124 protein-coding genes, 1 pseudogene, 1 riboswitch and 1 other annotated feature (2 of these 127 only partly in view) are annotated in these 115343 nt (G+C 37.5%); of the genes and pseudogenes, 107 read left to right on the top strand and 18 right to left on the bottom strand.

The window, feature by feature from the left end; genetic code table 11:
- A protein-coding gene (locus tag ACFPYN_RS10570; RefSeq protein WP_377734051.1) for a DEAD/DEAH box helicase crosses the window boundary here: on the top strand, positions 1 to 454 show its 3' end. Its footprint begins 848 nt before the window's first position; only the last 454 of its 1302 coding nucleotides appear in the window; its start codon lies beyond the left edge, outside the window; its stop codon occupies positions 452 to 454.
- Between the two features lie 14 nt (positions 455 to 468).
- Entirely contained in the window at positions 469 to 1356 is an 888-nt protein-coding gene (locus ACFPYN_RS10575; protein WP_377734052.1) for a deoxyribonuclease IV, read from the top strand.
- A gap of 41 nt (positions 1357 to 1397) precedes the next feature.
- Here ACFPYN_RS10575 and ACFPYN_RS10580 read toward each other — a convergent pair whose 3' ends face one another.
- A complete protein-coding gene (locus ACFPYN_RS10580; protein WP_377734053.1) occupies positions 1398 to 1637 on the bottom strand; it encodes a hypothetical protein in 240 nt (79 codons plus the stop codon).
- 103 nt (positions 1638 to 1740) lie between these two features.
- Between ACFPYN_RS10580 and ACFPYN_RS10585 the strand changes: the two genes are divergently transcribed.
- Genes ACFPYN_RS10585 through ACFPYN_RS10595 form a run of 3 tightly spaced genes read left to right on the top strand, consistent with a single transcriptional unit; the run spans position 1741 to position 3784 of the window.
- Positions 1741 to 2514 carry a metal ABC transporter ATP-binding protein gene (locus ACFPYN_RS10585; protein WP_377734055.1) on the top strand — a complete coding sequence of 258 codons (774 nt, stop codon included), beginning with the start codon at positions 1741 to 1743 and terminating at the stop codon, positions 2512 to 2514.
- On the top strand, positions 2511 to 3377 hold the full coding sequence (locus ACFPYN_RS10590) for a metal ABC transporter permease (protein WP_377734056.1): 867 nt from the start codon (positions 2511 to 2513) through the stop codon (positions 3375 to 3377). Before ACFPYN_RS10585 ends, ACFPYN_RS10590 begins: the two co-directional genes overlap by 4 nt.
- Positions 3374 to 3784 carry a Fur family transcriptional regulator gene (locus ACFPYN_RS10595; RefSeq protein WP_377734057.1) on the top strand — a complete coding sequence of 137 codons (411 nt, stop codon included), beginning with the start codon at positions 3374 to 3376 and terminating at the stop codon, positions 3782 to 3784. Before ACFPYN_RS10590 ends, ACFPYN_RS10595 begins: the two co-directional genes overlap by 4 nt.
- Positions 3785 to 4169: 385 nt before the next feature.
- Here ACFPYN_RS10595 and ACFPYN_RS10600 read toward each other — a convergent pair whose 3' ends face one another.
- The 4 genes from ACFPYN_RS10600 to ACFPYN_RS10615 all read right to left on the bottom strand — a co-directional run bounded on the left by ACFPYN_RS10600 (position 4170) and on the right by ACFPYN_RS10615 (position 6841).
- Complete coding sequence (locus ACFPYN_RS10600) at positions 4170 to 4748, bottom strand: hypothetical protein (protein WP_377734058.1); 579 nt, start codon at positions 4746 to 4748, stop codon at positions 4170 to 4172.
- Positions 4749 to 4760: 12 nt separating this feature from the next.
- A complete protein-coding gene (gene ispG / locus ACFPYN_RS10605) occupies positions 4761 to 5867 on the bottom strand; it encodes a flavodoxin-dependent (E)-4-hydroxy-3-methylbut-2-enyl-diphosphate synthase (RefSeq protein WP_377734059.1) in 1107 nt (368 codons plus the stop codon).
- Positions 5868 to 5961: 94 nt separating this feature from the next.
- On the bottom strand, positions 5962 to 6294 hold the full coding sequence (locus ACFPYN_RS10610) for a hypothetical protein (RefSeq protein ID WP_377734061.1): 333 nt from the start codon (positions 6292 to 6294) through the stop codon (positions 5962 to 5964).
- 49 nt (positions 6295 to 6343) lie between these two features.
- Positions 6344 to 6841 (bottom strand): DUF1189 family protein, encoded by a 498-nt coding sequence (locus ACFPYN_RS10615; protein WP_377734062.1) that lies wholly within the window; start codon positions 6839 to 6841, stop codon positions 6344 to 6346.
- Positions 6842 to 7035: 194 nt separating this feature from the next.
- Here ACFPYN_RS10615 and ACFPYN_RS10620 point away from each other — a divergent pair, with 194 nt between their 5' ends.
- The 14 genes from ACFPYN_RS10620 (at position 7036) to ACFPYN_RS10685 (ending at position 21602) form a co-directional block, all read left to right on the top strand.
- Complete coding sequence (locus ACFPYN_RS10620) at positions 7036 to 8667, top strand: Na/Pi cotransporter family protein (RefSeq protein WP_377734064.1); 1632 nt, start codon at positions 7036 to 7038, stop codon at positions 8665 to 8667.
- An 82-nt stretch (positions 8668 to 8749) separates the two neighbouring features.
- Positions 8750 to 9229 (top strand): DUF456 domain-containing protein, encoded by a 480-nt coding sequence (locus tag ACFPYN_RS10625; protein WP_377734065.1) that lies wholly within the window; start codon positions 8750 to 8752, stop codon positions 9227 to 9229.
- A 123-nt stretch (positions 9230 to 9352) separates the two neighbouring features.
- The gene (locus tag ACFPYN_RS10630) at positions 9353 to 9958 is read left to right on the top strand and encodes a superoxide dismutase (RefSeq protein ID WP_377734066.1); all 606 of its coding nucleotides are present in this window, start codon (positions 9353 to 9355) and stop codon (positions 9956 to 9958) included.
- A 234-nt stretch (positions 9959 to 10192) separates the two neighbouring features.
- A complete protein-coding gene (locus ACFPYN_RS10635) occupies positions 10193 to 12397 on the top strand; it encodes a peptidoglycan D,D-transpeptidase FtsI family protein (protein ID WP_377734067.1) in 2205 nt (734 codons plus the stop codon).
- Positions 12398 to 12545: 148 nt separating this feature from the next.
- Positions 12546 to 13487, top strand: a complete 942-nt coding sequence (locus ACFPYN_RS10640; RefSeq protein ID WP_377734069.1) for a PstS family phosphate ABC transporter substrate-binding protein — start codon at positions 12546 to 12548, stop codon at positions 13485 to 13487.
- A gap of 81 nt (positions 13488 to 13568) precedes the next feature.
- Positions 13569 to 14516 carry a phosphate ABC transporter permease subunit PstC gene (gene pstC / locus ACFPYN_RS10645; protein ID WP_377734070.1) on the top strand — a complete coding sequence of 316 codons (948 nt, stop codon included), beginning with the start codon at positions 13569 to 13571 and terminating at the stop codon, positions 14514 to 14516.
- 1 nt (position 14517) lies between these two features.
- On the top strand, positions 14518 to 15396 hold the full coding sequence (gene pstA / locus ACFPYN_RS10650) for a phosphate ABC transporter permease PstA (RefSeq protein ID WP_377734072.1): 879 nt from the start codon (positions 14518 to 14520) through the stop codon (positions 15394 to 15396).
- A gap of 28 nt (positions 15397 to 15424) precedes the next feature.
- Positions 15425 to 16255, top strand: coding sequence for a phosphate ABC transporter ATP-binding protein PstB (gene pstB / locus ACFPYN_RS10655; protein WP_377734074.1), 831 nt, complete (start codon positions 15425 to 15427; stop codon positions 16253 to 16255).
- A 21-nt stretch (positions 16256 to 16276) separates the two neighbouring features.
- Entirely contained in the window at positions 16277 to 16936 is a 660-nt protein-coding gene (phoU, locus tag ACFPYN_RS10660) for a phosphate signaling complex protein PhoU (protein WP_377734076.1), read from the top strand.
- Positions 16937 to 17067: 131 nt separating this feature from the next.
- Positions 17068 to 17217 (top strand): 50S ribosomal protein L33, encoded by a 150-nt coding sequence (gene rpmG, locus ACFPYN_RS10665; RefSeq protein ID WP_017380101.1) that lies wholly within the window; start codon positions 17068 to 17070, stop codon positions 17215 to 17217.
- Positions 17218 to 17271: 54 nt separating this feature from the next.
- Complete coding sequence (locus tag ACFPYN_RS10670; protein WP_377734078.1) at positions 17272 to 17844, top strand: 5-formyltetrahydrofolate cyclo-ligase; 573 nt, start codon at positions 17272 to 17274, stop codon at positions 17842 to 17844.
- Positions 17845 to 17848: 4 nt separating this feature from the next.
- Positions 17849 to 18055 carry a YqgQ family protein gene (locus tag ACFPYN_RS10675; protein WP_377734081.1) on the top strand — a complete coding sequence of 69 codons (207 nt, stop codon included), beginning with the start codon at positions 17849 to 17851 and terminating at the stop codon, positions 18053 to 18055.
- Positions 18056 to 18476: 421 nt separating this feature from the next.
- Positions 18477 to 20378 carry an LTA synthase family protein gene (locus ACFPYN_RS10680; protein WP_377734082.1) on the top strand — a complete coding sequence of 634 codons (1902 nt, stop codon included), beginning with the start codon at positions 18477 to 18479 and terminating at the stop codon, positions 20376 to 20378.
- 117 nt (positions 20379 to 20495) lie between these two features.
- Positions 20496 to 21602, top strand: coding sequence for a YqgU-like beta propeller domain-containing protein (locus tag ACFPYN_RS10685; protein ID WP_377734083.1), 1107 nt, complete (start codon positions 20496 to 20498; stop codon positions 21600 to 21602).
- Between the two features lie 45 nt (positions 21603 to 21647).
- Here ACFPYN_RS10685 and ACFPYN_RS10690 read toward each other — a convergent pair whose 3' ends face one another.
- Positions 21648 to 21827, bottom strand: a complete 180-nt coding sequence (locus ACFPYN_RS10690; protein WP_377734084.1) for a DUF2759 domain-containing protein — start codon at positions 21825 to 21827, stop codon at positions 21648 to 21650.
- Positions 21828 to 21990: 163 nt separating this feature from the next.
- Here ACFPYN_RS10690 and ACFPYN_RS10695 point away from each other — a divergent pair, with 163 nt between their 5' ends.
- Positions 21991 to 22629, top strand: coding sequence for an MBL fold metallo-hydrolase (locus ACFPYN_RS10695; protein ID WP_377734085.1), 639 nt, complete (start codon positions 21991 to 21993; stop codon positions 22627 to 22629).
- Positions 22630 to 22845: 216 nt separating this feature from the next.
- Here the strand turns inward: ACFPYN_RS10695 and ACFPYN_RS10700 are convergent, their stop codons facing one another.
- On the bottom strand, positions 22846 to 23088 hold the full coding sequence (locus ACFPYN_RS10700) for a DUF2626 domain-containing protein (RefSeq protein ID WP_108586250.1): 243 nt from the start codon (positions 23086 to 23088) through the stop codon (positions 22846 to 22848).
- A 281-nt stretch (positions 23089 to 23369) separates the two neighbouring features.
- On the opposite strand from ACFPYN_RS10700, the gene ACFPYN_RS10705 reads away from it, so the two are divergent.
- The 13 genes from ACFPYN_RS10705 to ACFPYN_RS10765 all read left to right on the top strand — a co-directional run bounded on the left by ACFPYN_RS10705 (position 23370) and on the right by ACFPYN_RS10765 (position 33141).
- Positions 23370 to 23747 (top strand): Spx/MgsR family RNA polymerase-binding regulatory protein, encoded by a 378-nt coding sequence (locus ACFPYN_RS10705; protein ID WP_377734086.1) that lies wholly within the window; start codon positions 23370 to 23372, stop codon positions 23745 to 23747.
- 143 nt (positions 23748 to 23890) lie between these two features.
- On the top strand, positions 23891 to 24934 hold the full coding sequence (gene comGA / locus ACFPYN_RS10710) for a competence type IV pilus ATPase ComGA (protein ID WP_377734087.1): 1044 nt from the start codon (positions 23891 to 23893) through the stop codon (positions 24932 to 24934).
- Positions 24903 to 25967: a competence type IV pilus assembly protein ComGB gene (gene comGB, locus ACFPYN_RS10715; protein ID WP_377734088.1), complete on the top strand. Its 1065-nt coding sequence runs from the start codon at positions 24903 to 24905 to the stop codon at positions 25965 to 25967. The genes comGA and comGB overlap by 32 nt, the downstream gene beginning before the upstream one ends.
- A gap of 34 nt (positions 25968 to 26001) precedes the next feature.
- Positions 26002 to 26337, top strand: a complete 336-nt coding sequence (gene comGC / locus ACFPYN_RS10720; protein WP_377734089.1) for a competence type IV pilus major pilin ComGC — start codon at positions 26002 to 26004, stop codon at positions 26335 to 26337.
- On the top strand, positions 26327 to 26761 hold the full coding sequence (locus tag ACFPYN_RS10725) for a prepilin-type N-terminal cleavage/methylation domain-containing protein (protein WP_377734090.1): 435 nt from the start codon (positions 26327 to 26329) through the stop codon (positions 26759 to 26761). Before comGC ends, ACFPYN_RS10725 begins: the two co-directional genes overlap by 11 nt.
- Entirely contained in the window at positions 26754 to 27053 is a 300-nt protein-coding gene (locus ACFPYN_RS10730; protein ID WP_377734091.1) for a hypothetical protein, read from the top strand. Before ACFPYN_RS10725 ends, ACFPYN_RS10730 begins: the two co-directional genes overlap by 8 nt.
- Positions 27038 to 27478 (top strand): competence type IV pilus minor pilin ComGF, encoded by a 441-nt coding sequence (comGF, locus tag ACFPYN_RS10735; protein ID WP_377734092.1) that lies wholly within the window; start codon positions 27038 to 27040, stop codon positions 27476 to 27478. Before ACFPYN_RS10730 ends, comGF begins: the two co-directional genes overlap by 16 nt.
- A complete protein-coding gene (locus ACFPYN_RS10740) occupies positions 27453 to 27638 on the top strand; it encodes a hypothetical protein (protein ID WP_377734093.1) in 186 nt (61 codons plus the stop codon). The genes comGF and ACFPYN_RS10740 overlap by 26 nt, the downstream gene beginning before the upstream one ends.
- A 45-nt stretch (positions 27639 to 27683) precedes the next feature.
- Positions 27684 to 28202 carry a shikimate kinase gene (locus ACFPYN_RS10745; protein ID WP_377734094.1) on the top strand — a complete coding sequence of 173 codons (519 nt, stop codon included), beginning with the start codon at positions 27684 to 27686 and terminating at the stop codon, positions 28200 to 28202.
- A 145-nt stretch (positions 28203 to 28347) separates the two neighbouring features.
- Positions 28348 to 28440, top strand: a riboswitch (glycine riboswitch).
- Between the two features lie 239 nt (positions 28441 to 28679).
- Positions 28680 to 29783 carry a glycine cleavage system aminomethyltransferase GcvT gene (gene gcvT, locus ACFPYN_RS10750; protein ID WP_377734095.1) on the top strand — a complete coding sequence of 368 codons (1104 nt, stop codon included), beginning with the start codon at positions 28680 to 28682 and terminating at the stop codon, positions 29781 to 29783.
- 24 nt (positions 29784 to 29807) lie between these two features.
- Positions 29808 to 31154, top strand: coding sequence for an aminomethyl-transferring glycine dehydrogenase subunit GcvPA (gcvPA, locus tag ACFPYN_RS10755; RefSeq protein WP_377734096.1), 1347 nt, complete (start codon positions 29808 to 29810; stop codon positions 31152 to 31154).
- On the top strand, positions 31117 to 32607 hold the full coding sequence (gcvPB, locus tag ACFPYN_RS10760; protein ID WP_377734097.1) for an aminomethyl-transferring glycine dehydrogenase subunit GcvPB: 1491 nt from the start codon (positions 31117 to 31119) through the stop codon (positions 32605 to 32607). Before gcvPA ends, gcvPB begins: the two co-directional genes overlap by 38 nt.
- A 393-nt stretch (positions 32608 to 33000) precedes the next feature.
- Positions 33001 to 33141 (top strand): hypothetical protein, encoded by a 141-nt coding sequence (locus ACFPYN_RS10765; protein ID WP_377734098.1) that lies wholly within the window; start codon positions 33001 to 33003, stop codon positions 33139 to 33141.
- Positions 33142 to 33297: 156 nt separating this feature from the next.
- On the opposite strand, the gene ACFPYN_RS10770 is transcribed toward ACFPYN_RS10765, so the two are convergent.
- Both ACFPYN_RS10770 and ACFPYN_RS10775 read right to left on the bottom strand, forming a co-directional pair.
- On the bottom strand, positions 33298 to 34566 hold the full coding sequence (locus tag ACFPYN_RS10770; RefSeq protein ID WP_377734100.1) for an AAA family ATPase: 1269 nt from the start codon (positions 34564 to 34566) through the stop codon (positions 33298 to 33300).
- Between the two features lie 81 nt (positions 34567 to 34647).
- Positions 34648 to 35028, bottom strand: a complete 381-nt coding sequence (locus tag ACFPYN_RS10775) for a rhodanese-like domain-containing protein (RefSeq protein ID WP_377734102.1) — start codon at positions 35026 to 35028, stop codon at positions 34648 to 34650.
- A gap of 508 nt (positions 35029 to 35536) precedes the next feature.
- Between ACFPYN_RS10775 and ACFPYN_RS10780 the strand changes: the two genes are divergently transcribed.
- Both ACFPYN_RS10780 and ACFPYN_RS10785 read left to right on the top strand, forming a co-directional pair.
- Positions 35537 to 36373, top strand: coding sequence for a lipoate--protein ligase family protein (locus ACFPYN_RS10780; RefSeq protein ID WP_377734104.1), 837 nt, complete (start codon positions 35537 to 35539; stop codon positions 36371 to 36373).
- Between the two features lie 173 nt (positions 36374 to 36546).
- Positions 36547 to 39111 carry a vitamin B12-dependent ribonucleotide reductase gene (locus ACFPYN_RS10785; RefSeq protein ID WP_377734106.1) on the top strand — a complete coding sequence of 855 codons (2565 nt, stop codon included), beginning with the start codon at positions 36547 to 36549 and terminating at the stop codon, positions 39109 to 39111.
- A 54-nt stretch (positions 39112 to 39165) separates the two neighbouring features.
- Here the strand turns inward: ACFPYN_RS10785 and ACFPYN_RS10790 are convergent, their stop codons facing one another.
- Entirely contained in the window at positions 39166 to 40035 is an 870-nt protein-coding gene (locus ACFPYN_RS10790) for a DUF1385 domain-containing protein (protein ID WP_377734575.1), read from the bottom strand.
- 196 nt (positions 40036 to 40231) lie between these two features.
- Between ACFPYN_RS10790 and ACFPYN_RS10795 the strand changes: the two genes are divergently transcribed.
- From ACFPYN_RS10795 to ACFPYN_RS10910, 24 genes are all read left to right on the top strand, one after another.
- Positions 40232 to 40654, top strand: coding sequence for a hypothetical protein (locus ACFPYN_RS10795; RefSeq protein ID WP_377734107.1), 423 nt, complete (start codon positions 40232 to 40234; stop codon positions 40652 to 40654).
- A 59-nt stretch (positions 40655 to 40713) separates the two neighbouring features.
- Positions 40714 to 41157 (top strand): type II 3-dehydroquinate dehydratase, encoded by a 444-nt coding sequence (aroQ, locus tag ACFPYN_RS10800; RefSeq protein ID WP_377734108.1) that lies wholly within the window; start codon positions 40714 to 40716, stop codon positions 41155 to 41157.
- Positions 41158 to 42219: an aminopeptidase P family protein gene (locus ACFPYN_RS10805; RefSeq protein ID WP_377734109.1), complete on the top strand. Its 1062-nt coding sequence runs from the start codon at positions 41158 to 41160 to the stop codon at positions 42217 to 42219.
- 17 nt (positions 42220 to 42236) lie between these two features.
- Positions 42237 to 42797, top strand: coding sequence for an elongation factor P (gene efp / locus ACFPYN_RS10810; protein WP_377734110.1), 561 nt, complete (start codon positions 42237 to 42239; stop codon positions 42795 to 42797).
- Positions 42798 to 42985: 188 nt separating this feature from the next.
- Complete coding sequence (locus tag ACFPYN_RS10815; protein WP_377734112.1) at positions 42986 to 43186, top strand: stage III sporulation protein AC; 201 nt, start codon at positions 42986 to 42988, stop codon at positions 43184 to 43186.
- Positions 43187 to 43595: 409 nt separating this feature from the next.
- Positions 43596 to 44501, top strand: a complete 906-nt coding sequence (locus ACFPYN_RS10820) for a stage III sporulation protein AE (RefSeq protein ID WP_377734113.1) — start codon at positions 43596 to 43598, stop codon at positions 44499 to 44501.
- On the top strand, positions 44501 to 44662 hold the full coding sequence (locus tag ACFPYN_RS10825; protein WP_377734115.1) for a hypothetical protein: 162 nt from the start codon (positions 44501 to 44503) through the stop codon (positions 44660 to 44662). The genes ACFPYN_RS10820 and ACFPYN_RS10825 overlap by 1 nt, the downstream gene beginning before the upstream one ends.
- Positions 44663 to 44718: 56 nt before the next feature.
- Positions 44719 to 45159, top strand: a complete 441-nt coding sequence (locus ACFPYN_RS10830; protein ID WP_377734116.1) for a hypothetical protein — start codon at positions 44719 to 44721, stop codon at positions 45157 to 45159.
- Entirely contained in the window at positions 45156 to 45698 is a 543-nt protein-coding gene (locus ACFPYN_RS10835) for a SpoIIIAH-like family protein (protein WP_377734118.1), read from the top strand. Before ACFPYN_RS10830 ends, ACFPYN_RS10835 begins: the two co-directional genes overlap by 4 nt.
- A 705-nt stretch (positions 45699 to 46403) precedes the next feature.
- Positions 46404 to 46916, top strand: a complete 513-nt coding sequence (accB, locus tag ACFPYN_RS10840; protein ID WP_377734120.1) for an acetyl-CoA carboxylase biotin carboxyl carrier protein — start codon at positions 46404 to 46406, stop codon at positions 46914 to 46916.
- 10 nt (positions 46917 to 46926) lie between these two features.
- Entirely contained in the window at positions 46927 to 48279 is a 1353-nt protein-coding gene (accC, locus tag ACFPYN_RS10845) for an acetyl-CoA carboxylase biotin carboxylase subunit (protein ID WP_377734121.1), read from the top strand.
- Positions 48280 to 48294: 15 nt separating this feature from the next.
- A complete protein-coding gene (locus ACFPYN_RS10850) occupies positions 48295 to 48702 on the top strand; it encodes an Asp23/Gls24 family envelope stress response protein (RefSeq protein WP_377734122.1) in 408 nt (135 codons plus the stop codon).
- A gap of 127 nt (positions 48703 to 48829) precedes the next feature.
- Entirely contained in the window at positions 48830 to 49219 is a 390-nt protein-coding gene (nusB, locus tag ACFPYN_RS10855; protein WP_377734123.1) for a transcription antitermination factor NusB, read from the top strand.
- A gap of 19 nt (positions 49220 to 49238) precedes the next feature.
- Entirely contained in the window at positions 49239 to 50099 is an 861-nt protein-coding gene (gene folD, locus ACFPYN_RS10860; RefSeq protein ID WP_377734124.1) for a bifunctional methylenetetrahydrofolate dehydrogenase/methenyltetrahydrofolate cyclohydrolase FolD, read from the top strand.
- 90 nt (positions 50100 to 50189) lie between these two features.
- Positions 50190 to 51548 carry an exodeoxyribonuclease VII large subunit gene (gene xseA / locus ACFPYN_RS10865; protein ID WP_377734125.1) on the top strand — a complete coding sequence of 453 codons (1359 nt, stop codon included), beginning with the start codon at positions 50190 to 50192 and terminating at the stop codon, positions 51546 to 51548.
- Complete coding sequence (locus ACFPYN_RS10870) at positions 51545 to 51787, top strand: exodeoxyribonuclease VII small subunit (protein ID WP_377734126.1); 243 nt, start codon at positions 51545 to 51547, stop codon at positions 51785 to 51787. The genes xseA and ACFPYN_RS10870 overlap by 4 nt, the downstream gene beginning before the upstream one ends.
- Positions 51784 to 52665: a polyprenyl synthetase family protein gene (locus ACFPYN_RS10875; protein ID WP_377734127.1), complete on the top strand. Its 882-nt coding sequence runs from the start codon at positions 51784 to 51786 to the stop codon at positions 52663 to 52665. The genes ACFPYN_RS10870 and ACFPYN_RS10875 overlap by 4 nt, the downstream gene beginning before the upstream one ends.
- Positions 52666 to 52758: 93 nt before the next feature.
- On the top strand, positions 52759 to 54663 hold the full coding sequence (dxs, locus tag ACFPYN_RS10880) for a 1-deoxy-D-xylulose-5-phosphate synthase (RefSeq protein WP_377734129.1): 1905 nt from the start codon (positions 52759 to 52761) through the stop codon (positions 54661 to 54663).
- Entirely contained in the window at positions 54660 to 55478 is an 819-nt protein-coding gene (locus ACFPYN_RS10885; protein ID WP_377734130.1) for a TlyA family RNA methyltransferase, read from the top strand. Before dxs ends, ACFPYN_RS10885 begins: the two co-directional genes overlap by 4 nt.
- Before the next feature lie 102 nt (positions 55479 to 55580).
- Positions 55581 to 56030: a transcriptional regulator AhrC/ArgR gene (gene ahrC, locus ACFPYN_RS10890; RefSeq protein WP_377734131.1), complete on the top strand. Its 450-nt coding sequence runs from the start codon at positions 55581 to 55583 to the stop codon at positions 56028 to 56030.
- A 16-nt stretch (positions 56031 to 56046) separates the two neighbouring features.
- Positions 56047 to 57741, top strand: coding sequence for a DNA repair protein RecN (gene recN, locus ACFPYN_RS10895; protein ID WP_377734133.1), 1695 nt, complete (start codon positions 56047 to 56049; stop codon positions 57739 to 57741).
- Positions 57742 to 57853: 112 nt separating this feature from the next.
- Positions 57854 to 58813, top strand: coding sequence for a SpoIVB peptidase S55 domain-containing protein (locus tag ACFPYN_RS10900; protein WP_377734134.1), 960 nt, complete (start codon positions 57854 to 57856; stop codon positions 58811 to 58813).
- A 273-nt stretch (positions 58814 to 59086) separates the two neighbouring features.
- Entirely contained in the window at positions 59087 to 59878 is a 792-nt protein-coding gene (gene spo0A, locus ACFPYN_RS10905; protein ID WP_377734135.1) for a sporulation transcription factor Spo0A, read from the top strand.
- Positions 59879 to 60004: 126 nt separating this feature from the next.
- Positions 60005 to 60721 (top strand): glycerophosphodiester phosphodiesterase, encoded by a 717-nt coding sequence (locus tag ACFPYN_RS10910; RefSeq protein WP_377734136.1) that lies wholly within the window; start codon positions 60005 to 60007, stop codon positions 60719 to 60721.
- 270 nt (positions 60722 to 60991) lie between these two features.
- Here the strand turns inward: ACFPYN_RS10910 and ACFPYN_RS10915 are convergent, their stop codons facing one another.
- Positions 60992 to 61240, bottom strand: coding sequence for a DUF2627 domain-containing protein (locus ACFPYN_RS10915; protein ID WP_377734138.1), 249 nt, complete (start codon positions 61238 to 61240; stop codon positions 60992 to 60994).
- A gap of 176 nt (positions 61241 to 61416) precedes the next feature.
- Between ACFPYN_RS10915 and ACFPYN_RS10920 the strand changes: the two genes are divergently transcribed.
- The 13 genes from ACFPYN_RS10920 to ACFPYN_RS10980 all read left to right on the top strand — a co-directional run bounded on the left by ACFPYN_RS10920 (position 61417) and on the right by ACFPYN_RS10980 (position 78852).
- A complete protein-coding gene (locus ACFPYN_RS10920) occupies positions 61417 to 63462 on the top strand; it encodes a sigma 54-interacting transcriptional regulator (RefSeq protein ID WP_377734576.1) in 2046 nt (681 codons plus the stop codon).
- A 136-nt stretch (positions 63463 to 63598) separates the two neighbouring features.
- Positions 63599 to 64510, top strand: coding sequence for a phosphate butyryltransferase (gene yqiS / locus ACFPYN_RS10925; protein ID WP_377734139.1), 912 nt, complete (start codon positions 63599 to 63601; stop codon positions 64508 to 64510).
- Positions 64511 to 64540: 30 nt separating this feature from the next.
- The gene (gene bcd / locus ACFPYN_RS10930) at positions 64541 to 65635 is read left to right on the top strand and encodes a branched-chain amino acid dehydrogenase (protein ID WP_377734140.1); all 1095 of its coding nucleotides are present in this window, start codon (positions 64541 to 64543) and stop codon (positions 65633 to 65635) included.
- 172 nt (positions 65636 to 65807) lie between these two features.
- Positions 65808 to 66896: a butyrate kinase gene (buk, locus tag ACFPYN_RS10935; RefSeq protein ID WP_377734141.1), complete on the top strand. Its 1089-nt coding sequence runs from the start codon at positions 65808 to 65810 to the stop codon at positions 66894 to 66896.
- Positions 66897 to 66912: 16 nt separating this feature from the next.
- Entirely contained in the window at positions 66913 to 68343 is a 1431-nt protein-coding gene (gene lpdA / locus ACFPYN_RS10940) for a dihydrolipoyl dehydrogenase (RefSeq protein WP_377734143.1), read from the top strand.
- Positions 68344 to 68515: 172 nt separating this feature from the next.
- Positions 68516 to 69526, top strand: a complete 1011-nt coding sequence (locus ACFPYN_RS10945) for a thiamine pyrophosphate-dependent dehydrogenase E1 component subunit alpha (RefSeq protein WP_377734144.1) — start codon at positions 68516 to 68518, stop codon at positions 69524 to 69526.
- Positions 69526 to 70509 (top strand): alpha-ketoacid dehydrogenase subunit beta, encoded by a 984-nt coding sequence (locus ACFPYN_RS10950; protein WP_377734145.1) that lies wholly within the window; start codon positions 69526 to 69528, stop codon positions 70507 to 70509. Before ACFPYN_RS10945 ends, ACFPYN_RS10950 begins: the two co-directional genes overlap by 1 nt.
- Positions 70510 to 70529: 20 nt before the next feature.
- Positions 70530 to 71843 (top strand): dihydrolipoamide acetyltransferase family protein, encoded by a 1314-nt coding sequence (locus ACFPYN_RS10955; RefSeq protein WP_377734147.1) that lies wholly within the window; start codon positions 70530 to 70532, stop codon positions 71841 to 71843.
- A 350-nt stretch (positions 71844 to 72193) separates the two neighbouring features.
- Complete coding sequence (locus tag ACFPYN_RS10960; RefSeq protein WP_377734148.1) at positions 72194 to 73843, top strand: methylmalonyl-CoA mutase family protein; 1650 nt, start codon at positions 72194 to 72196, stop codon at positions 73841 to 73843.
- The gene (gene scpA, locus ACFPYN_RS10965; protein WP_377734149.1) at positions 73840 to 75993 is read left to right on the top strand and encodes a methylmalonyl-CoA mutase; all 2154 of its coding nucleotides are present in this window, start codon (positions 73840 to 73842) and stop codon (positions 75991 to 75993) included. The genes ACFPYN_RS10960 and scpA overlap by 4 nt, the downstream gene beginning before the upstream one ends.
- Positions 75993 to 77087 carry a methylmalonyl Co-A mutase-associated GTPase MeaB gene (meaB, locus tag ACFPYN_RS10970; protein ID WP_377734151.1) on the top strand — a complete coding sequence of 365 codons (1095 nt, stop codon included), beginning with the start codon at positions 75993 to 75995 and terminating at the stop codon, positions 77085 to 77087. The genes scpA and meaB overlap by 1 nt, the downstream gene beginning before the upstream one ends.
- 61 nt (positions 77088 to 77148) lie before the next feature.
- Entirely contained in the window at positions 77149 to 77589 is a 441-nt protein-coding gene (locus tag ACFPYN_RS10975; protein ID WP_377734153.1) for a BrxA/BrxB family bacilliredoxin, read from the top strand.
- A gap of 273 nt (positions 77590 to 77862) precedes the next feature.
- Complete coding sequence (locus ACFPYN_RS10980) at positions 77863 to 78852, top strand: aromatic acid exporter family protein (RefSeq protein WP_377734154.1); 990 nt, start codon at positions 77863 to 77865, stop codon at positions 78850 to 78852.
- Between the two features lie 21 nt (positions 78853 to 78873).
- On the opposite strand, the gene prli42 is transcribed toward ACFPYN_RS10980, so the two are convergent.
- Positions 78874 to 78969: a stressosome-associated protein Prli42 gene (gene prli42, locus ACFPYN_RS10985; protein ID WP_377734155.1), complete on the bottom strand. Its 96-nt coding sequence runs from the start codon at positions 78967 to 78969 to the stop codon at positions 78874 to 78876.
- 126 nt (positions 78970 to 79095) lie between these two features.
- On the opposite strand from prli42, the gene mce reads away from it, so the two are divergent.
- From mce to ACFPYN_RS11020, 7 genes and pseudogenes are all read left to right on the top strand, one after another.
- Positions 79096 to 79506 carry a methylmalonyl-CoA epimerase gene (gene mce, locus ACFPYN_RS10990; protein WP_377734157.1) on the top strand — a complete coding sequence of 137 codons (411 nt, stop codon included), beginning with the start codon at positions 79096 to 79098 and terminating at the stop codon, positions 79504 to 79506.
- A 6-nt stretch (positions 79507 to 79512) separates the two neighbouring features.
- Positions 79513 to 81045 (top strand): annotated as a pseudogene (locus ACFPYN_RS10995) (acyl-CoA carboxylase subunit beta); the annotation flags it as partial.
- 27 nt (positions 81046 to 81072) lie between these two features.
- On the top strand, positions 81073 to 82191 hold the full coding sequence (locus ACFPYN_RS11000) for a M20/M25/M40 family metallo-hydrolase (protein WP_377734577.1): 1119 nt from the start codon (positions 81073 to 81075) through the stop codon (positions 82189 to 82191).
- 92 nt (positions 82192 to 82283) lie between these two features.
- On the top strand, positions 82284 to 83549 hold the full coding sequence (locus ACFPYN_RS11005) for a DNA polymerase IV (protein WP_377734159.1): 1266 nt from the start codon (positions 82284 to 82286) through the stop codon (positions 83547 to 83549).
- A gap of 1 nt (position 83550) precedes the next feature.
- Complete coding sequence (gene rnz / locus ACFPYN_RS11010) at positions 83551 to 84495, top strand: ribonuclease Z (RefSeq protein ID WP_377734161.1); 945 nt, start codon at positions 83551 to 83553, stop codon at positions 84493 to 84495.
- A 265-nt stretch (positions 84496 to 84760) separates the two neighbouring features.
- Complete coding sequence (locus tag ACFPYN_RS11015; protein ID WP_377734163.1) at positions 84761 to 85183, top strand: GNAT family N-acetyltransferase; 423 nt, start codon at positions 84761 to 84763, stop codon at positions 85181 to 85183.
- Between the two features lie 12 nt (positions 85184 to 85195).
- Complete coding sequence (locus ACFPYN_RS11020; protein WP_377734165.1) at positions 85196 to 85621, top strand: GNAT family N-acetyltransferase; 426 nt, start codon at positions 85196 to 85198, stop codon at positions 85619 to 85621.
- Positions 85622 to 85849: 228 nt separating this feature from the next.
- Here ACFPYN_RS11020 and ACFPYN_RS11025 read toward each other — a convergent pair whose 3' ends face one another.
- Both ACFPYN_RS11025 and ACFPYN_RS11030 read right to left on the bottom strand, forming a co-directional pair.
- Positions 85850 to 86230, bottom strand: coding sequence for a DUF5412 family protein (locus ACFPYN_RS11025; RefSeq protein ID WP_377734166.1), 381 nt, complete (start codon positions 86228 to 86230; stop codon positions 85850 to 85852).
- A gap of 259 nt (positions 86231 to 86489) precedes the next feature.
- A complete protein-coding gene (locus ACFPYN_RS11030; RefSeq protein WP_377734167.1) occupies positions 86490 to 86693 on the bottom strand; it encodes a hypothetical protein in 204 nt (67 codons plus the stop codon).
- Between the two features lie 220 nt (positions 86694 to 86913).
- On the opposite strand from ACFPYN_RS11030, the gene ACFPYN_RS11035 reads away from it, so the two are divergent.
- The 9 genes from ACFPYN_RS11035 (at position 86914) to ACFPYN_RS11075 (ending at position 93017) form a co-directional block, all read left to right on the top strand.
- Positions 86914 to 87465, top strand: a complete 552-nt coding sequence (locus ACFPYN_RS11035; RefSeq protein ID WP_377734168.1) for a hypothetical protein — start codon at positions 86914 to 86916, stop codon at positions 87463 to 87465.
- A gap of 41 nt (positions 87466 to 87506) precedes the next feature.
- A complete protein-coding gene (locus ACFPYN_RS11040) occupies positions 87507 to 88049 on the top strand; it encodes a GrpB family protein (protein WP_377734169.1) in 543 nt (180 codons plus the stop codon).
- 184 nt (positions 88050 to 88233) lie between these two features.
- Positions 88234 to 88668 (top strand): hypothetical protein, encoded by a 435-nt coding sequence (locus ACFPYN_RS11045; protein WP_377734170.1) that lies wholly within the window; start codon positions 88234 to 88236, stop codon positions 88666 to 88668.
- Between the two features lie 88 nt (positions 88669 to 88756).
- Positions 88757 to 90184: an FAD-binding protein gene (locus tag ACFPYN_RS11050; RefSeq protein ID WP_377734172.1), complete on the top strand. Its 1428-nt coding sequence runs from the start codon at positions 88757 to 88759 to the stop codon at positions 90182 to 90184.
- Positions 90181 to 90717 carry an MFS transporter gene (locus tag ACFPYN_RS11055; protein ID WP_377734173.1) on the top strand — a complete coding sequence of 179 codons (537 nt, stop codon included), beginning with the start codon at positions 90181 to 90183 and terminating at the stop codon, positions 90715 to 90717. The genes ACFPYN_RS11050 and ACFPYN_RS11055 overlap by 4 nt, the downstream gene beginning before the upstream one ends.
- A 43-nt stretch (positions 90718 to 90760) precedes the next feature.
- Positions 90761 to 91351 (top strand): GNAT family N-acetyltransferase, encoded by a 591-nt coding sequence (locus ACFPYN_RS11060; protein ID WP_377734174.1) that lies wholly within the window; start codon positions 90761 to 90763, stop codon positions 91349 to 91351.
- A gap of 80 nt (positions 91352 to 91431) precedes the next feature.
- Positions 91432 to 91614: a hypothetical protein gene (locus tag ACFPYN_RS11065; RefSeq protein WP_377734176.1), complete on the top strand. Its 183-nt coding sequence runs from the start codon at positions 91432 to 91434 to the stop codon at positions 91612 to 91614.
- 310 nt (positions 91615 to 91924) lie between these two features.
- A complete protein-coding gene (locus ACFPYN_RS11070) occupies positions 91925 to 92266 on the top strand; it encodes a hypothetical protein (protein ID WP_377734177.1) in 342 nt (113 codons plus the stop codon).
- 34 nt (positions 92267 to 92300) lie between these two features.
- The gene (locus ACFPYN_RS11075) at positions 92301 to 93017 is read left to right on the top strand and encodes a nucleotidyltransferase domain-containing protein (RefSeq protein ID WP_377734578.1); all 717 of its coding nucleotides are present in this window, start codon (positions 92301 to 92303) and stop codon (positions 93015 to 93017) included.
- A gap of 387 nt (positions 93018 to 93404) precedes the next feature.
- On the opposite strand, the gene ACFPYN_RS11080 is transcribed toward ACFPYN_RS11075, so the two are convergent.
- Positions 93405 to 93779 carry a DUF3888 domain-containing protein gene (locus tag ACFPYN_RS11080; protein ID WP_377734178.1) on the bottom strand — a complete coding sequence of 125 codons (375 nt, stop codon included), beginning with the start codon at positions 93777 to 93779 and terminating at the stop codon, positions 93405 to 93407.
- 618 nt (positions 93780 to 94397) lie between these two features.
- On the opposite strand from ACFPYN_RS11080, the gene ACFPYN_RS11085 reads away from it, so the two are divergent.
- Positions 94398 to 95243 (top strand): class I SAM-dependent methyltransferase, encoded by an 846-nt coding sequence (locus ACFPYN_RS11085; RefSeq protein WP_377734180.1) that lies wholly within the window; start codon positions 94398 to 94400, stop codon positions 95241 to 95243.
- Between the two features lie 248 nt (positions 95244 to 95491).
- Entirely contained in the window at positions 95492 to 95935 is a 444-nt protein-coding gene (locus ACFPYN_RS11090) for a DivIVA domain-containing protein (RefSeq protein ID WP_377734181.1), read from the top strand.
- A 68-nt stretch (positions 95936 to 96003) separates the two neighbouring features.
- Here ACFPYN_RS11090 and namA read toward each other — a convergent pair whose 3' ends face one another.
- On the bottom strand, positions 96004 to 97020 hold the full coding sequence (gene namA, locus ACFPYN_RS11095; protein ID WP_377734182.1) for an NADPH dehydrogenase NamA: 1017 nt from the start codon (positions 97018 to 97020) through the stop codon (positions 96004 to 96006).
- Positions 97021 to 97406: 386 nt separating this feature from the next.
- Here namA and speD point away from each other — a divergent pair, with 386 nt between their 5' ends.
- Positions 97407 to 98213: an adenosylmethionine decarboxylase gene (gene speD / locus ACFPYN_RS11100; protein WP_377734183.1), complete on the top strand. Its 807-nt coding sequence runs from the start codon at positions 97407 to 97409 to the stop codon at positions 98211 to 98213.
- A 111-nt stretch (positions 98214 to 98324) separates the two neighbouring features.
- On the opposite strand, the gene proC is transcribed toward speD, so the two are convergent.
- Entirely contained in the window at positions 98325 to 99137 is an 813-nt protein-coding gene (proC, locus tag ACFPYN_RS11105) for a pyrroline-5-carboxylate reductase (protein ID WP_377734185.1), read from the bottom strand.
- 54 nt (positions 99138 to 99191) lie between these two features.
- Positions 99192 to 99405: a binding site (T-box leader), on the bottom strand.
- 140 nt (positions 99406 to 99545) lie between these two features.
- Here proC and ACFPYN_RS11110 point away from each other — a divergent pair.
- The 16 genes from ACFPYN_RS11110 to argH all read left to right on the top strand — a co-directional run bounded on the left by ACFPYN_RS11110 (position 99546) and on the right by argH (position 114666).
- Positions 99546 to 99911, top strand: a complete 366-nt coding sequence (locus ACFPYN_RS11110; protein WP_377734186.1) for a hydrogenase maturation nickel metallochaperone HypA/HybF — start codon at positions 99546 to 99548, stop codon at positions 99909 to 99911.
- Complete coding sequence (hypB, locus tag ACFPYN_RS11115) at positions 99901 to 100560, top strand: hydrogenase nickel incorporation protein HypB (protein ID WP_377734188.1); 660 nt, start codon at positions 99901 to 99903, stop codon at positions 100558 to 100560. Before ACFPYN_RS11110 ends, hypB begins: the two co-directional genes overlap by 11 nt.
- A complete protein-coding gene (hypF, locus tag ACFPYN_RS11120; RefSeq protein WP_377734189.1) occupies positions 100545 to 102851 on the top strand; it encodes a carbamoyltransferase HypF in 2307 nt (768 codons plus the stop codon). Before hypB ends, hypF begins: the two co-directional genes overlap by 16 nt.
- 15 nt (positions 102852 to 102866) lie before the next feature.
- Complete coding sequence (locus ACFPYN_RS11125) at positions 102867 to 103100, top strand: HypC/HybG/HupF family hydrogenase formation chaperone (RefSeq protein ID WP_377734191.1); 234 nt, start codon at positions 102867 to 102869, stop codon at positions 103098 to 103100.
- Positions 103075 to 104181, top strand: a complete 1107-nt coding sequence (gene hypD, locus ACFPYN_RS11130; RefSeq protein WP_377734192.1) for a hydrogenase formation protein HypD — start codon at positions 103075 to 103077, stop codon at positions 104179 to 104181. Before ACFPYN_RS11125 ends, hypD begins: the two co-directional genes overlap by 26 nt.
- Before the next feature lie 2 nt (positions 104182 to 104183).
- Complete coding sequence (gene hypE / locus ACFPYN_RS11135; RefSeq protein WP_377734193.1) at positions 104184 to 105194, top strand: hydrogenase expression/formation protein HypE; 1011 nt, start codon at positions 104184 to 104186, stop codon at positions 105192 to 105194.
- Between the two features lie 55 nt (positions 105195 to 105249).
- Positions 105250 to 105777: a cytochrome b5 domain-containing protein gene (locus ACFPYN_RS11140; protein WP_377734195.1), complete on the top strand. Its 528-nt coding sequence runs from the start codon at positions 105250 to 105252 to the stop codon at positions 105775 to 105777.
- Entirely contained in the window at positions 105778 to 106683 is a 906-nt protein-coding gene (locus ACFPYN_RS11145) for a hydrogenase small subunit (RefSeq protein WP_377734196.1), read from the top strand.
- Positions 106676 to 108082, top strand: coding sequence for a nickel-dependent hydrogenase large subunit (locus ACFPYN_RS11150; RefSeq protein WP_377734197.1), 1407 nt, complete (start codon positions 106676 to 106678; stop codon positions 108080 to 108082). Before ACFPYN_RS11145 ends, ACFPYN_RS11150 begins: the two co-directional genes overlap by 8 nt.
- Positions 108082 to 108558 (top strand): hydrogenase maturation protease, encoded by a 477-nt coding sequence (locus ACFPYN_RS11155; protein ID WP_377734198.1) that lies wholly within the window; start codon positions 108082 to 108084, stop codon positions 108556 to 108558. The genes ACFPYN_RS11150 and ACFPYN_RS11155 overlap by 1 nt, the downstream gene beginning before the upstream one ends.
- Before the next feature lie 300 nt (positions 108559 to 108858).
- Entirely contained in the window at positions 108859 to 109272 is a 414-nt protein-coding gene (locus ACFPYN_RS11160) for a hypothetical protein (protein ID WP_377734199.1), read from the top strand.
- 111 nt (positions 109273 to 109383) lie between these two features.
- Positions 109384 to 109824, top strand: coding sequence for a hypothetical protein (locus ACFPYN_RS11165; protein ID WP_377734201.1), 441 nt, complete (start codon positions 109384 to 109386; stop codon positions 109822 to 109824).
- A 424-nt stretch (positions 109825 to 110248) separates the two neighbouring features.
- The gene (locus tag ACFPYN_RS11170; RefSeq protein ID WP_377734203.1) at positions 110249 to 111193 is read left to right on the top strand and encodes an MBL fold metallo-hydrolase; all 945 of its coding nucleotides are present in this window, start codon (positions 110249 to 110251) and stop codon (positions 111191 to 111193) included.
- Positions 111180 to 111932, top strand: coding sequence for an SDR family NAD(P)-dependent oxidoreductase (locus tag ACFPYN_RS11175; RefSeq protein ID WP_377734204.1), 753 nt, complete (start codon positions 111180 to 111182; stop codon positions 111930 to 111932). The genes ACFPYN_RS11170 and ACFPYN_RS11175 overlap by 14 nt, the downstream gene beginning before the upstream one ends.
- 158 nt (positions 111933 to 112090) lie before the next feature.
- Positions 112091 to 113299: an argininosuccinate synthase gene (locus ACFPYN_RS11180; protein ID WP_377734206.1), complete on the top strand. Its 1209-nt coding sequence runs from the start codon at positions 112091 to 112093 to the stop codon at positions 113297 to 113299.
- Entirely contained in the window at positions 113296 to 114666 is a 1371-nt protein-coding gene (gene argH, locus ACFPYN_RS11185; protein ID WP_377734208.1) for an argininosuccinate lyase, read from the top strand. The genes ACFPYN_RS11180 and argH overlap by 4 nt, the downstream gene beginning before the upstream one ends.
- Before the next feature lie 60 nt (positions 114667 to 114726).
- Here the strand turns inward: argH and ACFPYN_RS11190 are convergent, their stop codons facing one another.
- A protein-coding gene (locus ACFPYN_RS11190) for a TolB family protein (protein WP_377734210.1) crosses the window boundary here: on the bottom strand, positions 114727 to 115343 show its 3' portion. Its footprint extends 646 nt past the window's final position; the window shows 617 of its 1263 coding nt (coding positions 647-1263); its start codon lies beyond the right edge, outside the window; the stop codon is at positions 114727 to 114729.

Here is a 115343-nt window from a genome sequence, read left to right on the forward strand (position 1 = left end):
GAGACAAGTCCGCGAACTTGAGTATCAATATATTGTTGCAACAGATCTTGCTGCACGTGGAATTGATATCCAAGGTGTAAGTCACGTAATTAACTTTGAGCTTCCTGAAGACTTAGAATTCTTTATTCACCGTGTTGGACGTACTGCTCGTGCTGGATTAAAAGGTACAGCTATAACATTATATGAACCAACCGATGAAGACGCGATTATTCGAATTGAAAAAATGGGAATTCCATTTGTTCATGTAGATATTAAAGACGGTGAGTGGTCAGAATTAAAAGAACGCCACGAACGTAAAAATCGTAAAAAGAGTGAAATTAGTGAAATTGATCTTAAAGCAAAATCATTAGTTCGCAAACCTAAAAAAGTAAAACCTGGTTATAAACGTAATATGCGCTGGGAAATGGACAAAGTTAAAAAAAGAGAACGTCGTATTAAAAACCGTAAAAAGTAAGGGGATTATTCGATATGTTATTAGGTTCACATGTTTCAATGAGTGGGAAGAATATGTTGCTGGCTGCAAGTGAAGAAGCTGCTTCTTATGGAGCAACTACTTTTATGATTTACACAGGAGCACCACAAAATACACGACGTAAACCGATTGAAGACTTGAACATTGAGGCAGGACAAGCACATATGAATGCGCATGGAATGTCGAATATCGTAGTTCATGCTCCATATATCATTAACATCGGTAATTCACTCAAACCAGAAACATTTGCACTTGGTGTCGAATTCTTACAAAAAGAAATTGAACGAACTGCAGCATTAGGTGCAAAACAAATTGTTTTACACCCTGGTGCCCATGTTGGTGCTGGCACGGATAAAGGCATTGAAAAAATCATCGAAGGTTTAAATGAAGTGTTATCGCAAGACTTTCCAGTACAAATCGCCTTGGAAACAATGGCGGGTAAAGGGACTGAATGCGGTCGCTCTTTTGAAGAACTTGCACAAATCATAAATGGCGTTACTCATAATGAACGACTTTCTGTTTGTTTAGATACATGTCATATACATGATGCAGGTTATAATATCGTCGAAGATTTTGACAGTGTACTTAATCAATTCGATCAATTGATAGGCATAAATCGTTTAAAAGTACTTCATATTAATGACAGCAAAAATATTCGTGGCGCAAGTAAAGATCGCCATGAAAATATTGGTTTTGGCGAGATAGGTTTTAAAACACTTAATCAAATTGTGCATCATCCGCAATTAGTAAATGTTCCTAAAATTTTAGAAACACCTTACGTCGGATCAGATGCAAAAAATAAAAAGCCACCCTATTTGTATGAAATTGAGATGTTTAAAACACAAACATTTATGCCAGATATGATTGACGGTTTACGTTCATAACCTTAAAAGACTCAAGCAGTTTACCTGTTTGAGTCTTTTTTTTATAGATTAAAATAAGCAAAAAGTTTTTTGGTGCGATTTTTTCCTAATACCGCCGCAACTTGTTTGTGAATATGAGCGGGAGGACCAAACAATAACCATTGAATTGATGCTTTATCGAAAATAGGTCGAACTAATTTTACTTCTTGAGGTGATAATTGAACGGGAAGTGAACTTGTCATTTTAGCAATTTCATCATCAGATTTTTCTTTTGTCGCTTGAACTAATTCCCAAATATCCAAAACTTCATCCTTTCAAGATTATTGAGTTTACATATGACAATATCTCCGTTATACTAACTAATTGTAAATCGTAATGATTATGAATTAGAAAGAGGCGAGCTTGATGAATGCGCCATATGATATTGAACTGCACAATGTGTCATTCCAGTACGATCAAAATATCGTATTAAAAAATATTTCGTTACAAGTAAAACAAGGGGATTTCTTGGCTGTTTTAGGTCCAAATGGTTCAGGAAAGTCCACTTTATTAAAAATAATACTAGGGTTGTTAAAACCAACTTCTGGAACCGTTGATTTATTTGGTGAAAAGAGTCGTGACTTCAAAAAAAGGGAATGGCTAGGGTATGTCTCTCAAAAGTCGAATGCTTTTAATACGGGCTTTCCAGCAACCGTCTACGAAGTAGTTCAAAGCGGTCTTGTTAAAAAAACAGGATTGTTCAAAAACTTTCCAAAAGATTCATTCCAACGTGTCGAAAAGGCTTTGAATTCTGTTGGAATGATTGATTTTATGAACCAATCTATTGGAGAACTATCAGGTGGTCAACAACAGCGTGTATTTATTGCGCGTGCTCTAGTTGCTGAGCCGAAGTGTTTAATTTTAGATGAACCTACCGTCGGTATTGATCATCAGCACGTACAATCGTTTTATAATATGCTTGCTGAGTTAAATCGTGAACAGAACCTAACACTGATTCTCGTCACGCATGATGTTGATACTGTATCTAGCAAAATCAGTCATGTCGCATGTTTGAATCAAACCATCCATTTCCATGGATTTAAAAATGAATTTAATCAATTAAGTGATGAAGATCGTCAAGCATGGTATGGTCATTCCGTTCGCAAAATTCACCATGCTAAAAGTGGGGGAACGCAATGATTGAAGCGTTATTAAATTATGAGTTTTTACAAAATGCTTTTGCTTCTGGTATTATCATCGGTCTGATTGCTCCTCTTCTAGGAGTGTTCATTGTCGTCAGAAGATTATCACTCATTGCGGATGCCTTGAGTCATGTCACGTTAGCTGGGATCGCGGGGAGCCTATATTTAAGTCAAACGACAGCTGTGTTTGCCCTGTTAAATCCTTTATATTTAGGCATTGTGGCAGCCGTAACTGGCTCCGTTTTAATCGAACGATTACGCCGATTATATAAACATTACGAAGAGCTAGCCATCCCGATCATTATGTCTGCAGGAATTGGCTTCAGTGCCATTTTTATTTCTTTAGCAAATGGCTTTAGCTCAGATTTATTTGGTTACTTATTCGGTTCTGTATCTGCAGTGAGCAGACAAGATTTATGGATCGTTCTTGCGATTGCCTTTATTGTCGTTATCTTTTTAGTGTTGTTTTATAAAGAATTATTCCTCATGTCCTTTGACGAGGAATACGCTAAAGCATCAGGGCTTCCTTCTAAGTGGGTACATCTATTATTTATGATTGTCACAGCACTTGTAATTGCTGCAAGTATGCGAATTGTGGGGATACTCCTTGTATCTTCATTGATGACATTGCCAGTGGCAGCTAGCATGCGAATAGCCAAAGGCTTTAAACAAGCTATTTTTTATGCAGTGATATTTGGAGAAGCCGCAGTGATAATTGGGCTTGTATGTGCATTTTATTTAAATATTGCACCAGGTGGGACAATCGTTGTCACATCAATCATCATTTTATTACTCGTGTTAATCGGGAAAAAGATTTGGTTAGCAGTCGTAACAAAGAATGAAAGGGGACGTCTTGCATGAATATTTCGAAAGCATGGGACCTTTTAAAAGAAAAGGGATACAAAAAAACGGATAAGAGACAACAAATCTTAGATCTATTTGAAGATAATGAACGTTATTTAACTGCTCGAGATTTACTTGATGTGATGAAAAAAGATTATCCTGGAATGAGTTATGACACGATTTATCGAAACTTAAGTACATTTGTTGAGATTGGCATATTAGAAGAAACTGAGTTATCTGGAGAACGCCATTTCCGTATGCAATGTGAAGCAGATCACCACCATCATCACTTCATATGCATGGATTGTGGGAAAATCAAAGAAATTCACTTATGTCCAATGGATTTACTTGAAGAAAAATTACCTGCTTATCAAATTGATAGTCATAAGTTTGAAATTTACGGAAAATGCCCAAATTGTATATAAGAAAATCCCGTCAAACCTTGGTTTGACGGGATTTTCTTATGGTTGTAAGGATTTTTTTACAAATATAAAAATATAGTTTGGATGGTTTATGAAAAACCGCTGATAGCCACCAGATATTCGCTTATAGAGATCCGAAAACCGCTGATAGCCGACAGATAACCGCTGATAGAGATCCGAAAACCGCTGATAGCCGACAAAAATCCGCTCATAGGCATGTTCTACAAGTAGAACAGCCGTTGCAGAGTTCTTAGGTAGGGTAAAGGTAAACTCAGAGGGACCACACTTTTAATAACCCATTTCAATAAATAATTCAGAATCACAGAATTTGTTTTGCCTGAAGAATGATTGTGAAACAAGACCATAAGAAAAGCGTGAGGCATATGCCTCACGCTTTTTGTGTTAAAAATGAATGTTGTATCCATGCATTTGCTTCGAGCCAGTTATTCACGCGTATAACGCCATCTGGGACAGCTAGTTGGTTATATGGTGTATTAAATAACAGAACAGGAATATGACAATCTTCTGCAATACCCACTGCATTATCATGTTTATCTTCGAAAAACACATCAATTGCATGGTCTTTAACAGCTTGAATTTTATTATGGGTGCCAATTAATTCAATGTGATCGTAAGCAAGGTTTTGTTCGACAAACCATTGCAAGGTTACATCCCGCACATTTTGGCCACGAGCAGAAATGAAATATAACTCATGATCCTTTTTCCATTCAGTCAATACCCCATGAGCATCAACTTGGATTGGGGAAGTCGCATAAATTTCAGGTTCTGCTTGTTTAAACCATTTGTAAAAATCTTCAGTTGACACTGGAAAAGCTTTTGTTAAATCATACTCTTTAATATCATCCAGTACTAAATTACAAGAAAATTCCTTATTGATATGTGGCAATAAAGAGGTAGGACAAGTGACTGTACCGTCAATATCAATTCCGAATCGGTAGTTTGACATGTAAAAAGCCCCTTACGCGTTTTGTTTTTCTAGTGCTTGTTTATCAAAGTATTCTTGTGCAATTTTATCAATTTCAATTTTCAACTCTTCTACCATGGTTGCTTCAGGGACTTTACGAACGGTTTTTCCTTTCATAAATAGCAGTCCTTCGCCGCGAGCACCAGCTATTCCAATATCGGCTTCACGTGCTTCACCAGGGCCGTTTACGGCACAACCAAGTACAGCTACTTTAATCGGTGCTTTAATTGTTGAAATATAATCTTCCACTTCGTTTGCAATTGTAATTAAATCAATTTCAATACGGCCGCAAGTAGGGCACGAAATTAATGTAGCTGCATTTGAAGACAGACCAAATACTTTTAACATCTCTCTCGCAACTTTTACTTCTTCGACTGGGTCTGCACTCAACGAAACACGTAGTGTATTACCAATGCCGTGACTTAACAAAGCACCAAGTCCTGCTGCGCTTTTAATAGAGCCATTTACCAATGTGCCTGACTCTGTTATGCCAAGATGAAGTGGGTAATCGAATGCTTGTGAAGCTTTTACGTAAGCTTCAATTGCCAAACTCACATCTGAGGCTTTTAAAGATACGATGATATCGTGAAAATCTAAGTCTTCAAGTATTTTAATATGATGAAGTGCACTCTCAACCATTCCATCTGCAGTTGGATAGCCGTATTTTTCAATGATTTTACGTTCGAGTGATCCGGCGTTAACTCCAATACGTATTGGAATGCCTTTCGCTTTTGCAGCATTAACGACAGCTTCTACTTTTTCACGACGACCGATATTACCAGGATTGATACGTATTTTATCAGCACCATTTGCGATGGCTTTCAGAGCTAATTTATAATCGAAGTGAATATCCACTACTAGTGGAATGTTAATACGTTGTTTAATCTCAGCTATTGCGTCCGCTGCTCGATCATCTGGGCAAGCAACACGAACAATTTGACAACCTGCTTCTTCTAATCGTAAAATTTCTGCCACAGTTGCTTCTACATCATGTGTTTTTGTTGTGGTCATGCTTTGTATGAATAATTCATTGCTACCACCTATGGTTAAATCGCCGACACGAACCGGGCGAGTTTTGGAACGGTGAATAATTTCACTCATGAAAATTCTCTCCTTTGCGGGCTCATAGCCTTCACTACTTTTTATTTTAGCAGTGATGAAAAGGAATTGCCAAGGAAGAAACATTACTTATTGATTAAGAACACGATAAAGTTGAATCTTTGTAGATAGGAACGTTCACAATTTCACCTGGTTGAAAAACTTGATTTTGTAAATGTGGGTTCTCTTGATAGAAAGCTTCTAAGCGTTCAGGGAAGCTAACCCATACTTCAGAAGGATACACGGCAAACACAGATAAAACGGTATCACCTTTAACTGTTTGCACAGGGAATATTTCATATTGCTCTTGTTTTACGCACTCTGTCTCAGTTTTAGAGAATGCAGCAAGAGAGATGGTGCCATCAAGTAAGTCGATTTTTATGATATATGAAATGATTAAAATGAAGACTGCTAGTCCAATTATACGCATAAAAAAACCTCCCTTTTTCCAACATATGCTGAAAAAAGAGAGACTATGATTATTTTTGGGGGTAATATTTTAGCGCAAGAGTTAAATAAACGACACAGATTAAAGTAGTAACCATAAAAATCCATCCATCCGTCAGACCTGAATATAGGAAGAAAATAGATAGCACTGTTGGAGTGGTATAAGCAAATGCAGTTGTTCGCCAAACATGTCTGTATTCTCCACGGCGTTTACGTAGCTTTAAAATGAACATTCCGATAAAAGCCATTACGCTTATTCGCACAAATAATAACAGAGTGGTCATTATGAATTGAACGATAAATGCAAATGGATATAAAATCCACTCCATATTTTCTACATAATCAAGCAATCCTTCTATAGAAGAAGAATCATTTTTAAATCCCGTAATAAAGTGAACAAATGAAAGCAGTGACAAAATGCCGACAAAGAGAAAGACGTATTGAAGAACTTTGCCTATCGGCAAAAGACGAAAAGCTGCTATTTTCTTAGGATTAGAAATAGAAGCAATAAAAAGTTGAGTTAAAGTCAAGCAAATCACTCCTTATACCTATCATACTACTATTTCAAGAGAGGTTATTAAATAAAGTTGGTCGAAAAGCGTACAAAGTTGTCCCAAATATTAAGTTATTGTAAATTTTATATGAAGGGGCTTTACAATTGTATGTCGAACTACTCATAATGGGGATTGTTGAAAATTGTCGAAGTAGGAGTTGAAAACGAATCGTGGAACTTAATTGGCAGGAAATGCTGTTTCAGTTTATTGGAGGTCTAGGGATCTTCTTATTCTCTATCAAATATATGGGTGACGGTCTGCAAAAAGCAGCAGGTGATCGTTTACGTGATATTTTAGATCGTTTTACCACAAATCCATTTATGGGTGTGTTAGTTGGTATTGCTGTAACGGTCCTAATTCAATCCAGTTCGGGAACTACCGTTATTACAGTAGGACTTGTTAGCGCAGGATTTATGACATTGAGACAAGCAATTGGCGTAATAATGGGTGCCAATATCGGGACAACCGTTACTGCTTTCATTATTGGGTTTGACGTTGGAGAAGCTGCATTACCAATTATGGCACTCGGTGCATTCTTAATTTTCTTTGTTAAGAAAAATCAAATCCAAAACATCGGAGAAGTAATCTTCGGTTTTGGTGGATTATTCCTTGGGATGGAACTTATGAGTGGTGGAATGAAACCACTTCGTGAATTACCTTCATTCATCGATTTAACTATTAGTATGAGTGAACATTCTGTTTTAGGTGTTGTCGTTGGTACAGTGTTCACATTAATCGTACAAAGTTCAAGTGCCACTGTCGGTATACTTCAAGGTCTTTACTCAGAAGGAATATTGAACTTGGATGCCTCTCTTCCTGTTCTTTTCGGCGATAACATTGGAACAACAATTACAGCAGTTCTTGCTTCTATTGGAGCTTCAATTGCAGCTCGTCGTGCGGCAGCTACACATGTACTATTTAACGTGGTAGGATCTGTTTTATTCTTAATAATTTTAGGTCCATTCACGATGTATGTAGAATGGTTAACTGGAGTATTAGGATTAGAGCCGAAAATGCAAATTGCATTTGCGCATGGGACATTCAATGTTGCAAATACAATTATTCAATTTCCTTTAATCGGAGCTTGGGCTTATCTAGTAACTAAATTTATCCCGGGTGAAGAAGTAACGATTGAATACAAGCCAAAGCATTTGGACCCACACTTCATTGAAACTGCACCTTCTATTGCAATCGGGCAAGCGAAAGAAGAAATTCTTCGCATGGGTCGCTTTAGTGTACAAGGATTACAGGAATCATTTGAGTATTTAAAAACTAAAAATAAAAAACACGCAGAAACTGGTTACCAATTAGAAGATGCAATTAATAATTTAGATCACAAGATCACGGATTATTTAGTGAAAATATCTGCAGAATCTATTTCAAATGCAGATTCAGCACGTCATATTATGTTGATGGAAACTGTTCGTGATATTGAACGAGTGGGTGACCACTTTGAAAATATTCTTGAATTAATTGATTATCAACAAGTAAACCGTCTGACTTTAACAGAAGATGCAATGGAAGATTTAACTGAAATGTTTACGTTAACTATCGCAACTGTTGAAAAAGCATTAGTATCACTAGATATGAACAGTCACGAGTTAGCACGTGAAGTAGCTGAGCAAGAAGATTTAATTGATAAAATGGAACGTAAATTCCGTAAAAAACATATCTTGCGTCTGAATGAAGGTACATGTTCTCCTCAAGCTGGAATTGTATTCGTTGATATCGTTAGTAACTTAGAACGAATCGGTGACCACGCAGTTAATATTGCTGAAGCAGTATTAGGAAAAAGAGCATAATATTCAACATCTCCTCTCAAGTGCTTTACATCTTCAGTGATGTAAGGCACGATAAAGAGGAGATTTTTTTTGGAGGTAAAACATGGAAATTATTGGTTGGAGTATCATTGTTGTGTGCTTTATCATTGGATTCATAGGACTTGTTTATCCAATTATTCCGTCCGTTATCTTTATTTTAGGTGGCTTCTTATTATATGGAGTGTTTTTCTCATTTGCTGACCTGCCTTGGTGGTTCTGGTTAATTGAAGTATTATTCGTTATCTTACTGTTTGGTGCGGATATGATGGCAAATGCCTTTGGAGTAAAAAAATACGGTGGTAGTAAAGCAGGAATTTGGGGAAGTACCATTGGATTGTTAGTGGGTCCATTTATTATCCCGATTGCAGGTATCCTCATTGGCCCATTTTTAGGTGCCATTATTGCGGAGTTAGTATTTGCACGAACTTCACTCAAACAAGCAATAAAAACAGGATTTGGTTCAGTAATTGGGTTCCTAACATCCATTGTTACAAAGGGAACAGTTCAAATTGTAATGATTGTTATTTTTGTTTTAGTCGTCTAGTCTCGGGCAAAAGACTGAATTCACAAAATCGCGTTGCTAATATTTGAATGACAGAACTAATTTTGTTACGCTATTAAATGTAATATAAATCTTATAATGATATCCTTTAGGAGGAAATAACACATGGCTTATGAATTACCACAATTACCTTACGCGTATGACGCACTAGAACCACATATTGACAAAGACACAATGAACATTCATCACACAAAACATCACAACGCTTATGTTACGAACTTGAACAATGCACTTGCAGGTCATGATGATCTTCTTAGCAAGTCAGTTGAAGAATTAATTGCAAACTTAGACGCTGTTCCAGAAGCTGCTCGTACAGCAGTTCGCAACAACGGTGGGGGACATGCTAACCATTCATTATTCTGGGAATTATTGTCTGCTACTGGTGGCGGAAATCCTTCAGGTAAATTAGCTGAAGCAATTGATGCTAAGTTTGGTAGCTTTGATTCATTCAAAGAAGAGTTCGCTAAAGCTGCAACAACACGCTTTGGATCTGGTTGGGCTTGGTTATCACTAAACAATGGTGAGTTAGAATTAACTTCTACTCCAAACCAAGATTCACCGATTATGGATGGTAACACACCTTTACTTGGTTTAGACGTTTGGGAGCACGCTTATTACTTAAACTATCAAAACCGTCGTCCTGAATATATTGCTGCTTTCTGGAATGTAGTAAACTGGGATGAAGTTTCAAAACGTTACGAAGCAAAATAATAAAGAAAAACGGAAAGCGTTACTTTAGCTTGACTCCGACGGTGGAAGGAACGAATCGAAAACCTGTTTTCGAATGAGTTTCTGAAGCGGAGGTGCGAGCTGGCGCTTAAAGTTAGACAATTCATCTTATTATTGAAACAAAACACACACTCATTTCGTCAAATGAGTGTGTGTTTTTTTGTGCAAAATGATATACTACATTAAAGATAGAAAGCTAGAAGGAGGACTGCTGACTTGCGTAAAATTTCAAAAAAAAGAGCCGCGAGTGCTAAAGCTAAACAACGCGCAAATGTCGCTTTTCGTATGAACATCCTCTTTTTCTCCATCTTTTTGTTATTCTCTATCCTCATTTTCCGCCTCGGGTTTTTACAAATTGTTCAAGGTGAAGGTTTTGTTCGTGAATTGCAAAGGACGGAAGAAGTTCCTATAAATACAAGTGTTCCTAGAGGACGTATTTATGATAGCGTTGGTCGTATTTTAGTAGATAATGAACCTAAAAATGCGATTACATATACGAAGCTGCAAACGACCAAACAAGAAGAAATGTTGGATATTGCAGAAATGTTAGCGTCAATCATTGAAAAGAAACCTGATGACGTTACCTTGCGAGACAAGCAGGATTATTGGATTATGTTACATAGAGACAAAGCTTATGAGAGAGTAACAAAAAAAGAAGAGGCTAAACTGTTGTCTGATGAAACAATGACGACAGCAGAGATGCAAATACAGATTGATACATTGGTACGAGAAAAAATTACTGAAAAAGATCTTGCTAGTTTATCTGCTGAACAATTGGAAGTGCTTGCGATTTATCGTCAAATGTCGTCTGGTTATGCATTATCTCCTCAAATCATTAAGAGTGATGATGTGACACCTGAAGAATTTGCTCGTGTTTCTGAGCGATTGACAGAGATGAAAGGCGTTAATACAACGACTGACTGGGTTCGAGTACCTAAGTCAACTCTCTCTATATTAGGAAGAACGACTTCGCCAAAAGAAGGCATTCCAAAATCTAAACTAGATTACTATTTGGCTCGTGACTATACACGAAATGATCGTGTCGGGAGAAGTTATATCGAACAACAATACGAAGAGGTTTTACAAGGCCAAAAAAGTGTTGTTAAAAATATTACCGACGGCAAAGGAACGGTTACCGAAACGGAAACTGTCTTTGAAGGTCAGCCCGGTAAAGATTTGGTTTTAACCATTGACAGCGAAATTCAAGCGGAAATAGAGAATCTAGTTGAAGCAAAACTTATCGCCATGAAACAAAAGAACGGCTCGAATTTATTAGATCGTGCTTTTGTGGTTATTATGGATCCAAATTCAGGCGAAATTATTTCGATGGTTGGTAAAAAACTTGAGATTGACAAAGAGACAAATAAACGAGTTGTCCGTGATTTTGCTTATGGGACCTTTACCACTGCCTACGAAATTGGATCTACTATTAAACCAGCGACTGTATTAACAGGGTATGATCAAGGTGTAATTCAATTAAATGAAGTCATGACCGATGAACCGATAAAAATCAAAGGATCTAAAGTTAAAAGTTCGGTTTTTAATCGTTCTTCCAAAATTCCAATGAGTGACTTACAAGCGATTGAACGATCATCCAACGTCTATATGTTTAAAATAGGTTTCAGATTGGCTAATGCAATATATAAATTCGAGGAATCAATCGACTTTGATTCAGATGCTTTTGGTATATTACGTAATTCATATGCACAATTTGGATTAGGCGTACCAACAGGTATCGATTTACCAGGTGAAACCTCAGGGATCAATGGTGGAATGGCAACTGAAAAACTATTGGATTTAACGATAGGACAATTTGACACCTACACGCCACTTCAAATGGCCCAATATGTATCAACCATTGCAAATGGAGGGTATCGAATCCAGCCACATGTGGTTAAAGAAATAAGAGAGCCTTCTACTGATGGAACAACGATGGGTCCATTAGTTACTGAAATAGAACCTACTATATTAAACCGAATTAGTAATACACAGGCACAAATTGATCATATTAAAAAAGGAATGTCGCGTGTTTATTATGGTGATAAGGGGTCAGCAAGAGCCTACTTTGGTGATTCACCTTATCAGGCAGCCGGAAAAACGGGAACAGCCCAAGTAGTTTACTATGATACAAAGCGAGAAAACTGGGGAGATCAAACAATCAATTCCACTCATATTGGTTTTGCACCTTTTGATAAACCTGAGATAGCTTATGCTGTAATTATGCCGTGGGCACCTTATTATAATGGCCAATACGAAAGCACTGGTACCATTCTTGCTCGTGAAGTAGTAGATGCCTACTTTGAAATCACTAAGAAAAATGAAGCGGTAGAAGAACTAGAGTCTTCAACTTTACAAACTATTAAACCTGCATTTACGGAAACATTAATTAAAGAAGGTACCGAAGAAGAACCAAATGAATAATTATTAAAATAAAAGCCATGATATAAATACATATCATGGCTTTTTGCATTTACAATCTCTTTACATGCCGTTTATATGTACTCAACATTAAACCTTTATAGTAATGTTTGTAAGGCAAAACCAACCAATCTTAGGGGGAACTAAACAAATGAAAAACTGGAAATTCTTTATGATGTCAACAATGATCGGATCAGCACTTGTATTAGGTGCTTGTGGAAATGAAGAGACTGAAGGTAACGGCAATGATGAAGAGACAGAGAAATTGTCCGGTTCAGTATCTGGTGACGGTTCATCTACAGTAGCTCCAATTACAGAAGCATTAGTTGAAGAATATTCAGCTGTTCAACCTGACGTAAAAGTAACTGCAGGTGTATCTGGAACAGGTGGTGGTTTTGAAAAGTTCATCGCAGGTGAAACTGATTTCTCAAATGCATCTCGTCCAATTAAAGAAGAAGAAGCAGCAAAACTTGATGAGGCTGGTATTGACTACACGGAATTAGAAATTGCTTATGATGGATTATCAATCGTTGTTAACAAAGATAACGATTGGGCTAAAGACTTAACTGTTGAAGACTTGAAAAAATTATGGGTAGAAGATGGAACGACTAAAAAATGGTCTGACATCAATCCTGAATGGCCAGATGAAGAAGTAGTATTCTACTCTCCAGGAACAGATTCTGGTACATTTGATTACTTTAATGAAATTATTCTTGAAGATGAAGATATTGTAAAAGCAACAACGCTTTCTGAAGATGACAACGTATTAGTACAAGGTGTTAAGGGTGACAAGAATGCTATAGGATTCTTCGGATATGCTTACTACCTAGCTAACAAAGATTCAATGAATATTGTAACAATCGACGGCGTAGAACCAACAAATGAAACAATTGAATCTGGTGACTATACACCACTATCTCGTCCATTGTTTGTTTATGTTAAAAATGAATCAGTAAAAGAAAACGAAGCGGTTTATGACTTCATGAAGTTTTCACTTGAAAATGCTGGTGAAATGGCTGAAGCAGTTGGCTATGTAAGCTTGCCAGAAGAAAAATACAAAGAAGATCTTGACGCATTAGAAGGTTTGAAATAATTTAACCAAATTAAATGCGGTTCGAGAGGCGAGTAGCAGCGGTGCTACTCTCTTCTCTTTTTAGGTAAAGGGGGATTTCACATGGCGTTAAATGATCAATCAGCAAAAGTGTCCGTTCAAGACATGATTTCGAAACAGAGAGGAAAGAAGGGCAAAAAGTGGGTTGAGAAATCAATTCCAGTCATTCTTTTTATCATTGCCTCCATATCAGTATTAACAACTTTCGGGATTGTTTTCACACTGATTTTTGAAACTTATGAGTTTTTCCAACGTGTACCGTTTTTTGATTTTATATTCGGTACGGAGTGGTTGCCATTCTCAAACACTGAACCACTTTATGGTATTATGCCATTAATTGCGGGCACATTAAAAGTAACACTGATTGCTGTTGTGGTTGCGGTACCATTTGGATTAGCATCGGCTGTATACTTAAGTGAATATGCAAGTGATAACATGCGTAGAGTTATTAAACCTGTTCTTGAAGTATTAGCAGGTGTACCAACAATCGTTTATGGTTTTTTTGCTTTAACATTTGTGACACCATTTTTACAACAATTTATTCCAGAGTTAAAGATTTTTAATGCATTAAGCCCTGGTATAGTGGTTGGGATTATGATATTACCAATGATTGCTTCTTTGTCAGAAGATGCAATGTCATCGGTACCTAATTCTATTCGAGATGGAGCACTAGCTTTAGGCGCAACCAAACTAGAAGTGGCCGTAAAAGTTGTATTACCAGCAGCATTATCTGGGATTATGGCTTCAATCGTTCTTGCAGTTTCACGGGCTATTGGAGAGACAATGATTGTATCATTAGCAGGTGGGTCAACTCCGAGATTTGATTTAGATATGACGGATTCCATTCAAACCATGACAGCTTATATAGTTCAAGTTTCAACAGGGGATGCTGGGTATGGTACAACAATCTATTACTCGATTTATTCGGTCGGATTTACATTATTCCTCTTTACGCTTCTCATGAACTTATTAGCTCATGTGATTTCAAAACGCTTTAGGGAGGAATACTAAGATGAAATATATCGATCATGGATCTGTTGTTAAACGTATGGGCACTAGAATGATTGTAAATAAAGTATTCAAAGCGCTATTCTTTTTGGCAACATTATTTGCTCTATTAGCTTTAGGTGTACTGTTTTATCGGATTTTCACCCAAGGTATCGGTTATTTATCAATCGACTTCTTTTTAAACTTCGGTTCACGCTTCCCTGAAAAAGCAGGGATTAAGGCGGCTCTTGTTGGATCCCTTTGGATGATGGCAGTAGTGGCACCTGTTTCATTATTACTAGGTGTAGGTTCTGCCATATACTTAGAGGAATATGCGAAGAAAGGCAAAATTAATGATTTCATTCGTATGAATATTTCTAACTTAGCTGGCGTTCCATCAGTTGTGTTTGGTTTACTCGGTTTAACGATTTTTGTACGAGCGCTAGCACTTGGTAATAGTATTTTAGCTGCAGGATTCACGATGAGTTTATTAATATTGCCTGTAATCATCGTTTCTTCACAAGAAGCAATTCGTGCAGTTCCAAAAGATTTACGGGAAGCATCTTATGGAATGGGCGCTACCAAATGGCAGACGATTGCAAGAGTAGTTTTGCCTTCAGCAATTCCTGGTATTTTAACAGGTGGGATTTTAGCGCTTTCTCGAGCAATTGGAGAAACAGCACCGCTCGTAGTAATCGGAATTCCAGTAATTATACAATTTGTTCCAGAAAACCTTCTTAGTCAATTTACGGCGATGCCAATGCAGATTTTTGACTGGGCAAAACGGCCACAAGAAGCGTTTCAAAGTGTTGCGGCAGCTGGAATTATCGTATTAATGGTGTTCTTGTTGCTGATGAATTCTATTGCGGTGTTCATTCGAAATAAGTTCCAAAAACGTTATTAAGCCAATGCGGCATGGGAGGGTTTCAAAAATGGTTCAACTGAACGTAAACAAACAAACAACAACATCTACAGCACCATTCAAAGCCAATCAAGAGTTAACTGAAAATAACATTGTGTATGATACTCGTCAATTAAATTTATGGTATGGCAATCACCATGCTTTAAAAAACATAGATTTAGCTATTAAAGAAAATGAAGTGACAGCAATTATTGGACCTTCGGGTTGTGGAAAATCAACATATATTAAGACATTGAATCGTATGGTGGAGTTAGTACCATCTGTTAAAACATCGGGAGAAATTATTTATCGTGATCGCAATATTTTAGATGCAGGTTATGGTGTAGAAGAATTGCGAACAAAAGTGGGTATGGTTTTCCAAAAACCAAATCCATTCCCAAAATCAATATTTGATAATATTGCTTATGGTCCTCGTATTCATGGCATTAAAAACAAAAAAGTATTGGATGGCATTGTTGAACAAAGTTTGCGTGGAGCAGCCATCTGGGATGAAGTTAAAGATCGCTTAAACGAAAATGCATACAGTTTATCAGGTGGACAGCAACAACGTATTTGTATTGCTCGTGCACTGGCAATAGAGCCCGACGTTATATTAATGGACGAACCTACATCTGCACTTGATCCAATTTCAACGCTAAAAATTGAAGAATTAGTTCAAGAATTAAAACAAAGCTACTCAATTATCATTGTCACGCATAACATGCAACAAGCAGCGCGTATTTCTGATCAAACGGCATTCTTCTTAAATGGAGAAGTTATAGAATATGATAAGACGGATACCATTTTTTCTACGCCTTCTGACAAACGAACAGAAGATTACATTTCAGGACGCTTTGGTTGATTATGAAGGGGGTAAACGAAGATGGTAGTTAGAGAAAAATTCGAGTTTGAGCTTAATGGTGTTCAAGAACAATTTTTATTGCTTAGCAATTTAGCCATTTCTACATTGAACAAATCAATTGATGCGTTGTTAAGTCAAGACGTGGATCTTGCTTTATCAATTATTGAAAACGATATTCATATTAATCGGATGGAAGAAGAAATTAACGATCGTGTCATTTTATTATTAGCGAAACAGCAACCAGTAGCTACGGATTTAAGACGCTTAATCGTTTTGATAAAAGCGGCACATGATATGGAGCGCGTTGGTGACTACGCTGTTAACATTGCAAAAGAAGCCATACGTATTGGAAAAGCACAATTTGTTCCACCAATAAAAAATATTGAAGAAATGCGTACTTTAACAATTGCTATGTTAACTGATGTGATGAAAGCCTTTATTGATGAAAACATTGAGCAAGCTCGTAAAATTGCAGAACTAGATGATCAAGTTGATAACTTGTATGGTCTTACCATACAGCAGCTTTTAAAAGTGGGTTCTGAAAACCCACAATTATTAAGCCAGGTGACTCAACTGTCATTCGTCTGTAGATATTTAGAGCGCTCAGCTGATCATGCAACGAATATTGCGGAAGAATTATTTTATTTAGTAAAAGGTCGTCATTACGAATTAAATAATTAGATATTTTTCGCTGTATATAAATATTTGAAAGTTAATAGTAGATTTTTATTTGGCTTATGCTATAATAAGTTAGTCGTATAAATTATGCTCAATAATGAAACTTGAATCCTGATTAAATGGGAGGGATAAAGATGCGCGTTAACATCACACTAGCTTGCACAGATTGCGGCGAGCGCAACTACATTTCTAAGAAAAACAAGCGTAACAATCCGGAACGTCTTGAAATGAAAAAATATTGCTCACGTGAAAAGAAAATGACAACTCACCGTGAAACAAAATAAAACCATTTAACCAAAACCTTTCGAGGTTTTGGTTTTTTTCATGGAGGAATTGCAATGGAAAAGTCCACCTTAAGAAAAAGTGTCCTACATAAATTAAATAATGTTGAATCAGCAGTGCATAATGAACAATCTCATCATATACATAAGAAAGTATTAGTTGAAGAGAAAGTTAAGAATGCGCAAGTAATTGGCATCACCTTATCTTCCTTTCCGGAAGTGGATACATGGAATTTAATTCAAGAACTTTGGAAGTTGGGTAAACAAGTAGTCGTTCCAAAGTGCGAACCTGCTTCACGAGGCATGACTTTTTATCAAATTGAGTCTTTTGATCAACTTGAAGTCGTATATATGAAACTTAAAGAACCTATTCCAACTATAACAAAAAAAATGGAAGCAACTCAAATTGACTTGTTGATTGTGCCTGGTGTAGTCTTTAATAAGCAAGGATACCGAATTGGTTTTGGTGGAGGGTATTATGACCGTTTTTTAAGTGGTTATAAAGGAGCTACATTCGCTTTAGCATTTAATTGTCAAATCGTTGATGATTTGCCGATTGAGCGGTTTGATTTACCTGTACAATACATCATTACCGAAACGCAGCGAATTCAATGTTCGAAAGTAGAGTGAAAAAATGAAGTCAATATATGATATTATGCAATTGTTAAAAAATTATGGAACATACATTTATACAACAGAACGACAAGCAGATATCTTGTTAATGGAGGGCGAGATCCGTGAGCTTTATAAATCAGAAATGATGGATACACAGGATTATCAAATGGCTATTCTCTTGCTAAGACAAGAATTGTCTCGTTTAGTAGAAAATAATATAAAGTGAAATAACGATTTATCAATTCAATCTGAGCCACAAGAAGGTGGTCCAGGTTGTTTTTTTATGGAGGTTTTACTAAGTAAATGATGTCCTTATGAATATTTTTGGATTTAAATGAAACTTTTATAGTTTTCATACGTCTTATATAGGGTACTTATTAAGTGATACATCAATTCAATTATACTCTGATATTATGAAGCTAAAGTTGCGAAAATGTTAAAAAAGGATTAAGATGTATTAATGTTTCTTTCTTTCGCCGAATATAATGTGGATTCTCCCCATAAGGTATTTACTATTGCTTTATCGAGTGGAATAGTATCATTCAGACAGAAAGCAATCGTTTGACTCTGTGTGAAAACAGAGGTTGTACGATTAATTTTTGCGGAGAAAAATTTGGAGTTTGAAAGTGATGAGGAGGATGTTAGGAATGAAGAACAAAAATTACCCTAAACATTCGATTTTGGCAATAGCCATTTTGCTAACTTGGATTAAAACATATGTGGTATACCATACAAGTTTTGATATGAAAATTGAAAATGTTATGCAACAACTGATTTTATTTATGAACCCATTAAGCTTTTTACTTGCTGCATATGGTATTTCATTATTCTTTAAATCCGTTAAGGTTAGAAATCGATATTTAATTATTATGAGTTCAATATTAGCTGTCATTTTATACGCAAACGTTGCTTTTTATCGCTTCTTTAGCGATTTCATTACATTACCTGTGTTGTTTCAAACGAGCAACTTTGGTGATTTAGGTGCTTCTGCAGCAGAAAGTATCTACTGGACAGACGTTTTTTACTTGACAGATGTAGTTTTATTAATAGTGGCAATGAAATTGTTACCAACCACTAAGGAATCGGCAATTGTTAAACCGGCTATTCGAAGAGCGTATTTTGTAATTGCTGCAGCTATTATGTTTTTAAATTTAGGACTTGCTGAAACAGAACGCCCACAGCTTCTTACACGAAGCTTTGATCGTGAATTATTAGTGAAAAACATTGGAACATATAATTATCACATTTATGATATTTATATTCAATCTAAATCACATGCACAACGCGCTTTAGCGGACGGCAGTGAACTAGTCGAAGTAAATAACTATGTACGTTCGAACCAAGCAGAACCAAATTATGAAGTGTTTGGAACTGCAGAAGGTAAAAATGTAATAGTCGTTTCATTAGAGTCACTTCAAACGTTTGTCGTGAACGAGGAAATGAACGGCGAAGTGGTTACACCATTCTTAAATGAATTAACTAAAGATAATGATACGTATTATTTCCCGAATTTCTACCATCAAACAGGTTTAGGTAAAACATCTGACTCTGAGTTTATCGTTGAAAATGGCTTATATCCATTAGGTGGAGGAGCAGTATTCTTCACAAATAGCGGAAACACATATAATTCAATGACTGAAAAGTTAAATGGAAAAGGTTATTTTACAAATGTTATGCACTCTAACAACAAGAGCTTCTGGAACCGTGACATTATGTACAATGCTTTAGATGTTGATAAATTCTATGACGTAGATAGTTATGAAGTTGCAGATGGCGATGCAGTTAACTGGGGATTGAAAGATATTCCGTTCTTTAAACAATCAGTTGAACACATGACAGAAATGCAAAAACCATTCTATTCTCGTTTAATTACTTTAACAAATCACTATCCATTCCATTTGGATGAAGAAGATCAGTTAATTCCTGAGTATGATTCAAACTCTGGTACATTGAATCGTTACTTCCAAACAGCTCGTTATATGGATGAGTCAGTGAAAGTTTTGTTTGAAGAATTAAAAGCAAAAGGTTTGTATGAAGACTCAATTATTGTGATGTATGGTGATCATTATGGTATTTCTGAAAATCATAATGAAGCAATGGCACAATATTTAGAGAAAGAAATTACTCCTTTTGAAAGTGCACAATTACAACGAGTACCAATGTTTATTCATATTCCTGGTTCAGATCAAGGTAAAGTAGTGGAAGAAGTATCTGGTCAAATTGATATTCGACCAACTTTACTACATTTACTTGGTGTTGAAACAAGTAAAGATATGCAACTAGGTGCCGATGTTTTCTCTAAAGATCATGAAGAGTTTGTCGTATTCCGTGATGGACGTTTTGTTACTGACAAAGTGGTCTATGCAGGTAATGTTTGTTACGACAAAGAAACTGGAGAAGAAACTGAAGCTGAAGCATGTGCTCCTTATATTGAACGTGCAGCTGAAGAACTAGAATACTCAGATACAATTATCAATGGAGATTTACTTCGTTTTTATGATGAAAAAACAGGGAATCTTTTAATTGATGAAGCCGCTGAGACGAAATAATTAGTATGAAAGCTATCGCTTAAAAGTGTAAATACACTTTTAGGCGATTTTTTTTATTTTTTTGAAACACATTGTTGAATTAAACGTACTACTAAGTAGAGAAGAAGGGGGATTCGGATGACACGTTGTTTCATATATATAATGTTGCTACTCATGATCGTTTCAGGTTGTCAGCCGACGACTCCCCCAGAATTAGTAAAACCACCTAAAGATACGAAGATAGAACAAGAGAAACCGGTAATCAAGGAAGAGGTTAGTCGCTTAAGTATTCCTAGGGAAAACTTTGACCGAGTGGTAGGTTGGGTAACAAATGAAGAAATTCTTTACGTAACACGTCAACAGTCACAATCATCACTACGTCTATATCACAATGAAACAGGTGAAATAAAAGAAATTACTAAAATCGTAGAACCAATAATTGAAGTTAGAATTCATCCTGACCTCACTAAACTAGCTGTTATTACTTCGAGTAATTCGTTAAGTGCTACCATACATATATTCTCTATAGCAGGAGAAAAAATTGATGAGGTAACAATTGAATCATCGGAAATGTACTGGGATTGGGATTCATCTCATAATGACCAGTTGTTTTTCAGTGCTTTTTACGAAGACTGGACGTTTGATTCATTTGTTTACTTGGGTAAAACAAAAGAATTAAATCGCATTGAGGCGACAGATCCATTTGGGAAATGGGGATACGATTCAACTATTCAAATGATTAATTGGCCAGAAAATGATTCCTTAAGTGGGGGTTCGTTACGTGAACTAAACAGTAAAACCATGTCTTTTCAAGATTCTACAGACTCAACGATTATATATGTGGAATCGTTTAGAGAGGTGAATTTGACTGTTCGGATTTCTGAAGATCAGCAACTATTCTTGTATACCGTGACTAATATTAAAGAAGGAAAAAGTGCGACGTATGAAATGCCAGTTATTAGTAATTATTCACAGTGGTTTGTTCCAGAAATAGATTGGCTTGATGATGGGACCATCGTGACATTTGTAGCGAAAGAATCTGGACTAATGGATGCAATCTCAAAAGATTTTACACTCGTCCAACTAACTCATGAAACAACTAGTAAAACGTCAATTTGGGAAGGTCCTTACGGGCAGTTTGCATGTACACCTTCTGGACAAATTTGTTTAATTGGTGTGGAATTAAAGGGAATATTAAAGGTAGGGAGTAATGTAGTGAAACCGTGGATTGAAATAATAGAATAAATAAAAAAGCTAACTATCCAATTGGATCGTTAGCTTTTTTAGATACTAGTGTAAACTTGGTGGATAGCCTTGATTCAAGATCGTCATAACTGTGAAGAATCCGAAAATGGCAAAAGTGCCAAGATTAAAGAGTAAACTCAGAAGATTTTTCTCTTTAAATGCTTGATAAGTACCAAATGCACCCAAAATTGCTACAAGGCCAAAAATAACCATTAATAAGTTCATGAAAGACACTCCTTTTGATATCATGAATGTGATATCGAATACAAGTTTTCTACCTTATTATAAATTTATATTAGAGGTTTGTCGAGGATTAAAAAGTGTCGGATGTATGAACGAGCATGTACGCCGAATGACTTTCTGCTACAATTGATTGGAGGTGAAGCACATGTTGAATATTCGTACGTATCCATTAGGTACATTTCAAACAAATTGTTATGTGATATCAAATAAAGAAAAGCAATGTTTAATTATTGATCCAGGTGAACAAGGAGAAATATTGGGTAAAGAAATCCTTAAACTCAAATTAAAACCTTTAGCCATTTTGTTAACACATGCCCATTTTGACCATATTGGCGCAGTAGATATTATTAGAGATTTGTTTAAAATTCCTGTATATATCCATAAAGCAGAGAAAAACTGGCTAGCAGATTCAACAAAGAATGGTTCAGCTCGCTATAGGGAGTTTCCTTTAGTTGAAGGTAAAGCAGCAGACGTACTGATAGAACAAGAAGGACAGTTAGAAATCGGCCCATTTTCATGTACAATGTTCCATACACCTGGACATTCGCCAGGAAGTATTACGTACTGGTTTGAGGAAGATGGGTTTGCGGTCGTAGGCGATACTCTGTTTAAAGGAAGTATTGGCAGAACAGATTTACCTTATGGTAACCATAAAGAGTTAATTCAATCCATTCACAACAAGCTTCTAACATTGCCAGAGCAAACGATTTGCTATCCTGGTCACGGAGAACCGACAACTCCAGAAGTAGAAATGGATCAAAATCCATTCTTGAATGGTTTATAAGAATAAGCATTGATGTTTATCGTTCTTTAAGAATTGGTTGGATAAAAAAGGGCAGATTTATCTCTTGATCATCATACATTTGCGCTGGCGGCACGTTCCGTATGAGCCAACAAGTATGAAAACCACATACTTCAACTACATTCTTTAACATAGTAAAGCATAGAAAAAGACAGTCAATATAATTGACTGTCTTTTTTTTCTTTTCATAATGTGTTATTAATGTCCTGCGCCAGGTACTTGAATAAATGTCGTATAGTAAGTGAAGCCAGCAAAAAACACCGTTAAGTACGCTCCAAAGATGTAGATATACATACGCTCTGAGAGGTTTAAGAAACCTAAAAGAATAAATAAACCTGTGTTTGCAAGAAATAATAATGATGCCGAATACATATCACCTAAATAAAACATAACTGCGAAAATCCCTGTCCAGAAACCCATCACTTTATACATATTGTTCATGAGTAGTCCCCTCCTTTTACAACTATACAATAATCTCTTCCTCATTATAGATGATTCAGTTCCTAGATGTAAACTCTAGAATGTCTTTAGAATGTGACAGAACCGTGGAAATTGTTCAATCTAGTCAAAAAAATGAGTGAAAAATGTATTGTCAGTTAAGTTTAACCCGAAAACAGCTGTAATAGTGCAGTAAAAAAAGATTTTGTATAATAGATGACAAACGTTATACAAATGTTGTACAATGTGTATAACAAAACAAAACAGATATTGGAGGAGTTAAAATGGCTGAATTAAAGTTTTATACCTATCCTTCTTGTACCTCTTGTCGCAAAACGAAAAAATGGTTAGTGGAAAATCAAATCTTATTTGAAGAAAGACATCTATTTCGTCAAACGCCAACAGTAGAAGAACTTACCTTTTTATTATCATTAACAACTGAAGGTTTGGATGAAATCTTAGCTACACGAAGTCAATCATTTAAAGAATTAAATCTTGAGATAGACGACTTACCATTATCGAAGGTAGTCGAATTAATTGTTGAGAATCCTAAATTATTAAGACGACCAATATTAACCGATGGAAAACAGTTAGTTGTGGGGTACCAGCCGGAACATTTGGGCACCTTTTGCCGCAAAAGAAAATTATTCCCTGCAGTTTAGGGTACAAAATTGAAATTTCCTGCCGAAAATGGTGGGAAATTTTAATTTTGAGGAAAAATATTCACAAATACATAATCAACGTTTATAGTAATCGTTACAGGTTAAGAGCGGTCCTGACCTGTGCAGGGTGAATGGTACAATTCATGAACGAATTATTGAATATCATTGAACAAAAAAGTGAAGAGTTAATAAATCGAGCGGTGCTAGCTCGGGCTTCAGATATTCATTTAATTCCATCAACAGGTCTATACACAATATACTTTCGACTACACACAAAACTTGTCCCCGCAGGTAAGCTTCACCTGGACATCGGGGATCGCATGATTTCATACTTCAAATTTCTATCCTCTCTCGATATCAGTGAAAAACGAAAACCTCAAAGCGGTTCATTTCAACAAACCTTCAATTCTCAAACATGTTCATTTAGAGTCTCCACATTACCGTCTGTTCAAAATAAAGAAAGTCTAGTGATTAGAGTTCAGCTGCATGATGATTCAAAACCATTGCACGAACTTTCACTCAATAAAGAGACTGCCCATGTTTTACATGATTTAATGATGGCTCGACAGGGTTTGTTATGCATAACTGGTCCAACTGGATGTGGCAAAACGACCACGATGTATTCGCTAACAAGCTACAGTTCACATCAACTCCACCGGCATGTCATTTCATTAGAAGATCCAGTTGAGAATAGTCAATCTCATTTGCTTCAAATTCAAGTGAACGAGCGCTCTGGAATATCGTATGCATCGGGTATAAAAGCCATTTTGCGCCATTCTCCGGACGTCATAATGATTGGTGAGATTCGTGATAGTGAAACTGCTCAAGCTGCAGTACAAGCCTCGTTAACAGGTCATTTAGTCATTACAACTGTACATGCTAAGAATCCTGTAGGGTGTTTATATCGATTAATGGATTTAGGCATTCCGATTGATGATTTAAAACAAGCCATTCTTGGTATAACGAGTCAGCAACTAGTCATTACTTCCTTTGATCGAGAAGATGATCGCCTCAGTCCGAATCGTTCATCTTTGTATGAAATTTTATACGGCCAGACACTTGAACAAGCATTCGAAGCCATTAAAACAGGGAGTACTTTTAATATGCCATTAGAGTTCACACTTTATGATCAATTTGAAAGAGGGGTTGAGAGAGGTGTTATTCAAGTATCTCCAACCACATATTGATAGTAAGAATCGTCAAATCCCAAAGAAAAAACAAGCACAGTTTTTGCATCGACTTTCATCCTTATTGCAAGAAGGCTACACCTTTTATGCTTCACTTACTATGCTGCTACCTCATCACGTCAGGAGCAGTGAAGACGCGCAGGATATCTTGTCTGCCCAATTGAAAAACGGCGATGGCGTTACGTCTGTATTAATGAATTTAGGAATACCGAGAAATTATTTGCTGTCTATTCAAATGGCTGAAGCACACGGCAAATTGCATCAAGCTTTACTTGTTCTTCATTCACATGTCGCTATGGTGGAACGAGCTAAAGCAAGTTTGAAAAAAGTCGTCATGTATCCTTTATTTCTATTTGCTATGTTAGCTGGGTTGTTTGTAGCTTTTAGAACATACTTTTTGCCTAATATGAAGTTGCTGGCTTCATCAAGACAAGGAAATACATCGTCTGAAGCGATGAAATTAACCAGTTCATTACTCCATTTACCTGATGTTTTGTTAAGTATATGTCTGTTAGTCATTTTCATTGCTTTTACGTATCGATGGAATATTCGACGACATTCATTTGAGCAGCAAGTCTTCAAGCTGCAGAAGATTCCACTACTTTCAAAATGGATGAAAATGTTTTGGACGAAAAGTTTTTCACGAGAATTAGGAACTTTATTAGCAAGTGGATTATCTTTACAACTTGCACTGAACGTACTCAGACAGCAAAACTTTCAACCCTATTTACAAGTGATATCTGAGAATATTTACTCATCCGTTTTAGTGGGTGAATCTTTAAAACAGGCAGTAGAGTTAGCGGATTGTTTTATCGATGATTTTCCTACCTATATTTCACATGGTGAGATCAGCGGCCACTTAGCCAAGGAGTTATTAATTTATAGTGATTTGTTAAATGAGCAAACAGAAATATCCCTGACTAAGTGGTTGTCGTTTGTTCAACCTGTGTTATTTGGTGTCTTAGCGATATGTATTCTGGCTGCTTATCTATCCATTTTATTACCAGTGTATGGAATGATTGATTTTATTTAAATGAGCTTCTACAAATGTAAAGGAGGAAGATGAAATGAAAAAAATGACATGTCAAAAAGGATTCACCTTAATAGAAATGATGGTAGTGCTGCTGATTATCTCGGTGTTAATATTGATTGCTATTCCGAATGTTACGAAGCATTCAGCGACGATTGATGAAAAAGGGTGCCAAGCCTATATCAAGATGGTTCAGGGACAAGTTGAAGCATATCGAATTGATAAAAAGGCTATGCCAGTCGACGTTGCCGACTTAGTGGCAAACGACTATTTAAATGAAGGGGAAACGACATGTCCAAACGGAAAAATAATTGAAATCAATTCAGGGGTTGTATCAGAAGTGGTAGTGATAGAAACGGTTGATGGGCCTTAATAATAAGGGGTATTCGTTAATTGAATTGCTTCTCGTATTGACAATTGTCATGATAATTAGCTCAAGCGCTATCTATTTTAATAATCGCTACGTTGAAAAACAAACATTCGAGCTATTTTATAATCAATTGAAACTCGACGTTAGACATGTTCAAATGCTTGCCATAACTGAAGAGAGATATATGAAATTGGTTTTTTTTGAAACAGGAGGTAGTCGCTATATTGGAAGGAAGTCAGTATTCGATGCTATTTTTGAAAGGCCATTGCCTCCAGGATATCATTGGTCTTCAAGTAGTACATTAAAAGAGATTGCCTTTCAACCGAACGGCACGGTTGAAAAATTTGGAACTTTTATTTTTATTACACCTGATGGGTTAAAAACAGTTCGTGTTTTTATCGGGAAGGGACGTATGGTACTTGAATAATAATCAAGGATTTTCTTTCGTGGAAGCGATCCTGACTGTCAGTATTTTATTTATCGTTTTCGGAACCTTGCTGCCTTTATCAAATCAAATGATGTTTCAATTAGCAGAAAAAAGAGTTGCCTTACATGTAGCCATTACTAAAAATCAAGCTGCTACAGCCTTGCAAAATGGAACGAATACCGGTGTCGTTACAATTGATGAAATGGATTATTATTGGAGTTGGAGTCCTCCAGTGCTTTGTGTGAGCTATGTGTTTTTTGAAGCGAGTCATGAATCATGCGACACTTATTAACCGCTAGAGGATATACCTTTGTGGATGCGATTCTTCAACTTTCGGTGCTGTTGCTATTTGCTCAATTGATTTTGTTTTATTCTGTGTGGTTTAAACAAGTTGAAAAACATTTCTTTTATGCGGAACCTATCGACTGGGAAATGTTTTCGCTCGACATAGAAAGTCAGGTATCATCAGTGACCACAATGGAAGGGCAATTAAATGGTACAGGAATTCGTTTTGTAAAGAACGGAGAAGAGTTCGATATTGAATGCTTCTCATCACTCATTCGTAAACAAAAAAACCGTTTAGGGCATGAACCGATGTTGACTGGAGTAAATTCTTGCAAACTACAAGTCATAGGAGATCAAGTAATGATCCAAGTGGTATTTATTAATGGGCGAAAAGAGGAACGTACATATGAAGTATTTGTTTCCTCGCAATGAATCTGGTTTCCTGCTACCGGTAGCTATTGTCTTGATGTTCGTTGTCTCTGGCGTACTTTTATACTTTGTTACTTCTTATGCATCTCAGATGAATATATATGAGATGTTGGAAAGTCATTATATATCTGCTACTATTAAAAAAATGGAAAGTCAGCGATAGTAGTGGTTTTGTTTTGATTTGTAGTGAAGTAAGTGGGGTAAGGGTATGAAAAAAATTTACTTAATTGGATTCATGGGTTCAGGAAAAAGCGCAATCGGTAGGCGTTTAAGTTTCTTGCTTAAAATTCCTTATTATGACATGGATCAAGAAATTGTAAAAAAGATGGGCATGAGCATCCCAGAAATCTTTGAAAGATACGGCGAGCCGTTCTTTCGCCAACAAGAACATGAATTTCTTAAAACGTTTCGAGATGAGTGGTGTATTATTTCAACGGGCGGCGGTGTAGCTGTGAATCCTAGTAATAGTAAACTAATGCGTCAAACCGGTTTAGTGCTATTTTTAGATGCTACGTTTCCTGATATTTGGAAGAGAATTCATCGAGATGTCAATAGACCCATTGTGCAATCTTCAACACGGGAACAGTTAGATGCACTATATACAAGGAGGAAAAGATTTTACAAAGCAACATCTCATATTACAATAAGAACGGAAGGCCGTACATTAAGACAAATAACTGAATATGCTGCATTTCAAGTTAATCGCTTAAAGTCGAACGATTTTTAGTAATTAAAGGTAATCGTTCGCATCTCGGCTAAAAACACAAAATAGTTTGCGCTTACTTGCATTCAATGTTAGGATATACACAAAGCGATACTTGCTTTCGTACATTGATTTCTTTATAAGCCAAAACAATTTATGTTTTGGGCGGATGAGCATACGGGGAGAGAACGCGCCAGTCGCGTCGCCGAAGGAGCAAGTAGTAACTACGAATCTCTCAGGTAAAAAGAACTCGTATAGGACGCATCTCTGGAGAACGCTATTATTTTTTATAGCTACCAAAGAGGAAAGCCGATTTTAGGTAAACTTTCAGGTACCAGGACAGAGAATTCTCATTAATTGGGAATTCTCTGTCCTTTTTTTGTAGAGCAATCTGCTCTTTCATCATTCGCTTGTTTCAAGTAAGGGAACGAGTCTTATTTAATCGCTCTAACAACCTAAAAGCAAATCTTTTACCTGTTATGAAAAGAGGAGGAAATTAAATTGTCGGAAAATTTAAAACGCACACCTTTATTTGATTCGTATAAAGCATACGGAGGAAAAACCATCGATTTCGGTGGATGGGCATTACCAGTTCAATTTTCAAGTATTAAAGAAGAACATGAAGCTGTTCGAACTAAGGCGGGTTTGTTTGATGTATCTCATATGGGTGAAATCATCGTTCGTGGTGAAGATAGTCTAGAGTACCTTCAAAAATTATTAACAAACGATGTGTCTAAGTTACAAAATGGACAAGCTCAATATAGTGCTATGTGTTACGAAGATGGCGGTACAGTCGACGATTTACTGGTTTATAAAATTAATCAAGGTGATTATTTATTAGTTGTAAATGCATCCAATATCGAAAAAGACTTTGAATGGATGATCAAGTTTATGATTGGCGATACCACTGTACATAATGTTTCAGATTCTTACGGTCAACTTGCATTACAAGGTCCTCTTGCAGAAAAAGTCCTGCAACGAATGACAAAAGATGATCTAAGCGAAATAGGATTCTTTAAATTTAAAACGGATGTGAAAATTGGAGCCCACGATGCTTTGGTTTCAAGAACGGGATATACAGGTGAAGATGGTTTTGAAATTTATACAACTCCGGAATCTATCATTGCATTATGGGACTTGATTCTCGAAGAAGGTAAAGAAGACGGTGTTGTTGCTTGTGGACTTGGTGCAAGAGATACACTACGTTTTGAAGCTTGTTTGGCGCTCTATGGTCAAGAACTTTCAAAAGACATCTCTCCACTTGAAGCCGGTATCGGTTTTGCAGTTAAATTGAAAAAAGAAGATGACTTTATTGGTCAAAAAGCTCTTGTTCAACAAAAAGAAGCGGGTATTCCTCGTAAATTAGTCGGTTTAGAAATGATTGATAAGGGCATTCCTAGACATGGTTACAAGATTTATAAAGAAGACCAACTAATAGGCGAAGTAACTACAGGTACACAGTCTCCGACGCTTAAGAAAAACATTGGACTTGGCTTAATTGATAGTAAGTTTATTGAACTTGGTACAGAAGTTGAAGTAGAGATTCGTGGCAAACGATTGAAAGCTATAACTGTAGCAACACCTTTTTATAAACGCCAAAAATAATTGTTGGAAAGAGGTCATGACCCAATGAAACATCGTTATTTACCAATGACAGAACAAGATAAAAAGGAAATGTTAGAAACCATTGGTGTTTCTTCTATAGATGAACTGTTTTCTGATATACCTGAGAAAGTGCGCTTTCAAGGACAATATAATATTAAGCCAGCTAAATCAGAGTCATCTTTATTAAAAGAGTTGTCTCAAATGGCTGCGAAAAATGCTGATAGTAAAGCCTATGCTTCATTCTTAGGCGCTGGTGTCTATGATCACTACAAGCCAATTATCGTAGATCATGTCATTTCTCGTTCGGAGTTTTATACAGCCTACACGCCTTACCAGCCAGAAATTTCTCAAGGTGAATTGCAAGCGATCTTTGAATTCCAAACAATGATTTGTGAATTAACAGGAATGGATTTAGCGAACTCTTCTATGTATGACGGTGGTACTGCATTAGCTGAAGCGGGAACGCTTGCTGCTGGCCATACTAAGCGTAAAAAACTTCTTATATCTGGAGCAGTTAACCCTGAATCTCAAGATGTCGTACGTATGTATGCATTAGGTCAATCGATTGAAGTAGTTCAAGTACCTACTAAAGATGGCATAACGGATATTGAAGCTCTTAACAATATGATTGATGAAGACACAGCTGCTGTATTAGTTCAGTACCCAAACTTCTATGGTCAAGTTGAAGATATTCGCAAAATGGAAGGTATGACACATGAAGCAAAAGCTTTATTAGTTGTTTCTTCAAACCCACTTGCACTTGGTATCTTAACTTCACCAGGTAAACTAGGGGCGGATATTGTAGTTGGAGATGCTCAACCCTTCGGAATTCCAGAATCATTTGGAGGTCCACATTGTGGATACTTCGCAGTAACTAAAAAATTAATGCGTAAAGTTCCTGGTCGTCTAGTAGGTGAAACTACTGATGAAGTAGGACGTCGTGGCTATGTATTAACACTACAAGCGCGTGAGCAACATATTCGTCGTGATAAAGCAACATCCAACATATGTTCAAACCAAGCGTTAAACGCACTTGCTGCTTCTGTAGCTATGACAGCTCTTGGTAAAAAAGGTGTGCAAGAAATCGCTACACAAAATATTTTAAAAACTAACTATGCTAAAAAAACGTTTGAAGAAGCAGGATTTGACGTTGTCTACCAAGGTGCACATTTCAATGAAATCGTTGTAAATGTTAAGGGTTCTGTATCAACTTTAAACAAAGAATTGTTTAAAGTAGGAATAATCGGTGGATTTGACTTGGGTAGAGTCGATGACAAGTTAGAAGGACATGCGTTAATCGCAGTTACGGAACAACGAACTAAAGAAGAAATCGATGCGCTTGTGCAAGAAATGGGGTCTTTCCGTGCATAAAGATAATCAACCACTAATTTTTGAAATAACAAAAGCAGGCCGTATTGGCTATAGTTTGCCAGAACTTGATATTCCAGAAGTAGATTTATCATCTTTATTACCTGAAGGGTTGCTTCGTGAAGAACCTGCAGAACTTCCTGAAGTTTCTGAATTAGATATTATGCGTCATTATACGGCGTTATCAAAACGTAACCATGGTGTCGATTCAGGATTCTATCCACTTGGATCATGTACCATGAAATACAATCCAAAAATCAATGAATCCGTTGCACGTTTCCCTGGATTTGCAGACATTCATCCTCTTCAAGATGAAGATACAGTTCAAGGTGCATTGGAATTAATGTACGATTTACAAGAACATTTGATTGAAATTACAGGTATGGACGACTTAACATTACAACCAGCTGCTGGAGCACACGGTGAATGGACTGCACTTATGATGATTCGCGCATTCCATTTAGCAAATGGTGACACACAACGAACTAAAGTTATTGTCCCTGACTCTGCTCACGGTACAAACCCTGCATCTGCAACAGTTGCTGGATTCGATACGATTACCGTTAAGTCTGATGAAAATGGATTAGTCGATTTAGAAGATTTAAAACGTGTGGTTGGTGACGATACAGCAGCCTTGATGTTGACAAACCCAAATACTCTTGGATTATTTGAAGAAAATATTTTAGAAATGGCTGCGATCATCCATGGTGTTGGCGGTAAGTTGTATTATGATGGCGCTAACTTAAACGCAGTTATGTCTAAAGCACGTCCAGGAGATATGGGCTTTGACTGTGTTCACTTAAACTTGCATAAAACGTTTACGGGTCCACACGGTGGCGGTGGTCCAGGTTCGGGTCCAGTAGGCGTGAAGAAAGACTTGATTCCATTCTTACCAAAACCTGTTTTAGTGAAAACAGAAGAAGGATATCACTTCGATTACAACCGTCCACAATCAATCGGACGAGTTAAGCCTTTCTATGGGAACTTTGGGATTAACGTACGTGCCTATACGTATATTCGTTCAATGGGTCCAGACGGTTTGAAAGCCATCACAGAATATGCAGTACTGAATGCAAATTATATGATGCGTCGTTTACAACCGCACTTTGACTTGCCTTATGATCGTCATTGTAAGCATGAGTTTGTTTTAAGTGGTCGTCGTCAAAAGAAACTAGGTGTTCGTACACTTGATATGGCGAAACGCCTGCTTGATTTTGGTTACCATCCACCTACAATTTACTTCCCATTAAATGTGGAAGAAGCGATGATGATTGAACCAACTGAAACGGAATCAAAAGAAACGCTAGATGCATTTATCGATGCGATGATTCAAATCGCTAGAGAAGTTGAAGAGAATCCAGAAATCGTTCAGCAAGCACCTCATACAACCGTCATTAAACGATTAGATGAGACGAAAGCTGCTCGTAACCCAGTTTTACGTTATATAAAAGCATAGTCAAAAGGGAGCTGTCCTTTAAGTCATGAAATATGACTAAGGGCAGTTCCTTTTTTTATTTAGTAGAGATTGATTTCTGGTCCGGCGATTTTCCATGTTTCGAAGCTAGCGAAGCGGCGTCTTCCACTCCAATCAACCATAAGTTCATCATTTGCAAAACAGTCACTTTTAATTGTTTACAAGGTTCGAATTTAGGAACAGGTAAATGACTTATGTTTCTCAACTTAATTAATATTAGGGACTTATTAAACAGCCTACTATTTGATTTGTTCTGCTTTTCCAATGGATATGTTAAATTGTGATGTCGATTAATTTATTATCATCTAAGCGTTTGCCGTACATATGAAAATGGATGAATGGAAATATATTGAAGGAGAATAGGAATAAATAGAGATGAAAGAGGCTGAAATAGTATCTTCGACCGAACATCTATTTAAAGAAACCTTCTATTCTTTAGTAACTAAACTAAAGGGAGCGATGGATGCACAGCAACCGCAGGATAAATCTAATAAAGGGGATGGGCGAGTGACGTAGTCACAAGCCCATCCCCTTATTTTCTAGATTATTGTGCAGCCGGTAAAGCATCCGAAGTGGACTGGAAACCTGCCATCCTCTTAATTGTCTTCAGCAGGTAACTAGAAATCTTAAAAAATCACTAAACAGAATAAAGGTGTTACGTTTGTATGTCTATTAAAATCCAATTGAAGCTTCATCGTTTTCCCAGTCATTCTTTTTAGAACGTTTATTTTGCTTTTGGAGTTCCTTAATGCGATCTTCAAAAGCCAGTTCACCATCATAGTGCCAGTTTAAGGCAACAGACATATATAATTCATTTAATTGAGAAATGGATAATCCTTTTGTTAGACGAGCCATATCCACAACTTGTTGGTGTGAGAAGATGTCCTTTAAGTCAAGTTTTCGTAAATATTGTTCACGTACTTGAGAGGAAGGTGCTGGTATTTCGTATGCTCGGTCAAAACGTCCTGCACGATTAATCAACGCAGGATCAATTTTTTCGGGGTAGTTTGTCGTGCCTATAATAAATAAGCCTTCTCTAGATTGCGTACCATCTAGCGTGTTCAAAAAGACAGAACGCGTATATTCGGGCATGGAGTCTATATCTTCAATGACAAGAATGGCTGGAGCTAATCTTGTGACGATGCCAAATACTTCTTGTATCGAATGACTGCCAGTAAATTCTGTAATTTGCCAATACACAACGGGTGCATTTGTTGAGCCTGTAATGGACTTAACTAATGTGGTTTTTCCGTTTCCAGGAGAGCCATAAAGTAAAATGCCTCGCTTATAGGGCAAGCCATATTCTTTAAAAAATTGTCCGTCTGCTGTGAAAAACTGATCGATGGAGCGGAAAATATCTTGTTTAACCGAATCCACTAACATGACATCTTCACGGCTAACAACAGAGTGTTCACCGTAATTGCGGCGCTTCACGCCGTCTTCCGTATCCACTAAAAACGTAACAGACTGCATCAACATTTGGCGCAATTTTTCGTTTATATCTTGTAAAAAAGTTAATGCCTTTTCTGGAGATTGGGCATAGCAATGAAACTCTGGCCAACTATGATCAGCAGTGTAGAACGATACAATGGTTAAGGCTACTTCATGATCAGGGAAATAAATAATTTGATTTTCAAACGTATTGACGATCTTCAAATGGCTGTCATTAGCATCCTCAGTAGTTGTTGCTACTTTTCCAAGACTTCGTGTCTCGTAGATGTGACAAAGAGATTCGTACGGAAGGAGGCCCTTTTCCATCATTTCAAGAACGTTGGTATCAAGTTGAGAAATGGTTTCACCGATATAGATATGTTGCCATTGTCCTGATTGTCTATTTTCTAGCACTTCGATGATGCGTTTGGATACGAATGCAAGATCTTCGTAATGGGGAAGAGTTTGTCTTGTATCTTCATTGTGTGAAATAAGCGTAAATGGTTTCATAACGGCCTCCCTTAAAATATGACTAAATAATAACGATTAAATTTAAAAAAAGTTCCTCCAATTGGAAGAACTTAATGATATTTATTTTGTTTTAATTTTACCAGTCCACTTTTTGAAGCCGCCATCTAATTGATAAATCTGTGTGTATCCTTTTTTCTTAAGAAACAAAGCCGTACGTGCGCTTCTTGCGCTATTTTGACAATACAAGTAAACAGGTTTGTCTGAACGAATTTCTTTGACGCGTTGACGCATTTGTGAAGAAGGGATGTTACGTGCACCTAGTATGTGCCCGCCATCAAATTCTTTTGGTTCACGGACGTCTACGAGTTGTGCTTTACGGTACCCCTCAATAAACTGTTCTTGGGTTAAACCTGAAACAGCTTTCTTCAATCGAAGTGCTGATACTAAAAAGTACACCACCAAAACAAATAAAGCAGCACTGATAATATATAAAAATGTCAAAACAACTTCCCCTTTCTCTCTATGTTTTTATTATACTATTTTCTTGTGAGAAAACCCATCTTTTTAAAGGACCATTGATTGGCTAAAAAGTCATTTTTTTTTGATCAAGAAGGTATTCATTTAGTTAGAATGATGATTCACCAATCTCAAATATCAATTTATTAAGCTGTATACGAGTCAATTCCATAAATCATAAAATCGAATGTAAACACGAATATTGTAAAAACAGAGATTCTGCGGATTTCCGTTACGGTCGGTCGCTTTGCACTGGCGGTCTGTGTGCTCCTAGATCTTTACGCTTTCAAAAGGGTCACACTGGAGACGCTTTTCCCGCTGCAAAGATATTGGACGACTCCAATATCTTTGCAGCGAGTAAACGCATGAGTACATGTTTTTCTGGCCGCACTTCACTCCAATCAACAAATATACTGTAGATTTCCAAAAAATAATTTAGTAGCCACATGACATTTGGTTTGTTAATATGAAGAGCATTGTGAGGGGGAACTATATGTCTAAACCGACTTGGTATTTTATTAATTCAGGCGCTTGTCGTCCATCTTATAATATGGCCTTAGATGAAGCATTATTAGATTGGCATAGCGAAGGACTCCTGCCTCCGATTGTACGTTTTTATGGGTGGACTCCTGCCACATTATCGATTGGTTACTTTCAAAATGTTGAGAAAGAAATTAATATGGAAGAAGTTAAGAAGCATAACTTAGGTTTTGTTCGTCGTCCAACAGGTGGTCGAGGAGTATTGCATGAACATGAATTAACATATAGCATTATCGTCAGTGAAGATTACCCAAATATGCCAGCGACAGTCACCGAAGCTTATCGGGTATTAAGTGAAGGTTTATTAATCGGGTTTCAAAAACTTGGGCTTGATGCCTATTTCTCAGTGCCTGATACAGTCGAAAAGAAAAGTGATTTAAAAAATCCTAAAAGTGCGGTTTGTTTTGACGCCCCATCTTGGTATGAGTTGGTAGTAGAAGGTAAGAAAGTAGCAGGCAGTGCACAAACGCGACAAAAAGGTGTAATCCTACAGCACGGAGCGATCTTACTTGATTTGGATGAAGACAAACTCGTCTCTTTATTTAATTATCCATCTGAAGAAGTGAAGGCTCGTGTTCGCAGAGGGTTGCCAGAAAAAGCCGTAGCGATAAATCGTATTCGGAAGACTCCCGCAACTATTGAAGAATGTATTGAAGCATTTAAAAGTGGATTTGCGGAGGGATTAGATGTTAATCTTGAGCCTTATTCTCTTACGAATGAACAAATAGAATATGTAAAAGAGTTAGAAACTAGGCGTTATGCACATGATGATTGGACTTACCGAAAATAGAAGGTATAAAGTATTATTTTTAATATAAAATAAGGAATATTTACCTATAGACGTTGCGTATGTATGTTCGGCCATACATGCGCTTCAATTGATTTAAATATCAATATGTAGTAATATATTTAATTATACGCACTATATATAGTGTTTTCGACCTTACATAGGAGGAATGAATTATGGTACTAATTTCTAACGATACGATTGGTAAATTGAACATTAATGCATTAAATCAGGATATTCTTTCTTTCCCACAAGTACATCAAATTACGCAAGACATGACACTAACGCACAAAGGTGTTTCTCGCTTAGTAATGCTTGATCGCTATTCATTTAAAGATATGTCAAAAGATACGTTGAAAGAAGGAGACTTCGTCGTATTAACGGTGAAAGAAGATCCTAAATTCCCAGCACGTGGCTTAGGTTATATTGTTTCTATAGACCGTGCAACAAACAAAGCAAAAGTGTTAATTGAAGAGGACTACCGAAGTGCCATTGATGACCCAACGGAGCAACAATTGGGAATCGTTAATCGATCAATTCATGTAATTGAAAAACCATTGGAAGTTTATTATGAACAAATTGCAAAACGTAATGCAACTGGATTAGCATCAGTAGAAACAACTGAAGAAAAGAAACAAGAATGGTTCCAAAAGTTTTATGAGCAATTGGTAGCATTGAAATTTATACCTGCTGGACGAGTTCTTTATGGAGCAGGAGCAGGTACTGATGTGACTTATTTCAACTGTTATGTTATGCCGTTTGTACCAGATTCGCGTGAAGGGATTTCTGATCATCGTAAACAAGTGATGGAAATCATGAGTCGTGGTGGTGGCGTTGGAACGAATGGATCAACACTTCGTCCACGTAATACGCTTGCAAAAGGTGTTAACGGAAAATCATCTGGCTCAGTATCATGGTTAGATGATATTGCGAAGTTAACTCATCTAGTAGAACAAGGTGGCAGCCGACGTGGTGCTCAAATGATCATGCTAGCGGATTGGCATCCTGATATTGCGGAATTTATTATTTCAAAAATGCAAAACCCTAGAATTCTTCGCTTCTTAATCGAGAATACAGAAGATGAAACCATCAAAGAACTTGCGAAAGATAAACTTAACTTCAAAGCATTAACTCAGCAAGAAGAAGCGATGTATCAAGGTATTGTCAATTACAAAGCAATTCCTGGACTTGGTGGATTTAGTGATGGAATTATCCGCGATGCAGAAACAAAATTAACAGATGGTGGTACTTACAGCGTAAACAATTCAGAGTTCTTAACTGGTGCTAATATTTCAGTTACGCTAACTGATGACTTTATGAAAGAAGTAGAACTAGACGGCGATCATGCACTTCGATTCCCAGCTGTTGAAACTTACACTTCAGAAGAAATGGCTGTTTATAATGAGAAATGGCATGAAATTGGAGACGTTCGTGAATGGGAAAAACAAGGCCATAGTGTCCGTACTTATCGCACAATGAAAGCGAAAGACTTATGGAATTTAATTAACATTTGCGCAACATACTCTGCAGAACCTGGGATTTTCTTTATTGATAATGCAAACGAAATGACCAACGCTAAAGCATATGGACAACAAGTGGTTGCAACGAACCCGTGTGGAGAACAACCATTAGCACCTTATTCTGTATGTAACTTAGCAGCTGTCAATTTAGCTCAGTTTGCTCAAAAAGAGTCGAAAACAGTCGATTTTGAATCTTTGAAAGAAACGGTACGTGTCGGTGTACGTATGCAAGATAACGTGATTGATGCAACTCCTTACTTCTTAGAAGAAAATGAAGTACAAGCTCGAGGTGAACGTCGTGTTGGCCTTGGTGTTATGGGACTTGCCGACTTGCTGATTTATTGTGAAAAAGAATATGGATCAGATGAAGGTAATGTATTAGTTGATCAAATTTTTGAAACAATTGCTGTGGCAGCGTACGAAACTTCTGCTGAACTTGCAAAAGAACGCGGTAGTTTCCCGTTCTTAGAGGGTGAAACGCTAGAAGAAACCAATCGACTACGCCAAGCATTTATCAATACAGGATTCATGAAAAAAATGGCTCCTCATGTACGTGAATCGATTATTGAAAATGGAATTCGTAACTCTCACTTACTAACTGTTGCGCCAACGGGATCAACTGGAACAATGGTTGGAGTTTCGACAGGCTTAGAACCTTATTTCTCATTCACCTATTATCGTAGTGGTCGTTTAGGGAAATTCATTGAAGTAAAAGCTGATATTGTACGTGAATACTTAGAAGCAAATCCGCATGTAGATGCTGCTAATTTGCCAGAGTGGTTTAAAGCATCAATGGAATTAGCACCAGAAGCTCATGCTGATGTGCAGTGTATTATTCAGCGTTGGATTGATAGTTCTATTTCTAAAACAGTAAATGCACCTCGTGGATATACAGTGGAACAAGTACAAGGTGTATACGAACGACTGTATCGTGGAGGGGCTAAAGGTGGTACGGTGTATGTTGATGGAAGTCGAGATGCGCAAGTATTAACACTAAAAGCAGAAGAAAATGTGATGGATGAACATCATTATGAAGAGAAAATCATAGAAAATCGTCCGATTGTATTAGTGGATACGATTCAAGCTTTACGCTCTACGACGGTGACAATTGGCTCTGAAGCAGGAAATAAATGTCCAGTCTGTAGACAAGGTACAGTAGAAGAAATGGGTGGCTGCAATACATGTACGAGTTGCGGTGCTCAATTGAAATGTGGTTTATAGAACAAATAGCTTCACTTCACATTGAAGCTATAAAATAGAAAAACGCACATTGTATCAGTTAGATACAACGTGCGTTTTTTCTATTTCTCTTAATTTGGTAAAAGATGCAATTGCTACTTCTACTTGTTCATCTTGCGGTTCTTTCGTTGTTAATAACTGTAACCACAAACCGGGATAACCTAAGTAACGAAGTACCGGGACGTTCCGAAGTGCATTAGTTGTTTGTAATACTTCAAATGAAATACCTAGAACTACAGGAATTAATAAGATCCGATTGACCACACGTAACCATAATGGATCTGTTGGTACTAAAAAGTAGATAAACATGCCGACAATTACTGTAAATAAGATGAAGCTACTGCCACAGCGGTAATGAAGTCTAGATTGAATTTGAACATTTTGGACCGTCAGTGGTAAATTCTGCTCAAACGCATTAATTACTTTATGTTCAGCACCATGATATTGGAATACCCGTTTGATAAGAGGAGTCAATGAAACAAAGAAAATATAACTAAGAAGTAACAGTAGTTTAAAAGAACTTTCTAACACAATTTGTCCAGTTTTAGAAGGAACTAAAAAATCGAAGAAATCTGCCAAAAAAACAGGAAGTAATGTGAAAATAAATTTTCCGAATAAAAAAGATAAAATCCCGATGGCAGCGACACCCAACACCATTTGAATCTTAGAAACTTCTTCTACTTTTTCTACCTCTTGGCCAGGCACGACATCATAGCGATCACTCGCGAAGTTAATATGTTTGGAGCCATTTGCAGCAGCTTCTACAATCGCAACAACACCACGAACAAAAGGGATTTTCTTCAATTTTTGAAAAAGAGGTTTCTTTTCTCTCGGTAAATGATAATAATCAATGGATTTATCTAGTCTGCGAATGGCTGTAACGGTATGATCTTTCCCACCGAACATAACTCCTTCTAAAAGAGCTTGTCCTCCATATACGGGTGCTTTGCTATCTTTTCCCAATCACTTGCACCACTCTCTGAATGTTTAATTTTTTGTATAACTAAACCATTGTACTAAAATTTTGGAAAAAGTACTATTAGCGTGAATAGAGTGGGAGAAATCAGTCAAAAATGGCAGAATAGAAAGGATTGTGATTTGATTGAAAGGTACTCACTATCTATGGATATCATCTGCACATGCAGTGGTTTTTACAACAATATTAGGTTTTCTTCATGTATTTAAATTTATTAAATGGCATCCATTAAACTGGACAGAGACTTTTCAAATATTTCCTCATTCACATGTTTCAATTAAGTGGATACTCACTTTTTTTATCGTCTTTTTGATCATAAATATTGCGATGGGGATATTGCTACTTGTCAAAAAAATGCCAGCCATTTCTAGTTCAATCCTGTTAGGATTTGCCATTTGGATATTATTGGAATGGGCAATTTATAAAGAATTCTCAAGTATAGGGTGGCATTCTATTCCGATATTAACGGTTATTCTACTAATCTCAAGAGCTCTTGCAGAAACAATTGTTTATTATGACCGAGCTGTATATGATGATGACCGAAAGTAGTTGCCGCACTTATTAGTTATGATAAAATGAAAGGGTACGATGCAATTAGGGGGAATAATGTGAAGATTCTTTGTTTGAATGGACCGAACTTAAATCGTTTAGGAAAACGTGAACCAGCAATTTACGGATCGGAAACATTAGAAGATGTGCAGCAAACGCTTATAACTTACGGCGAACAATCTAATGTACAGGTAGAATGTAAACAATCAAATCACGAAGGTGATTTAATCGATTGGCTTCACCTCGCTGAAGATACCGAAATTAAAGGGATTATATTCAACCCTGGAGCATACACCCATACAAGTTACGCCATACGTGATGCCATTGCATCTATATCAATTCCAGTAATAGAAGTTCATATCTCGAATATCCATAGTAGAGAAAGTTTCCGTCACCAATCGGTGTTAGCTGCTGTTTGCGTGGGGCAAATTTGCGGACTAGGAACATTTGGTTATACATTAGCACTAGAAACATTTTTACATAGAAGAAAAGGGGAATCTTAAATGGAGAAATTATCTAAATTACGTCAGGCACTTGTGGAACATCAGATTGATGCTTTATTGATAACAAGCGGGTACAATCGTAGATACATAACAGGCTTTACAGGAACAGCTGGAGTTGCCATTGTTTCTCAAGAACAAGCAATTTTTATTACAGATTTCCGTTATACGGAACAAGCCGCAACAGAAATTAATGGTTTTGAAATCGTCCAACATTCAAAAACATTAATTGAAGAAGTTAGTGTGCAATTAGAAAGAATGGGTTCAGAAAAAGTAGGTTTTGAAAAAGATAACATGACTTATGCCATGTTTGAAAGTTATCAAAAGGCTGTTAAAGCAGAGCTAGTACCTGTCTCTGGATTAATTGAGAAAATCCGCTTGATAAAGACGCCTCAAGAGATTAAGATTATTAAGGCTGCCGCAGACATCGCAGATGCGGCTTTTGAACATATTATTACGTATATCGCAGCTGGAAAAACAGAATTAGAGGTTTCTAATGAACTAGAGTTCTTTATGCGTAAACAAGGTGCCTCTTCTTCTTCCTTTGATATCATCGTGGCATCGGGACTCCGATCAGCACTTCCACATGGTGTGGCAACAGATAAGATCATTGAAAAAGGTGATTTTGTTACATTGGACTTCGGTGCACTGTATAATGGATACGTATCGGACGTAACGAGAACAGTTGCTGTTGGAGAACCAAGCGATCACTTAAAAGAGATATATCAAATTGTTCTTGATTCACAAATGTTATCTTTGGAAAAAATTAAACCAGGTATGACCGGAATCGAAGCGGATGCTGTTGCTCGAGATTACATTAAATCAAAAGGCTACGGAGAAGCTTTTGGACATTCTCTAGGACACGGTATTGGCTTAGAAGTACACGAAGGACCTGGATTATCATTCCGTTCGGATGTGGTTCTTGAAGAAGGAATGGTCATTACAATTGAACCTGGTATATACTTACCGGGTATCGGTGGCGTTCGTATTGAAGATGATTCAATAATGACAGCGATCGGGAATAGCAAAATAACACATTCTACAAAAGAGTTACTTATCTTATAAATTTTGGAGGAAATAAAATGATCTCAGTAAATGATTTTAAAACAGGTGTAACAATTGAAGTAGATGGTGGTATTTGGCGCGTACTAGACTTCCAACATGTAAAACCAGGTAAAGGCGCAGCGTTCGTACGTTCTAAATTGCGCAACATCCGAACTGGTGCTGTGAATGAGAAAACATTCCGGGCTGGAGAAAAAGTAGCAAAAGCTCAAATTGATAACCGTAAAATGCAGTATTTATATGCAAACGGTGATACACATAATTTCATGGATACTGACACATATGAACAGATTGAACTTGACTCAAAACAAATCGAGTATGAATTGAAATTCTTGCGCGAAAACATGGAAGTTCAAATTATGCAGTATCAGGGTGAAACGTTAGGTGTTGAATTACCGAATTCGGTTATTTTAATCGTTGCAGAAACAGAGCCTGGTATTAAAGGTGATACATCAAGTGGTGGTACGAAGACAGCTGTTTTAGAAACGGGTCTTTCAGTACAAGTACCATTCTTTATAAACGAAGGCGATCGACTGATCATTAATACAACAGATGCTGCTTACGTTTCAAGAGCACAATAAAAAGTGAAAAGCGCCACTTTAGCGCTTGGAGCTAGACCTAGCTAAACTTGAGTTAAGAAAATCTGTAAAAGTATTTAATTTTATAATAAGTTGCCAATTGCATTTTATGCAATTGGCAACTTTTTTTTCATGAATGGACTTTTTTGAGCATACGATGAAGAGACAAAGGAGGGGACAAGTCGGAATTTATGGATGTAATTCGAGTGGCAGGGATTGGATTAATTCTTGCGTTGTTGCACCTTTTCTTTGAGCAAACAGGGAAAAAAGAATTTACATTTTTTTTATTTGTTTTTGGTTATCTATATATGACGATTGAAATGTTGCGATTTCTTCGGTTCTTTTTTGAAGAAATTACTGCTTTTTTCGAATGGCTCACCATTTCGGTGTAAATTATGCAAATCATCCTAGTAACGATAGTGATTATATTTCTGATGTTGTTGCTACAACAAATTCTTCCACAGTTCACACCTCTTCTGCTTAGTTTTTTCTTTTTTATCTTGCTTTCGAATATTCTTTTTCAAATGCTAATACCAGTTGTTCGCACGGTTCTCGAACAAGCTCCAAAAGAAGCTCTACCAATCGTACGGGTTTTAATAATCTCGGTTTTTTTGACATTTATCGGTGAAGCTTTGTCTGAATGGAGCCGGAATTTAAATTTAAATGCGTTTGCTCCCATTATCACTATTAGTTGCCATTTATTAATACTGACCTATTGGTTGCCACTCATCCAACAAATGTTTACGACACTTACGCGGCTATTGATCGAATAATTCAGGTAATTGAGGGGTGAGACGGTTCATGCTTGAACCCTTATATGCCTATGTTTTTGGTGTAACCCGATACTTTATGGTTCTTCTTATTGCCATCATTTTTGGCATGATCCTTGATATTATATTTCCTCAAGGAAAACGATGGACAAGACTTGCTCTTTTTTGTATAGCAGTGTTATACACACTTACCCCTGCTATTGAGGCGATGCACGAAATGCAACAATTTGCCAAACAAATGGTAACTGTATTTATGAGTGTTTATCCGGTATTAACAGCTGGTTTACTATTGAATAGCGGAACAATGGCTTTTTCAATTTGGAATCCAGCTTTATATGTATTTATTCAATTTACAGTGGTGCTAACAGAGAGAATGCTGATCCCTTTGTTAATGACGACGATTTTACTTGATTTTATTAGTCGTTTTCATCCTGCGACTCCATTTACTAAACTGACAGACATCATTCGAACGTCACTGCTCAGTATAGTTTCAGCAGTTGTCGTTATCTATAGTTTCTTCATATCAGTTCAAGGGTTTATTTCGTGGAATATCTCGAGTGCTGTTACAGAACCTATTAAAAAAATAATTCAACAAAACATTCCTTTTGTCGGATCATTTTTAACGGATAGCCTTAGTACATTTACTCGTTTTTCGTCATCCATCACCTCCATCACTGGTGGTGGGATTGCGTTTTCCATACTACTCGTGGTATTAGTTCCCACACTTAAAACATTAGGTGTGGCATTTTGCTACCGATTCGTTGCTGCGATCATTGAGCCGTTTGGTCCTGAAGATTTAGCTAGCTTCTTGGATGATATCGGAAAATCTATTTTCGTCTTAAGCATTTTGTCATTTTTAATAGCTTTTGCGTTTTTCTACACAGCGATCTTTGTTGTTATTTTAGTGAAATTTTCTCTATTAATGAGGGGTGCTTGATGTCCGAATGGTTAAAAGGATTAGTGTTTATTATATTGTTAAGCGAAATCCTTCAGGCGGTTTTCACAGACTCAGATTCCAGTGAAAAACTGGAGCAATACACCAAATTAGGACTGGCCATGTACATGATGTTATTTATCTCTTCATTTTTCTATGAATAGTTGATGAATGAGTTTCATATAGTTTATCAAATGCCTGTCTCACTTAAGAGAGGAGCGTGATTCCATCCATTAAACAGAATCGTATGAAAAGCGGACTCCTGCTCGCAAGCCTCTTGGTATTCATGGTGTTTTTCTTATTTAATGAATCCATTTTCACCAAGCAACCGAACACAACCAGTCAGTCACAAGACACAGCAACACAAGAACAATCATTGAAAAAAGCATTGGAAAAAATGGCTGGGGTAGGTGAAGTCGAATTATTTTTTTATACAGGCACGAACGAGCCTCTTCAAACAGTTTCGGAAAAACCTAGCTTCGCATTGTTTGATCAAAAGACAGATGATCAAACAAAGATTCAATCCGTTTTAGTTGTAGCAAAAGGGGCAGATCAAGCCCAAACCAGATTAAAGTTAATAAAATATTTATCGGCAGTATTAATACTGCCGGAACATCGAATTGTCGTCGTCCCGATGGATGAGAAAGGGGTTTCTAAATGAAAGTCAAAAAACGTACAGTGTGGATGCTAACTTTATTAAGTTTAGTAGCAGTAGTTTCGGTGTATTACGTGCAAGAGCCCAACAACATGCCCTTTGATGGTTTAGCTATTTTCTCAGATGAAGCAATTGATCAAATGACGGTCGATGAAGGAGCTAAAGATGAGTCAGTGACACCAGTATATGCTCAAAGTGCGTTATTTGAAGAGATGAGAATGGAAGCACTAAATGAACGTAGTGAAGTAAGAGCACAGCTAACAACAAAAATTACTTCAAGTGAAATGTCTGCTGATGATATTAATGAAGCCTACAGTAAAATGGAAGACTTAACAGCTCGAGATGCTACAGAAGCAATGCTTGAAATGCTTATCCGTTCATTAGGATATTCAGATGCTCTAGTTCAAACTGAAACAGGTGTAGTAAAAGTAATGGTTATCTCAGATGAATTAGGAAAAGCGCAAGCAAACGAAATTATCCACATCGTCAAAAAAGAGTGGGAAGATGCTAAAAAAGTACAAGTAACATTCCAACCAGCTTCATAATGTATAGGGCTGTCTAATAAGTCCCTAAAATATAACAGGTGAAGAAAAACGAGTCGTTTTTCTTCACCTGTTTTTATGTTTTCACATTTTGAAAGTAGCGGGCGGTTACACTACATTGTGAACGGATTCCTTTACGTATTGTGATCTCTTCTCCTACTTCAATCGCGGCCGTTAAAGTGGTTACTTATCCTTCAAATTCATGGGCAATGATTTTGGAATAATAGTAGGTGCGCAATTTTCTTTTTTAGGAACGTAAGTATCCTCCTGAATTGCAAGTGAACGTGAAATTTGTTCAATGACTTAATTTTGATACGTAATCTTTGGATTGCACATAAAAAATCGTCCTTTCTAAATGATATCTAGTAACTTTCATTTAACAAGATAGGACGATTTTTTGTGTTTGTTTTTAAAGCGACGTTGTATATTACTGTTAAAGATTGTAGTGGAAGGCGGCGACTCCAGCGGGAACAGCGTGTCCAGGTGAGACCCCGCAGGAGCTAGCGACGAGGAGGCTCACGGACCGCCCGCGGAAAGCGTCCGCCTGAAACGGAAATCTACAGCAACGGTGTCGAGCTAAATGGCGATTTCCGCTTTTCGATTTAGTACCAACTCTTAAAGAATTTTTGGTTATCTATTTCAAATTTTCTTAATAACGACTAAAATAGAAGAGGAACCTAATTCGATACATGGTAAGGGGAGTATTAAATGTTAAAAATACAAGAAATTCGTGAAATTATTAAATTAATTGACCATTCATCTATTGATGAGTTTAGTTACGAATCAGAAGGCACGAAAGTTAAACTTAAAAAGAATAGTATCAATGGATCAACTGAAGAGGTTGCTTCACAATCTAAACCGTTAGCACCCGTTGCTGTTGCACCTGTGGCAGTTGAAACTGTACAAGCATCAGTTTCACCCGCTTCAACTGAATCAGTAGCACATACAGCACAAAACGAATCAGCTGTTAATGACGAATCTCTTCATAAAATCAAATCTCCAATGGTAGGAACATTCTATGCGTCTTCTTCTCCAGATTCTCAAGCATTTGTACAAGTTGGGGATAAAGTGAATGATGATGGTATCGTATGTATCGTAGAAGCTATGAAATTATTTAACGAAATCGAAGCAGAAGTGTCTGGCGAGATTGTAGAAATTTTAGTAAAAGATGGACAACTCGTAGAGTACGGCCAACCTCTGTTCTTAGTAAAAGCGAACTGAGGGGGAACACATGATGAAAAAAGTATTAATTGCTAATCGCGGTGAAATTGCGGTTCGTATTATTCGTGCGTGTAAAGAATTAGATATGGAAACAGTTGCTGTCTATTCGGAAGCTGATCGCGATGCATTACATGTACAAATGGCTGATGAAGCATATTGTATAGGACCACATCTATCGAAGGATAGTTATTTGAACTTTAGCAATATTATTAGTGTGGCAAAATTAACTGGATGTGACGGTATTCATCCGGGTTATGGTTTCTTAGCTGAGAATGCAAGTTTCGCTGAACTATGTGAACAATGTAACATCACATTTATTGGGCCAACTTCAGATGCCATCTCTCGAATGGGTACGAAAGACGTAGCCCGTGAGACTATGCGAAAAGCAGGTGTCCCTGTTGTGCCTGGTTCTACAGGCATTGTCGCAGATGAAAACCACGGTTTAGAAATTGCCCGTGAAATCGGGTTCCCAGTCATCATCAAAGCCACTGCAGGTGGTGGAGGTAAAGGGATTCGCGTAGCACGTACAGAAGAAGAGTTAGTTAAAGGTATTGTCATTACTCAAAAAGAAGCAGCCGCAGCTTTTGGTAACCCGGGTGTTTATATTGAGAAATTCATTGAAATCTTCCGTCATGTAGAAATTCAAGTTTTAGCAGATAGTTTCGGCAATGCGATCCATTTAGGTGAACGCGATTGTTCTATTCAACGTCGTATGCAAAAACTGGTAGAAGAAGCACCATCGCCAGCTCTTTCTCCTGAAATTCGCCACCAAATGGGAGATGCAGCAGTAAAAGCTGCTCTTGCAGTTAATTATCGTAGTGCTGGCACTGTAGAATTTATATTTGATCACATTAATCAAAAGTTCTACTTTATGGAAATGAATACGCGTATTCAAGTTGAACATCCTGTTACTGAAATGGTGACAGGTATTGATTTAATTCAACAACAACTAAAAGTAGCTTCTGGTGAAAGATTAGCGTATACACAAGATGATGTGAAAATTAAAGGGTGGGCTATTGAGTGCCGTATTAATGCGGAGAACCCGAATAAAAACTTCATGCCTTCAGCAGGTAAAGTGGAAATGTATCTAGCACCAGGTGGAAACGGAGTGCGTGTGGATTCGGCGATGTATTCAGGCTACAGTATTCCTCCATACTATGATTCAATGGTTGCAAAACTCATTACTTTTGCTGATACTCGCGAAGAAGCAGTGGCGAAAATGAAACGTGCACTTAGTGAATTTGTTGTAGAAGGTGTATATACTACAATTCCTTTCCATGCGAAATTAATGGATCACGAAGTATTTAAATCAGGTGATTTTGATACGAAGTTTTTAGAGAAATATGACGTCATGAACTCGTAAGAAAGGATGATTCCAATGGCTGAGAAAACAGCAACATCTTATTTACAAATGACTCCTGCAGGAAAAGAAGAGTTAGGGAAGATTGAAGTAGCTCCTGAAGTTCTAGAAGTAATTGCAGGAATTGCAACAACTGATGTGGAAGGCGTTGCCGGTACACGCGGTAGTTTCGCAACAGGAGTGGCTGAACGTTTAGGTAAGAAGGTTCATGGTAAGGGTATTAAAACAGAGTTAACGGATAAAGGTTTATTTGTAGAAATTTACTGTACAGTGAAATACGGTGCATCTATTCCTGTAGTGGCTAAAGAAGTTCAAAATCAAGTGCGTCAAGCAATTTTAAATATGACATCACTTGAAACACAAGAAGTGAATGTTCATATTACAGGCGTTCAATTTGAACAAACAAAAGAAACAATAACCGAATAATTCAGCACATCGTTCGGCATGCCCGAACGATGTTTTTTTCTGAACATTCGAACTTCCTTTCGAGTATGTCTTGTATGCAGAAATTATGCTATGATGTGTTCGAATGCATATAAAAGGAGACTATCCCATGAAACGTAGAGAAGCTCGTGAAAAAGCGTTGCAAACTTTGTTTCAGTTAGAAAACACAGAGTTGACCATAGAAGATGCGATGAGCCATGTATTAGATGGCCAAAACGATCCTTTCTATGAAAAACTTGTTCGTGGCACGACTGAACATTTAGCGCAAATAGATGAATCACTTAAATCGAAATTAGAAAATTGGTCACTAAATCGTTTACCTAAAATCGAACGAACAGTTTTACGTTTAGCCGTATATGAATTGTTATTTATGCAAGATGCACCTTCAAAAGTAGTTATGAATGAAGCAATTGAGCTTTGTAAAACATTTGGAGATGACAAATCAAGTAAGTTCGTCAATGGCGTACTATCTAAATATGCAGTTGAGTCTTCTAACTGACAACAGGGGGAATTTTGACGTGTCAAGTGCATTGATTAGTGGAAAAGAAATTGGACAAGAGATACGCAATGAATTAGCAGAACGTATCAATACCTTGAAAAATCAAGACATAATACCGGGCTTAGCCGTTATTTTAGTAGGCAATAACTCAGCATCGAAAACGTATGTTTCCAATAAGCAAAAGACATGTGAAGCACTTGGCATGCATTCTCGTTTACTTTCATTTGAGTCTGACTTAAGTGAAGATGAACTAGTGGAAGCGATTCATTCGCTTAATAATGATCCTAAAATTCATGGAATTTTAGTTCAACTACCACTTCCAAAACAAATTACGGAATCAAAAGTTTTAGCAGCGATTTCTCCTGACAAAGATGTAGATGGGTTTCATCCAATCAATGTAGGGAAAATGATGCTCGGACAAGAAACGTTTCTTCCATGTACGCCATATGGTGTCATGAAACTTCTAGAATATTCCGGCATCGAAATTGCTGGCAAACATGCTGTCGTCATTGGTCGTAGCCATATTGTCGGTAAACCTATGGGACAACTATTGCTACAAAAAGATGCAACGGTCACATATGCTCACTCCAAAACGCCTAACCTTAAAGAGATTACTTTACAAGCAGACATCCTTGTAGTTGCTGTGGGAAGAACAAAAATGATTACAAGTGATTACGTAAAAGAGGGTGCTGTAGTCATTGATGTCGGTATGAATCGTGATGAAAATAATCGCTTATGTGGGGATGTAGATTTCGAGTCAGTTAAAGATAAAGCCTCATTTATAACTCCAGTACCGGGTGGGGTAGGACCAATGACCATTACGATGCTAATGGCAAACACTGTCCAATCCGCTGAAAATGAGTTACGTCAAGACAAATGAACTTAAAACAGGTAAAATAAAAGGAAGAAGCTGTTTTTCTTAGTGAAAGACAGCTTTTCTATTTCTTCTTCATGAGGAGTTTGACGACACTTGACATCAACTTCATATTTAACCGTAAAAGCTTTAACCAAATACATAAAACGAAAATTTGATGCCGATCCCCATTTGCGAAATGTTTATGTCAAAGGGGAATTATCAAATGTAAAAATACATACGAGTGGACATATATATTTTACAATCAAAGATGAGCAAACAAGAATGGCAGCAGTTATGTTTGCTGCTCAAGCCAAAAACTTAAAGTTCAGACCTGAAAGTGGTATGAACATTCTTTTGCAAGGTGATGTCAATGTGTATGAAGGTTCTGGCCAATATCAGCTGTATGCACAATCCATGCAACCAGACGGCATAGGTGAACTATTCATTGCTTTTGAACAATTAAAAGAAAAGCTAGCAAAAGAAGGGTTATTCCAACCTTCTAGGAAAAAAAAAATACCTAAATACCCACAAAAAATTGGTGTTATTACTGCAATTACAGGAGCAGCTATTCGAGATATCGTCACCACTTTGAGCAGGCGTTATCCTCTAGCGGAAGTCATTATTTTTCCAGCCCTTGTTCAAGGTGCAGGCGCGGCACCGAGTATTGTAAAAGCACTGAAACAAGCAAACAAATACCCTGATTTGGACGTCTGTATCGTAGGTCGCGGCGGTGGATCGATAGAAGATTTATGGGCATTTAATGAAGAAATCGTTGCTCGTGAAATTGCCAACAGTACTGTGCCGATTATTAGTGCAGTGGGACACGAAACAGATACTACGATTGCAGACTTTGTTTCTGACTTACGTGCTCCTACTCCAACGGCAGCAGCCGAACTCGCTGTACCCAATCAGCTTGAATTATTAGAGCGAGTTACCAATAGAAAGTCCCAAATTGTTTCAATCGTCACGGCAACTTTGTCGCAAGAACGAAAAAGATTAACGCGTATTATGTCTGCCTACCCACTTGCATATCCAGAGAGATTGTATAGACCGTTTGTCGAGAATTTAACACGTGTTACTGAACAGCTTGAGAAAAGTGGACGTACTTTAGTTAATCAAAAACAACAACTTCTCAATCAACAAACGATGCGGTTGACCTTGCAAAATCCGCAAAGATTGGTTCAGCAACATCAAAAAGGGGTACAGGCTTTTGAACAACGTATGCATGTTGCTGCTCAAAAAAGTATACAGGCAAAAGGACGTTCATTTAGCAATATCATTCAATTACTTGAAGCTTTAAATCCATTGAAAATAATGGTTAGAGGTTATAGCATTACGTATCAAAACGACCTAGTTGTAAAATCAATTAATGACATTGATTCAAATAAACCACTTCATATCAAATTACAAGATGGAGTCGTAACTGCATCTATAGACTCTATAAACAAACAGTCTAAAGGAGAATCATCATGACGAAAACTACTGTATCTTTTGATCAAGCAATTCAACAACTTGAAGAAATCGTTCGACAACTCGAACAAGGTGATGTCCCGTTAGAAGATGCAATTTCACTCTATAAAAAGGGTATGGAATTGTCGTCGGTATGCCATGATAAATTGCATAATGCCGAGAAACAATTGATTTCCATCATGGATGAAAATGGAGAGAAAGTGCCATTTAATGCAACTGAAAAAGAGGATGCTTCAAAATGACTTCATTCCAGAGTTTTAAAGAATATTACGTTCCGAAAATAGATCAACAACTGTCGAATCAAATCTTGTCAATTGAAGCACCTGTTATTTTAAAAGAGGCTATGAATTATTCATTAGCTGCAGGTGGAAAACGCGTTCGACCACTATTTTTATTAGCAGTTTTAGACTTTTTAAAAGTGAAACATGGTGAAGCATTGGCAGTTGGCGCAACCATTGAAATGGTCCATACGTATTCCCTTATTCATGATGATTTACCGAGTATGGACAATGATGATTTTCGTCGAGGGAAATTAACTAACCATAAAGTGTACGGTGAGGCATTAGCTATTTTAGCTGGAGACGGCTTATTAACGTATAGTTTTGGGGCACTAGCCCGTTTAAAAGAGGTACCGGCTGAAAATAAATTGGAATTAATTCATTTATTAAGCAAAGCGGCAGGTGCTGAAGGTATGGTAGGTGGACAAGTACTAGATATTGAGAGTGAACGAAAAAAAGTCACAGTCGATGAATTAGAAACTATCCACATAAACAAAACAGGTGCATTATTATCCTTTAGTATCGAAGCTGGTGCCATTTTGGCTCAAGTAGATGACAACATAAGAAAAGCACTTACTGATTTTGGCTTCCATATCGGCCTTGCTTTTCAAATCCAAGATGACATCTTAGATATTGAAGGAACTACTGAAGAGTTAGGGAAAACAGCTGGAAAAGATGTTGCCAGTGAAAAAAATACGTACCCGTCATTGTTAACACTTAACGGGGCAAAAGATAAAAGAGATTGGCACTATGACCAAGCCGTTTTATCACTGCGTCAAATATCAGACGAACCAGGTATATTAGACGAATTGGCTGCTTATATTGTCAATCGCCATAACTAAGATAATGGTTAATGTTTGTACAATTGACTGACATTGATATAATGAAAGGTAATAAATTAATCAGCAAGTATTGCGTAAAGGTGTGTGAGGTAGATGGATTTAAATACAATAACAGATCCATCCTTTATTAAAAATTTATCACATGATGAACTATTGAATTTAAGTGAAGATATTCGTTCTTTTTTAATTGAAAAATTATCGGTCACAGGTGGACATATTGGTCCAAACTTAGGCGTGGTCGAACTAACTGTATCTCTTCACCGCATTTTCAATAGTCCTGATGATAAGTTTATTTGGGATGTAGGACATCAAGCATATGTCCATAAAATATTAACAGGTAGAGCAAATCAATTTGATACACTGCGTCAATTTAAAGGATTATGTGGATTCCCGAAACGCATCGAGAGTGAACACGATGTTTGGGAAACTGGACATAGTTCTACTTCATTATCTGCCGCTATGGGTATGGCAGCTGCTAGAGATATTAAAAAAGATAAGAACCATGTTATCCCTATAATTGGTGACGGAGCGTTAACTGGTGGTATGGCATTAGAAGCATTAAATCATATCGGTCATGAAAAGACAGACATGATTGTTATTTTAAATGATAACGAAATGTCCATTGCACCAAACGTAGGTGCTCTTCATACGATCTTGGGTAAACTGAGAACAGCAGGGAAATATAACAAAGCAAAAGACGAATTAGAATATTTGTTAAAGAAAATCCCAGCAGTCGGTGGTAAGTTAGCAGCCACAGCTGAGCGTGTCAAAGATAGTTTGAAATACTTGCTAGTTTCCGGAATCTTCTTTGAAGAACTTGGCTTTACTTATTTGGGACCAATTGATGGTCATAATTATAATGATTTGCAAGAAACATTATTAAATGCGAAAAAAATGAAAGGTCCGGTCTTAGTCCATGTCTTAACGAAAAAGGGCAAAGGATTCCGTCCTGCTGAAGAAGATAAAATCGGCACATGGCATGGAACTGGCCCTTACAAGATGGAAGACGGTGCTTTCTTCAAATCGTCAAATACTGCCCCTTCATGGAGTGGGTTAGTAGCAGAGACTGTTCGCAAATTGGCTCGAGAAGATGAGCGTATAGTAGCTATTACTCCTGCGATGCCTGTTGGTTCTAAGTTAGAAGGATTTGCGTCTGAATTTCCTGAGCGCATGTTTGATGTAGGCATTGCTGAACAGCACGCAACAACTATGGCTGCAGGTCTTGCTACACAAGGAATGAAACCGTTTTTAGCGATTTACTCAACATTCCTGCAACGAGCTTATGATCAAGTAGTTCATGATATTTGCCGTCAAAATCTAAATGTCTTTATTGGAATTGATCGTTCTGGTCTCGTTGGTGCAGATGGCGAAACACACCAAGGTGTATTTGATATTGCCTTTTTACGCCACTTGCCAAACATGGTCATCATGATGCCTAAAGACGAAAATGAAGGTCAACATATGGTGAAAACTGCCATTGAATACAATGATGGTCCAATCGCTTTACGTTATCCAAGAGGTAATGGTTTAGGTGTACCAATGGACGCTGAATTACAAGTGATTCCAATTGGTTCATGGGAAGTGTTAAGAGAAGGAACAGATGCGGCTATTTTGACATTTGGGACAACCATTCCAATGGCATTAGAAGCAGCAGATCGCTTAGCAAAACAAGGCATTCAAGTAGAAGTAATAAATGCCCGATTTATTAAACCACTTGATGTGCATATGTTGCATCAATTAGTGAAACGTGACCTACCATTATTTACTGTTGAAGAAGCCGTTTTACAAGGTGGCTTTGGTAGCAGTATTTTAGAATTCTTGCAAGATCATGATTATACAGGTGTATCTGTTAGTCGTATGGGAATTCCGGATCACTTTATTGAACACGGAAATGTTGATGAATTGTTAAATGAAATTCATATTACTGCTGACGAATTGGTAGTCCGAATTCAAAACAAAATGAATAAAACCGATAAGGCTGGTACTCACGCATTATGATTAAAACCCCAAAAGAAAGAGTCGACGTTTTACTTGTAGAACGTGGACTTTGTGAAACAAGAGAAAAAGCAAAGCGGGCAATTATGGCCGGTACTGTATATACAAATGAAGTTCGCTTAGAAAAACCTGGAGAAAAAATCTTTAGCGATGCACCTCTTCAAGTTAAAGGAAAAGTCATGCCTTATGTTAGTAGAGGTGGCTTGAAACTTGAGAAAGCGCTTGAATATTTCCAAGTGGATGTTAAAGACAAGCTAATGCTCGATATTGGTGCTTCAACAGGAGGCTTCACAGATTGTGCACTTCAAAATGGTGCGCGACATTGTTACGCACTTGATGTTGGATACAATCAGCTAGCTTGGAAAATCCGTCAAGACGACCGTGTTACTATAATGGAACGAACCAATTTCCGTTATGTTACGGGAGTTGATTTAACTGAGGGATTACCTGAGTTTGCAACAATTGATGTTTCATTTATTTCGTTAAAACTCATTTTGCCTGTGTTAAAAACATTACTAGTACCTGGCAGTGATGTCATTGCACTGGTGAAACCTCAATTTGAAGCAGGTAAAGCAAATGTTGGTAAAAAAGGTGTCGTTCGCGATGCCAAAATCCATATGAATGTATTAGAAACGATAGGTAACTTTTCTCAAGAAGTAGGCTTCACTCTTAAGAATGCTTCTTTTTCACCGATAACTGGTGGAGAAGGAAACATTGAATTTTTATTCCATTTAGTTGCAACAGAAACAAATGAGACAATATTTACTGAAGAGCAACTAAAACAAATTGTGCGTGATGCACATCAACAGTTAACATGAAACGGCCTATGTGATAGGTCGTTTTTTTCTTGTACGGATGCTCAGTAAATGGTACGATATGAATAATTAAGTATAATTATTCATTTTTAGGAGTGAACTATGATGAACAAAGGCCAAAGACATATTCGTATTCGGGATATTATTGCTAATCACGAAATAGAAACACAAGACGATTTAGTAGAAATCTTAAAAAACGCGGGATACAATGTAACTCAAGCAACCGTTTCTCGTGATATAAAAGAACTTCATTTAGTAAAAGTGCCATTGCAAGATGGTCGATATAAATATAGTCTGCCAGCAGATCAACGTTTTAACCCTATGCAAAAATTACACCGTGCTCTTACAGATGCTTTTGTAAGCATTGACGGAGCTAGTCATTTTCTTGTTATGAAAACCCTTCCAGGAAATGCTCATGCCATTGGTTCTTTAATTGACCATTTAGACTGGAAAGAGATTTTAGGTACGATTTGCGGGGATGATACGTGTTTAATTATTTGTAAAGATACGACAGAACGTGATTTTATTAAAACAAGATTACTTGAGATGCTTTAAAAAGAGGTGAAACTTTGTGCTAAAAGAATTATCTATTAAAAACTTTGCCATTATTGAAGAGGTGTCGGTGAGCTTTTCAGATGGTTTGACAGTTTTGACGGGTGAAACTGGGGCAGGTAAATCAATCATTATTGATGCCGTTCATTTACTTGCTGGTGGAAGAGGTTCACAAGAATTTATTCGTCATGGTGCCAAAAAAGCAGAACTTGAAGGTTTATTCTATATACAAAATGCACAGCATCCGGTATTTCAAAAATTGCAGGATGTTGGGATTGAAGTAGATGAAGAATCCGTTATATTAAGAAGAGATATTAACGATCATGGGAAAAGTGTTTGTCGGGTTAATGGGAAATTGGTTACTATTGCTATTTTAAGAGAAATTGGTGGCTCATTAATTGATATACATGGTCAACACGAAAGCCAAGAGTTAATGGATGAACGATTACATATTTCTCTACTTGATCAATTTGCGGGAAGTAAGCTTCACCGAGTGAAAGAAAGTTATTCTGGGCTTTTCCAAAATTATATGAAATTAAAAAAGGAACTGGCTGCTGTCAGTGACAATGAACAACAAATTGCTCAAAGAATTGATTTGTATCAATACCAAATCAATGAAATTGATGCAATTGAATTAATTGAAAACGAAGATGAAGAACTTCAGTTAGAACGCAAGAAGTTCCAAAATTACCATAAAACATTTGAACGCATTTCTGCAGCTCATGAAGCACTAAATGGAGAATTAAAAGGGCTTGATTGGATAGGTACAGCTATGAGCGAACTTGAAGATATAGCTTCTTTTGATGAATCGTATAAAGAACAAGCAGAACTTGTATCGAATTCCTTTTATTCCCTTCAAGAACTATCTTATCAACTGAAAAGTGTAATGGACGAATCAGAATTTGATGAAGAACGTTTAAATGTCATTGAAGAAAGATTAGCTGCTATCCAATCCTTAAAACGAAAATACGGCAACTCAATTGAAGAGATACTTGTTTATCGACATAAAATAGGTGAAGAGTTAGATGCGCTTATGAATCGTGATGAACGAATTCAACAACGTCAAAAAGCATTGGATCAAGTTGAAAAAGACCTAGAAATTGATGCAAAAGAATTAACAATATATCGTAAAAAAGCAGCAAAAAGTCTGAGTGAAGCAATCGTACTTCAACTTCGTGAGTTGTTTATGGAGAAAGCCACATTTGAAGTGATTTTTAGACCATCTACTGTTTTTGACAAAAATGGTAAAGACGACGTGTCATTTTATATGTCAACAAATGTTGGAGAGCCAGCTAAGCCAATTTCGAAAATCGCTTCTGGTGGTGAGTTATCACGAATGATGCTAGCACTTAAAGGGATATTCTCTAAACATCAAGGGATTACATCCATCATTTTTGATGAAGTGGATACTGGAGTCAGTGGAAGAGTTGCTCAAGCAATTGCTGAAAAAATTGCTAACATATCACGTTCTTCTCAAGTGCTTTGTATTACGCATCTTCCTCAAGTTGCAGCGATGGCTGATCAACAGCTATTAATTGAAAAAGAAGTTATGGGTAAACGAACGATGACGAAATTAACAGAAGTTACTGGCAAAAATCGAGTTCAAGAATTAAGTCGCATGATGTCTGGATCTGAAATTACGACGTTAACATTGGAACATGCAACGGAATTGCTTTCAATTGCTGAACAAAGAAAAAAATTATCTCATGTATAAAATTAGAAGCACTGCTGTGTCAGCATTTGCTTCTTTTTTTTCGAATATTTACCTTTCATAACAAGTCACATAACACACATATTAACTACATCCTGATAAATGGAGGTGAAATATGCGATGTGTTGCTAATAAACGGTTTATTACCATTCTTTTGGGATTATTGATTGTCTTCCCAACTCACTCTTTAGCAGCGAAAAGTGGTGATGTGTTAATCCCGCTTGGGCATTCAATTGGAGTGCAGTTAAAACTAGAAAACCCAACATTTGTTCACGATGTGATGATTGATGAAAAATGGTGGTTTAAAAACGGTGATCAAATTATATCACTGGATAAAAAATCAATTGAATCGATTGCCGATTGGAAAAAAACGAGTAAAGAAAACAACAATCCAAAAGTTTCCATCGAATTTTTACGTGAAAGCAAAAGACAAGCTGTATTAGTATCTGCAAATCAATTACAAAGTATGCTGCCGTTCTTGCGGGACCATACAGAAGGAATCGGAACAATCACATATATAAACCCTGCAACGAATGAGTATGGTGCATTAGGTCATCAAATAGTGGACCAACAAATCTTGCAGAAACCACCATTTTTAGGTGGTTCCATCTTTTTGTCTGATATTGCGCGAATACACAAAAGTACACCAGGAAAACCTGGTTACAAAATTGCAAAACAGTCATCGTTTCATGTGCAAGTAGGAAATGTGAAGGAAAATACTGTGTATGGTGTATTTGGTGTATTGGGTAACTCAAAATTAGAAAAAGGACGTCCAATTGCTACCTTAAAAGCCAATAACATTCAAAAAGGTAAAGCGGAAGTCTATACAGCAATTGAAGGTAATGAAGTTAATTCATACCAAATAGAAATCATTAAAGTGGAGAAAACCACTTTTCAGTTTATCGTAACGGATAAAGAATTAATTGCTAAAACAGGCGGTATTCTACAGGGCATGAGTGGAAGTCCCATTATTCAAAATGGGAAATTTGCTGGTGCAATCACTCATATGGTGGTTGATAATCCGGTTAAAGGTGCAGCCATCCCTATACAGGAAATGTTGAAAAAACAACCATAAGCAATTTAACCACACATTAAACCACACATTAATAAGTGTGGTTTTTTTTTATTTTTTTGTTATTATTAAAGTAACGATTATTCGACAAAGCTATAGAAAAACTTGACATTCGTCGAAAAGTGTCTAAATCTTCTAACTATTTACCCTATTTTTAAATGATTAAAGGGATTGCGATCAAAATGTCGAATTAACTTTGCAGTGTGAAATTGGGAGAATGTACATTTAAAACAAACATCCATGTTCGCAGTTAGTAGTCTTAAGGGGGAATCAGCATTGGAAAAAATTAAAGTTGCAATTGCAGATGATAACAAAGAACTAGTAAAAACACTCGAATCGTATTTGTCGAGCCATCCGCAAATCGAAGTCATTACAACCGCGCCAAATGGAAAAGTTATATTAAACATGATGGAGAACGAATTGCCTGATGTTTTGTTACTAGATATTATTATGCCTCACTTGGACGGTCTTGCTGTTCTTGAAATGATGCAAGCAAGCGAAACTCTTTCTAAAGTTCAAGTCATTATGTTAACTGCTTTCGGCCAAGAAGATGTGATGAAACAAGCCGTTGATTTAGGCGCTTCTTACTTTATGCTAAAACCATTTGAATTTGATCGCTTAGTTAATCAAATTCTCCAAGTAGCTGGTCATAAGCAAGATAGTTCTCAGCGTTCAAGTGTTTTACAAAGTCAACCACAACAAAAAGTGAATCAAAAAATGATTGATACAACGATTACTGCAGTTATTAAGGAAATCGGCGTTCCTGCACATATTAAAGGTTACGCATATTTACGTGAAGCAATTCACATGGTATATGATGATATCGAGTTGTTAGGGTCCATTACAAAAGTGTTGTATCCTGAAATCGGCGTTAAATTCAACACGACATCTTCACGCGTTGAGCGTGCCATTCGACATGCAATTGAAGTAGCATGGAACCGCGGGAACTATGAATCCATTTCAAAAACTTTTGGTTACACAGTTCACCATTTGAAGAGCAAGCCTACAAATTCAGAGTTCATTGCAATGATTGCTGATAAAATTCGCTTGGAAAACATGGCGAGTTAATCCGAAAACACAGATGCTGATACATAGCATCTGTGTTTTTTTTACCCAGAAAAAGTAAGAATCATGCATATTATAGATAGGAGAGGGTAAAGAAGACTATACATATAGACAAGGTGTTGAAAAATAATGATAAGAGTTCCTATATATGCACATCGAGGAGCTTCAGCATATGCTCTAGAAAACTCCTCTGCAGCTTTTGTGAAAGCGATAGAACTTGGAGCAGATGGGTTGGAGATTGATTTACAATTAACAAAAGATTTAGTGCCAATTGTTACTCATGACTTAGATTTTTGGAGGCTAGCGAGGACGCGAAGAAACGTCTCATCCATGAACTATGACGAAGTAAAGAAGTTAAAACTAGGGACTTCTATTCTACGATTAATTAATGGAAATTCTATATTAACATTCGACGATGTATTAACCTTTGCTGGAAACAATGAATTAGCACTAAATGTGGAGTTAAAAGAAACGTTTATAAATGCTCCAGAACAAATCGACTCATTATTTAGAGGGTCTTATTCTCACCTGAACATACATTTTTCGTCCTTTCATTATGAAGTGCTAGAGCGAATTAAGAATTGTAATCCTATGTTACAAACGGCTTATATCGGGACAAAGAAGACAAACTGGGAAGAACTTGGTCGATTAAAGGCTGCTGATGCGCTGCATATGCATAAAAGGCATTATGTCCAGAAGAAATTAGATTTAGCTTTTCAAGCGAATATGCCGTTACGATTTTACGGGATAGATGGAACCGAAAAATATTTAGCTAAACCACACCCGGTTGTCTTAGGTTGGATCACAGATTATCCTGACAAAGTATTAATAAAACAATTAAGTTAAGGTTATCTATTTCCGAATGGGGTGAAGGGCATTAGCGTGGTTGTCTCACCAAGTCAACTTGCTTATGAACCCTTTGTGAGCGATAAATAGCCCTAAATGAGCGATAAATGGTCCAAGATGAGCGATAAATCACAGGGATGAGCGACAAATAGTCCGAGATGAGCGATAAATCCACATGCGACAAATAATACTGTCTCACTAGCGTGAAGTTGACTAATGAGACAGAGTATCGTTTTCGCATCCATATAAAAAAGGAATTCTGAGGGTATCTCAGGATTCCTTTTTGTTTTTTGCAAATCTAGGTTGAACTTTTCCGTTTTTTCGGTCTCTATGTAATAAAAATCCTGCGAAAAAGCCTAATCCGATAATTAACAAAACAATACCTATAGTAAATTGCAGCCCTAAAAACGGAAACGGCGATATCAATTTACCAAAGATGGTGTCACGGATAAGTTTGATTCCACCTGCTGCCATCAATCCAGGGATTAATAACACGAGAAACGCTAACAAACGTGCCAATTTTATTCATCTCCTAAAACCCTACAATCAGGAATTATAGTAATTTATTTAAAGCAAAATTAAGTCTCTTCTCATTTTACTACCTGCGCATTCATTGTCAAGAACAGCGAAATAAGGTATGATTAAGAAAGATTTTGCAATAGATTGCACAAAGTTAGCGAGGGATTTGAATGTCTTTGCAAAATGTGTTGATAATTGGTGGTGGAGTCGGAGGAACTGAGATTCTGAAATTATTACTATCAGCTGAATTTTTCCACGTACAACGAGTTGTTGATATTGAAGAATCAGCACAAGCTATTCAAATCGCTAAACAACACGACATTGCAACAAGTGCCAAGTGGGAACCTTATTTAACAAATGACTTACATATGATTTTTGATTTAACTGGTCAGCCGGAGGTTTTTGAAGAACTTCTTCGTTTGAGACCTAAGCGGACAGTGCTTATTCCTGGAGCAGTAGCAAATATGCTCATTCGTTTATTACGCGAAAAAGATCAGTTTATACAAATGATTCGTGAAGAATCACATAAGCAACAATTAATATTCAACTCAATAGAAGAAGGCATGATTGGCATTGATGCCAAAGGTTTAGTGAATTTTTTCAATAAAAGCGCTGAACGCATGACGGATATTTCTGTAGAGCAAGCGATGGGTAAACCTATTTATGAAGTGATTCCATCGAGTGAATTGCCACGAATTTTTGAAACTGGACGGACAGAATTGAATAGGGAGTTGGCTTTAAGTAACGGTTTAAAAATTGTCACTTCCAGATTTCCGGTAATTGACGAAAACGATCAATGTATTGGTGCATTTTCTGTTTTTAAAGATATTTCAGAAGTCGTCAATTTAGCTGGTGAAATTACCAATTTAAAAGAAATTCAAACGATGCTCCAAGCTATTATCCAATCGAGTGACGACGCTATTTCCGTTGTGGATGAAGAAGGAAAAGGCTTGTTAATTAATCCGGCTTATACACGAATTACGGGTCTCGAGACTGAGGATATCATTGGGAAACCAGCAACTACGGATATAAGTGAAGGTGAAAGTATTCACTTAAAAGTATTGCAAATGCGTAAGCCCATTCGTGGTGTGAATATGCGTGTTGGTCCTTTGAAGAGAGAGGTTATTGTCAATGTTGCACCTATCATTGTTAACAACCGCTTAAAAGGTAGCGTTGGTGTCATTCATGATATGACCGAAATTCGTTCATTAATGAAAGAACTCGACCGGGCTAGAAGCATCATTCGAACTTTAGAGTCTAAATATACTTTCGACGATATCATTGGAGATTCAAATGAAATGAGAATTTCGATTGAACAAGCAAAATTAGCAGCGAACACTCCTGTTACGGTGCTTTTGCGTGGAGAGTCAGGCACAGGAAAAGAACTTTTTGCGCACGCCATTCATAGTTCGAGCGATCGGAAGTACAATAAGTTCATTCGTGTTAATTGTGCGGCTATTGCAGAGCATTTACTTGAGAGTGAATTATTTGGATACGAGGAAGGCGCATTTACTGGTGCTAAACGCGGCGGTAAAAGAGGTTTATTTGAAGAAGCGAACCATGGCAGTATTTTTTTAGATGAAATTGGGGAACTTTCGAGTAATACGCAAGCCAAATTGTTGCGCGTGTTACAAGAAAGCGAAATTGTGCGGGTAGGTGGAACGAAATCTATCACAATTGATGTGCGAGTAATCGCAGCAACTAATATTCATATGGAAAAAGCGATGTTAGAGGGGAAATTTAGAGAAGACCTGTATTATCGATTAAATCGAATGCCTATTCAGATTCCTCCTTTACGCAGTCACAAACAAGACATACCCGCAATAGCTGATCGTCTACTTGTAAAGCTTAATCAAGAGTATGGGCGAAATGTTGAAGGAATATCAGAAGTGGCATTGCAGCGACTTGTTGTTTATTCTTGGCCAGGTAATGTAAGAGAGCTTGAAAATATCATTAGCCGTGGCATGATTTTTATGAAACCTACAGAGTCTGTATTAGACGATCATCATTTGCCGCTATCGATGATGAATCAACTAGAACAAGAATCAAGTCATCCATTGCAAGAGATACTACCACTTGTAGATCAAATGGATCGCATGGAAAAAGAAATACTTTCGTCTGCGCTCAAAATGGCAAAAGGGAATAAGTCGAAAACTGCCAAACAACTTGGGATTTCTCTTCGTACGCTCTATTATAAATTGGAAAAATATGAGCTAGCATAACATTGCATGCAAATAGTTGCATGGTTTGCAATCATTTGCATGGCGAAATAGATGAAATGTTGACAAATAAAGCGTTTTCACGATTGTCATATTGGCACACTTTATGCTTAAATTATAAATGTTGGGGTGAATACAAATGAAATTAACCGATTTAATCAAACAAGCTTCAGCTTCAGACAAAAATGTCGTTGCGGTAGCGTCTGCTGCGAACTTGGAAGTACTAGAAGCTGTGAGCATGGCGCTTGAACATAACATGGCAAGCTTTCGTTTGTATGATAAGGAACAAAAGTTGAAAGAAATGATGATTGAGCATTTCCCTCACCTTTTGAATCATCCAAATATTTTCACCAAACATGTTAAAGATGATCAACAAGCGGCAATCGCTGCCGTCAAGTCTGTTCATTTAAAAGAAGCAAATGTTTTAATGAAAGGGCATATTCCAACAGCATTAATTTTAAAGGCTGTATTGAACCCGGATTTCGGACTTCGAACAGGAAGTGTACTATCACATGTAGCGGCATTCGAAATCAATGGTTTTGAACGTTTGATTCTTGTAACCGATGCTGCGATGAACATTGCGCCAGATTTAGCGCAAAAAGCACAAATTGTCCAAAATGCTGTGATGGTTGCACATTCAGTTGGAATTGAAAATCCAGTTGTCGCTGCTTTGGCGGCAGTTGAAACGGTCAATCCATCTATGCAACCGACTCTTGACGCTGCTTCTTTAGTAGCAATGAACATAAGAGGACAAATCAAAGGCTGCGTTATTGATGGACCAGTCGCACTTGATAATGCTATTTCGGTTGAGGCTGCTCACCATAAAGGTTTGACAGGTCAACATGCTGGACAAGCTGATATTTTACTTGTACCGAATATCGAAGCAGGCAATATTTTATACAAATCACTTGTTTACTTTGCGAGAGCAAAAGTGGGAGCGGTTATTGTTGGAGCAAAAGCACCAATTGTCTTAACTTCACGTGCGGATAGTGCCGACAGCAAATTAAACTCATTAGCATTAGCAATTTGTTCATCTAATAACGACGACTAAAGTACAACCAAAAACAAGGAGGAATTTAAAATGGAAATTTTTAAATATATGGAGACTTACGATTACGAACAATTGGTATTCTGCCAAGATAAAACTTCAGGATTAAAAGCAATTATCGCAATTCACGATACAACACTAGGGCCAGCATTAGGCGGGACTCGTATGTGGACTTACGCTTCAGAAGAAGACGCAATTGAAGATGCACTTCGTTTAGCAAAAGGAATGACATATAAAAATGCAGCTGCTGGTTTAAACCTTGGCGGCGGTAAAACAGTTATTATCGGCGATCCTTTAAAAGACAAAAACGAAGAAATGTTCCGTGCTTTCGGTCGTTTCATTCAAGGCTTAAACGGTCGTTATATTACGGCTGAAGATGTGGGTACTACTGTTGCAGATATGGATTTAATTCATGAAGAAACTAATTACGTTACAGGTATTTCACCTGCATTTGGTTCTTCAGGTAACCCATCTCCAGTTACTGCATACGGTGTATACCGTGGTATGAAAGCTGCAGCTATGGAAGCATTCGGTAGTGATTCACTTGAAGGCAAACGTGTTGCTGTTCAAGGTGTCGGTAACGTTGCCTATCACTTATGCCGTCACTTATATGAAGAAGGCGCAATTTTAATTGTTACAGATATTAATAAAGCCGCTGTCGATCGTGTAGTTGAAGAGTTTGGTGCTACTGCAGTTAACACGGATGAAATCTATTCTCAAGAAGTTGATATTTTCGCTCCATGTGCTCTTGGTGCAATCATTAATGACGAGACGATTCCACAATTAAAAGCAAAAGTTATCGCAGGTGCAGCAAATAACCAATTAAAAGAACCAAAACATGGTGATTTAATTCATGAACTAGGTATCATTTATGCTCCTGACTATGTTATCAACGCTGGTGGAGTAATTAACGTAGCTGATGAGTTAAATGGTTATAACCGTGAACGTGCAATGAAACGTGTAGAAACAGTCTATGACAACATAGCTAAAGTAATGGAAATTTCACGCACACAAGGAATTCCAACTTACGTAGCGGCTGACCGTTTGGCTGAAGAACGTATTGCTCGTGTTGGTAAATCACGTAGCCAATTCTTACAAAATGAAAAACATATTTTAAGCGGACGTTAATCAAAAAAAGTTATAAAGCACTCTTTAGCTCGGCTCCTTTGGTAAAGAAACGAATCGAAAACTGGTTTTTTGATGAGATTCTAAAGCACAGGGGCGGGCTGGAGCTTGTTGCTTATACTTTAGTTGAAATGATTTATAGTAGTAAATTTTGAAAGTTTTGGGAGGAATCATTGTGCAAGAACATTCATATCGCATTCTTGTCATCAACCCAGGTTCCACATCTACAAAAATTGGTGTTTTTGAAAACGATTTTTTATTGATGGAAAAAACTATCCGACATTCTTCTGAGGAAATCGGAGCGTTTTCTTCAATCATTGAACAGTACGAATTTCGTAAGCAAACGATTTTAGAAGCATTGGATGAAGAAGGTATTAACATTTCGAAGTTGTCAGCTGTTTGTGGTAGAGGCGGGCTCCTTCGTCCAATTGAAGGCGGAACTTATGCGGTAAATGATGCAATGCTAGTAGATTTAAGAAAAGGTTACTCAGGTCAACACGCCTCTAATTTAGGTGGAATTTTAGCATTTGAAATTGCAACAGGTTTGAATATACCTTCATACATTGTCGATCCAGTGGTCGTTGATGAGTTGGCTCCGATTGCACGCATTTCAGGATTTTCGTTAATTGAACGTAAATCGATTTTTCATGCACTAAATCAAAAAGCTGTTGCACGACGATATGCTAAAAAGTGTGGCAAGGCTTATGAGGACATGCGACTGATCGTTACTCATATGGGTGGCGGTATTACAGTTGGCGTCCATGAAAACGGCCGAGTAGTCGAAGTAAACAATGGGTTACACGGAGACGGACCATTTAGTCCAGAACGTGCAGGGACTGTTCCTGCCGGCGACTTAATTGATCTTTGTTTCTCAGGTGAATATTATCGACACGAAATCATGAAAAAATTAGTAGGACAAGGTGGACTCGTTAGTTACCTTGGTACGAACGATGCAGTGGCTATTGAAAAGCGCATAGCAAAAGGCGATAAAGAGGCTGAACTTATATATGAAGCGATGGCGTATCAAGTTGCGCGTGAGATTGGTTCGGCAAGTACTGTGTTAGAAGGTAAAATTGACGCCATCATTTTAACTGGTGGATTGGCATACGGAAAAGACTTTGTTGAGTCGATTTCAAAACGTATTAACTGGATTGCTGATGTTGTGGTACTACCAGGTGAAGATGAATTACAAGCATTGTCAGAAGGCGCCATTCGCGTGTTAAATGGTGAAGAACAAGCAAAAGTGTACCCGAACCTAAATTAAAAGGAGGCCGAAAGTTATGGCTCAAAATTACGATATCGTTATTCTTGGAGGCGGAACTGGCGGATATGTAGCAGCAATCCGTGCGGCTCAATTAGGACTTAAAACAGCAATCGTTGAAAAAGGAAACTTAGGTGGAACTTGTTTACATAAAGGTTGTATTCCAAGTAAAGCGTTACTTCGTAGCGCAGAAGTATATGCAACGACAAAAAACCACGCTGCAGACTTTGGCGTTAATACGAGAGAAGTAACATTAGATTTCTCCCGTGTACAAGCACGTAAGGAAAGTATTGTTTCACAGCTTCACCAAGGTGTTCAAGGGTTGATGAAAAAAGGGAAGATTGATGTATTTGAAGGTACTGGCAGAATGTTAGGACCGTCAATCTTCTCTCCATCTCCAGGTGGAACGGTTTCTGTTGAAATGAACAATGGTGAAGAAAATGAAATGCTGATTCCCAAAAACGTAATCATTGCGACAGGATCACGACCACGTTCACTTCCAGGCTTAACAATTGATGGCACACAGGTTATGACTTCTGATGAAGCACTTGTGATGACGGAATTACCGAAATCCATCTTAATCGTTGGTGGCGGTGTGATTGGAATCGAATGGGCATCTATGTTGAATGACTTTGGTGTTGAAGTAACCGTAATTGAATATGCAGATCGCATTATCCCAACGGAAGATGCGGATGTTTCAAAAGAAATGCAAAAATTATTAGCTAAAAAAGGCATTACCTTTGCGACAAGTGCAAAAGTGTTAGCTGAGACATTAGAAACTTCAGAGGGTTCTGTGACAATTTCTGCAGAGTTTAAAGGGGAAACGAAAACGTTTACAGCTGAAAAGATGTTAGTATCGGTTGGTCGTCAAGCTAATGTAGAAAACATAGGTATTGAAAACACGGATATCGTTGTGGATAAAGGATTTGTGCAAGTGAAAAACACGTTCCAAACGAAGGAATCTCATATTTATGCAATTGGGGATGTCATCGGTGGCTTACAACTTGCACACGTTGCTTCTCATGAAGGCATTACTGCGGTTGAACATATTGCAGGACAAAAAACACATGCGATTGACTACAATTTAGTATCTCGTTGTATTTATTCTAATCCAGAAGCTGCAAGCGTAGGAATCACGCAACAACAAGCTAAAGAACAAGGTTTTGATGTGAAAGTGGGTAAATTCTCATTTAAAGCAATCGGAAAAGCACTTGTTTACGGTGAATCAGACGGCTTTGTGAAAATAATTGCTGATAAAAATACAAATGATATTCTTGGCGTACACATGATTGGACCACATGTAACAGATATGATTTCTGAAGCTGGTCTAGCTATGGTACTTGATGCAACACCTTGGGAAATTGCAAACACAATTCACCCACATCCAACACTTTCAGAAGTGATGGGCGAAGCGGCTTTGGCTGTTGAAGGTAAAGCAATCCACATGTAACAATCGGAAGTTCAAAAAGTCCGCTTAAAATAGCAGTCGTATCTCTTCGTTGGCTTGCTTCTCCGCTCCTCACGTATTGAAACATACGCTGTGGTGCTCGAAGACTACGCCGCCTTGACCTACTCGGCTCTTTTAATGCTCCTTTTTGAACATTAATAAGGGGGATGTTCAGATGGTAAAAAATCGTCATGAAGAACTAGGGTTATCTAACGATGACGTACTGAAAATATTTGAAACGATGCTTATGGCACGTCGAGTGGATGAGCGTATGTGGTTATTAAACCGTGCAGGGAAAATTCCTTTCGTTATTTCATGTCAAGGTCAAGAAGCTACACAAGTTGGAGCAGCTTACGCACTTGATAATACGAAAGATTATATCGCACCTTATTACCGTGATATGGGTGTAGTTTTACACTTCGGTATGACTGCTCAAGATTTAATGCTTTCTGCGTTTGCAAAAGCGGAAGATCCAAACTCAGGTGGACGTCAAATGCCTGGTCACTTTGGACAAAAGAAAAATCGTATATTGACAGGTTCTTCACCTGTTACAACACAACTTCCACATGCAGTTGGTGTAGCACTTGCTGGGAAAATTAAGAAAAAAGATTTCATTACTTTCGTCACGCTAGGTGAAGGTTCATCTAACCAAGGTGATTTCCACGAAGGTTTGAACTTTGCAGGCGTTCATAAACTACCATGTATTACTTTAGTAGAAAACAATAAGTATGCCATTTCTGTACCTTACGCAAGACAGGTAGCTGCTAAAAACGTATCTGACCGTGCAATTGGCTACGGTATGCCTGGGTTCACAGTTGATGGAACAGATCCTTTAGAAGTTTATAAAGTGGTCAAAGAAGCTGCTGACCGTGCTCGTAGTGGAGAAGGTCCAACACTAATCGAAGCAGTATCACACCGTTTGACGGCTCACTCATCTGATGATGATCAACGTCAATACCGTACTAAAGAAGATCTTGCAGAAGGGGTCGCTGCTGATCCAATCGGCAAGTTTGCGGCTTATTTAACAGAATTGAACATTTTAAATGAAGAACTTGAAAAAGATATGAATGATCGAATTATGAAAGAAGTAAACGAAGCAACGGATTATGCAGAAAATGCTCCATACGCTGCACCAGAAAGTGCTTTAAAATACGTCTATGCTGAAAAAGACGGGGGGAACGCATAATGGCAGTTATGTCTTATATTGACGCGATTACACTCGCAATGAAAGAAGAGATGGAACGTGATGAAAACGTATTTATCCTTGGTGAAGACGTAGGTCATAAAGGTGGCGTATTCAAAGCCACTCAAGGATTATTCGATCAATTCGGGGAAGACCGCGTAATGGACACTCCTTTAGCAGAATCTGCTATTGCTGGTGTTGGGATCGGTGCAGCAATGTATGGAATGCGTCCAATTGCAGAAATGCAATTTGCTGATTTCATCATGCCAGCCGTTAACCAAATCATTTCTGAAGCTTCTCGTATTCGTTACCGTTCAAATAATGACTGGTCTTGTCCAATCGTTTTCCGTGCACCTTTTGGTGGGGGAATTCATGGCGCACTTTATCATTCACAATCCGTGGAAGCAATTTTTGCTAACCAACCTGGTTTGAAAATCGTGATTCCTTCAACTCCTTACGATGCAAAAGGCTTATTAAAAGCTGCAATTCGTGATGATGATCCAGTTATGTTCTTTGAACACAAACGTGCTTACCGTCTAATTAAAGGCGAAGTGCCTGAAGATGATTATACGATTGAAATTGGTAAAGCTGACGTTAAGCGTGAAGGTGAAGACATTACTGTAATCACTTATGGTCTTGCGGTTCACTTTGCACTTCAAGCTGCTGAACGACTTGAGCAAGATGGTATATCTGCGCACATTCTTGATTTACGCACGATTTATCCATTAGACAAAGAAGCCATTATTGAAGCTGCTTCAAAAACAGGAAAAGTTCTTCTTGTTACTGAAGATAATATGGAAGGTAGCATCATGGGTGAAGTTGCAGCAATCATTGCTGAAAACTGCTTGTTTGACCTAGATGCACCAATTAAGCGTTTAGCAGGACCTGATATTCCAGCAATGCCTTACGCACCTACAATGGAAAAATTCTTTATGATTAATCCAGATAAAGTCGAAAAAGCTATGCGTGAATTAGCTGAATTTTAACATGAAAGGAGGAGTTACACTTGGCAATCGAAGAAATTAAAATGCCCCAACTCGGCGAATCGGTAACAGAGGGAACAATCGAAAAATGGTTAGTTCAACCGGGTGATAAAGTTAATAAATACGATTCTCTTGCAGAAGTAAATACTGATAAAGTGACAGCTGAAGTTCCTTCATCATTTACTGGTGTTATTAAAGAACTTATCGCTAAAGAAGGCGAAACTTTAGAAGTTGGCGCGGTTGTTTGTACCATCGAAACAGAAGGTGGAGCTTCTTCACAACCAGCGTCTGCTGAATCTACCTCTACTGATAAAAAAACAGCAACTGAAATGCCTGCTGCAGAGTCGAAAAAAGCTGCAGCTCCAGCTCCAGTTGAACGTGAAAAAGGATCGAAAGCCCGTTATTCACCGTCTGTGCTAAAAATCGCACAAGAAAACGACATTGATTTAACACTTGTCGAAGGTTCTGGTAATGAAGGACGTATTACTCGTAAGGATTTACTAACTCTTATCGAGAGTGGTAATATCCCGACTGCTAAAGCAGAACAAGTGGCTCCTAAAGCTGAAACTGCACCAACTCAAACAATGGCATCTGCTAAACCAGCTGCTGCTCCAGTTAATGTACCAGTTGCTGTTGGAGATATTGAAATTCCGATTACAGGAATTCGTAAAGCCATCGCTGCAAACATGTTACGTAGTAAACATGAAGCACCACATGCATGGACGATGATTGAAGTTGATGTAACAAATCTTGTTCAATATCGTGATAGCATCAAAAATGAATTCAAGAAAAAAGAAGGCTTCAATGTGACTTATTTCGCATTCTTCGTTAAAGCAGTTTCTCAAGCTTTAAAAGAATTCCCAATGATGAACTCAATGTGGGCTGGCGATAAAATCGTTATGAAAAAAGACATTAATATTTCAATCGCAGTTGCGACTGAAGATGCATTGTATGTTCCAGTTATTAGAAGTGCTGATGAGAAAACGATCAAAGGCATCGGTCGTGAAATCAATGAACTTGCAGGCAAAGTACGTGCAGGTAAATTGAAATCTGACGAAATGCAAGGTGGAACTTTCACAGTGAATAACACGGGATCATTTGGTTCAATTCAATCTATGGGGATTATCAATTATCCACAAGCAGCGATTCTACAAGTTGAATCGATCGTTAAACGTCCAGTAATTATGGATGGTGGTATGATTGCTGCTCGTAGTATGGTTAATTTATGTTTATCACTAGATCACCGCGTATTAGATGGTCTTGTATGTGGCCGCTTCTTAGCACGTGTGAAAGAAATCTTGGAAAACATGACGAAAGAAAACACTTCAGTTTACTAAACGAAAAGCGGAGCAGGCCAAGGTGGACCGACTCCGACGTTGGAGCAACTGAATCGAAAACGAGTTTTCGAATGAAGTTGTGAAACGGAGGTGCGGTCTGGCCTGCAAAGCTAGACACTGACTAGTGCAAACGTCTTTCTAGCGAGTCTCTGGTTTGGATGGTTGAAAGGCAAAGCTTTTGCCTATCTGACCCGGTATTCTCACGAGTCGACGCTTGAAACTAGACATAAAACAAAAAGCCCGATGCCGAAACTCTTGGTGATCGGGCTTTTTGTCCTTTTAACAAAGCCGATTCTCAGTTAGACTAGAAGTATGCAACAGATTCGAAGGAGGGAAGCGCAAGCGACCACATGACAATCGAACAAATGAAGAATACGACGTTTCCAAAAGCAAGTTTTGATGAGTGGAAAGATGCAGCAGTCCGTACGTTAAAAGACAGACCGTTTGAGCAACTGATTACACCTACTTTTGAAGGAATCAACCTTCAACCTTTATATACGTCTGAACATTTACATAACACCCTGAACTATTCCGAAATAGTTTCACATGCAAAAAAAGATGCTAATTGGCAAATCGCACAAGCGGTAACAAGTAATTCAGCTTCTGAATTTCTACATAAGTCGAAAGCTCAGTTGGAACGTGGCAATGAAGTGATTGTTTACGTAGCACCAACGCCAACATGGACATGGTCTGATGAGGAACTTAAAGAATTAGCTAGCTTATTAAGCGTACATCCATTTTATTTATCGACGTCCACAACTGACGATGAAATTATCGGAGTTTTTGAGCTGTTTTCGAAGCAGCAACAAGTGGAGCTTAATGGTTATGTAAATGGTTTATCTTCCAACTCGTTAAAAACGATGATTTCAACCAATGATATTCACCATTCAGGCGGTACAGCTGTTCATGAATTAACGTATGCTTTAGTCAAATTATCAAAACTAGCTGACAAACAAAGTGATTTTACGAGTAAGGTTGCTGTTCAATTTGCAGTCGACACGAACTTCTTTATGGAAATAAGTAAATTACGTGCTTTTCGCGTATTGTGGAAAGCGTTTTCAACGGCTTATAACGTAGAGCCTACCGCTATCCCGATGTTAGCTGAGACGTCACTACGCTCTTATTCTAAATTAGATCCGACTGTTAATTTATTACGCGCAGGTAATGCAGCATTTTCTGCAGTTTTAGGCGGAGCAGATATGATTACGGTGAAACCACATGATGTATTAACGGGTAGCTCACCTTCATCTGAACGGATTGCACGTAATGTCCAATTAGTTATTCGTGAAGAAACGATGGTCAATAAGATGATAGATGTTGCTGCAGGTTCCTATTATGTTGAATCCTTAACTGCAGACCTTGTTCGTCAGTCATGGGCTTTATTTTTACAAGTAGTAGAAATGACTCCACAACAACAAGAGAGCTATCTAATGGAACTGGCACATGATGTACAGGCTTCTCGTATACAAGTGCTGGCTAAGCGCAAAGCATCTTTAATTGGAACAAATATGTATGCCAATCCGGATGATCTTGTATCAGCTTCTGTTTCAAATGAAAGTACCGATAGACTAGCCATTCCATTTGAACAACTTCGTCAGCATTTTGAAGAAAACCCAATGAAGGCGGCAGTCGTTTCATTTGGAGTGTTGAAAGAAGTTAAACCAAGAGCCGACTTTGTTCAAGGATTTTTGCAAGCAGGAGGGTTAAATCCCGTAATGAGTCCTGTCTTTACCAAGGCTGACGAAGCATGGCACTGGGTAAAATCCAACCAAGTCGACTATGTAGTAATAGCTGCAAAAGATGAAGTAACGAAAGAGATTTTGCCACTCTTCCTACAACTAACGGATCAACAAACCATTATAGATGTTGCAGGGAAATTTGCTGAAGAAAAGCAATGGCATGAAATAGGCTTAAACAGTACGATTTATGCAGGGCAAGATTTAATTGAAAAAATGCATCAGCTTATAGAGGTCAAAAAGAAAGGGGTGCAGGGGATATGAAGCCTAATTTTAAAGCGGTTCAATTAGAAAGCATTGTTTCTCAAGAAAAGAATTCATCAACGACAGAACAGTCTTTTTTAACAAATGAAGGCATACGACTGAATTCTAGATATGCAAAAGAAGATGTTGAATCACTTGAGCATTTGTCAGATTTCCCAGGTATTGCGCCTCATACGCGTGGACCGTACCCTACCATGTATGTATCACGCCCTTGGACAGTTCGGCAATATGCTGGATTTTCAACAGCAGAAGAAAGCAATGCGTTTTATCGTCGAAACTTAGCGATGGGACAAAAAGGCCTTTCTGTTGCATTTGATTTAGCCACACACCGAGGATACGATTCGGATCACCCGCGAGTAACTGGTGATGTTGGGAAAGCCGGAGTTGCTATCGATTCAATCGAAGATATGAAAATCCTGTTTAATGGTATACCTCTTGATCAAATGTCGGTGTCGATGACCATGAATGGTGCTGTATTGCCCATCTTAGCGTTTTATATTGTAACAGCTGAAGAACAAGGCGTTTCACCAGAACAACTTGCAGGAACGATTCAAAACGATATTTTAAAAGAGTATATGGTGCGTAACACATATATTTATCCACCTAAAATGTCGATGAAAATCATTGCTGATATTTTTGAATACACATCGAAATTTATGCCGAAATTTAATTCTATCTCTATTTCTGGCTATCATATGCAAGAAGCGGGTGCCACTGCTGATATCGAGTTAGCTTACACATTGGCTGATGGTCTCGAATATGTACGAACAGGATTACAAGCTGGTATTGACATCGATTCATTTGCTCCACGTTTGTCGTTCTTCTGGGCGATTGGCATGAACTACTTTATGGAAGTGGCGAAAATGCGAGCTGCTCGTCGAATATGGGCGCAAATGATGCAAACGTTTGAGCCAAAGAATCCAAAATCATTGGCACTTCGAACGCATTCTCAAACATCTGGATGGAGTTTAACTGAACAAGATCCTTTTAATAATGTAACGAGAACATTAATCGAAGCAAATGCTTCAGCAATGGGACATACACAATCACTGCACACAAATGCATTGGATGAAGCGATTGCTTTGCCTACTGATTTCTCAGCTCGAATTGCGCGAAATACACAGCTTTTCTTACAAGAAGAAACGATGATGACAAAAGTCATTGACCCATGGGGCGGTTCGTATGCTGTCGAAAAATTAACAGATGAATTAATGCAAAAAGCTTGGGCGTTGATTGAAGAAATCGAAGAACTTGGTGGAATGGCCAAAGCGATTGAGACAGGTTTGCCGAAAATGAAAATTGAAGAAGCAGCTGCTAAAAAACAAGCGCAAATAGATTCTGGTAAAGAAATCATCATCGGTGTAAATAAATTCAGATTATCAGAAGAAGATCCAATTGATATCTTAAATATTGATAATACGGTTGTACGTCAAACACAAATTGACCGCATTGAAAAAATGAAACAATCGCGTAAAGACAATGACGTCAAACTTGCACTAACTGCCCTTACAAAGGCTGCAGAATCTGGGGAAGAAAATCTCCTTGCATGTGCTGTTCAAGCTGCGAGAGTTCGTGCTACACTTGGTGAAATTTCAGATGCCATTGAAAACGTATCTGGGCGACATAAGGCGGTGATTCGTTCCGTGAGTGGTGTATATAGTTCAAACTTCTCGAATGATGAAGAAATTAAAGCGGTTAAAGACATGACAGAAGATTTTAAAGAAAATGAAGGTCGACGTCCACGAATTTTGATTGCCAAAATGGGTCAAGATGGACACGACCGTGGGGCTAAAGTTATTGCGACTGCTTTTGCAGATTTAGGCTTTGACGTAGATATTGGCCCGTTATTCCAAACACCTGAAGAAACGTCTAGACAAGCAGCTGAAAACGACGTTCATGTAATAGGTGTTAGTTCGCTTGCTGCAGGTCATATGACACTTGTCCCAGCACTTCAAAGTGAATTGAAGAAAATGGGACGTGAAGATATTCTGATCGTGGTTGGAGGAGTAATTCCTGCTCAAGATTACGCGTTTTTACGTGAAAACGGAGCTTCTGCGATTTTTGGACCAGGAACGGTCATTCCAGTGGCAGCCGCAAAAGTAATTGAAGAAATTTACCGACGTCTTGGGTACGAGGAAGTGAAGGAATAATGGAAGGTCAAGAGAACCAGCAGAAAAGCGCTATGAATGTCATGAGTGGACTTAAGTCGACTCATGACGGCATGGGGCAAACGACTCGAAAGCAATTTCGAAGGTCTCATAAAAAAGAGATTTCTGTCGATGATTTTTCTCGTGAAATTCGTCATGGTTCTAGGCTCCATTTGGCTAAAGCCATCACGTTGCTTGAAAGTACGGTAGCTGAAGATAAACGAACAGGTCAGCGCTTACTGCAAGAACTTCTTCCGCATACGGGAAATAGTATTCGAATTGGCATAACTGGAGTTCCAGGTGCCGGGAAAAGTACATTTATCGAGGCATTTGGTAAACATTTATGCGAAATGGGATATAAAGTAGCAGTTCTTGCTATAGATCCTAGCTCAAGCATATCCGGGGGAAGTATTTTAGGCGATAAAACAAGAATGGAAGAACTCGTTCGACACGAAAACGCTTTTATTCGACCATCCCCAACTGCAGGTACATTAGGTGGCGTTCATAAAAAAACGCGAGAAAACATGTTACTGTGTGAAGCTGCAGGATATGATGTCATCTTAATAGAAACTGTCGGTGTAGGACAGAGCGAAACGATTGTCCGTGGCATGGTAGATTTCTTTATGTTATTAGTGTTGACGGGTGCTGGGGACGAACTCCAGGGGATGAAAAAGGGCATTATGGAATTAGCCGATTTGTTAGTCGTACACAAAGCAGATGGTGATAACGCGAAAATGTCGAAAAAAACCGCTGCTGAATACGAACAAATTCTTCATTTTCTGCAACCAGCAACGCCAGGATGGACTACAAAAGCTATGCCCGTGTCTTCTATTGAACACATCGGTATAAATGAAGTATGGCAAATCATTCGTAAGTTCAAAGAGACACTCATAACCTCTGGTGTTTTCGAAGATCGACGCCAGTCCCAAACGAAAGATTGGTTCCATACCATGATTACAGATCGATTAATGGATAATTTTTATGAATTACCTGATACGAAGTCACAAGTGAAATTGTTAGAGCATGAAATTTTGCAAGGCGATATGACGGTTTCTCAAGCCGTTGAAAATTTATTTCCACGCACGCTTAAAACATAGGTTTTGCGTGTCTATTAATGAACTGCTATTATTAGAATGAAGTTCGAGAGGAGTTTTACAAATGAACATGGATTTTAACTTATTAATGAATGATATAGTACGACAAGCACGCGGTGAAATGGAAGCAAGTGGGTATGAACAATTAAATTCTCCAGATGACGTTGAACAAGCATTTGCTCGTAAAGGTACTTCACTAGTCATGATCAACTCAGTGTGTGGTTGTGCAGGCGGAATTGCTCGTCCAGCAGCTGCCAATGCAGTACATTACGATAAACGTCCAGATCATTTAGTTACCGTATTTGCAGGACAAGATAAAGAAGCAACTGCTCAAGCACGTATGCTTTTTGGTGAAGAACACTTACCTTCATCACCGTCATTCGTTCTTTTGAAAGATGGACAAGCTGTTGCTGAAATTGGTCGCCACGAAATAGAAGGTCATGATCCAATGTCAGTTATCGCTCATATTCAATCACTTTTTGAAGAGCATTGTGACGAACTATAAAAATTAGAGGGGCACTATTCAGTGCTCTTTTTTGTTCAGATATAAACTAACCCTCTTTTGAATCGGGTGGTTGTCCATTCAGCATGCTTAGTCGTCCATTCACTATGCTAAGTGGTCCATTCAGACGGGGGTGTTGTCCACTCACTGTGTGTTGTTGTCCATTCGCTTGGAGAAGGACACTATTCCACTGGAGAAGGACACCTGTTTCTAAAGTATTTGCGTTTCTTTCAGTAAGTTGCACTTTACACTTTTCTAAAGAAAGATGGTGTAGAAATGGATTTCCGACGTTTTCGAATCGGTTATCGTACGTTGAAAACAGCGGTTGGAGCTAGTATTGCCATGCTCATCGCCATGTTTTTGAATTTAGATTATTATAGTTCTGCATTTATATTAACGGTATTATGTATTCAACCCACTAAACGAAAATCAGTACGGGCAGTCTATTCTCGAATCATTGCAAGCGTCATTGGGGTTGGATTCGCTTTCATCTTTTTTGAAGGAATCGCGTATCATCCACTAGTTTTTGGTCTTATATTAATTTTATTTATTCCAACGCTCGTTTCTTTAAGATTTCAAGATGGTTTTGTTTCAAGTGTTGTCATTCTCCTTCATTTATTTGATGCCAAAGAATTAACGTGGTCACTATTGTGGAATGAAACCCAATTAATGGCGGTCGGTTTTGGTATTGCGTTGTTAGTTAACACGTACATGCCATCCATTGAAAAAGATTTAAAGAAATACCGTTTGGATTTAGAGTCTTTGTATTCGAAAATTTTTCATGAAATTGCGTTGTATTTACGTAATGGGGATTCTGACTGGGATGGCAAAGAGCTCGTCCAAGCTGCTGAAGTGATTGAAAAAGGGAAAGCACTTGCTTACCAAGATGTTGAAAACCATTTAAATCGAAGACAAAATCTTTATTATCTATATTTTGATATGCGCGAACAACAGTTCGAAATTATTGAGAGAGTACTCCCGAAAATCACTGCGTTACCAGTTACTATTTCTCACTCACATCATGTGGGGGAATTTATTGAGGATTTGGCCAACCATGTGCATTCTGGAAATACTGCGAATACCTTTATCTCGAAATTGGATGATGTAAAAGAAGAATTCTCGAAGATGCCACTCCCAACAGATCATGAAAACTTTTTGGCAATGGCTGCTCTGTATCAGTTTATTGAAGAAATGGAACAATATTTACAAATTAAACGAAGCTTTATAGGTTTCAAAATGAAAAAAAAGACAGCTGCGAAGGAGTAATCATTCCTTCAAAGCTGTTTTTTAGAAAAATAAACTTAATCCAAACAAGGCACTTGATAAAACCATCATGATAATCATTACATAGACAATGAACTTACGAAAATTTGCATTACGCATGAGATACAACTCCTTTACCTATCTATTCTTAAGTGTAGTAGATATTGAAAAAATTCTCAAGAGGTAGAGTTTTCAAAAAGAAATCGGTACAATAGAGAATGGAGAAGACAGAAGGGTGTGGCTATTTTGAAAAAGGTTGATCATATCGGCATTGCCGTTAGAAATCTAGATGAAACAATCCCTTACTATACGGAAACACTTGGTTTAAAAGTTTTAAAAATAGAAGAAGTAGCTTCTGAATCAGTTCGTGTAGCATTCATTGATGCTGGGAACGTAAAACTGGAGTTACTAGAGCCTATGTCTGAGCAAAGTGCCATTCATACGTTTATTGAAAAAAAAGGTGAAGGCATTCACCATATCGCTTTTGGAGTCGAAGGCATTGAAGAACGAATGATTGAACTACGCGAAAAAGGCATTCGAATTTTAAATGAACAACCGAAAATCGGAGCGGGTGGAGCAAAAGTAGCTTTTGTACATCCTAAATCTTCATTCGGAGTGCTTTATGAATTATGTGATAAAAGCGGTTTAAAGGGGTAAAAAAACATGGACATTTATGAGAAAATTAACGATTTATATGATCGCAAGCGAGAGATTGAGCTAGGCGGTGGAGATGAACGAATTGAAAAGCAGCATGCAAAAGGTAAATTAACAGCGCGTGAACGTATTGATTTATTAGTCGATAAAGGGACCTTTGTTGAATTGAATCCATTTATTGAGCACAGAACAGTTGATTTTGGTATGGATACGCAAAAAGGTCCAGGAGAAGGCGTGGTAACTGGGTACGGAAAAGTAAATGGCCGTGCTATTTACTTATTCTCACAAGACTTTACCGTATTTGGTGGAGCACTAGGCGAAATGCATGCGATGAAAATTGCCAATGTGATGGATTTAGCTGCTAAAAACGGTGCTCCATTTATCGGATTAAATGATTCTGGTGGCGCACGTATTCAAGAAGGTGTCGTTTCTCTTGATGGGTATGGACATATTTTCTATCGAAATGCTATTTACTCTGGTGTGATTCCACAAATCTCGGTCATTTTGGGACCTTGTGCTGGTGGTGCTGTATATTCTCCAGCCATTACTGATTTTGTCTTCATGGTTGATAAAACGAGCCAAATGTTTATTACCGGTCCGAAAGTAATTGAAACTGTAACAGGTGAAAAAATTTCTGCAGAAGACTTGGGCGGTTCAAAAGTACATAATGCCATTAGTGGTAATGCTCACTTCCGTGCAGAAACTGAACAAGAAATCTTACAACAAGTAAGAGATTTATTAAGCTACTTGCCTCAAAATAACGACGAAAAGCCACCGCGTTTAGAAGTGGACCATCTTGACGACTATCGTCCAGAATTAACTGAGGTCATTCCTTTCGAAGCTATTCGACCTTATGATATACGCAGAGTAATTGAACAAGTAGTGGATCAAGATTCATTCATGGAAGTACAAAAAGAATTCGCTCGTAATGTTGTCATTGGACTAGCCCGAATTAAAGGCGAAGTCGTTGGTTTAGTTTGTAACCAACCTAAAGTGATGGCGGGTGGACTAGATATCGATTCTTCGGATAAAGCAGCTCGTTTTATTCGATTCTGTGACTCATTTAATATTCCAATTATCACGTTTGAAGATGTAACCGGATTCTTCCCAGGAATAAAACAAGAGCATGGAGGAATCATTCGCCATGGTGCTAAAATTTTATATGCGTATTCAGAAGCAACCGTTCCTAAAATGACCGTTATCTTACGTAAAGCATATGGCGGCGCGTATGTGGCACTTAACTCGAAGTCAATTGGAGCAGATTTGGTGTTCTCTTGGCCAAATGCAGAGATTGCCGTGATGGGTCCACAGGGAGCAGCGAACGTAATCTTTTCCCGGGAAATCGCGCAAAGCGACAATCCTGAACTAACGCGCGCGACAAAAATCGAGGAATATCGCGAAAAATTCGCAAACCCATACGTAGCCGCAGCACGTGGAATGGTCGACGATGTTATAGACCCTCGCGAAACACGTATTAAACTAATTCAAGCATTAGATATGATGCGCAATAAAAAAGAAACACGACCAGCTAAAAAGCATGGGATATCCCACTATAAAGGAGTTTTTCAATTGACCAATCAACGATTAGTTGATGAATTTTTAGAACTTATCCAGATTGATTCTGAAACAAAACATGAGCAACTTATTGCACCTATTTTAACAGGGAAATTAGAAGCTTTAGGTTTTGATGTATTCGAAGACGATTCTGCTGTCAAGAGTGGACATGGGGCAGGCAATTTAATCGCCACTTTAAAAGGTAGTAAGTCTGATGTAGAAACTATTTATTTCACGACTCATATGGATACAGTAGTGCCTGGTAAAGGAATTAAGCCTGAATTACGTGAAGATGGCTATATTTATTCTGACGGCACAACTATTTTAGGTGCCGATGACAAAGCAGGTATTGCCGCTTTATTCGACATGGTTAAACGATTGAAAGAAGAATCAATTAAACACGGAGATATTCAATTCATTATTACAGCAGGCGAAGAAAGTGGCTTAGCTGGAGCAAAACACTTGGATCCTTCACTAATTACGGCGAAATATGGCTTTGCCGTGGATTCTGATGGAAAAGTTGGCGGTATTGTAACAGCAGCACCTTACCAAGCTAAAATTCGTGCGAAGATTCTTGGTAAAACTGCTCATGCAGGTGTTGCACCCGAAAAAGGCATATCTGCCATTAATATCGCTTCTAAATCAATTGCAAAAATGACTTTAGGCCGTATCGATGAAGAAACGACTGCAAATATCGGACGTTTTGAAGGTGGAAGTGCCACAAATATCGTGTGCGATGAAGTGAATATTTTAGCAGAAGCTCGTTCAATTGTCCCTGAGAAATTGGATAAACAAACAGCACACATGAAATCTGTTTTTGAAGAAACAGCGGCTGCCATGGGTGGACAAGCGGAAATCGACATTCAATTAATGTACCCGGGATTCCGCTTTGGTGAAGAAGAGCCTGTAACACAAGTAGCTGTACAAGCTGTTAAAAACCTTGGATTAACGCCGAAACTAGGCACAAGTGGTGGAGGCAGTGATGCGAATATCATTGCTGGATTCGGGATTCCAACGGTAAACTTATCTGTTGGCTATGAAGAAATTCATACGAAAAATGAACGTATGCCTGTTGCAGAACTTGAGAAATTATCAGATTTACTAGTGGAGATTGTCAAAGTAACTGCTAAATAAGGTTAAAAATTTTTGGAATTGAGATGTCAGGATGCCCCTGACATCTCTTTTTTGTTATGATTAAGGTAAGTACAAGTAGAGGCGATGAGGACATGACAAGCATAAAACGAGTAACTTCTCGAATTATTTTTCATATTGATATGAATAGTTTTTATGCGTCTGTTGAGCAATCATACGATCCCAGCTTAAAAGGGAAAGCAATTGCCATTGCAGGAAATCCAAAAGAACGTCGTGGAATTCTAGTAACCTGTTCCTACGAAGCTCGTGCAAAAGGCGTTTATACAACGATGAGTGTTTGGGAAGCAAAACGTAAATGTCCTGAGCTAATTTTATTGCCACCTAATTTTGAGCGATATCGAATTGCATCGCAAGCGATGTTTGAAGTATTGAGATCATATACGAAACAAGTAGAACCAGTGTCAATTGACGAAGGCTATATGGACGTTACTGATATTGATGGACCAATGACAGCTCTTCAAATAGCTGATGACATACAAACGAGGCTGTTAACAGAACTGGATTTGCCTTGTTCAATTGGTATTGCTCCGAATAAATTCTTAGCCAAAACGGCATCAAATCTTAAGAAACCAATGGGCATTACGGTGTTACGTAGACGTGACATCGATAAAATACTTTGGCCACTGCCCGTTCTCGACATGCATGGAGTTGGAGAAAGTACGGCCAAAAAATTGTACAGTATCGGATTACAAACAATTGGCGATATTGCTAAAGCAGAAGAAGGTTTATTAAAAGAAACACTCGGGAAAAATGGACCTCGATTAAAAAAACGAGCAAATGGATTTGATGAACGGGCTGTCGATCCTGATTCCGTTTATGATACGAAAAGTGTTGGGAATTCAACCACTTTACCTAGTGATGAAAGTGATCTTTATGAATTGAAAAAAGTGTTCAAAAGTTTAACTTCAAAAGTAGCCAATCGTTTGGAAGCGAAACGGTTAGCTGGCCCAACGGTTTCCATCCAAATACGGGATTCAGATTGGAAGAATTCTTCACGAAGTCAGTCGTTTCGCAACTTGATTTATGAAAAAGATAAAATATTTGAAGTTGCGTGGACCTTATTTACGAAAAATTGGGATGGTCAGCCGATACGATTATTAGGTGTGACTGTTAGTAATGTGGTTGATCGAGTAGACTTTACGGAACAACTATCTATTTACAACTTTGAAGAACACGCTAAAGTAGAGCCGATTTTAAATTTAGTCGAGTCTCTTCAACAAAGATTTGGTAAAGAAATGATTACTAGAGGTCAAACTCAAGTTAGAAAGCCAACGTATGAATCTAAAACGAGTTTTAGTAAAGATCTTTTAGATGATCACAAAGATAGGGAGAACAAGTGATATGGAACTTCAATTTTTAGGTACGGGTGCAGGCATGCCGTCTAAACAACGTAATACGAGTGCACTAGTTGTGAAATTAATGCAAGAAAGAGGCACATTTTGGCTATTTGATTGCGGAGAAGCGACACAACATCAAATGCTTCATACAACTCTAAAACCGCGTAAGCTTGAAAAAATATTTATTACCCATATGCATGGTGATCATATATACGGCTTACCTGGATTACTTGGATCTCGCTCGTTTTTAGATGGAAAAGAACCATTAACCATTTATGGTCCAACGGGTATTCAAGAGTGGATTCTCACTACGCTGCGGTTATCAAAAACCTATTTACAATACAAAGTGAATTTTGTCGAATTAAACGAAGGGATTATATTTGAGGATGAACAATTTATAGTCGAAGCCAAACTGCTACATCACGTCATCCCATGTTTCGGTTTTCGAGTTTCCCAAAAACCACTTCCTCCACAGTTATTAATTGAAAAAGCGCTGCAGCTTGGCGTGCCAAAAGGTCCATTGTTAGCCCAGTTGAAGAATGGCAAAGATGTACTGTTAGAAAATGGCCAAACCGTTTTGAGTCATGATGTAACTGCGCAAGCAGAAGAAGGATTCTCATTGGCTATTCTAGGAGACACTCGCTTTTGCCAAGCATCCATAGATTTGAGTCGAGATGTGGATATCGTTATACACGAGGCTACATTTGATGCGGGTACTGAAGATCTCGCTAAGCCATACGGGCACTCAACCATCACACAAGCAGCTCAAGTGGCGATGGAAAGTGGAGCCAAGCATTTAATCGTTCAACATATTAGCGCTCGATTTTTACCAAGCCATGCAGAAGAATTAAGGAAACAAGGTTTATCTGTATTTCCGTCCATTACAGTTGCGGAAGACTTTGCTGAATTTGAATTAAAACATAATGAACTGAAGAGGATAAATAGTTAAGCAAACCTGGAGTGAGTTCTCCAAGTTTGCTTATTTTATTTTGAGTGCAAGTATTCTTAAAATTTCATCGATAGATATCAAATGTTATAAGTTAAATATAATAATATTATGTTAACTAATTTGTTTGAAACATCAAATATCTTTTATCTGAAGAAGGATTCACTGGTTTTCATCTCGAATAGCATAATTGGGAAGAGAAAATTATTGAGAAATAATTTAACGGAAATAAAATCTATTTAGTGCTTTATTAAAGAAGGGATATATGATGAAACTCAACTTAAAAAATGAAATGTCGGTCATAATTAGACCATACACTGAAGATGATTTTAATGACATACATAGATTTAATAACGACGAAGGATGGACGAACTTAGTAGAGAAAAATGAAGACACAAAGGGGGCATGGAATAATTCAAATGTTACTTTTATTGTCGAATCAGATGATCAGATTGTCGGATACATTAGAGGGTTAACAGATGGTTTTATCAGTCTATATGTATGTGAAGTAATTATTCATAAAGAATATCGAGGATTTAATTTAGGGAATGAATTACTTAAATACGTTCATAGCCTCTATCCGAAAACATGGATGGAACTACTAGCTAGTAGTACATCTCGAACTTTTTATGAAGCTCAGGAGTTTCGAGCTTTCTATGGCTTCAGAAAAACGTATGAAGAATATAAATAAAGGATGGGTAATATGAAAATAACTCAGCAATGGAATCAAGAAGATAGTGACTACATTAGAACGAAAATTATTGAATACAACCAAACTAAACTACCAGATGAAGTAAAACACCCAATTAAAAATGTTAGTTTTATGCTCAGAAATGAAGAAGGGGAAATTTTAGGGGGTATAACAGGTGAGATTAGCTGGTCCAACTTGCATATAGACTTTTTATGGGTGGATGAATCACTAAGAGGTGGAGGTTACGGTAAGCAGTTATTAGACCATATTGAGAAAACGGCGAGAGAAAATAATTGTAGAGGTATCCAACTAGATACGTTTAGTTTCCAAGCCCCAGATTTTTACCAGCAATGTGGCTATAAAGTTGTCGGCTTAATTGAGGAACATCCAATTAAAGGCACCCAAAGGTATTATTTAGAAAAAAAGCTTATTTACTAATAGAAATGAAGGTAACTTGAAAATTGCTTATGATTAGCTCTCCGATTTTCACTTTTATGAAACTACTACATGTTGATCTAGATGCACTTAACTGGATTTTGGAAAATCATTACTATCAAAATTAGGTACTGTCCATCCAATAAATATTAAAAATTAGATAGGTGGAGAAAAGCGAGCCGCTTATCTTCATCTGTATGGGGCTTAATAGACAGCCCCAACTGCTAAATATTATTTGTCTTTATCTTGTCTGAAATCATAAGTACTTTCTATATTTATTAACTTTCCATCAATCGATATGTGATCCTCATCAACCCATTGAACATTAAAATCTTTTCCAGGCATTAAGAAAATGTTATAACTTCTGTTAAGTTCTTGTACTTCTCCAATATAAGTAAAATCAGAATAAAGCATCATACCGCCGCCTAAATAAATAGTTAATACTTTTTCACGGTCAGGTGAAATCAACGTAGTAAGTTTTTCTAATTCTGAAACATCAATGGACGTTAATTTTGGATAATGTTTTAAATAGTAATAAGTTGAACCGATGGCTACGATATAAAAAGCAATTATCAAATAAAAAAACCGTCTGAACATTTTTCTGTTCTTCATAACATCCTCGTTTCTTTATTTACTCACTATAATATAATGTTTTCTTTAACAACTACTTTTTTCAGATTGGCCTTTTCCGATGTTTTGTAGTTTGTTCAAATGCAGGAACAGCAATAGAAGGGGATCCTGCTTTAGGACAAATTGTTGACCCAATATAAAAAGGGAAAAGAATGGTATCTAAATCATTTTTTTTAGTGTGAAATCAATGCCACTATGTTGTAGAGAAAAATATAAATCTTCCAATTTAGCAAACAAATACTCAGATCTCATCAAACGTCATAGTCCCAATCTCTATGATATGAAGGAATGTAACCTCTTTAACAATTGTCCCTTTATCACGAAGCGTATGAATGACACCCTCAAATAATTCCTGATCGTACTCTTCAAATTCATAAAAGGCTTTAGTATCATTGCTGGAAACACCAATTATTGCTCCGTTTAAGCCATTTGAATCTAGATACACAGAATAATCTTCAGTTGATTTACCATCGCTTCTAGGGTAGCAGGATCAGAGTGGTCAATACCTATAAGACGACCTTGTAATATCGCTGCATCAGTTATAGATCTTTCCATTGCTCCAGAAGTATATCTAGTAAACGTTACAGTGCTGCTGATTTAGGCGCATTCGCTAAAAGGGGGATGTCGTTAAAAGATAATGATATTAAAACAGATAATCATCACAAATGAAATTCCTTCCCAAAGTTATTAAAGACGGCAATAAAAAACATCCTATTATATGGAACATATTTCAATTAAATCCGTTAAATAGTTATATCCTAAACAAAGGAGAGGTTATTATTAAGAAAAAATATTTAGGCTATCTGATATTTTCATTTTTAATAATACTAACTGGATGTGCTGAAAAAGATTCAAAAAAATTAACTAGAGTTTATTTTCAATTAGTCAATACAGCTGAAAACTCTGAAGAAACGTGGATGATTTTAGATGAAAAAAGTTTATCTTCCCTAGATGATGCTTTTAAAGAAATTAAATGGGAACCTAATACTGTTCCGTCGAAGTCGAGGAAAGAGAACTTGAAGGTTACGCTATTTTGGGAATATGACAATAATCTTCCTGAACTTTTGAAAGAATACAGTATTTGGTTTAATGAAGATAATTCCGCTACAATTCTAAGCAAGACAAATGAAGAGAATTTTGGGGATTTGGATTCAGAATATGCGAAAGTGATTAAAGACTTGTTATTAGATACTTCAGATAAAAAACGGGCTCCTTAAAGATAAACTGTTAACATATTTTAGAAATGAGGCTAAATGATTTGAAATTAGGATTAACTAAAGATGAAGTTAAATTAGTCCCGTATGATGATAAATGGAAAAATGGGTTCCTTAGGGTGAAGCGGGAAATTATAAAACATACAAATCTTGATAGTGTTTGCATACAACATGTAGGCAGCACTGCCATAGTTGCCATTATGGCAAAGCCAATTTTGGACATGGTGGTTGGAGTGGGTGACATCAATCATGATAACAACAAAATAATCATTTCTGGACTAAAAAAAGCAGGATTTTTGAGATTGGCTGTTGAAAAACCTTCAGAGATTGTTTTTGCGAAATTTGCAGATGACACATATCAAGTGAAGACACATTTTATCCACCTTGTTGATTTCGAAAAGGAACTGTGGAATAACTTGATCTTTTTTAGAGATTATCTGAACTCGAATGAAGCAGTGCGAAGTGAGTATTACAATCTTAAAGTAGATTACGTTCAGAACAATACAAGTGGTATAGCTGAGTATACTGATCATAAAGAAGAATTTGTAAAACGAATTTATTCGGAGCGTCTTAAGCTTGAATTTTAAGAGGAGTGATTGTAAGTGGGGAGTCTAGAAAGGGAATACCCGGTATTAAAAGAAGACCGAAGACATCACTAGGGTAAAAATAGTAACCGTAGAGCACTGATTATTTTAGGTGTTGTGATTATAGGTTTAATCATCAGGTTTCTGATACTAAGTTAACAGCTTGTACTCTGAAAGGAAGGTGCTGATGAGGAAATTAATTTCTATATGTATAGTATTGCTAATTTTGGCTGGTTGTAATGCGGAGAATGAAGAATTATCGTATTCTAAAATAGAAGAAGATTCTACTAATGAATTGGTTCAAGATTTCATTACGAGTGTAGAAGATGAAAATGGAATACACCTTTTTCAATATAACGAAAACACCATGTATGCTTTCTTAAATGGTCATCATGTCGAGCAAGGAAATGATGCAAGTTTCTTTAGTAGTTTTGAGGTCAAAGGGAAAGATGATAGTTTAAACATTTATTTTGACGAAGAATACACAGATGATTACGCTAATCAGACCTTGAATAACCAAGAGTTATATAAAATCAACTTGGACAAGAAATATGAGGTTGTGAGATCTTTTAAGAATAATGAAGAAACGAATTTTAACGTAATATATGTTACGGGAAAATAAGTAATTGATAATATTTTTAAAAGGTTGCTACGGCAACCTTTTCTTATTATATTTTTTCGTTTACAAGGAGTTGATTAATATTTTCAGAATGCGCAATTTAGTAATTTTAATATACGCAGTGGTATTTGCAGGATCGCTGATGCTTTATCAAACTCAACTTGCTAGTCCCGTTGTTGAAGACCGTGGACGACTTTTACCTGTCAAAATGAAGTCGATTAAATCAAGCGATAGTGAGGGTGAAATAAAGAGTATTGTCGATATGGCAAATCGTAATGATGACAAAATTTCGATTGCAGGGATGCAGCATAGTCAAGGCGGACAAACACTTTATCCAGGCGGTATCCTACTCGACATGAAGCAATATAATGAAATACTAGAATTAGATGAAAAAAACATGCTCATTACAGTCCAAAGCGGTGTAACGTGGGCAGATATTCAATCATACATAAATCCATATGGTCTTGCTTTAAAAGTTAGTCAATCACAAAATATATTCACTGTTGGAGGTTCGATGAGTGTGAATGTGCACGGTCGAGATATTCGTAATCACACACTCATTGAAACAGTTGATTCCTTTAGATTACTAAATGCACAAGGACAAGTCTTACATGTCAGTCGGGATGAAAACTCCGAACTATTCAATTTGGTAAATGGAGGATACGGGTTATTCGGCGTAATTCTGGATGTGACCTTACAATTGACGAAAAATGAACTATATCAAGTGACTACAGAGTCCATTTCGTATGATGAATACAGTTCCTACTTCACAAAAAATGTCTTACAAAATGATGATATAAAAATGCATCTTGCTAGGATTTCGGTAGCACCAAATAGCTATTTAACCGAAATGTATGTTACCGATTATTCAACAGCAGATGATCAATCCCAATTGGCCAACTACACGACTTTAAAACGTGAAAGTATTATTGCGATTCCAAAATTTTTCCTGGGGCTTTCACGAACAAATGACTGGGGGGAAAATATGTTTTGGAACACTCAAAAAGAATACAGTGAGCGAATAAATGGTACATATATTTCAAGAAATAATGTCATGCGTTCTGATTCTTTATTTATGGACTACAATAGCCCTAACAAAACAGAAGTACTACAGGAATATTTTGTGCCAATCGATCAATATGCAGCCTATATTGATGACCTACGAAATACGCTCAAAGATGAAAAAGACTTTAATCTGTTAAATATTACTGTTCGATACGTAGGGAAAAATGATGAAGCCGTTTTGTCTTACGCAAAAGATGATATGTTTGCGCTCGTAATGCTTATTAACCAAGGTACGAACGAGGATAGTATCGAAACAACTAGGAGAGTCATTCGAAATATGATTGATGTGACTTTAAAACATGATGGTACCTACTATCTCCCTTACTATCACTACCCAACAAAAGAACAATTAAAAGAGGCATACCCTAGAACTGAGGAATTCTTTGAAATGAAAGAAAAGTATGATCCAGACGAACGGTTCATGAATCTTTTCTATGAGGAGTATCATAAATGAATTACAGAAAATTTATTATCTACCAAGGAACGATCGGAATGGCCGCAAGCATGATTTTTCCGTTCTATGTATTGCTACTAAAAAATGTCGGTAGTAGTTACGCCCAGTTTGGCTGGGCATACGGATTATTTGCACTTACGGCAGCACTAAGTTACCCAGTGATCGGGAAGTTTGCTGACCAGGCAGGAGATAAAATCTTATTAATCATTTATTCATGGGGGATGGCAGTAATATTGCTTGTATTTCCACTTGCATACGAAATCTGGCATATCTATGTGTTGCAAATTTTTATGGGATTACTTGGAGCTGTTCAGAAAAACTCAGAGAAAACCGTCCTTGCTCGCTCCGTTAATAAGGAGACAGCAGGAAATGAAATTGGCCGTTACCACATATGGACATCGATTGGAGCAGCGATTGCCGTTATAGCAACCGGTTATTTAGTTGATTTTCTGACAATAGGAAGCATCTTTTATATCGCGTCAATTGTATTTGCGTGGAGCGGGTTTTATATGATGAAAATGAGAAAACTATAGTGAGGCACTCCTATTGGAATAGTTAAAGAAATGAGGTAACTTCTTGGGGAATTCAAGATTATTAATTGAGACGGAAAGATTAATTATCCGCCCTTTTCAAAAAGAAGACTATATTAATTGGTATACACAGTTTGATAATAGACACCCGCCCCAATACAAATATGATGATGGGCGTCCCGTAAATATGTCTTTATCAACAGAAGAGTGGTTTATCAATTGGATTAATGGCTTTAATGAATTAGCGGATACTGATGATATGTACAATTTTGGTGTTTTCCGTAAGGAAGATGAAGTGAATGTAGGAAAAATTGAGTTACATAAGATTTTACGGATGGACTATCAGTGGGCAATGATGGGATATTCAATTCATAATCAATTTTGGAAAAAGGGGTATGGATCAGAAAGTGTGTTAGCAGCTACTGAATGGTTTTTCAACACGAAGGATTTTCACAGGATTGAACTACATATTAGTGTAGATAACAAACCTTCAATAAAGCTAGCCGAAAAAACAGGATTTCTCTTTGAATGCGTAAGAAAAGAATTTTCTCTAGAGGAAGAGGGATGGACTGATCTTTTAATTTATTATAAAAATCACTCGTTAAAAACGAACTCATCAGTTGCTGAAAAAAGCTAAAAGGGACAGGTGAAATAGTGAAAACAAATTAACAGAAAAGTAAATTAATGATATAATGGTATTAAAAGGGAGTGCGGATGATGGGATGGTTAATCTTTGTTATTCCAATCGGTATGCTTTTTGCTTTAGGCGGGTTAATTGAATGGAGAAGAAAAAAGAGAAATAATTATCCCCATATACCTACCAATTCAAATATTCGGCCTGGAGAAAGTCAGGACTTTCGTATGGGTGCTAGCGATAAGGACGTCGGCAGTGGTTTCTAAATCTCGTATTAATGAAAGTATTAAAAAATTTTCGGAGCTACCTTTATGGTAGCTATTTGTTTATTAGGTAACGAAAGTAAAAGATGAGAACTTCAATTGCAAAGTTTGGGAGATGAAAGGGTGAAAGTGAGGAAATCATTGGTGTTTTGATGGTCTTGTTGAAATTGAGAATGTAAAACAAATTACCTTATTTTTTTGGGAGGTTGAAGGACAAGAGCAACAAGAGGTACTTTTCACAAATAAAAATGAAGATAGTATTAATTCATTTATTTATGCAATAGATAATACAGAAGAATTAGGGGAAAAGAGAGTGATTACAACCAAACCATTGTTGTCATTTCTATTGACACTAGATAAAGAAGAAGAGAAAAATTATCATTTGTGGATTACTACCAACGGTGAGGGCTATATCCAACGTCTCCTTCCTGATAAAAGTTCCACTTTTAAATTAGATGCAAGTTCGGTTAAGGAGTTATCAAAACTAATAAATGAACAAGAGAAGGTACCTCTGATCGGAAAAATAAGAATAGCTTCAGTTTTAAGGATTCTTACAATATTAAGTTCTAGGGAGTTTTTAAACATATATAAAGCAAGAATGGAAAGCTGCCAATTGGTAGCTTTTCTTTTATATAACTATGAAATCATTCAATGAATATACAGGGATAAAGGGAGTCGAGGTGACATTATTGGACTATTTAAAGAAGCTAATGCCACTAGAAGCTGCACAAAAATTTGTTCATAGACAATATCCAAATTGCCAAGGAGCATTATTGGCCGGGAGTGTGGTAAGAGGAGAAGCGACAGAAACATCCGATTTAGATATTGTTGTTTTTGATAAATATATACAATCTTCATATCGAGAGTCATTTGTTGAATTTGGTTGGGCCATCGAGGTTTTTGTGCATAACTTAACCTCTTATAAACTCTATTTTGAAGAAGATTGCCTACGTGCAAGACCTTCAATGCCAAGAATGGTATCAGAAGGAATCGTAATAAAAGATGATGGAATCATTGGTTTAGTAAAATGCGAAGCTGATAAGTTATTGGAGAAAGGTCCAGAAGGATGGAGCCTGGACACAATAAAAACGAAACGATATTTTCTGACGGATGCATTAGATGATTTTATAGGCTGTTCTAATAGAGCAGAAGAGATGTTTATTGCTAATACATTAGCTGTGTTATTGAGCGAATTTGTATTGAGAACAAACTGTAAATGGATTGGAGATTCTAAGTGGATTGTGCGTTCTCTAAAACAATTTGATGAGAAATATGCTGAACATTTTATTGAAGCCTTCGATTGTTACTACAAAAATGGTGGGAAAAATCAAATAATTAATTTAGTAGATATAGCTTTGCAACCTCATGGGGGTAGATTATTTGAAGGATATTCGATAGGGAAATAAGTATTTCGGATTTTTGAAATTAAATGGGAATGATATGATTCAATGACAAACCATTTTTTTCAATTATGTTAAGAAAGTCTTAGATTTTATGTATTTATTCCACTTGATTTAATAGTAATTTTTTATTTTACTGGAAATAGCGCTATAGTAGCATGTAATTATTCTGAAATAACTTACACTAGTAAAAGTGTAATTTTAATTTCAGGAGGAAATAATGAAGAAGATATTAGTAAGCTTTATTAAGAAATTGATATTGGCAGATAGGCGAATTAATAATATTGGAGTCGCCCTCATTGCAGGGCGACTTTCTCGATTTAATAAACTATATCGATGTAAAGAATATTATTAATCGAAAATAATATTGAGGAAATACATCCACTTTATTCATTAAATATCTTGAATATGTTTATTACTAATAACTTTTTGCCCACTCGATTCAAGTCTAATTTTTATCTCCTCTTCGCCTTTTTTAATAGAAATACCATAATAAGGATATACCTTTACAGTTACATCATAGGATCCTCTCACATCGATTAACTCGACAATTTCCAAAATTTCAGTGTCCGATCCTCCCCATTTAGGAACTCCCTTAGACGAATTTTTATACGTCTCAGTTAGGGCTTTATTAATGGATGGGGCAACACTTATTATTAGAGCATAGTTCATTTTTTCATGATTAACTTTAATATTATTTGCTTGTGCCACAACCGTTGAGGTAATTATTAGTAACACAATAAAAAATGAAACCAACTTTTTATCCATAATTTCACCTCCTTGAATTAATATATCCAGTTTTGCCAATAGCATTCTTTAGGACAAATAAACTTTTCATATAAATCGAAAATAGTGAATTCCATTTTTTAAAAAACGTACGATATTCGTAAATATGAAAATCCCTCCGAACAGGGCTAAGAGATGAGTTAAAAAGAAAGCAAGCAAATATTCGACCAAATTTAATCGAAGTTGTGCATTTAGATAATACAAAATCTTCAATAGCTTCATATCAATTGAAAAACGCAGATATAGAGTATGCTCATTTGACTTAAGGCTTAAATGGCAAGTTTAAGATAGACGTTATTGGTTACGATTCAATCAAAGTAGCTTATGAAAAGATAAAAACGTTAGGGATATTTATGGTATAGTAATCGGTAAAAACAATGATCTGAATATTGATCATATTACGACTAAGTTAATGCATGAAAACTTCAGTTTTACTTCTTATGTCTTTGGAGAAAAAGTGTTTGTGAAATATGGAAAATGCCAAGTCAATATAAGCCAATTGTCCCTGCTGCATTGATCTTTATGATGAAAATAATATTCCATTGAATTAGCAAGTTAATAAAATTAATATAGACTTTTAGAGTCGTGAGGAGTGGCAAAATGAGTCCAAATAGCACAGAAAAAATCATTGATTGTATGCCGCCCAGTTCAGGAGATTCCAACGTACAAAGAATACAAACTGATCACAGATTAAAGCTTGCAGAATTCTGGGATATTAAAAATGGATCCAAAGTTTTAGAAATAGGCTGCGGTCAAGGAGATACAACTGCAGTATTGGCATTTTTGGTAGGAGAAAAAGGTTTTGTTCAAGGGGTTGATATTGCTTCTCCTGAGTATGGGAGTCCTTTAACTATAGGGGAATCTATTAACTATTTAAAAAATTCACCTATCGGCAATCGAATTAAAATCGATTTTAACATGGACATATTATCACCAACTATCGAATTCCCTGAAAATCATTTTGATTTGATTGTTTTATCTCATAGTTCTTGGTACTTGAAATCTGCTGAAGAACTTCATGCCATATTGAAAAAATTGAGGAAGTGGGGGAACACTTTATGTTTTGCAGAATGGGATACGAGAATTCAATCTGTCGAACAATACCCTCACTTGTTATCAGTACTTATACAAGCACAATTAGAGAGTTTTAAAGTCACTAGCATTTCAAATGTTCGTATATTGTTCACCCCTCAGGATATTAAAGAGATTGCTGAACGTGCGGGATGGGCTATCAAAGCCGAAAAGTCGATATACTCTCCAGAGTTACAAGATGGGAAATGGGAAATTGAACAAGTATTAACCAACTTCCATGAAGAGCTAAAAACTGTTGAACATATGCCTGCTAAAATGGCTACTCTAATAAAATCTCAAATAAATTTATTAGAATCTGCTAGTATTACAACAGCGATTAAACCTATGTCAACTTACGCATTTACAGCTGAATAGTTTCGACTTAAAATTTATTTTTGGATAATCCGAGACAATTTCATCCATGACTTTTGATGAATAATACACGAATAGTTGAAGTGAAGGGCGGCGAGAAAACATGTGCTCCTGCGGTTACTCGTCGCAAAAAAGACTGCTCCTGCGGTTACTCGTCGCAAATGTTCGGGTTTACATTAGGTTTTATGAATGGTGAAATTGACTCAACATGTATAAACTAAAATGTGGATTGATAATTGGAGGCAATTATGTTGTTTACTAAGTTAATAGAACTAATAAAAGAGTACCCATATTTAGAGGAAGCATTTCAAGAAAAAATTCGTGAAGGATTTTCCGTAACAAATATTACGTCAACAGCAGTTTCACCTGATGAAGTGGATTTCATCAGTATCGAAATCCGAATGGAAAATCAAAATAAAGAAAAAATAGTAATAGTTTATACAGAGGGATTTGTAAATTCTATAACGATTAATCAAATTCCACGTGCAACAGAAGAAATTCATCCAAATTTAGTGTTGAACAAAGATCTTATTTATAATAAAACCTTTAAAAGTAAAACGTTTGGCGGTTACGACGTTGATGAAGTTGACCAATTTTTAGACCTGCTAATAAAAGATTACACGTTTATCGAAGATGGATTAGTAAAAGAAAATATAGTACTTAAAAAAGAAGTTGAGAGTTTGAGGGACAAATAGAGAAATGTAAACTGTAAACACGAAAAAAAGGACCTATTCGGTCCTTTTTTCGTGTTTACTTAATTATTTTATAACCATCCGCGTTCATATTGAACAGGAGATGTAATATCTGTGCGTAATTCTTTTGCTGCACGATAAGCCCAGTAAGGATCGCGAAGCAATTCACGTGCTAGGAAAACCATGTCTGCACGGTCATTTTTCAAGATTTCTTCTGCTTGAAGTGGAGACGTAATCATACCGACTGCTCCGGTTGCAATTGGTGTATCATGTTTGATTGTTTCAGAGAATTTCACTTGATATCCTGGGTAAGAATCAATAGTAGCAGGGACATTCGCACCCGAACTCACATCAACTAAATCTACGCCTTGTTCTTTCATCCATTTCGTCATCGTTACAAAAGCTTCAGGTGTCAATCCGCCCTCAGTGTATTCGAAAGCAGAAATACGAACAAATAATGGACCGTCCCATACGGTACGAACTGCATCAATTGTTTCTCGAAGCATGCGGTAGCGATTTTCTTCGCTGCCACCGTATTCATCTGTACGTTTATTGGTTAATGGAGATAAGAATTCATTAATTAAATAACCATGAGCTCCATGAAGTTCAATCACATCAAATCCTGCTTCTATTACTCGCACAGTTGCTTCTTTAAAGGCTTTTACTGTATTGGAAATATCTTCTTTTGTCATTTCATTTGGCGTTTTATAATGCTCGTTAAATGCTAGAGGGGAAGGCGCGAAAATATCACCATCCACAGTTGCTTTTCTACCTGCATGGGCAAGTTGTATCCCCGTTTTAGCGCCATGTGCTTTCATTAAATTGACAAGTTCAGTTAAACCTTTTGTTTGATCGTCACTCCAGATGCCTAAATCCTCTGAAGAGATGCGACCTTCAGGTTGGACAGCTGTTGCTTCTAATATAATTAAGCCCACTTGACCAACTGCACGAGTGGGGTAATGGACGCGGTGCCAATCTTCTACTTGTCCATCTTTGTTATGACTAGAATATTGACACATTGGTGCCATAACGATGCGATTCTTAAAGGTTACATCTTTAATGGTATATTCTTCAAATAACTTAGCCATTTTTTAAATTCCTCCTTTATGTATATCATGTAGTATAACAACTTACCCTAAACATAGCGCTTCTCGAGCTCAGGAAATGAACTTTAGTTACTTTAAAGCATAAATATTGATTCACATGGTTTCAAAAGAGGAGGCAAGTTGCCCTCATTCGAAGAATTATGATATGGTTAATTATCATGAGTTTATGAACATCAATGATTTTGAAATAAACAATTGTCTATATTCGATGTTTCAGGACAAGTGTTTTGTGGAAAAATAAAAGCTATGGAGAAAGTAAATATATTTAACTGTTTACTCCAATATCGCTGTAGAAGGAATATAATACATGTATGAATATAAATATTACTATCCGAAAATATTATTACTAGAAAAAGGGGATTCCAAAGATGAGTTTAACTCCTAAGCAACGAATTGAATTACATGGTTTTAATAATTTGACCAAATCTTTAAGTTTTAATATGTATGATATTTGCTACACACGCACCAAAGAAGAGCGTGAGGCCTATATTAAGTATATTGATGAACAATACAATGCAGAGCGTTTAACGAGTATTTTAACAAAAGTAACAGACATTATCGAAGCCAACATTTTAAACATTGCTAAGCAAGATTATGAGCCACAGGGAGCAAGTGTAACCATCTTAGTTTCAGAAGGTCCAGTAGATGATTCTCCGATTGAATCATTTCAAGAGTCACCTGGTCCATTTCCAGAAGCAGTTGTTGGTCATTTAGATAAGAGTCATATAACTGTCCATACATACCCTGAATATCATCCTGATGAGGGAATTAGTACATTCCGCGCAGATATTGATATTTCTACTTGTGGAGAAATTTCTCCTCTAAAAGCGTTGAATTACTTAATTCATTCATTCGAAACAGACGTCATGGTAATGGATTATAGGGTCCGCGGCTTTACAAGAGACGTAGAAGGTCATAAGTTATTCATTGATCATGATATTAATTCTATTCAAAACTATATTCCTGAAGGATTAGAGGAAAATTTTGAAATGATCGATGTAAATGTGTATCAAGAAAATATTTTCCACACAAAATGTAAATTGAAGAAATTTGATTTAAATAATTACCTCTTTGGTTATTCAGAAGAGGAGTTATCTGAAGAAGAGAAAATATCCATTACTAAGAAGCTTAAAAAAGAAATGGATGAGATTTTTTACGCTAAAAACATGTCTTGAGATAAATGAGTTTGCTTTATCGACTCGCATGAAACAACCAATAAGTAATACACAAAAAGGACCGATTTTACTTTCGGTCCTTTTTGTATGCACTGATAATGCTAAAACTTACTAAATATACCGTTTTCCGAGTTCACGAGAACGTGTAGCAGCTTCATTTAAACAGCGGGCAAGTATGTCTGCAAATCCACTTTCTTGTAAAGCTTCTATGCCAGCTTCCGTCGTCCCACCAGGACTGGTCACTTGCTTACGCAGCGTGGCTGGCGTTTCATTTGATTGTTTCAACATCTCTGCTGATCCCGCAATTGTTTGGACGAGCAATTCTCGTGCAACTTGAGATGAAATGCCACTTGCAACTGCCGCTTTTTCAAATGCTTCAACGAAGTAATATACATATGCCGGTCCGCTTCCAGACAATGCAGTAATCACATGCAGTTCATCTTCTTCTACTTCGATTACTGATCCGATGGTTTTCAGTAGTTGAATGATTTCAGCTTTTTCTTTGCTTTCCATTTTATCATTCCAGGCTACCGCACTCGCAGACATCCCGATAGATGCAGACGTGTTTGGCATACAACGAGCAATGGGACGCTTGCCAAGCCCTTGTTCAATGGTATCCATTGGCACTCCAGCAAGTATTGACAATACGACCGCAGTTGGTGGTAAGTATGCGGCAATTGAATTCATGCCATCCTGCACATCTTTTGGTTTCATCGCCAATATGACCAAATCTGCCGTTTTAACGATTTCTCTATTTTCACAAACGAGCTGTACCCCATAAGTTTCGTTTAGAGAAGCCAATTTCTCTTGATCTGATTTGTTCATGATATAAACGTTTTCCGGGGAAACTGTTGCCTCTTTCATCCAGCCATGAATCATCGCTTGCGCCATGGAACCCGCTCCAACAAATACAATCGTTTTCATTGATACTCCTCCTTTATCTATCTCTTACATAAAAAAAATGCGCTCCCGTCCTAATAAAAGGACGAAAACACATGTTTCCGCGGTACCACCTTGTTTTGCTCAACATATGTGAGCACAACTTATCCCTTCATATCGTGAAGGCACGGCCATGTTTGCATGGCAGCTCCAAAGTAGGTTCATCATGTGAGCGGGAAGTGTGCCTTTCAGCCAGTGGACACACTCTCTACATTCCTTCAACACAATTACTAATCTTCATCAAAGCTTAAATGTTCTAAAGTAGTGAAATTATAGACTTACGGACTAAGTATTGTCAACCGCAACTTAGAAAGTGTTAATAATTGTTCTTCAGGTCTTTTTAATGAAATGAAGCATAATATTCATCAAGGATACTATGGAAGGTGATATCAAATGCATGAGATGTCGCTTATGTGGGAGATTATTAATCTCGTCTCTGAAGATGCTAGATTAAAGGGTATGAACCAAGTGAGTAAAATAGATGTGATTGTTGGAGACTTATCTAATGTGTTACCTGATAGTCTCGAATTAGCATTTTTGTATTTCCAAAATGATCATGTAAGCTTTATTGATGGAAGTACACAATTACATATTATTCAAGAGACGGCCAAAGCAAAGTGTCAAACTTGCCAGCTGGAGTTTGAGCCTGATTACCAAATAGCACTTTGTCCGAAGTGTGGACTCCCGAACTGTGTACTGATTTCTGGTGAAACATTTAGAGTTGAATCATACGAAGGACGTGATAAACGTGAAAATTAATATTCGAGAAGATGTATTAAAAGATCACAATATGGTAGCTAAGTTAAATAGAGAAACTTTTAAGGAAAGTAAGACGCTTGTTATTAATTTAATGAGCTCTCCAGGTTCTGGTAAAACGACTTTACTAGAAGAAACAATAAACTCTTTAAAAAATGAATATACCATTGCTGTTATTGAGGGGGATTTAGCCACAGACCTTGATGCACAACGATTAAGTTTGCTTGGAATTAATACAGTACAAATAAACACGGTTGGAGGCTGCCATCTTGACGCTCGGATGATTGCTAAAATATTACCTGAATTTGAACTTAATCGAATTGATATCCTGTTTATTGAGAATATTGGGAACCTAGTATGCCCATCTGGTTATGATTTAGGACAAGATTTCAAAGTAGTTGTCTTAAGTGTACCGGAAGGCAATGATAAAATACCGAAATATCCAGTCATGTTTAGACGTACAGATTTAACGATCATTAATAAAATCGATCTTCTTCCATATGTTACGTTCAGCTTAGAGCAAGCGAAAAAGGACTTAGCAGCAATCAACCCAGAAGCTCAATTGATTGGACTTTCCGCTCAAACTGGTGAGGGTATTGAAGACTGGATAAATTGGTTAAAGGATGCTTACCTACAATGCACAAAGCATTAAAAATAATGGTGACGGGACGGATACAAGGGGTTGGATTTCGTCCTTTTGTCTATTCGCTTTCAAAAAAATATGGCCTTACTGGGACAGTTCAAAATAACATTGGTTGTGTAATTATCGTGGTGGAAGGCAACGAAAAAAAGGTAGCTGACATGGTAAATGAATTACAGATGTCTCCACCACCATTATCAAAAATTAATCAAATAACCATGAATCAAATTCCTCTTAATGGATACCAAGAGTTTTCTATTATTTCAAGTCAGATCAGTAGTAATTCTATTCCGTGGATGTCTCCAGATGCTGCTATTTGTAAAGATTGTCTTGAAGAATTGATGGACCCGAACAATCGCCGTTTTCAATATCCCTTTATTAATTGTACACAGTGTGGTCCACGCTATACCATTATCGACAGCCTACCCTATGACCGACCGAATACAACGATGAGAGAATTTGAAATGTGTCAGCAGTGCCGAGAAGAATATGAAGATCCAATGAACCGCCGACATCACGCTCAACCAATTTGTTGTCCAGTTTGTGGACCTATCGTTACCCTTCACAATCAACAAGGGGAATCATTAGCGGAACAACAACTAGCAGTACTACAGACAGTTGATTTGATAAAACAAGGAAAGATCATAGCTATAAAAGGAATAGGTGGCTACCACTTAGCTTGTGATGCTTATCAAGCGAGTGTTATTGACCGATTAAGACTTGCAAAAAAACGACCACAACGACCATTGGCTATAATGGTAAAGTCTTTAGACGTTGCAAAAAAGCTTTGTTATATGTCCACCAAAGAAGTGAAAATGCTGACAAGTTCAGAAATGCCGATTGTCGTTTTAACTAGACTAAAGGATTGTTTATTACCAGAAAATCTATCTCCAGGATTATCGACTCTTGGAATAATGTTACCCTACACACCTTTACATCATATGTTGTTTGAGAAAACTGGCTTGGAATGCATGGTAATGACTAGTGCTAATTCTTCTGGTCTTCCAATCCAATATAAAAATGATTCTGTCCATGCTTTACAAGACATGTGTGATTATTTTTTAACACATAATCGCGAAATCCATTTTCCGGTAGATGATTCTGTTGTTCAGTATACGGGAGAGGATATGCTTTACCTGCGCCGTGCTAGAGGGTTCGTTCCTGATCCTTTGAAAACAAATGCTAAAGTGGATGGAATAATTGCCTTAGGAGGGAATCAAAAAAGTACGTTTGCCGTTGGAAAGGAACAGTATATAGTGATGAGTCCTCATATTGGTGATTTAGAAAACGAAGAAATGATTCATTCCTTTGAAGAACAGCTTCATCATTTTAAAGATTGGCTTAGCGTGGAAGAACAGTATATAGCAGTTGATAAGCATCCGCTTTATGCATCAAACTCACTTGCCAAAAGGATGAAAAGTATAGTAATTCCCATTCAACATCACCATGCCCACCAAGTGTCTTGTATGGAAGATAACGGACTCGAGGAGCCTTGTTTAGGCATTATATTAGATGGAACTGGCTACGGTGACGATGGGCACATTTGGGGATTTGAATTTTTATACGGAAATGGACATTCATTTGAACGTCTTGCACATTTGCAATACACGCCTCTGCCAGGTGGGGAAAAAGCCGTGGAAGAACCATGGAGAAATGCAGTGGGCATGTTGCTTTATTTATGGCCAGAAGAAGGAAAAGAATTATCTCTAAAACTATTTCCTGAGAAGTCAAAGGAAATTAACATGATGGAAAGCATGGTAATCAATCAAATTAATTCGCCTATGGCAGGTACATGTGGCAGATTGTTTGATGCGATCAGTGCAATCCTTGGTGTTTGTGTAACGTCCACCTATGAAGGTGAAGCTGCCATCAAATTATCAGATCCAATGAATGGACTACATATGGAATCAGATGAGACGTATCCATTTCAATTACAAACAAACAGTGAAAATCTGCTTCAACTGGACTTATCTCCAATGATTTATCAAATCATTCAAGATAGATTTCACAAACAACCCATCACACAAATCATCCAGACCTTTCATCGGACAATCGTTTCTAGTTGTGTTCAAACGGTTCAAAAATTAGTGGAAAAAAGACCAGAATTAAATAAAACGGTCGTCCTTTCAGGAGGATCATTTCAAAACGTTTACCTTGTCAGGGAGATTCAAAAGCTACTTCAAAAAGAAGGCTTTACGGTCTATACACATAAAAACGTACCATGCCATGATGGTGGCTTGTCATTTGGACAAATAATAATTGCATCTCATGCTGTTAATAAAGTTCCGTTGGATAGTAAGTAAGGGTGGTGAAATTATATGTGTGTTGGAGTACCTGCAAAAGTAATCAAAATTGAAGAGCAAACAGCTTTAGTAGATGTTATGGGTTCTAGAATGTATGTTGGAATTATTTTTGTGCCAGATGTTAAGGAAGATGATTTTGTTTTACTTCATGCTGGGCAGGCATTGACCATAGTGGACGAAGAATTTGCTCAAGAGAGTATTGAAGAATGGAGGAACGTGTTAGATGGTAAACATGGAGGTCTTTTCTGATCCGACAATTGCTCGCCATTCGCTAGAAGCAGTTATTCAGTTAGCGGAGAGATTTAAAGAGGAAAGAGGTAGAATTCCAGTATTCATGGAAGTATGCGGTTCACATACGATGGCATTTGCCAAATCAGGAATTAAAACTAGATTGAAAGATCATGTGGGGCTGATTGCAGGGCCAGGATGTCCGGTATGTGTCACTGATCAAAAATCGATTGATGCCATGATTCAATTATCTGAAGAACCTGACAGAATTCTTTGTACCTTTGGGGATATGATGCGTGTGCCAGGTTCTAAATTCACCTTGATGAAAGCTAAAACAGAAGGTAAGGATATCCGAGTCGTTTACTCCCCGTTAGATAGTGTGAAAATTGCAGAAGAAAATCCTGATAAGGAAGTCATTTTTTTAGGGATTGGTTTTGAGACGACCATTCCTATTCTTGCTCTTGCGATTCGCGAGGCAGAAAGGAAGGAATTAAAGAATTTTACCATCTGGATGACAACCAAATTAGTAGAACCTGTATTAAGAGTCCTGCTGGATTCAGGTGAAGTGAAAATTGATGGGTTTCTCTTGCCCGGACATGTTTCCATCGTTACAGGAAAACAGAGTTTCAATTTTTTAGCTGAAGAATATGAAACTTCGGGCGTTATAACTGGATTTGAACCCGTTCAATTGCTTAGTAGTATGTATAAACTGCTGGAGCTTCTTCTTGAAAAGAAAGTAGATATCATAAATGACTATACCTATGTTGTAAAAGAACAAGGCAATCTAGTTGCTCAAGATTTTCTTAAACACTATTTAGAACCTCATGACGAGGAATGGCGTGGTATGAGTGCGATCCCGAAAAGTGGATTAGTGCTTAAAGAAAAGTACGCTCAATTTGATGCAAAGAAGAAGTTTAAGGTTGTTATAGAAGAACCGAGAAAAACAAAATGTCGATGTGGTGAGATTATTCGAGGATTAATCACACCAGAACAGTGTGTTTTGTTTAATAAAGGGTGTACACCATCTAATCCAATTGGGCCTTGTATGGTTTCTACAGAAGGAACCTGTGCAGCCCATTATCAATACATGAGGGAGGAATAGACTTGGTTCAGCGAATTAGTTTAGCTCATGGGGAAGGGGGTGAATTAACTCACCAACTCATACAAAATGTATTTATTAAATCTTTTGGTCACCCAGAACATGCGCAACTTGATTCAGCCATTGTTACATGTCCTACACAGACTATCGCAGTTTCCACTGACAGTTACGTAGTCAAGCCCATTTTCTTTCCAGGAGGAAACATAGGAAAGTTAGCCATTACAGGTACGGTAAATGATTTAGCTGTAAGTGGGGCTATTCCTCAAGTCATAACCGCTGCATTTATTATTGAAGAGGGCTTTCAACTGAATGAATTGAAAAAAGTCGTTGAAAGTATGGCAGCAGAAGCAGAAATTGCTAAAGTAAAAATCATAGCAGGGGATACAAAAGTAGTGGAAAAGGGTAGTGTCGATAGATTGTTTATTAATACTACTGGGATTGGAGAGATTAGACAAGAGCATCGAATCAATCCTGGAGCCATTCAAAAAGGTGATTGTGTAATTGTAAGTGGCACCGTTGGAGATCATGGTATAGCTATTCTAAGTGCACGACACGAACATGGCTTGTTCACCGATGTCGAGAGTGATTGTGCATCATTAAATCACCTAATACAAGAACTCTTAGAGGAAATCGATGGTATTAGAATAATGCGAGATCCTACTCGAGGTGGATTAGCCACAACATTAGTAGAACTATGTGAAGATTTCCATTTTACCGTTGAATTAGACGAAGTTTCTATTCCCGTACGTAGGGATGTTCAAGGGGCATGTGATATTTTAGGTTTTGATCCGCTCTTTCTTGCAAACGAAGGAAAAGTAGTGATGATTGTAGACTCAAAAAATGCGCATAAAGTTCTTGCTAAAATGAAGGGAAATGTACTTGGAGAGAATGCTACAATCATTGGTCATATTGCTTCAAGTGATGAACAAACTGGTAAACTCCTTTTGAAAACCGCGATGGGTACTAGCAGACGACTTCACCGCCTGGCGGGTATGCTGTTGCCTAGAATTTGTTAATTTTCCAAAGTCTGATGCATAGAATAGGGTGTATCAGACTTAAGGAGAGGACCTAGTGCAAAATATTGCATTGCTAAGACTACAAATAACTAATCTTGTTACTCAGGCCCGTCACGATATCTTTACACTGTCGAACCAAGATGACCCCTCCATGAAACAACAGATCCTGCAACGTTTATGGGAAACCATGTCTTCTATCCATTTTCTTAGTGAGCTATTAGCTAATCAAGCTATGACTACTATGAGTTTGCCCCCTACCCAACAACAATTACCTGTTGATTTGAGGAATACCAATCAACAACAAATTTCACCAAATACACCCTCACCGAACCAAACTTCTCAGCAAACCAATCAACGGACCTTTTCAATTGAAGAATTAGCCAATTACGATGGGAAAAATGGTAGAGCGGCTTATGTTGCGGTAGACGATATAGTTTATGATGTGACGAATAACAGAGCATGGGCAGCCGCTAGTCATTTTGGATTAACAGCAGGAAAAGAATATTCAGGGGAATTTGCATCGTGTCACGCAGGACAACAATCGATTTTAGATACATTACCAGTTGTGGGGAGGTTAGGTTAAATGAAACCATATATTTTACCACCAGAGCCGATGACTAATGAAGCGATTTCTTCAAGGTTAACAAATACTGTTATGACTAATATTGATAAGGGATTAATTAAGAAAAAAAACTTAGTTTACTTAGAGTTAAATGGATGTTCTGGAAATATCATTTCTTTGTTAAATGGGCAAAATCCCGACTTTGAATATACATTAAATTCAATGGTGAATCTTCGCTATTGTAATAGTTTAATGGCGTCCGAGGGAGATCGAGCCATAGAGAAACTAATGAATACGCTTGATGAGGATTTTATTTTAGCAGTTGAAGGTGCTGTTGCATTGAGAAATAACGGTTTATACAATGTAATCGGAAGCTGGGAAGGAAAACCTTTGACTGGTCTTCAAGCAGCGAAAATGTTTGGAGAGAGAGCTTCACATATTTTAGCGGTAGGAGCTTGTGCGACCCATGGTGGTGTATCTGCGGCCAAACCAAATCCATCCCAATCTGTGGGATTACAAAAAGTTCTTCCTCAAAAGAAAATGATTAAACTACCAGGGTGCCCTGTTCATCCAGATTGGTTTTTAGGGACATTAGCTCATCTCTTACTTTACGGGGAGCCAGAGACTGATAACATGGACCGACCATTAATGTTTTATAGTTCACTTATTCATGACAGATGTCCAAGAAGGCCATTTTTTGACCGGGGTATTTTTGCTGAGAAATTAGGAGATAAAACTTGCTTGTTTAAACTAGGGTGCCGTGGTCCAGTTACAAGAGTTGATTGTCCAACGCGGCAATGGAATGGTCATGTGAACTGGCCGATTGGAGATGACACTCCTTGTATAGGTTGTGCTCAATTCGGTTTTCCAGATGCTATGGCTCCATTCATAAGCTACGATACGACAAAAGTGGTGAAGAATGAGTAAAAAAATTATTATAAATCCTTTGACGCGAATTAGCGGTTTTATGGAGATCGATGTAACCATAGAGAATAATCAAGTGATTGATGCCCAAACGAAAGGGAATTTATTTCGAGGGTTTGAGCAAATGTTAGTAGGAAGAAATCCATTTGACGCAGTATATTTCACGCAACGAATATGCGGTATTTGCTCAGCAGCACATTCTATGGCTTCATCATTAGCCTTAGAAGATGCTCTAAACATTCAACCAATGGAACAAGGAAGGTACTTAAGAGACATTATTCATTGCTGCGAGTTTTTACAAAATCATATCCGACATTTCTATCAGTACACCGTTCCTGACTTTGTGAAGATTGAACAAAATCCACTTCTACTTTCAGACCATGACGATTTCCGATTACCAAAAGCAATAAATGATCGAATTTCTCAGCACTACTTTGATTCACTTCCAATAAGTCGGCTTGCGCATCAGATGTTAGCGGTATTAGGGGGAAAAGCTCTCCACAATCACGGAGTCTTTATTGGAGGCATTGCTACCCAGGCAACAGCAGAAAAAGTTGTTCATATTGATTCTATTTTACAAAAAGTTAGTCAATTTATTAATGAAAAAATGATTCCAGATGTCTATGATATCGCTCACTATTATCAGGAATATTTTCACCTAGGAAAAGGCTACGGTAATCTTCTAACATATGGTTCATTTAACGATTATAAAGACCTTGGAACGTTGTATGTTGACCCACTAGTAGCAACATCTAAATCTGTTGAAAAATTTGATGAAAATAAAATACAAGAAAAAATTGATTACTCATGGTATACGGCAAAAACAAGCTCAAATCAACCAAATGTAGCAGTTACAGAGCCTGATATGGATAAAGAAAAAGCATATTCTTGGGTGAAAGCACCTAGATACGACAATCTACCCTTTGAAGTTGGTCCACTGGCAAGATTAATATTAAGTGGTGTGTATGACAATAGAATCTCAGCAATGGATCGAACCATTGCTAGAGCAATTGAAGCTAAGAAAATAGCAGAAATCATGAAGATTTTATTACAACAAATTATTCCTGGGGTAGATGTACAAAAGAAATATGAACTTCCTGAAGAAGCAGCAGGCAGAGGCTTAGTCGATACAACGAGAGGCGCACTAGGGCATTGGCTTGGAATTCAAGATAAAAAGTTATCATTCTATCAAATAATAACGCCATCAACATGGGACTTTTCCACTCGAGACAATAATGGCTACAGAGGTGTTGCTGAAGAAGCATTAATAGGTACACCTATTCAAAATCCCGACAAACCTGCAGAGATTGGAAGAATTCTTCGATCCTTTGATCCGTGTATGTCGTGCGCGACTCATGTATACAGTCCAGGAAGACAAGTAAAAACGATCAAGGTGTTTTAATGGAAAGAATTATCGTATTGGGCATTGGCAATCAATTAATGATGGATGATGGTATTGGAATTAACCTTGTGGAGGAACTGGAGAAACTTGATACAACATCAAACATTCATTATTTAATTGGGGAATCAGATATTGATTATTGTATCGAAAAGATTGAAGAAGCTACATATACTATTATTCTTGATGCTGTCTATTCAGGCAAAGAAACTGGAGAGCTATCAATTTATCCTCTCGCAAATGTACATGAATATCAAACACTTGATATTTCACCACATAATCTACATTTATTCCAAATGTTGTATCAACAAAGAAATACAATTAAAGGGGTTCTCATTGGAATAGAGCCTTATGAAATTAGTTTCCACATAGGCATAAGTCAGAATATAACTGAAAAATGGGATCAGATTTTAATGGAAGTAAAAAAGACGATTATGGCCCTAATTGCAAAAGAGAAAGAAATGATTGTATCGGAGTAGGTAAAAATAGTGTCAACAGAGAATGCCTATATAACTTATAACCCGTTCCGTTTTGGATCACTTTTTCTGAAATAAACGGTCAAATCGAACCCGCTTTATTTTTAAGAAAACAGTCAAATAGAACCTGAATTAGCACCTCATTTCGAGGTGCTTTTATAATAAACAGAAAATATAACAAGTTGCCTTAAAAGGGCAGCTGGAATAATGAAAGCGAATAATTCCTCTTTCGGGGTAATGTTAACGGGATATTCCCATTTGCTCAGACATATCTTTTAAAAAAACACAATAGGAGTTGTCTGTGTGAAGTTGGGGAAAATTAGTGTAATCGGAGTTGGTTTAGTTTTACTGGTCGTAGCATTGTTTATCTATACCCAGGACTCAAGAAAAGAAGAAAAAGCCTATAATCCTCCTCAAATGTCCCAAAAGCAATATGATGTCTTACTAAAAGAAGTAGATGACATTCAAAAACTCCTTGCTAAAAAAGGGGGGTTCTACGAACAAGTGGCTGAAGAAATGAAAAAAGAAGGATACAACTATTCTATTGCTGGAATAATATATTCTAAAGATGATATTAGACTTAACATTATAGTGCCAAATAACAACGTCGTTACTGCACAAGAACAAGAACAAGTGAACAAAATTTTTAAAGATGCGATTATAAAAAACAATTTGGACCCTTTGGCATTTAAAATCGAAGTAACTCAAGGGGGCTGATGACGAAGAATTACATGAATCAGAGGACTTAGTATAACGGAATGGATGAGGAAGTCGTTTTCGTATGTCTAATTACTATCAAATTTATAGTTAAAAGAAAGAGGATGAAAATTGAATCAAATCAAAAGTACTGAAAAAATGAACGAGGTGTCATTGTTGCGTCTTTATTTGCTGAGGGCGCTGTACCTACTTATCGTCGTGGGGCTCGCTATCGTGCAATGGCCGGAAGTCCTCCTTCAATTAATCCATCAGGAGAAGTCCTGGGATCTAATGGAAGGGGTGGTCGCCTGCATGTTGACCGCCTTTTCCGCGCTGTCAATCCTCGGCCTGCGGTATCCGCTTCAGATGCTACCTTTGCTTCTGTGGGAATTTGTTTGGAAGTCGATCTGGCTGATCGTCGTTGCACTCCCACTGTGGTCAGCCGGCCAAATGGACGAATCAACCTGGGCGACGGCCTCAGCCTGCTTGATAGTCCTGATTTTTCCTTTCGTCATTCCTTGGCGCTTTGTGTTTGCACACTACGTGAAGAAGCACGGGGATAGGTGGCGCTGAGGAAAGCTGTCCAGCGTAGCTCGCAGCTGCCACTGATCAGCCGAATGTGTAACGGTAAAGAAGCGCCTCCACCTCTCTCTGGTAGAATTGGTTTGTGTTTTAGTCAATTTTATTGAATTAGTGAAAAGCCGTACATCAATAAAGAATAGACATCCAATTGCATAGGTAATTGGGTGTCTATTCAGGGTTATAATTCAAGAAAAGTGATTCAAAACTGAACGGCTTATATAACTTATAGGGAATCTTCTTTTCGATTGCTCCATTTTAGCAATCAATGGAGCTAGTAATAGAACTGATGCACATTTTTAATTTAGAAATAAAAAATATAACGCTTCTAATTTACTTCAGTTATTTGAAAACGTGACGAGATCGGAGAAAACTTGTACAATGAGTGAATAGTGATTCATTTTAAGGAGAATGCCAATTGATACACAAACTAATTTTACCTACACCATTTGCAGTAGGAGACGTTAATGCCTATTTATTAAAAGGAGATTCTCTATCATTAATTGATGCAGGTCCTAAAACACCTGAAGCATATGAAGCATTAGAGCGCGGAATAAAAGAAGCGGGATATTCCTTTAGTGACATTGAACAAGTGTTTTTAACTCATCATCATCCTGACCATGCGGGCTGGATTGATGCATTCCCACAAGCCAAAGTGTATGGCCATGTTTATAATGACCTCTGGTTAACTCGTAATCCAGCATTTTTTGCCTATCATGATGAATTTTATTTGGAACGTTTAATAGAAGAAGGTGTACCTGAAAAATATCACTCGTGGGTAGAGAAAATGAAACGTCCTGTGTCTTTTCTCGGCAACCGTCCGCTTGATGTAACACTTGAAGAAGGCGATTTACTTCCAGGTCACCCAGGTTGGAGTGTCATTGAAACACTCGGACATGCGCAAAGCCATGTTTCTTTTTGGCATGCTGAAAACAGAGAGATGATTGGAGGAGATCATATATTAGAGAAGATCTCGTCTAATCCATTAATTGAACCCCCATTAGATCCGAGTGCTGGTCGCCCTCAGGCAATGCTCCAATACAACGAATCGTTAAAAAAAGTGTTAACCATGCCAGTAGAGAAAATCTATAGTGGGCATGGAAATGAAGTCTACAATGTACATGAACTGATTGTGCATCGTTTAGAAAGACAACATGATCGAGCGATGAAAGTACATGCGATGATAGGACAACAACCACTGACCATTTTTGAGATTACACAGAAACTATTCCCGAGTGTCTATGAAAAAGAACTTGGATTGACCCTTTCAGAAACAATCGGCCAAGTCGATTATCTCCTTGCAGAAGGACTAGCCATTGAGTCGCGCGATCAAAACGGAGTGTTTTCATATGCACAAGCATAAAACGGTTCTCGTTACGGGAGCTACTAGCGGAGTAGGAATGCAAGTTGCTAAAGACCTTCATGCAAAAGGATACAGTGTTTATGCAACTGGCCGTTCAAAAGATGCTCTTCAAGAACTTGAGACGCAAGGCATTCATGTCATCGAAGCGGACTTACTAGTAGAGGACTCACTGGACGACGTTATCAACCAATGTCCTGCTCTCGATATCGTTGTGTTTTCTGCGGGAGTTGGTACATTTGCATTAGCACACGATACAACGGATGAACAAATTGAACAGATGATGCGGGTCAACGTAACGGCACCTATGAAGTTAACACGTAGGATTTTACCTAGTATGATAGAACGTAAATCAGGACATATCATTTACATCGCTTCTCAGGCAGGGAAAATTGCAACGCCCAAGGCTTCTGTTTATGCAGCTACTAAACACGCCCTTCTTGGCTATGCGAATGCCACTCGAATGGAAGTACAGGGGCATGGTATTCATGTAACAACGATTAATCCAGGACCCATCGATACGCCATTTTTAGATTTGGCGGATTCTACGGGAACCTATAAAACATCATTAAAGAAGTTTTTATTGTCCGTAGAGGAAGTTTCAAATGCGGTTGTTCGTGTTATTAATCGTCCAGTTCGTGAAGTAGATTTGCCATGGTATATGGGCATTTCAAGTAAAGTGTACGGCATGGCACCAGGTATTATAGAACGCGTAGGTCGAGATTTTTTCATGAAAAAATAAACGTTCAAGAGAGCTGCCAAGTGGCAGCTCTCTTTTTTTGAATAGTTAAACTTTTTAAATGTATGAAAATACACTTGATTACATTTTTATCCCATGGTATCATTCGTGTATATTAATTCATAAAAGTTGAATAAACATACACTCAGGAGGAATGAAAAATGAATAAAAAAGTAGTTCTCGCATATTCAGGTGGTCTTGATACATCAGTTGCAATTCCGTGGTTAAAGGAACAAGGATATGATGTTATCGCAGTTTGTCTAGATGTTGGTGAAGGTAAAGATTTAGATTTCATTAAAAAGAAAGCTATCCAAGTTGGTGCTGTTGAAAGTTATATGATTGATGCAAGAGATGAATTTGCAAATGAATATGCATTACTTTCACTTCAAGCTCATACTTGGTATGAAAATAAATATCCATTGGTTTCGGCATTATCACGACCGCTAATTTCAAAAAAATTAGTTGAGATTGCACATCAAACGGGTTCACATGCTGTGGCACATGGTTGTACAGGAAAAGGGAATGACCAAGTCCGTTTTGAAGTTTCGATTAATGCATTGGATCCATCATTAGAAGTAATTGCGCCTGTACGTGCATGGGGTTGGTCGCGTGAAGAAGAAATTGATTACGCGAAGAAAAATAACATTCCAATTCCAGTGAATTTAGATAGTCCTTTTTCAATCGATCAAAACTTATGGGGCCGTGCAAATGAATGCGGCATTCTAGAAGATCCTTGGGCTACACCTCCAGAAGATGCGTACGATATTACGGTAGCTTTAGAAAATACGCCAGATACTGCAGATATTATTGAAATCACATTTAACCATGGTGTGCCTACTGAATTAAATGGTGTGGCACATTCGTTAACTGACCTAATTTTAGAAGTGAACAAGATAGCTGGGAAACATGGTGTTGGTCGTATTGATCACGTGGAGAACCGTTTAGTTGGTATTAAATCGCGTGAAGTGTATGAAGTTCCAGGAGCCCACACTCTATTACTTGCACATAAAGAGCTTGAAGACATCACGCTAGTAAAAGAATTAGCTCATTTCAAACCAGTGATTGAGAAAAAGTTAACGGAACTAATCTATGAAGGTTTATGGTTCTCTCCATTAAAAGTAGCGCTAGAAGCATTCATCAAAGAAACTCAAGTGTATGTAAATGGTGTGGTGCGTGTCAAATTATTTAAAGGCCATGCAATCGTTGAAGGGCGTAAATCTCCGAATTCACTATATGATGAAAAACTAGCAACGTATTCTACGAATGACGAGTTCAACCATGCATCTGCAGTCGGCTTTATTGAGTTATGGGGTCTACCAACAAAAGTACATGCTATGGTCAATAAAGGAGAAAAGAAGGTGTCTGTATGACGAAACTATGGGGAGGTCGTTTTCAAAAGTCTGCTGAACAGTGGGTCGATGAATTTGGGGCATCCATTGGTTTTGATCAACAGTTAGTAATGGAAGACTTAGCGGGAAGTATCGCACACGTAAAGATGCTCGGAGATTGCAATATTTTACCGGCAGATGATGTGATTGCTATATTGACTGGTCTTGAGCAGTTGAAAGAAAAAGCTGCAAAAGATGAATTGGTTTTTGAAGTTGCAAACGAAGACATTCATTTAAACTTAGAAAAACTCCTCATTGATTTGATTGGTCCTGTTGGAGGGAAACTTCATACAGGGCGCAGTCGTAATGATCAAGTGGCGACAGATGTGCATCTCTTTTTGAAAAATCGTGTACATGAAATTGTAGACAGCATAAAAGCATTTCAAAAAGCCATTGTTACTCAAGCTGAACAACATGTCGAAACCATTGCACCTGGCTATACACATTTACAACGTGCGCAACCCATTTCATTTGCCCATCATTTAATGGCATACTTTTGGATGCTTGAGCGAGATCAGGAGCGTTTGTCTGAATCGCTCAAACGTATTGACATCTCACCATTAGGTGCCGGTGCACTTGCAGGTACGACATTCCCAATTGACCGCCAAAAAGCAGCCAATTATTTAGGGTTTGAGCATGTGTACCAAAATAGCATGGATGCCGTGAGTGACCGTGATTTCATTGTAGAATTTTTAAGTAATGCATCACTTGTGATGATGCACTTATCTCGTTTTGCTGAAGAAATCATTCTGTGGTCGAGCCAAGAGTTTCAATTTATTGAACTCGACGATGCGTTCGCCACAGGCTCAAGCATCATGCCACAAAAGAAAAACCCTGATATGGCGGAATTGATTCGCGGTAAGACGGGTCGTGTGTACGGAAACTTATTTAGTTTGTTAACCACGCTAAAAGGTTTACCACTCGCGTATAACAAAGACATGCAAGAAGACAAAGAAGGCATGTTCGACACGGTTCAAACTTTGAATGGATCACTACAAATTTTCGAAGGTATGGTCCGCACGATGACGATCCATACGAAACGATTACATGAAGCGGTACATCAAGACTTTTCAAATGCCACAGAACTCGCAGATTACTTAGCGACGAAAGGCATGCCATTCCGAGAGGCACATGAAGTGACCGGGAAGTTAGTTTTCCTTTGCATTCAACGCAAGATCTTCTTGTTAGACCTAACACTTGAAGACTTACAAGAAGCAAGTCACTTAATTGAAGACGATATTTTTGACGTGTTGTCACCAGTGTCCGCGGTCAAGCGACGCAATTCACTAGGTGGAACAGGGTTTGATCAAGTACGATTACAAATTGAGAAAGCTAAGTCACTAATATAGCAATAAAAAATCCCACTTGTCTTTTTAGACAGGTGGGATTTTTCAATTATAGTAGGCAAGTTACTTTACTGGATAAAAACTATAGTCCAAAACATCTGGTATCCAAAGTTCTGCATTTCTTCCATTCGGATCAGCTATCCACAAATCCCCTTTTGCAGAGACAATGTCATTTTTTCTTAACCAGGTCAATTTATTTATTGAAGGTAAGAATATGGGATTGGAATCTCCTTGATCTTTTGGAGGTGTCGTTATTTTCATCTGTTTTTCTCCTGTTAGTGTCAAAAAATATAATGAAGGTTTTGGACGCTCTTTCGCATCATTTGACCATTCGCTTTCAGTAACCCTCGAAACAATGAGGGAGGTATCATCAACCCAAGTAAAATCCATTTCCGCATAGTTTTTAGGCGTAAGGTCAAACGTATAATAAGCAGGTGGTTCCGTTACTTTTAAATTCTTATTTTTAAACCCAAATACAATGCGTCCTCCACCCGCTATATACCCCAGGAAATCATGGTTATAAGCCCACTTTGGCGTGAATCCAAGAGCAACCTCATCAATTACAGTAAACTCTTTGCCGTCTACAGAAATCACACATAGCATCTCGCTATCCATCGCCCAAGAAGCAGTAGGAGACACAATAAAGGATATCCATTTTTCATTAGGCGAGAAAGTGATTG

This window comes from Paenisporosarcina macmurdoensis (genome assembly GCF_042658845.1).
GTDB classification, from domain to species: domain Bacteria; phylum Bacillota; class Bacilli; order Bacillales_A; family Planococcaceae; genus Paenisporosarcina; species Paenisporosarcina macmurdoensis.

What these genes read in the sequence shown, in the direction of transcription:
- ACFPYN_RS10575 (WP_377734052.1), top strand. Translation starts at nt 469, where the DNA reads ATGTTATTAGGTTCACATGTTTCAATGAGTGGGAAGAATATGTTGCTG.
- ACFPYN_RS10585 (WP_377734055.1), top strand. Translation starts at nt 1,741, where the DNA reads ATGAATGCGCCATATGATATTGAACTGCACAATGTGTCATTCCAGTAC.
- ACFPYN_RS10590 (WP_377734056.1), top strand. Translation starts at nt 2,511, where the DNA reads ATGATTGAAGCGTTATTAAATTATGAGTTTTTACAAAATGCTTTTGCT.
- ACFPYN_RS10595 (WP_377734057.1), top strand. Translation starts at nt 3,374, where the DNA reads ATGAATATTTCGAAAGCATGGGACCTTTTAAAAGAAAAGGGATACAAA.
- ACFPYN_RS10600 (WP_377734058.1), bottom strand. Translation starts at nt 4,748, where the DNA reads ATGTCAAACTACCGATTCGGAATTGATATTGACGGTACAGTCACTTGT.
- ispG (WP_377734059.1), bottom strand. Translation starts at nt 5,867, where the DNA reads ATGAGTGAAATTATTCACCGTTCCAAAACTCGCCCGGTTCGTGTCGGC.
- ACFPYN_RS10610 (WP_377734061.1), bottom strand. Translation starts at nt 6,294, where the DNA reads ATGCGTATAATTGGACTAGCAGTCTTCATTTTAATCATTTCATATATC.
- ACFPYN_RS10625 (WP_377734065.1), top strand. Translation starts at nt 8,750, where the DNA reads ATGGAAATTATTGGTTGGAGTATCATTGTTGTGTGCTTTATCATTGGA.
- ACFPYN_RS10630 (WP_377734066.1), top strand. Translation starts at nt 9,353, where the DNA reads ATGGCTTATGAATTACCACAATTACCTTACGCGTATGACGCACTAGAA.
- ACFPYN_RS10640 (WP_377734069.1), top strand. Translation starts at nt 12,546, where the DNA reads ATGAAAAACTGGAAATTCTTTATGATGTCAACAATGATCGGATCAGCA.
- pstC (WP_377734070.1), top strand. Translation starts at nt 13,569, where the DNA reads ATGGCGTTAAATGATCAATCAGCAAAAGTGTCCGTTCAAGACATGATT.
- pstA (WP_377734072.1), top strand. Translation starts at nt 14,518, where the DNA reads ATGAAATATATCGATCATGGATCTGTTGTTAAACGTATGGGCACTAGA.
- pstB (WP_377734074.1), top strand. Translation starts at nt 15,425, where the DNA reads ATGGTTCAACTGAACGTAAACAAACAAACAACAACATCTACAGCACCA.
- phoU (WP_377734076.1), top strand. Translation starts at nt 16,277, where the DNA reads ATGGTAGTTAGAGAAAAATTCGAGTTTGAGCTTAATGGTGTTCAAGAA.
- rpmG (WP_017380101.1), top strand. Translation starts at nt 17,068, where the DNA reads ATGCGCGTTAACATCACACTAGCTTGCACAGATTGCGGCGAGCGCAAC.
- ACFPYN_RS10670 (WP_377734078.1), top strand. Translation starts at nt 17,272, where the DNA reads ATGGAAAAGTCCACCTTAAGAAAAAGTGTCCTACATAAATTAAATAAT.
- ACFPYN_RS10675 (WP_377734081.1), top strand. Translation starts at nt 17,849, where the DNA reads ATGAAGTCAATATATGATATTATGCAATTGTTAAAAAATTATGGAACA.
- ACFPYN_RS10680 (WP_377734082.1), top strand. Translation starts at nt 18,477, where the DNA reads ATGAAGAACAAAAATTACCCTAAACATTCGATTTTGGCAATAGCCATT.
- ACFPYN_RS10685 (WP_377734083.1), top strand. Translation starts at nt 20,496, where the DNA reads ATGACACGTTGTTTCATATATATAATGTTGCTACTCATGATCGTTTCA.
- ACFPYN_RS10690 (WP_377734084.1), bottom strand. Translation starts at nt 21,827, where the DNA reads ATGAACTTATTAATGGTTATTTTTGGCCTTGTAGCAATTTTGGGTGCA.
- ACFPYN_RS10695 (WP_377734085.1), top strand. Translation starts at nt 21,991, where the DNA reads ATGTTGAATATTCGTACGTATCCATTAGGTACATTTCAAACAAATTGT.
- ACFPYN_RS10700 (WP_108586250.1), bottom strand. Translation starts at nt 23,088, where the DNA reads ATGAACAATATGTATAAAGTGATGGGTTTCTGGACAGGGATTTTCGCA.
- ACFPYN_RS10705 (WP_377734086.1), top strand. Translation starts at nt 23,370, where the DNA reads ATGGCTGAATTAAAGTTTTATACCTATCCTTCTTGTACCTCTTGTCGC.
- comGA (WP_377734087.1), top strand. Translation starts at nt 23,891, where the DNA reads ATGAACGAATTATTGAATATCATTGAACAAAAAAGTGAAGAGTTAATA.
- comGC (WP_377734089.1), top strand. Translation starts at nt 26,002, where the DNA reads ATGAAAAAAATGACATGTCAAAAAGGATTCACCTTAATAGAAATGATG.
- ACFPYN_RS10725 (WP_377734090.1), top strand. Translation starts at nt 26,327, where the DNA reads ATGGGCCTTAATAATAAGGGGTATTCGTTAATTGAATTGCTTCTCGTA.
- comGF (WP_377734092.1), top strand. Translation starts at nt 27,038, where the DNA reads ATGCGACACTTATTAACCGCTAGAGGATATACCTTTGTGGATGCGATT.
- ACFPYN_RS10740 (WP_377734093.1), top strand. Translation starts at nt 27,453, where the DNA reads ATGAAGTATTTGTTTCCTCGCAATGAATCTGGTTTCCTGCTACCGGTA.
- ACFPYN_RS10745 (WP_377734094.1), top strand. Translation starts at nt 27,684, where the DNA reads ATGAAAAAAATTTACTTAATTGGATTCATGGGTTCAGGAAAAAGCGCA.
- gcvPA (WP_377734096.1), top strand. Translation starts at nt 29,808, where the DNA reads ATGAAACATCGTTATTTACCAATGACAGAACAAGATAAAAAGGAAATG.
- gcvPB (WP_377734097.1), top strand. Translation starts at nt 31,117, where the DNA reads ATGCGCTTGTGCAAGAAATGGGGTCTTTCCGTGCATAAAGATAATCAA.
- ACFPYN_RS10765 (WP_377734098.1), top strand. Translation starts at nt 33,001, where the DNA reads ATGAAAGAGGCTGAAATAGTATCTTCGACCGAACATCTATTTAAAGAA.
- ACFPYN_RS10770 (WP_377734100.1), bottom strand. Translation starts at nt 34,566, where the DNA reads ATGAAACCATTTACGCTTATTTCACACAATGAAGATACAAGACAAACT.
- ACFPYN_RS10780 (WP_377734104.1), top strand. Translation starts at nt 35,537, where the DNA reads ATGTCTAAACCGACTTGGTATTTTATTAATTCAGGCGCTTGTCGTCCA.
- ACFPYN_RS10785 (WP_377734106.1), top strand. Translation starts at nt 36,547, where the DNA reads ATGGTACTAATTTCTAACGATACGATTGGTAAATTGAACATTAATGCA.
- ACFPYN_RS10790 (WP_377734575.1), bottom strand. Translation starts at nt 40,035, where the DNA reads ATGTTCGGTGGGAAAGATCATACCGTTACAGCCATTCGCAGACTAGAT.
- ACFPYN_RS10805 (WP_377734109.1), top strand. Translation starts at nt 41,158, where the DNA reads ATGGAGAAATTATCTAAATTACGTCAGGCACTTGTGGAACATCAGATT.
- efp (WP_377734110.1), top strand. Translation starts at nt 42,237, where the DNA reads ATGATCTCAGTAAATGATTTTAAAACAGGTGTAACAATTGAAGTAGAT.
- ACFPYN_RS10815 (WP_377734112.1), top strand. Translation starts at nt 42,986, where the DNA reads ATGGATGTAATTCGAGTGGCAGGGATTGGATTAATTCTTGCGTTGTTG.
- ACFPYN_RS10820 (WP_377734113.1), top strand. Translation starts at nt 43,596, where the DNA reads ATGCTTGAACCCTTATATGCCTATGTTTTTGGTGTAACCCGATACTTT.
- ACFPYN_RS10825 (WP_377734115.1), top strand. Translation starts at nt 44,501, where the DNA reads ATGTCCGAATGGTTAAAAGGATTAGTGTTTATTATATTGTTAAGCGAA.
- ACFPYN_RS10835 (WP_377734118.1), top strand. Translation starts at nt 45,156, where the DNA reads ATGAAAGTCAAAAAACGTACAGTGTGGATGCTAACTTTATTAAGTTTA.
- accB (WP_377734120.1), top strand. Translation starts at nt 46,404, where the DNA reads ATGTTAAAAATACAAGAAATTCGTGAAATTATTAAATTAATTGACCAT.
- accC (WP_377734121.1), top strand. Translation starts at nt 46,927, where the DNA reads ATGATGAAAAAAGTATTAATTGCTAATCGCGGTGAAATTGCGGTTCGT.
- ACFPYN_RS10850 (WP_377734122.1), top strand. Translation starts at nt 48,295, where the DNA reads ATGGCTGAGAAAACAGCAACATCTTATTTACAAATGACTCCTGCAGGA.
- nusB (WP_377734123.1), top strand. Translation starts at nt 48,830, where the DNA reads ATGAAACGTAGAGAAGCTCGTGAAAAAGCGTTGCAAACTTTGTTTCAG.
- ACFPYN_RS10870 (WP_377734126.1), top strand. Translation starts at nt 51,545, where the DNA reads ATGACGAAAACTACTGTATCTTTTGATCAAGCAATTCAACAACTTGAA.
- ACFPYN_RS10875 (WP_377734127.1), top strand. Translation starts at nt 51,784, where the DNA reads ATGACTTCATTCCAGAGTTTTAAAGAATATTACGTTCCGAAAATAGAT.
- dxs (WP_377734129.1), top strand. Translation starts at nt 52,759, where the DNA reads ATGGATTTAAATACAATAACAGATCCATCCTTTATTAAAAATTTATCA.
- ACFPYN_RS10885 (WP_377734130.1), top strand. Translation starts at nt 54,660, where the DNA reads ATGATTAAAACCCCAAAAGAAAGAGTCGACGTTTTACTTGTAGAACGT.
- ahrC (WP_377734131.1), top strand. Translation starts at nt 55,581, where the DNA reads ATGAACAAAGGCCAAAGACATATTCGTATTCGGGATATTATTGCTAAT.
- ACFPYN_RS10900 (WP_377734134.1), top strand. Translation starts at nt 57,854, where the DNA reads ATGCGATGTGTTGCTAATAAACGGTTTATTACCATTCTTTTGGGATTA.
- ACFPYN_RS10910 (WP_377734136.1), top strand. Translation starts at nt 60,005, where the DNA reads ATGATAAGAGTTCCTATATATGCACATCGAGGAGCTTCAGCATATGCT.
- yqiS (WP_377734139.1), top strand. Translation starts at nt 63,599, where the DNA reads ATGAAATTAACCGATTTAATCAAACAAGCTTCAGCTTCAGACAAAAAT.
- bcd (WP_377734140.1), top strand. Translation starts at nt 64,541, where the DNA reads ATGGAAATTTTTAAATATATGGAGACTTACGATTACGAACAATTGGTA.
- lpdA (WP_377734143.1), top strand. Translation starts at nt 66,913, where the DNA reads ATGGCTCAAAATTACGATATCGTTATTCTTGGAGGCGGAACTGGCGGA.
- ACFPYN_RS10945 (WP_377734144.1), top strand. Translation starts at nt 68,516, where the DNA reads ATGGTAAAAAATCGTCATGAAGAACTAGGGTTATCTAACGATGACGTA.
- ACFPYN_RS10950 (WP_377734145.1), top strand. Translation starts at nt 69,526, where the DNA reads ATGGCAGTTATGTCTTATATTGACGCGATTACACTCGCAATGAAAGAA.
- ACFPYN_RS10960 (WP_377734148.1), top strand. Translation starts at nt 72,194, where the DNA reads ATGACAATCGAACAAATGAAGAATACGACGTTTCCAAAAGCAAGTTTT.
- scpA (WP_377734149.1), top strand. Translation starts at nt 73,840, where the DNA reads ATGAAGCCTAATTTTAAAGCGGTTCAATTAGAAAGCATTGTTTCTCAA.
- meaB (WP_377734151.1), top strand. Translation starts at nt 75,993, where the DNA reads ATGGAAGGTCAAGAGAACCAGCAGAAAAGCGCTATGAATGTCATGAGT.
- ACFPYN_RS10975 (WP_377734153.1), top strand. Translation starts at nt 77,149, where the DNA reads ATGAACATGGATTTTAACTTATTAATGAATGATATAGTACGACAAGCA.
- ACFPYN_RS10980 (WP_377734154.1), top strand. Translation starts at nt 77,863, where the DNA reads ATGGATTTCCGACGTTTTCGAATCGGTTATCGTACGTTGAAAACAGCG.
- prli42 (WP_377734155.1), bottom strand. Translation starts at nt 78,969, where the DNA reads ATGCGTAATGCAAATTTTCGTAAGTTCATTGTCTATGTAATGATTATC.
- ACFPYN_RS11005 (WP_377734159.1), top strand. Translation starts at nt 82,284, where the DNA reads ATGACAAGCATAAAACGAGTAACTTCTCGAATTATTTTTCATATTGAT.
- rnz (WP_377734161.1), top strand. Translation starts at nt 83,551, where the DNA reads ATGGAACTTCAATTTTTAGGTACGGGTGCAGGCATGCCGTCTAAACAA.
- ACFPYN_RS11015 (WP_377734163.1), top strand. Translation starts at nt 84,761, where the DNA reads ATGAAACTCAACTTAAAAAATGAAATGTCGGTCATAATTAGACCATAC.
- ACFPYN_RS11020 (WP_377734165.1), top strand. Translation starts at nt 85,196, where the DNA reads ATGAAAATAACTCAGCAATGGAATCAAGAAGATAGTGACTACATTAGA.
- ACFPYN_RS11025 (WP_377734166.1), bottom strand. Translation starts at nt 86,230, where the DNA reads ATGAAGAACAGAAAAATGTTCAGACGGTTTTTTTATTTGATAATTGCT.
- ACFPYN_RS11035 (WP_377734168.1), top strand. Translation starts at nt 86,914, where the DNA reads ATGAAATTCCTTCCCAAAGTTATTAAAGACGGCAATAAAAAACATCCT.
- ACFPYN_RS11045 (WP_377734170.1), top strand. Translation starts at nt 88,234, where the DNA reads ATGAGGAAATTAATTTCTATATGTATAGTATTGCTAATTTTGGCTGGT.
- ACFPYN_RS11050 (WP_377734172.1), top strand. Translation starts at nt 88,757, where the DNA reads ATGCGCAATTTAGTAATTTTAATATACGCAGTGGTATTTGCAGGATCG.
- ACFPYN_RS11055 (WP_377734173.1), top strand. Translation starts at nt 90,181, where the DNA reads ATGAATTACAGAAAATTTATTATCTACCAAGGAACGATCGGAATGGCC.
- ACFPYN_RS11065 (WP_377734176.1), top strand. Translation starts at nt 91,432, where the DNA reads ATGGGATGGTTAATCTTTGTTATTCCAATCGGTATGCTTTTTGCTTTA.
- ACFPYN_RS11080 (WP_377734178.1), bottom strand. Translation starts at nt 93,779, where the DNA reads ATGGATAAAAAGTTGGTTTCATTTTTTATTGTGTTACTAATAATTACC.
- ACFPYN_RS11085 (WP_377734180.1), top strand. Translation starts at nt 94,398, where the DNA reads ATGAGTCCAAATAGCACAGAAAAAATCATTGATTGTATGCCGCCCAGT.
- namA (WP_377734182.1), bottom strand. Translation starts at nt 97,020, where the DNA reads ATGGCTAAGTTATTTGAAGAATATACCATTAAAGATGTAACCTTTAAG.
- speD (WP_377734183.1), top strand. Translation starts at nt 97,407, where the DNA reads ATGAGTTTAACTCCTAAGCAACGAATTGAATTACATGGTTTTAATAAT.
- proC (WP_377734185.1), bottom strand. Translation starts at nt 99,137, where the DNA reads ATGAAAACGATTGTATTTGTTGGAGCGGGTTCCATGGCGCAAGCGATG.
- ACFPYN_RS11110 (WP_377734186.1), top strand. Translation starts at nt 99,546, where the DNA reads ATGCATGAGATGTCGCTTATGTGGGAGATTATTAATCTCGTCTCTGAA.
- hypF (WP_377734189.1), top strand. Translation starts at nt 100,545, where the DNA reads ATGCACAAAGCATTAAAAATAATGGTGACGGGACGGATACAAGGGGTT.
- ACFPYN_RS11125 (WP_377734191.1), top strand. Translation starts at nt 102,867, where the DNA reads ATGTGTGTTGGAGTACCTGCAAAAGTAATCAAAATTGAAGAGCAAACA.
- hypD (WP_377734192.1), top strand. Translation starts at nt 103,075, where the DNA reads ATGGTAAACATGGAGGTCTTTTCTGATCCGACAATTGCTCGCCATTCG.
- ACFPYN_RS11145 (WP_377734196.1), top strand. Translation starts at nt 105,778, where the DNA reads ATGAAACCATATATTTTACCACCAGAGCCGATGACTAATGAAGCGATT.
- ACFPYN_RS11150 (WP_377734197.1), top strand. Translation starts at nt 106,676, where the DNA reads ATGAGTAAAAAAATTATTATAAATCCTTTGACGCGAATTAGCGGTTTT.
- ACFPYN_RS11155 (WP_377734198.1), top strand. Translation starts at nt 108,082, where the DNA reads ATGGAAAGAATTATCGTATTGGGCATTGGCAATCAATTAATGATGGAT.
- ACFPYN_RS11175 (WP_377734204.1), top strand. Translation starts at nt 111,180, where the DNA reads ATGCACAAGCATAAAACGGTTCTCGTTACGGGAGCTACTAGCGGAGTA.
- ACFPYN_RS11180 (WP_377734206.1), top strand. Translation starts at nt 112,091, where the DNA reads ATGAATAAAAAAGTAGTTCTCGCATATTCAGGTGGTCTTGATACATCA.
- argH (WP_377734208.1), top strand. Translation starts at nt 113,296, where the DNA reads ATGACGAAACTATGGGGAGGTCGTTTTCAAAAGTCTGCTGAACAGTGG.